Origin of the sequence: Pedobacter sp. PLR, from assembly GCF_026239675.1 — a bacterium.
GTDB lineage: Bacteria > Bacteroidota > Bacteroidia > Sphingobacteriales > Sphingobacteriaceae > Pedobacter.
The window spans coordinates 346,028-461,370 of the sequence record NZ_JAPIVQ010000006.1 but is presented as its reverse complement, the minus strand read 5'-3'; the positions used below and the strand labels follow the sequence as shown (position 1 = coordinate 461,370).

Here is a 115,343-nt window from a genome sequence, read left to right as displayed (position 1 = left end):
GAAACTGACTAAAATTAACCTGTGATATTGATCGTCATAATAAAATTAAAAATGTATTCTTTTCAATTGCAGAAAATATAGAATGGTTTAATTAACTTAGATTAAACCTCTTATCATTTTCAACGATGATTTCATTTTTAAAAAGGAAACTGCAGGATGTTACTATCTCGACGAAATTGTATTTCACGATTGGTATCATGGCATTCTTAGTTATAATTGAACTATTCACCCTTTGGTTTGCTGTAAGTACCCTTTCATCGGTAAGGGCATTTGTAAACGGAGAGGGCTTGTGGTCAAAGGCACAGAAAGATGCCGTTTATAGCCTGTTTCTTTATGCCAACTCGCACAAGGAAGCCGATTACCAAGCGTTTAAACAGTTTCTGAAAGTTCCTTTAGGCGACAATAAAGCCAGGATTGAGCTTCAGAAGCCAAACCCTGATCTCGACATCGCCCGCGAGGGATTCCTGCAGGGGCGTAACCATCCGGAAGATGTTGAGGGTATGATCCACCTGATTACCCGATTTCACAATATATTCTATTTAAATAAAGCAATTACCGCCTGGGGTGGGGCAGCATCAACAATGGACCAATTGATAGCCATTGGTGATCAGCTTCACACCATAATCAGCGCTGATATTGTTGACCAGAAGAAGATTGATGAGGTTATGGAACGGGCCAAAGATTTAAATGGAAAAGTCACGATCCTGGAAGACGAATTTTCATTTACACTAGGTGAAGGTTCCCGCTGGCTCGAAAATATTATATTAAATCTATTGCTGACTATCTCACTTACAATAGGGACAACAAGTATCCTGATCACTGTTTCAGTAAGCCGTGGCATAGAAAAGGGAATCAAAGAAATCGTTGCAGGAGCGGCGCTTGTAAGCCGGGGAGTCTTAAATGCAAGGGTTACCGTGTATTCAGGCGATGAGATTGGCATGCTGGCAAACTCTTTCAACAAGATGATCGATACACTTGAATATAGTTTATACAATATACGTAAACTTCAGGATGCCGAGAAAACGCTCAAAAAAGAAAAAGAAAAAGCAGAAACCTCAGAAAAGACCAAACAACTTTTTTTGGCTAAAATGAGCCACGAAATCCGTACCCCAATGAATGCCATCCTTGGGTTCGCAAGGTTACTGGAAGAGACCATTGAAAACAAAGAGCAGCAAGAATACATCCAGATTATTATCAAATCCGGGGACGACTTACTGGTCATCTTGAATGACATCCTTGATTTTTCCAGAATGGAGGCGGGTAAACTTATTTTTGAAAGCATACCACTCAATCTTAAAGAGATTATCCAGATGAACATCCTGATGATGGAACCGAAATGGAAGAAAAAAAACATTGAAATCAATTACCTCATTGATGAAAAAATTCCGGCAACAATACTTGGCGACTCCGTGAGGCTGAATCAAATACTTATAAATCTCATTTCAAATGCGCTGAAATTTACAGAAAAAGGTCATGTCAGCATTTCCGTTATCTGTATTGAGCAGAATGAAGAAAAAATTATACTTGACTTTGGGATCAAAGATACCGGCATTGGGATCGACGGAGGAAAGCTGGGGCAGATTTTTGAGAGCTTTGAACAAGCAACAAATGAAACGGCACGCAAGTTCGGTGGTGCAGGGCTCGGACTAAGTATCGTAAAACAGTTAGTTCAATTGCAGCATGGAGAAATTTTTGTTAACAGCAAACCCGGACTTGGTTCAGATTTCCATTTCCGATTGCCTTTTTTAAAGGTTAGCAGCCATGTTAAAAAAGATATTGCGGAGAAATTTCAAATGGGAGTTCAGCTTGGAGCAGGCATCCATGTGTTAGTTGTAGAAGACAACCTGATTAATCAAATGCTGGTCATAAAAATCCTGAAACAACGGGGTTTTGAAACGGAAACCGCGGAAACCGGGCTGATCGCATTGTCTAAATATGAAAAGAATCATTTTGACATTGTGCTGATGGATGTTCAAATGCCGGAAATGGATGGATATGAGGCTACAAAAAAGATACGGGCACTAAAAGACCATAAAAAAAATATCCCAATTATTGCAATGACCGCCCATACGATTAAAGGAGAATATGAGCGCTGCCTGGAAATCGGAATGGATGATTACATTTCAAAACCTTTTGACAAAAAAGAGCTGTTTGAAAAAATATTTAAACTTTTAAAAAAGGATTGAACGTTCTCAAATCCTCCATACTCATCACATAAAAAAACCAGCAGTTATAGCTAACTGCTGGCCTTATTAGTGGTCCCGACGAGAATCGAACTCATATCTAAAGTTTAGGAAACTTCTATTCTATCCGTTGAACTACGGGACCCGGACCTACCTGATTACGCTACCATTACCATGGTTTGCTACAGGAGCCACAAAAGTAAGTTTTCCTTCTGAATTTTCAGACATTAAAATCATTCCTTGTGACAAAATTCCTTTTATTTCTCTCGGAGCAAGGTTCACAACCAAACTTACCTGTTGACCTACAATATCTTCCGGTTTAAAAAACTCTGCGATACCTGATACCACTGTACGTTGATCGATACCTGTATCTACTGTTAATTTCAGCAGTTTTTTAGTTTTTTCTACTTTCTCTGCGGCAATGATGGTTGCTACACGAATATCGATGGCACCAAACTGCTCAAACTGAATGTCTTCCTTTGCAGGGGCCACTTCAACAGCAGTACTTAATAAGTTATCCGATTTACTCTTATTTAACTTATCAATCTGCGCCTGAACTTCTTCATCTTCAATTTTCTCGAACAACAAATGAGGCTCATTCAACTGGTGACCACGGTGCAACAAATTAATCTGACCCGCATTTTCCCACTGGTGACCGCCATAATTCAGCATCTTCATCAGTTTATCAGCTGTAAAAGGCAGGAATGGCTCAATCAGAATCTCAATATTAGCGGCAATCTGTAAACTGATGTTTAAAATTGTGCGCACCCTATCTTCATCTGTTTTGATGACTTTCCATGGCTCAGTTTCTGCCAGGTACTTATTACCTAACCGTGCCACATTCATCACCTCCATTAAAGCCTCTCTGAAGCGATAGTTTTCAATTGAAGCGCTAATCCTTGCAGGATAAGCAGCAAGCTCGTCAATCACGGCCTGATCAACCGGAGTGATCTCCATACACATCGGAACCTTACCCGCAAAATACTTATGCGTCAATACGGTTACCCTGTTGATGAAATTACCAAGAATCGCCACCAACTCATTGTTATTTCTTGCCTGAAAATCTTTCCAGGTAAAATCATTATCCTTTGTTTCAGGAGCTGTTGCTGTCAATACATAACGCAACACATCCTGCTTATCTTTAAACTCTTCCAGATACTCATTCAACCAAACCGCCCAGTTTTTAGAGGTCGAAATTTTCTCACCTTCCAAATTCAGGAACTCATTTGCCGGTACATTATCTGCTAAATTATAGCCTCCATGCGCCATTAACATCGCAGGGAAAATTACACAGTGGAAAACAATATTGTCTTTACCGATGAAGTGAACTAATTTCGTCTCATCATCCTTCCAATAATCTTCCCACTTACCTTTAGTTAAGGTATTTTTATTGATATAATATTCTTCTGCTTTAGGGTTCCATACATCCAGACGGGCATATTCGAACAACTCTTTAGTGGCAGAAATATAACCGATAGGCGCATCAAACCATACATAAAGCACTTTACCTTCTGCATCTTTAACCGGTACCTTTACACCCCAGTCTAAATCTCTGGTCATCGCGCGTGGCTGTAAGCCTGCATTTAACCAGGACTGACATTGTCCCGAAACATTTGGTTTCCATTCTTTGTGACTCTCAATATAAGTTCTCAATTGATCCTCATATTTATCCAGAGGCAGGAACCAGTTCTTAGTTTCTTTTCTAACCGGTTTCTCTCCGGAAAGTGTAGACTTAGGATTGATCAGGTCTGTTGCATTTAAAGTACTTCCACAGCTTTCACATTGATCCCCGTAAGCATGCTCATTGCCACATTTCGGACAAGTTCCGGTGATATACCTATCCGCCAGAAAAGTCTGTGCCTTTTCATCATAATATTGTTCTGTCACCTCTTCTGTAAAAACCCCTTTTTCATAAAGGTTCTCAAAAAATTCTGAAGCAGTTTTATGGTGCATCAAAGAAGAAGTACGGTGATAAATGTCAAAAGAAACACCGAAATCCCTAAAGGAATCTCCAATGATTTTATGGTATCTATCAACGATCACCTGAGGAGTAACTCCTTCCCTTTTAGCTTTAAGGGTAATTGGCACACCATTCTCATCCGATCCACAAATAAACTTCACATCTCTCTTATTCGAACGCAAATACCTTACATAGGTATCCGCAGGCAAATAAACACCGGCTAAGTGTCCAATATGCACTGGCCCATTTGTATAAGGCAAAGCGGCCGTAACCGTATATCTCTTTATTTTACTATTATCCAAAACTATTTTTATTATTTTGTCAAATATAAGTGTTTTACCTATGATTAAGCAGCCGCCATATTTAAAAAAAGGAGACAAAATTGGAATCGTCTCTCCCGCAAAGAAATTAACGACAGACCTGAGCAAAGCGATTGGCGTTTTAACACACTGGGGACTGGAAATCGTAATGGGTGAACATGTTTATGCCGCGCATGATCAATTTGCCGGCACAGATGAGCAAAGGCGAAATGACCTGCAAGACTTTTTAGACGATCCGGAAATCAAGGCCGTTTTTGCTTCCAGAGGAGGTTACGGAACCATCCGAATCCTGGATGAGCTTGAGTTTACTAAATTTCAGGAGCATCCGAAGTGGGTCATTGGCTTCAGCGACATTACGATCCTATTGTCTCATATTTTAGCACAGACCAACACCCAAAGTATCCACGGGCAAATGCCTAAAACATTTGACACCGGCACAGCCGAATCCCTGGAATCTTTAAGAAAAGCGTTGTTTGGAGAAACACAAACTTATACCTGCGATACTGAATTCGAAAACCGTGAAGGAAGCGCAGAAGGCATCCTGATTGGTGGCAATTTAACACTGCTAATCGCCTCAGAAGGGTCTGATTCTGCATTTGACTATACCGATAAAATCCTGTTCCTGGAAGACGTAGGAGAGCATGAATATGCGATCGACAGGATGATGCGGGCCCTTAAAAGAAGTGGTAAACTGGCTAAATTGAAAGGACTGATTATAGGAGCATTTAATGGCTACGAAATAGAGGAATTGCCATTCGGACAAAGTCCGGAGCAAATCATACAGGAAATTGTAAAGGACTATGATTATCCGGTTTGCTATAATTTTCCGGTAGGTCATATTGATGACAACAGGGCCATGACCATAGGTAAATCAGTAACGTTTTCAGTTAAAAAAAGGAACGTTTCTCTAACCCTGTAGTCAATACAAAAGACATTCGAACCTATTCCAGACTTTCAAACCTATTCCGCCTCCCTGATCCCTCTTGTAGAGATAGAGGGCTGAAATCAGCTATTAGTTTCAGGACAATGAATTGTAATATTTAACTACCTCGGCAAAATCATTATCAGATTTAAAATTCAATTTGTTTTTAGCAATAAATTCATTGATTTCTTTCTTATAGTCTCCCATATACTTCAGGAGTTCTTTAGGACTGCGCTTAATGCGGAAGAGCCTTTTATTCATCACAAGATAATAATAAGTCCGATCTTCTACCAGCTTCTCTGCAACAGCAGAGCTATAAACTTTTCTTTCATAAATCACCTTTTTTAATCTCTTAACAAATTCTATCTTAGGAGAAGCCCCGGGATTAAACACCTGATAGTAAGACTTATCTGTACCACCATCAATAGCTGGAAATCCATTCACAAAGCTTTGCACAGTCTTATTCCCTTCCAAATCGAAAACAATGATATCAAAGGCCTTTATAGGCACAGTAAAGGTCATAGGTTTTCCTTCTTCTAACTTAAAATTCAACTGGTCATTTAACTGATCGTATTTTAGTTGTACATTATTATAATTTTTTCCATTCTCTAGCTTAATCACCCCATTGTGCCAATCATCGAATAAAAAGATTGAGCCGATTACTTCGGTATAAGTAGGAGCTCTGTCAAAACCACTCCCGTTCCAAATATAAGTCTGCTCAGGTTTTTCCTGAGATTTTGAATCCACCCAGGAACATACCAGTAATGCAGAAATACAGTATACAAAACAAACCTTGTTCATAATTTTTTTTAAATTAAAAGCGCGTAATAGAACTAAAAAACAGCCTTAGTAAATATATAAATTAAGCCAAACAAAAACATAATTAATTTCCATATAAAGAGAATTAAAATGCCTTATCCGGCTGAAAAATCTAAGTCGCCTTTAAGTTTCAACTTTTGATAGACATAAAAAAAGGGGTTAGAAAATATTTCTAACCCCTTTTTAAAAATTAATAACTAGTATCCTTTATTCTGAACCAGATTTTTATTAATCTGAGTTTCACGGAAAGGAATTGGGAAAGGGATATAATCCGATCCATAAGCCTGATCTTTAACCGTACCATGAGCAGGGATACCGCGTCCTGTACGAACAAAGTCAAACTCGCCATGACCTTCAAAAGCCAATTCAATCCTTCTTTCCACAAGAATTTTAGCGATTAAATCAGCTTTGTCTGTTGCAACAATAGGAGTAGCTAACGACCTTAATCTAACTTCATTTACTAAAGCTAATGCCGTTGGATCTACACCAGTAGCAATGTTTGCTAAAGCTTCTGCTTTAGTTAACAATACTTCAGAATATCTAAATACCGGAACCCAGTCCACGATATTAGTGAACTTTGTTGTCCAGTAACTTCCATTCTGGAAAAGAATCAGATTTTTAAATCTTAAATCCTTAGTCTGGTCCATTAGGCCAACGTAGTTTGTCGCTACAGTAATGTCACCACGTTTAGATGGCGAATAATGCTGACCTAAAGCGTTATTTGTGTTAGGGTTATCACCACCATTCATAGCAACAGAGAAAATGCTCTCCGCAGTGTTATAAATACGGAATGTCGTTGCCGGGTCCGCATTTAACTTGTATTTCGTGCCAATCAGTGTATTTGAATAAGCCAGAGCATTTGGATAATCACCTTTATACAAATAAAGTCTAGCTAATAAAGCACGGGCAGCACTTTTAGTACTACGCGCAATGTTTTGCAATGCTGGATCCCCATAATCAACCGGAAGATTTACTTCAGCAGATTTCAAATCAGTCTCGATTTGATTGTAGACCTCAGCAACAGTAGACCTTGGAATCATCGTACTTTCCGAGAAAGAATCATCTGCACTCGTCAATATCAGTGGAACGCCTAAATGAGTTGCTCCTGCAGTAAATTTATAAGGCTGAGCATATAAGTTTACCAGGTAAAAATAGCACAAAGAACGGATAAATTTAGCTTCAGCGGTATATTGTATTACCTTATTAGCAGGCACAATACTCCCGGCTTTTTCCATATTCTTTAAGAATAGGTTGACTTCACCGATCGTTCTATAAGCACCCTGATAAGCTCCAGCCGCATAAGTGTTGCTCGCTGTTACCGGAGTAAATAATGCAATATCACCAAAGAAAGTTGCAGGATTTACATCCGCCCCACGTTGATCAACATAGATCAGGATCCTACCTCCAAAAAAGTCCAGATTCTGCAATTGATCATACATACCTATTGCTGCTTTTTCCACACGTTCCGGGGAATTAAAAGCCTGCTCTGGAGAAAGGTTTTCAAAGGGCTCCTCAAAGATAGCCTTTTTACAAGAACCCATTGTCAGAATCATGACAAGAGCTAATGCAATATTGATTGTTTTATGTCTATTAAAAATTTTCATAAGATCTTCTAATTAAAATGATGCATTTAAACCTAAAGTAAATGTTCTCGGTTGAGGAATCGCACGGTTATCATATCCTGTTGCAATATTCGAATTGTTTCTATTAGAATTCACCTCTGGGTCAATACCACTGTAACCTGTAATTACGAAAGCATTATATAGTTGTGCAGAAAGTCTCAGGTTAGATAATCCTGCTTTTTCCGCCCAAACAGGCTTCAGGTTATAACCTAAAGAGATCGCTCTCATTCTTAAGAAATCACCTTTTTCAAGGAATCTTGTTGAAGCCTGGTTCGAAACATTATCATTACTTGACAAACGAGGAATATCTGTATTCTGACCTGGAGTAGTCCAACGGTCCATGATACGCGACTCATTGTTCTGGAAAGAGTTAGTTAACAATCCAGAAAGTGTAGCATTATAAAGGTAGTTACCCCCTTGGTAAACGATAGAGAAATTGAAATCAAAATCTTTGTACCTGAAAGTATTGTCCATTCCACCATAGAAAGTAGGAGTTCCGGTTTTACCTTCCTGATATTGTTGATCTGTAGCAGTAAGTGCCGCTGCAGGTGACCCATCCGCATTCACATATCTTAACGCCACCTGATCCCAGGTTCTGGTTGTTCCATCAGCAGCATACCACATTGCATAACCCGTTTTTGGATCTACACCAGCTGAATTGTACAATTTGTAAGTTCCCAGCGCACGACCAACACTAGCTACTGCAGCATTAGCAAGAATATCAGCATTATTGTTGGTAGAAACTAAGGTAAGCACCTTGTTTTTAACATGAGTATAGTTGAACGAAGTAGACCATGAGAAGTCATCATTTTTAATGTTTACCGTATTTAAAGTAAGCTCAATACCTCTGTTTCTCATTGACCCAATGTTGGTAGTAATGGTTGATCCCGGTACTCCTGTAGAATATAAAACCGGAGCAGCTAAGATCAGATCAGATACGTTTGTGTTGAAATAATCCACAACTAAACCAATTCTTTTGTCAAGAAAGTTCATATCAAATCCAACGTTGAATTTTTTGGAAGCTTCCCATTTTAAGTTTGGATTTCCGATCTGACTGCTAGAGAAACCATTTAAGCTGGTATAAGAACCACCACTATAAAGTGTTCTTGCAGCATACGAACCTACACCCCTTGAGTTACCAACCAAGCCGTAACTACCTCTGAATTTTAAGTAATCAATAACTTTATTGTCTTTAAGGAAAGACTCTTGTGAAGCCACCCATCCTGCAGAGATACTTGGGAATTTACCCCATTGGTTGTTAATACCAAAGCCAGAATAAGCATCTGCCCTGAATGCACCTTCAATAAAATATTTATCATCGAATGTATAACCTGCACGGCCAAAATAAGACTCAAGACCATTACTTAGCATCCTTCCACCTGTTGAAAGGTTAACGTTTTCTGTTCCCGGAATAATACTAGTAAAAGTCCCGTCAATAATACTTTGGAAGAATGGATCCGCAAAGTTATTCGCACTTGCGTAAAGTTCAGTTCTTTTAGTGTATTGATATTCCGCACCAGCAATTAAACTAATTCTGTGTTTCTCTGCGAACGTTTTATCATAGCTGGCGAAATTCTGCCAAACCCATAGGTTGTTGTTTAAAAAGTTATCCTGAACCAATCCAGCGAAAGACTGACCTAATCCTGCAATTAAAGGAGTAGAATACTGATCTTCAAAATTGGAAAGGTAATCAATACCGAATTTTGAAGTTACTTTCAATCCCGGGATTGGAGAAGCCTCCATATAAACATTACCCACGATGTGCTGAGGCGTATTTTGATTTCTCTGTAAATCAATAGTAGCAATTGGGTTATAGATTCTGTTACCAATTAAACTCGTGCCGTTAACAACAGTAATGTTATTTCCCAGTCCCAGATAGCCCGCAAGCGCACCAGTGGTTAAGTTATATCCTTTTGGACCATTAGGGTTAAACACCGGTACAGTAGGAAAAGCATTGTAACCAGCAATAGCGGTACCTGCTAAGTAATTATCTGTTAATAAACCGTAGTTCTTCGTTTTGGTAAACGACAATTCTATTCCTGAACGCAACCATGTCTTAGGTTTAACATCTAAGTTAAGACGTGCCGAACCAGTTTTTAAACGGTTTCCATAAAGGATACCTTTTTGGTCAATATACCTGGCTGATGCATAATAAGTAGCTTTTTCACTTCCACCAGATAAGGAAAGGTTATTGTCATAAGAAGTTCCAGTCTGGAAAATTTCGTTCATCCAGTTTGTTCTATCTGGTACACCATCTCCATCAATGTCACTTTCTACGGCTACAACAGGAGCTGTAGCACCAAATTTGTTTTTAACCTTCTCATTGTTGATGGTCATAAAATCCTCAGCACCTAATACATCTGGCTTAGACGCAGCATTTGAAAAGCTCAGTTTTGAACTTACAGTGATTTTTGAAGTTCCTTGCTTTCCCTTTTTGGTCGTCACCAAAATTACTCCGTTAGCAGCACGTGAACCATATAGTACAGCAGCACCCGCATCTTTCAATACCTCAATTGATTCGATATCGTTAGGATTGATTAAGGCCAATGGATCAAAACGTGTTCCATTACCACCGTTGAAAACACTTACGTTCTCAATAGTACTGGTTGGAATACCATCGATCACTATTAAAGGTAATGAACTTGTAGAAATTGAGTTTACACCCCTGACTCTAATAGAAACTCCATCTCCAAGTGTACCACCTGCACTGGAGATCTGAACACCAGCAGCTTTACCAGAAAGTGCTTTATCAAAACTCTCCACCGGTTGGTCAGCAATATCGCTTCCCTTAATAGTAGCCTGAGCTCCATTTACCTCATTCAGTTTTTTAGTTCCATAACCAACCACCACAACTTCGGTTAATGCTTTTGAATCTGAAGCCAATGCTACATTAATCACATCACCAGCACCTACTGGTCTGGACTGTGATAGATATCCCAAATATGCAAATTCGATTGAGGTAGTGCCAGCTGGTAAAGCCAGGCTATACTTTCCGTTTCCAGAAGTTTGGGTACCTACTTTGGTCCCTTTAATTCTTACGGTTACTCCTGGTAGTGGCTTGCCATCTTCCTGATCCGTAACTGTACCAGTAATTGTCCGGTCCTGAGCAATCGCAGATCCTGCGATAAACATCAAAATGAACAAACTTTGTAAAAGTTTTTTCATAAAAAATAAATTTAGGTTAGTTAATAATGACTGAATATAGGCGATTTACCAGGCCTGATGGTCACAAATCCCCGGGAAGAAAAACAAATGACAGTAAAATGACAGTAAAAAACACACTATAATTTGTCCACAAACAGCATGAAAAGTGCTATTATTTCGCAATGAGGCCCATTTTCATGGTATTTATTCTTAAAAAAAGGACACACCCAATCCATTCGGAAATATTTAACATTTTTTTAACAATTCAACACAATAAAATGAATTTGCCTTTAAACAGAATGGTTTTAATTTTGAAAATCCCCTATCTCTCTTGATCTCATCACTTTAAGCACAATGAACAACATCTCTGTTTAATTTCAGATCGATTATGCAGAGAAAAACCCTTTAAAATCTTAGTTATTGCTTAGAAAGAAAATTCCGGATCATAAAAAAGAGGCTGCCTCATCTTATCGATGAGACAGCCTCTCTAATCATTTAAAGAACTTAGTTCTTATTTATCCCACCATACTGGTGTACTTAATTCATCCGGACCTTGAATAGAAAGCATGTCCTGGTAGTTTTTATTGTTCAAACTTGGCTCATCATTCGAGTAGCATTGTCTTACCGGAATTTGTTTTCCGATGTTTTCTGCGAAAGGAGTAGGAGTTAAGGTTGGGAAACCTGTTCTTCTCCAGTCAGACCATGCTTCAGCTGCATAACCCATATAGTTAGTCATCCATTTCTGAGTGATGATTTGCTTAACAGCATCTCCCGCATTATAAGCTACGCCAGCCTGAAGATAATAACCTGCAGGAGCTGTAACACCATTTTGATCCATAGAAGCCTTAATACCTGCCAGATAAGCAATTTCAGCCTGAGCATCATCAGGAGCACCAGTAATCCAACCTAGTTTATAAGCTTCTGCTTTTGAGAACATCGTCTCTGCATAAGTATAAATACGAACCGGAGAATTCTGAGACCTGAAAGCTTTACCAATTAAAGAAACGCTTCCCGGACTAGATACATTACCAGAAGAAAAACCTTTTCCAGCGTCTTCCTGCGTTAAACCGTATGGCATACCTACATAAAGACCGTCTATGTTTTTATCTGCATAAACCGGTAAACGTGGATCAGCAATAGCTGCTAAAGCATCTACCATTGTATTGCTAATGGCATAGTCATAACGTTTATTCACCTCATAGTTATAATAGATATTATTCTCATTTGATGAATCCGATAAAAACTGATAAACAATGTTATCTGCATTAGAAGAGATCACTCCTTCAGCAAGCGCCAGGTTAAATTCAGTTTTACCTAAAGCAGGATCAACTTTCGACAACCTCAATGCCATATTCATTCTGATCGTAGCAGCAAAGATTTTCCATTTGTTCTGATCACCATCAAATAAGAAGTCTCCGGCAGCCATCGCACCGCTATCAAAACCAGCAGCAGCTTCTTTTAATTCTTTAAACAAAGCATTATATACGTCTTTCTGTCTGTCGAATTTTGGAGTGATTAAAGCCATTCCCTGTAAAGACTCAGAATAAGGAATATCTCCCCATCTATCTGTCATATTTTGAAAATAGAAAGCCTTCAAAATTCTGGCTACAGCAATCTGATTCTTATTTGAGCCATTATTAACTACGTTTGGCGCAGATTTGGTCAGCTCATCTGTATTCAATTTGATAATCAAAGCAAGATCTTCCAATGGGCTATTGAATACCCCACTGTAGTTGTAAATCTTAGTTGCATAACGCGATTCTGAAGTATACAACATCTCAGAAATTTGTTGCGTGTACAGTTTCGCTGCATAATCGTTGATTACACCTGGAACTGTTGCTACCGAAGTAACGGCAGTTGTTCTACCCATGTAACGCTCAGCGCTCGTCAACATCAATGAAGTTACCGGCTTAGCTGGTGAATTCGGGCTCACGTTAAGATCGCCGAAATCACCTGGTTTGCAACCAGTAGCAAGTGCTAATGAAGCTGCAAAAATTATATAATTTATAAAACTCTTTTTCATTTTTTGCTTTTTTAGAAGGTCACTTTTAAATTCAATCCGATTGTTCTTGTTCCTGGCAACTGTCCGCCTTCCAACCATTCACCTGCAGATTCTGAAGGATCAATACCTGGAATAGCAGTGTAGATTAACCAAGGGTTACGTGCAACCAATGAAACGGTAGCTCTCTGTGCTTTGATTTTAGAAAGGAAGCTTGCAGGTAAGGTATATCCGAATGAAAGCTCTCTAAGTTTAACGTAGGTTGCTTTATAAGTCTGAGTACCCCAAACATATGGCATCTTACCCTGGTAATAAGCCTGAGTACTTACATACGTTGTATTTGGCTGACCGTCAGACTCACGGATACCCGGAATCAAGATACCACCACCATTGGCAACGTCATCTCTTTTCGGGTTACCTTTATCGTTTAAGCCTGCTGTTTGTTCAGCTAAACCAGAACCATTTAGATTTCCCTGAGTTACTGAGAATAATCTACCACCGATCTGGAAGTCCATAGAAGCTCCAAAGCTGAAAGATTTATAGTTTACTACAGAAGTGAAACCACCTGTTAAATCAGGAACAAAAGATCCCAGATTCTGGTCGTTCTCAATAATAGGCATTCCATCATTACCAATCAGGTTATTTCCGTTTGCATCTTTTTTAATACCAGGTGCAATAATAGTTCCCCATTCCTGACCTACACGACGCTCCACATTGATACGTGGCGTTCCTACATAACCGAATGACTCAAACGGGAAGTTATCTAATCCTGGATAAAGTGAAACGATTTTATTTTTGTTAATCGCGAAGTTAGCATTGATATCCCAGGTCCAGTCCTTTGATTTAATCGGAGTACCACCTAAGCTCATTTCATAACCATGACTTTTAATCTCACCTGCATTTACTAAAGCAGAAGAGAATCCAGTGCTCGAAGGAAGACTCAATGAAATGATCTGATCTTTTGAAGTCCTGTCATAGTAATTGAAATTGAATCTCAATCTGTCTTTAACGAACCTTAATTCTAAACCTGCCTCATAAGCATCAGATAATGCTGGCTTCAACAATTCGTTAGGAATTTGGTTAGGAACAGTCAATGAAGGATAATCTCCGTAAAAACCATTCGGGCTATACGTTTGATAAATTTTGTATGGCTCAACATCAGAACCGGTACGTCCGGCAGATAAGGTTGCTTTACCAAATGATAGAATATCATTTGCAGGAATTAAATCACTGAATACAAAAGCCAATGCTGCTCCACCATATAGGTAAGAGTTATTTTTGTCAGGCAATGAAGAAGACCAGTCATTTCTGATGTTCAAATCCAAAAATAAGAAGTTCTTATAGCCCGTATTGATGTAACCATACATACTTTTAACTTTTTTGTTGAAAATATTGCTGGTTAACAATGGTCTGTTTTTTGAAGCAGAAAGGTTATAAAAGTCAGGAACGGTAAAACCACCTGCTGTAGTTCCTTCCATATCTTCGCTATGGTTGATACGCAACTCACCAAAAGCACCCGCATTGAAAGAGAATTCTCCGACTTGCTTTTTGTAATTAGCATCTAACACGAAGTTATTCTCTCTGGTACGCTCTTGTTTTGTGCGGTATTTTTCCAGGTTTAAAGTACCTGAAGCAACTCTGGATTCATCTCTGAAACTAGCATAGTTACCTTTTGCAGTAAAATTAACGTTTAAATCAGGCAGCAATTTATACGATGCCTGCATGAATCCGAAAACTCTTGTCGTATTGCTTTCAGAGATGTTCTCATAAGCTTCTGTATATGGATTGTCCCAATATTTAGGCGCATTATCTCTTGGACTAGTAATATTCCATGAGGTAAATGTACCATCTGGATTTTTATAGTTTTTAAGTTTTTTAATCTGGGTATCTCTATGGAACCATTGGCTAAATGAACCCGCAGTTTGCGTTCCGTAACCATCCAAAGGAACGTTAAAGTTATTGATGGCATTAAAGTTAATGCTCGAGTTAAAAGTTAATTTTTCAATTGGCTTATAAGAACCTGTTAAACTAACTCTATTCTGATCCGCCTTGGTATTTGGAGAAACACCAGTCTGGTTTACGTTGGTATAAGACATTCTACCATTGAATTTCTCTCCTGATTGAGAAATCGCAATATTGGTATTGTTCTGAACACCTGTTTCATAAAAATCTCTGATGTTGTTTGGCTGCGCAACATAAGGTTGAGTTTTTGCGTAGTCCGAATCAAATTTATTCCATGCATAGAAAGGAGCATAAGGTTGACCGTCAAATTTTGGTCCCCAACTTACATCATCATCATAGTTATGGTATCTTACTCCGTTCATCGCTTGTAATGCAGGCGCATCCAAAGTTGGATCATAGGTGAAAGTTTTCCATTTTTGAGAAGATCCACCACCATATTCATTCTGATATTTAGGCAATGTCGCTACGTTTTCAATAGTCGTACTGTGGTTCAATTCAACGCCGAAGCCTTTTTTCGAAGCCCCTTTAGATTTGATCACAATAACACCTGCATCACCCCTTTGACCATACAAAGACGTAGCCGCAGGGCCTTTTAATACCGTAAGGTCATCCACGTCATCCATATTTACACTTGTAGAAGGTACTACAACACCATCTACAACATATAAAGGATCACGACCACCATCAATACTACTGATACCACGAACGCGGATCTTAGAAGTACCAAATTTTGCACCTGAACCACCTAAAACCTGTACACCTGCGATCTTACCTGCTAATGCAGTATTCAAATCCACTTGTTTAGTTTGAGTTAGCTGCTCTGATTTTAAGCTTTGCTGTGCGGTAGCTACAGAACGTTCTTTTCTGGTGATACCCAATGCAGAGGTAATGGTAACTTCAGAAAGAGACTGTGCGTCTGATTCCATGATTACATTGATCACATTTGCAGTACCAATAGGTTTGGTAATGTTGGTATAACCAAGGTAAGAAAATTCGAGAGTTGTTGCTGAAGCAGGAGCGCTTAGTGAATACTTACCATCTCCTGAAGTTTGTGTACCGATTTTGGTACCTGCGATTCTAACGGTAACGCCCGGTAGCGGATTTCCATCTGCTTTATCCGTAACTGTACCAGTGATTGTCCGATTTTGTGCTACCGCAGAGCCTGCGATAAACATCAAAATGAACAAACTTTGTAAAAGTTTCTTCATAAAAAAAATTAAAATTTAGGTTAGTTAATACGGCCTGAATATAGGAAAACATGATAGCGGTAGCTCATCAAAAACCGCCCAAACGACCTTTAATGACGTTTTACTGACAAAAAAAACAGAGATTTGTCTGTTTTTTTATACACCAAAAACAGATTAAATTTTATGAAAATGGATTATTCCAAATTTAATTTTTCTTAGTCAGGACTTAGAGGACGTAAATCCATTTTTAAATTGGATTTACAGATTAAAATTATATTGCAAATTGTTTGTAACAAAAATCATGAATTGGAGTCGTCGTTAGGAAAAAAACTGGTTAAAACGGAGAATTTAGTCGACCAAAAACAGCGCATTTAGGAATAATTGCTTCCCGTTTTCCCAAAAAGAGCGGAATAATACATTAGTTCCGATGTAAATTATGGTCCCCTTTCCCAAAGACTGCACACCTAATGTCATCCCCGAACTTAAGGTTTTCAACACCTTCTTTCCCGCCACACCAGCCACATAACTGTCTGACTTGAGCATGCCTACATTCCAACCTCTATTTAAAGGTGCATATATATGGTCGTCAGTTTTCAATGCATAATAATAGGTTCCCAAACCGGTAGAAAGTGGATGACCAGCATCCAAATGCACTTTAAATATCGCTCCGGGGATGGCATCAGACATATCTATGGAGTTCCGGTTCGCGTATAGCGCAGGATTGATCAGTATTTCTTCCTCTTTTAACTCTTCCTTCTTTTTAACCTCAAAAAGCCTGGAATCTGTTACACTTTGAATGGCGTCCTCCAACAGAATCACCTTTCCCCCTATTTTAATCCAATCCTCCAGTTTATCCATCGTTTCCACCGGATAATTGCCATCAGGTAGGATCAACACGTTTATCTTATCCAGGTTTATGTTCTCAATATTCCTTAGGGCAATCAGGTTTACCGGATAATTTAGCTCCTGTTCCAGGAAATGCCAAACCTCCCCTACGCTGTACGCTGAGCTCTCCGGACCAGCTACAATAGCCACTTTCGGCACTTTGAGGATCCGATAGCTTGAAGAACCGAAATCCTTTCCACGGTCTACAAAACCACTGGCTGCAGGATAAAAGCTCTTTTTAGTTTTCTTCTCAATTGCGGCAATTTTTCCCGTTAACGTTGGAATAAACCGCTCATTTTCTGTCCGGTACACCAATAAGGAGCCCAATCCGAATTTGCGTCCGGCAATGGTAAAAGGCTCTTCTGCAATACGAACCTTAATATTTTCCTTTTGCAGTTCCATCAATAGCTGCGCGTCTGGCAAACCCGACCATGGAAAGATCCAGGCATATGGCTTCTGTACGACCGGGAAAGCTTCCCTATTTTCTTCGGGTTCAGCAAAGCGGCCCTTGATGGTTTCTACAATCGCAAAAGCAGGTAAACCATAAGCATAAGGCAATGCCCAGGCTGTAATGTCATAAGTATTAGAGTCGCTCACCGTAGTTTGAGGCTCCATTAACACGTTCGCCAATACCGCTCTTGGTTGGTTTAAATTGATGACCAGATCATTCCGCTCCACTTTAAAACGTTCGCTTTTACGGTTTTCATAACTATAACCTGTCAGTTCTTTATCCAGCCCATACGCGAATTGAATGTGGTTTTTCTTTAAAAGCCCTGCTAATTTTTCGAGTCGGTAAGGATTTTGAGCCTTGATCACAAAGCTTTTATAAGCGCCCGGAGGATTGGTTAATCCTTTTTCAAAATACTTTCCAAATTCCTCAACCAATTGATCCGCATGATTGGAAACCGTTTCAAGGGTTGCCATTCCAGTGGTAAAATGATGGGCGATTCTGTCTTTTAAAGTCAGCGTATCCCCGTCAATTGTGGTCACCATCAATCCGGCTCCAATACCACCTTGCTCATAAGTCATCCCGATAGCCCCATTATATAAAGGATAGGTGTCCCCATAAGAAGGATATAATAAATCAAACTGTTCTTTCGTAAAATACTGCCAGCCATTCTGGTCAAAATATTTCGCATTGTTCTTCCCTACCGTAATCTGAAAGTTCCGCTGCCAGGGGGTAATATCCTGGTGAATCGGCTCTGCTGCAGGCGCAAAATAATAAGGATCATTGTAACTTTGCTCATGAAAATCGACATGTACTTCCGGCATCCAGTCCTGGTATAAATCCAGTCGCTGCTGCGTTTCCACCTGCGATTGCCATGCCCAGTCTCTATTTAAATCAAAATAATAATGGTTAGAACGCCCTCCCGGCCAGGGTTCTATATGTTCTCTGGCCATTGGGTTTGGATTGGGTTGAATGCCCGTCACAGACCCGAAAAAGTTCAGATATCGTTCCCTGCCATCCGGATTCAGGCATGGATCAATGATGACTACCGTATTCTTTAACCAGTTTTGAACGTTGACAGATTTCGCCTCAGCGAGGGTAAACAGCATTTTTAAAGCGGTTTCCGTAGAACTCGCCTCATTCCCGTGAACATTATAGCTCAGCCATAAAATAGCCGGTTGCTTTCCTTTAATGAAGGGTTTTTCTGTATTCCCATTATTTTTCTCTGCATTACTCAGGCTCAGGTTTTGCTTCCTGATCCCCTCCAGATTGTCCATATTATCTTTTGCAGAGATCATGGCGACTAAAAGTTCTCTGCCCTCATAAGTCTTCCCATATTTCTGGATTTTGATGTTTTTATTGGTGCTTCCCAGATATTTAAAATATTCCAGCACTTTATAATGAGGCGTAAATTTACTGCCTAATGGGTATCCTAAAAACTCTTCCGGCGACCTTAGCTGCGCTTCCGCAGGCTTTAGTCCAATCAGCAACAACAGAAATGAAAGCAAATAATATTTCATAATCAGGATTTATTCTCCAAAATACTAAAGAATATTTTTTGTTTCTCTTTCATAGTGTAATTTTACCATATCATTTAGATTTAAGCACATGTCAGCCAGCAATTCCCTGTATCAACATTTTTTAAACCACCGTACGATATGCACCGATACAAGGAGCATTACCAAAGACTGTCTGTTTTTTGCCCTCAAAGGAGAAAACTTTGATGCCAACTCTTTTGCAGCCCAAGCTTTAAATCTAGGTGCTGCCTATGCTGTTATTGACAACCCTGATTTTTCAATTGATCAGCGCTGTATTTTAGTGCCTGATGTGTTGACCGCTTTACAGGAGCTGGCCAAATACCACCGTGAACAATTAAACATTCCGGTGATCGGCTTAACCGGTAGCAATGGCAAAACCACTACGAAAGAACTGATCAACGCGGTTCTTTCTGAGAAATACATGACTTTTGCTACCAAAGGCAACCTCAATAACCACATTGGCGTACCGCTTTCCCTACTTTCTTTAACGGAAGAAACAGAGATTGCCGTCATAGAAATGGGTGCAAATCACCAGAAAGAGATAGAATTTTTATGTGAACTTGCACAGCCTACACATGGCCTGATTACCAATGTAGGTATGGCACATTTGGATGGATTTGGTGGTTTTGAAGGCGTTAAAAAAGGAAAAGCAGAGCTTTTTACTTACCTGAAAAAACATGATGGTACCGCGTTCATCAACCGCAACAACCCTTATTTATTGGAAATGACGGCCGCCGCTGATTTAACAAAAACCGTGTATTATGGCACAGAAGCGAACAATACCATTTCAGGTACGCTATTAAAAACAGATCCTTTTCTGGAACTTTCCTGGAGCGCTGAGGGAGAAAGTCATCAGGGGAAAAACTATCAGGTGCATACTCAGCTTACCGGTGCTTACAACTTTGAAAACATCCTTGCTGCTATCGTAATCAGTCATTTCTTCGGACTAACTCCTGCACAGATCAATGCCGGATTATCCGGATATCAACCAAAAAACAACCGCTCACAACTGAGTAAAACTGATAAAAACACCGTAATCTGTGATTTCTACAATGCCAATCCAAGCAGTATGATTGCTGCACTGGCCAATATAGAGTCGCTTTCTGCGGATAAAAAAGTAGTCATCATTGGAGATATGTTTGAGTTGGGCAACGAAGCCGCTGCACAGCACCAACTGATCATATCGGAAGCAGAAAACACCCATGTAAACACCCTTATTTTCATCGGAAAGCACTTTTTTGAGGAAAAGGGACAGCATAGAGGTCATTTCTTCCAAAGTCCAGCCGAAGCAAAGGAATTCCTCACCAGGGAATCGATTACAGATAGCCTGGTGTTATTGAAAGGCTCCAGAGGTATGGCATTAGAACAGTTGCTTCCGCTCTTGTAAAAGCAGGAGCAATTGATGCTTTTACAGGAACAGGGTAGCATCAATTAACCTGATTCAGATCAAATCCTCGCGAAACAGGCAAGTATCCTCTTGTCTTTATTGACTGTTTTACTGAAAAAGCAGCTCATTTCCCTGGTCATCCGGTGAACCCGGAAAGAATTTTTTTAAAAAAAACGGTACTGAAACCCTGCTTATTCTGGTTGATGCTCCCGGAGCCTTGCCCCTGTTTTGCCGGGGGGTTGGCGGGGCCTTGCAGGGCCAGATGCCCTTTTAAAACCGGGATAAGAACACCTCAGTCTCCTTCTTTTATTCCAGCAAACAAAACCACAACCTCTGTTTTGTTTTGATTAAAGCAAACTTATGCAACAATTAAATTGTTTCTTTACTTACAGTTAAACAAATAAATTTAATCAATTAAACAAAGATCATGGCTACACTTACAAACACTGTCCTGGGGATACCCCGTGGAAAAATCGGAGACTTCGTTATCTATCCTTTAAATGGAAAAACCATTTTCAGGCGTAACGGCAAGCCCGGACCGCAAAACGAGTTGCAAATGGCAAATCGTCAGGCGATGTCAGTCACAATGAAACTGCTCAGGCCGATGCTTAAGTTCATCAATCTCGGCTATGGACTACAAGCCAAAGGGACCGATAAAAATCCGCACAACCTGGCCACCGCTTACCATAAGAAACATGCGTTAAAAGGTGTTTACCCAAACATTCGGGTCGATTACTCCAAAGTAATCCTCAGTCAGGGCGACTTATCCAAAATTACGGATATGCAGGTTCAAAAAACGGCAACAGGGCTTCAATTTACCTGGGATCCGAAGCTAAAATATAAAGCGGAAGAATATGATGATCAGGTAATGATCCTGATTTATTACACCGGCACAAAAAAGGCGGATCAATTCTTAAATGCAGCAAAGAGAAGCGAAGGTGCTCACTTTATAGAAATGGACGAGGAGTATCTGGAATCGGCAATGGCGGTTTATATGAGCCTTAAAAGCGCCGATGGGACCTCTATTTCAGACAGCACCTACCTTGGACTGCTAAACGAGAAAGAGATTGCAGAAATACCCGTAGAAATTCTGGAAATGAAGGCCAAAAAAGAAGAAGAAAAGGTAATCAGCGACTTAAAATCCCGATTTATAGAGGTCACTAACAGCTATATACAGCAACTGGAAGAGATAAAATCAGGCACAAGAACTGAAGACAAGGCCTTTATACGCCTTGAGGCTGAATTTTTAAACCTTAAATCAAAAATGCGTAGGATTCCTAAAGAACCGGACCGAACAGAGCCAGATTCCTAAAAGCCTGCTGATTACTAAAGATAGATATGGTTTTATGGCACAATAGCAGAGACTTTTATCCCGGCATCACTGATTTCTTTCAGTGGATTATCGCGCATATTTTGCTCCAGTTCCAACTCATATTTTCCCGGGGAAGGGAACTTATAATTGGTTAGTAAGGGTAAAGTATAGGTGTAAAGGTTGCCTGAACCGGCGCCATTCCATTGCCCATCAGGTTGTGCCAGACGGTATTCATAGCGTCTGCTTTCCTTTTTTACGCCTTGCTTACCAAGGTGCATTAAAACAAAGATATTGGAATAGCCATAATTAGCGGTATGGCGAAGCTTGAAATAGATATTATAGGGCTTGCTGCTATCGGTAATATCGATTACCGCTTTTACTTTATGGTCATAGCTCCAGTTTCTGGAGGGCATAGAAACATTATTGTCAATCACATTATTGGTATCACAACCGCTCAAAAGAGTGGTTGTGATACCCGTAATTAGCATTAAAACTGCTTTAAAATTATTCATTTGCAGGCTTATCCGTTGGTTTTTTTCTGCGGTTATTATTTCTGTTCCTATTGTTGCGACCTGGCTTTGCAGCTGGAGTTGTCCCATCTGCCGCTGGTGCTGATGCACCCGTAGCTGATGTTTCTCCTGTATTTTCAGCTGTGTTTGCTGGTCCTTTTGGCTGTGCCGGTGCTTTCGGTTGCCCTGGAGCTTTTGGCTTAGCCGGGGCTTTTGCCTGTCCTGCATTAGGGGTTCCGGTAGCTTTATCAGCAGGAGTTCCCGCAACTTTAGCAGGCCCCCTGTTTTGTCCTTTCTGCTGACCGCTATTACCAGCTGTCTGACCCTGACCTGCATTACCACCCGATTGCTGCGCTTTAGCAGGCGCAGTATTTGGAGCTGTACCTTGTGCTTTTGGCTGTGCATTAGGTGCATTCTGACCCGAAGGCGCACTTTTATTACCTTCAGGACGTGGTCTTGGTGCTTGTCCAGGTCTACCCTGTTTCTCCGGTCTCGCCGTTTTATCTCCCCTGTTAGGGTTATTATTTGCTCTTTGCTCGCCAGTACGTGGCGCGCTGTTTCTATTGTTATTGTTGCGTGCGCCTTTATTTCTAGGCTTGTCATCCAGCCGCGTTAAGCTGTCCTGACCAACAACATTCTCGTAATCCGGGATCTTCTCAACCGCCGTATTCGAAACCAGTTCTACCGCTTCCTCTTTTAGATTATTCGGTTTCAAACCTTTTTTATTCATGGCCATGATCTCTTTCACACGATCCACTTTCAATGGAATCCAGTCTTCCATATTTGGATAGCTGAACCACATCAGTTTCTTAAAGATATCAGTCTTCTGGTGACGGGCAACGCCAACTTCCGTTTGCAGGTTCTCAATACGATCCGGAATATCTTTTAAGGCATCCAGGTACGTATCCAGCTCATAGTTTAAGCAACATTTCAACTTTCCGCATTGTCCGGCAAGCTTCAAGGTGTTTAACGACAGGTTCTGATACCTTGCAGCAGCAGTCGATACCGTTTTAAAATTCGTTAACCAGGTAGAACAGCACAGTTCACGACCACAAGAGCCGATTCCGCCCAATCTTCCGGCTTCCTGCCTCATTCCAATCTGGCGCATTTCGATCCTGATTCTGAACGTTTCCGCCATTTTCTTGATCAGCTCCCTGAAATCTACACGCCCTTCCGCAGTATAAAAGAAAGTTGCCTTGGTTTTATCACCCTGGTAATCTACATCAGAGATTTTCATCGACAAACGTAAATCTAAAGCCAGCGTACGGGCCTTATGCATGGTTTCCCATTCCAGACCTTTTGCCAGTTTCCATTTCTCTACATCTGCTTCTGTTGCTTTTCTGTAAATCTTTCTGGTTACCTGATCGATCGGGGTCTTACGACGTTTCATTTGCATGCGCACCAATTCTCCGGTAAGAGAAACGTGACCTATGTCGTAACCACCTGTAGGGCCTTCTACGGCCACTAATTCACCAATTTCAAGATAGATGTTGTCGTTGTTCAGGAAAAATTCCTTCCTTGCACCTTTAAATTTAACTTCTACTACTTGAAACGGTATATAATTTGAGGGCATGTCTAAATTCGACAGCCAATCGTAAACTTCTAATTTCTGACAGCCTCCGGTAAGGCATGAGCCATTACTTTTGCAGCCCGAGGGGGCGCAACCGCCACCTGTAGAACAACTTCCACATCCCATAGTTAATTGTATATATAGTGAGTCCCTTTCGGGAGCGTTTTAAACTTAATTATTTTTACCAATTGTAAAGATACATCTAAAAACAGAATTTTAGGGTTTGCGTTCCTTTCAATATGGTAATGAGCGCGTTCCAGTTCCTGGATAATGGCCTCCGCCATCGGTAAATCCAACACCTTTTCGCTTAGCTTTTTTGCAGTTTCTAATGTTCTTGCGGGCAGTTTTACCAGCACTTCTGCATCACTCAGCAGGAGGCTACATTCCCTCAAAAAGTTAATCCCGTATTTTAAAAAATTCTTTTGATTCTCTCTACCCCAACCTGCGGCCTGATCTACAAAAGCAGTCAGCTCCAGCACCCGGTTGCCATAACCCATCCTCAGCCATTCCGCAAATTTATCGGCATTGCCGTTTTGGGTATTGGCTAATAATAATTTCGCTTCAATCAGATTTCCATCCGCCAGGAAGCTATATTCTGCGGCCTGCTCTTCCGGCATTCCATGTTTCTCCGTCAGATAGTTTTCAATCGTCTCATGCGACAACTTCGGAATCTTCACAATTTGCGTACGCGACAACAGGGTAGATAAAATCTGCTCCTGATTATTCGCCACCAAGAGGAATAAGGTATTTGCAGGCGGTTCCTCAATGATTTTCAGCAAAGAATTCCCCTCTCTATCCAAATATTCAGGCAGCCACATGATCAGCACCTTTGTCTCCGCTTCAAAAGCTTTATAACTCAGTTTTTTTATAATGTCATGACATTCGGCAATGTTGATGTTGGCCTGTTTATTCTCCGCATTCAGTTTAGAACGCCAGATTTCCATGTCGAAATATGGATCTTCCAGCAACATGCTGCGCCACTCGTCGATCACATCAACGGCAATTCTGGCATCTTTGGAAGCGAAAAAAGGATAGGAAAAATGCAGATCGGGATGGATATAGCGCTCGTACTTCCGGCAGGAAGAACATACCCCACAGCTATCATCATCCTGCTTATCAAGACAATTGATGTATTGCGCATAAGCGATGGCCAGGGGTAAAGCACCACTCCCCTCAGTAGACAGAAATAACTGGGCATGACTCACCCTGTTTTCGGCAACGGTTTGTACCAACTGTGCCTTTATCTGTTCCTGTCCGATGATGTCTTTAAATTGCATTTGGTGCAAAATAACAAATTTTTAGATTATTGATTTGCATATTTGCATTTATGCCTAGAATTCTAGCTTTTGATTACGGAACAAAACGGATCGGAATTGCCGTTACAGACCCCCTGCAAATTATTGCCACCGGTCTGGATACCATACACCCGAAAGACATCATCGAATACCTGAAAAAATATATGCTTACAGAAGCCGTGGAAGCCTTTGTTCTTGGAGATCCCATACAAATGGACGGTACACCTTCTGAATCGAAGCAACATGTGAAAGGTTTTTCGAAAATCTTACGGAGAACCTTCCCGGATATCCCTCAGTTCTGGATCGATGAGCGCTTTACCTCTAAACTGGCCCATCAAACCATCATGCAGAGTGGCCTTAAAAAACAAGACCGAAGAGACAAAGATCGCGTGGATACCATTGCAGCAACTATCATCCTGCAATATTTTATGGAACAGCCCCGTTAATAGTGCAATTCCTTTTTTACACCACAGATCAAATTGCACAACAGATCAAATGATAAGAATAAGAATGCTGAACAAATAAATTATGAGCCTGATTAATGACGATATGCAGCAATTGCTGCTCAATTACTGCGAACCTGAATCGGATTTACTGAAGAAAATAGACAGGGAAACCAACCTTAAAGTATTGATGCCGAGAATGATTTCCGGCCATTATCAAGGTCGCGTGTTGAGCTTTTTAAGCAAAATGATCAGTCCGTCAAGGATTTTAGAAATCGGTACTTTCACCGGATATGCGACCATCTGCCTGGCAGAAGGTCTCACAGCAGGTGGGATTATTTATACGCTCGATAAGAATGAAGAGCTGGAAGAAATGGTGATCCGTAACCTTGCCGCTGCACCTCAGCCGGAAAGAATCCGCTACATTTTAGGGGATGCCACGCAAACGATTAACGAACTGGACGAGACTTTTGACCTGGTATTTATTGATGCCGATAAAAAAAATAACGGTACTTATTACGACCAGATTTTCGACCGTATACGTCCCGGAGGACTGATTATCGTAGATAATGTGCTTTGGAGTGGAAAAGTGTTGAACCCGGATCAGGATAAAGGAACTAAAAATATAAGTACATTTAATGATAAAATAGCGGCAGACGACCGTGTAGAAAAACTGATCCTCCCCATTAGGGACGGACTGTTTATCATCAGAAAAAAATAAAATATGGTTAAAAAACTATGGTCGATTTTGCTCAGCATCACGCTTTTTAGTGTTGCTGCGCAGGCCCAAAGTACAGAAGATTATATTGCAGAGCGCGTAGATCACGCACAGGAGCTCATGCGCGACAATGGCATTCCGGCCAGCGTCATCATCGCCGTTGCCATTCATGAATCGGCCTCCGGACAAAGCAAAATTGCCCGTTACATGAACAATCATTTCGGGATTAAGGGGCCCAACAACAATACGGAAATCCGCTCCGCCTATAAAGATTATGAATCCGTGGAAGCTTCTTATGATCATTTTATTGAGTTTTTGAAAAGCAGGGCCACTTTTAACCCACTTTTCGACAAATATGATCAGTATGATTACCGCGCCTGGGCCAGAGGAATCCACCGTGGAGGCTATGCCGCCAGTCGCTCCTGGACCTCGCAAATCGTTGGTCTCATCAAAAAATACGAACTTTACCAATATGATGAAAGACCGGAAGATTATGTAGAACCCGCAGTGGTAGTGTCAAACACCCCTAAAAAAAGGGCTTCGACGGCCTCAGGAAGAAGATATACCGTAAAAAGCGGCGATAATTTAAGTACCATCGCCAAACGTTACCATACCAGTACAAAAGCAATTATGAAAAAGAACGGACTGAAGAGCATACGCCTGAAACCCGGACAAAAAATAAGAATCTAATGAACAATAACTTTCTAATGAAAAGTAGAATAGTACTCCTTGCCCTGATCCTCCCTTTATTCTTTGCCTGTAAAACCAAACAATACAGTCGCAATAACAAACAAATAGAGAAAGCGGCGACTAAAGCAAATCCAAATATGCCTTCTTATACCACTTTAAACTACATTGAGTCGTTTAAAGGAGTGGCTATTGAAGAGATGAATGCTTTCGGAATCCCTGCCAGTATTACCCTGGCACAAGGCATTATTGAATCCGGTAGCGGGAACAGCAGTCTGGCGAAATTTGCCAACAACCATTTTGGCATTAAATGTACTTCTGAATGGAAAGGAAAAGCTTATTATAAAGATGACGATAAAAGTGACGATTGCTTCCGCGTGTATAAAGATGCGAGAGAATCTTATAAAGATCATTCGCAGTTTCTCAAAAGAAAACGCTACAGTTTTCTTTTTGAATTGGACAAGAATGACTATAAAAACTGGGCTTACGGACTAAAAAAAGCCGGTTATGCCACCAATCCTAAGTATCCGGCCATGTTGATCAATATCATTGAAAAATACCAGCTGAATCAATATGATCAGTCGGAAACAGAAAGAGAGAAATTGAGAAGAGAAGACAAGGTGTTTTCAGAAATCAACGCGGGCATCACTCAGGAAAAGAAAAAATTTATGCCGGTAGCGACTCCACCTTCTAAGCAGGTGATTAAAACGCCAACGGACACCACAGGAACCGTAGTTGCAGGATCAGAGCCTGTAGACAATTCGGGTCTCGGCAGAACCTATACCGTACAAAAAGGAGACACCCTTTATAACCTTTCCAAAAGATTCAATATTAGCATTGAGGACATTAAAACGCTAAATAGCCTTCCGGAAGAAGGAATTAAAATCGGACAAAAACTGATCTTAGTTAAATAATGTTAATCTTTAATCCGGAGCGCTGGATATCTTGTAATTTTGTATTTAATGAAACGGTTAGGTTTATTCTTTTTACTTTCTTTCCTAAGTTTTAACATTTTTGCACAGCAGGCAGTTGTTCAGCAACCGGGTGTGCGGGGATTTGTGATTGACAAGGAGTCTAAATTACGACTGGCAAAGGTTTACATCTATAATTCCAGTCAGGATGAAGGTATTTACAACAATACCAAAGGGGAATTTACCATCAAAGCCGCTGTTGGCGACACGTTATTTGCCGTTTTGCAAGGTTATGCCCTGGATACGATGGTCTATAAAGGTCAGAAAGCCGTTTATTTTCAATTGAAATCTTTGGGTATCAACCTGAGGGAAGTAGCCATTCTCGGAGAAAAGTATACTCCTCAGCAGCGCCATGAACTAACCTTAAAAGAATACAAATATGCCCTGGATAAGGGTAAAGCTAAAGACCTGTTGAATCTGGGAACCGGAGGCGTAGGATTGGGTATTGATGCGATTTACAACCTGCTGAGCCGCGATGGCAAGAATGCGAGACACCTGCAAAAGATCCTCGAAAAAGATTACAAAGAAGCAATTATTGACTATCGGTTTAAGCCGGAATATGTCAAAAGAGTACTCCATATCGGTGATTATGAAGCCGCAGATTTTATGCAGCAGTACCGCCCGACTTATCAGTTTGCATTAACGGCATCTGATTATGCTTTTGTGGTCTTCCTGAAAAATAGTTATGCGAGTTATAAGCGAAATCCGGCCGCTTTCCGGCTTCAGCCACTACCAAAATTAACGATTGATCAGTTTTGAGGTATTTCTTTGTGATATGGCCCCGGATGTCTGCCAATGCCATGGCCATCTTTCCCTTTATCATTCTTCAACATAAAAATCAAAAGAGCGATCCAATCTTAATCAACCATGAGCGCATTCACCTGCGCCAGCAACTGGAGCTGTTGATCATTCCCTTCTATATTTTGTATGGACTGAACTATTTGCTGAACCTTTATCGCTACAAAAATCACTATCTGGCCTACTTCAACATCCGGTTTGAGCGGGAAGCCTATGCCAATGAGCGGAATTTGAGCTATTTAAAGAGACGTAAGTTCTTTTCCTGGTGGCCTTATCGTGCCGAAAAGCCGTAATTACCTCAGCATCTGCAATTAGTTTGCTATTAAACTTTTAATAAGCAACATTTTTGTTTTTCTTTGTAGGAATGAAGATTTTTTACGTCAGCTTCTTATTGACTTTAGTCGTGTCCCTAAATTCCGCATTTGCTCAGGAAGTAGATAGCATCCCTATCGATACTAAAGGTTTAGACATCAAACTTAAACGCAGTCCCCTGCCTTCCAGAACGGGGAACCTGAATTTCAAGCCGGTAGCGCTTGCTCCGATTGTAGTAAACGCGAAAGTGAATTACTGGAAAACCAGAACTTCTGTAGGCATCAATTTCTCACAGGCTTCCTTTTCCAATAACTGGACCGGTGGTGGAGTAAACTCCATTGCTTTAGGTGGCTTAGTCAATTATAAAGCAGAATATAGTAAAGAAAACTTAAGTTATGTGAGTGAACTGATCCTGGAATATGGAAAGGTAAGAAATAAAGGACAGCTTCAGAAAAAGACGAGAGATCGTATATTCTGGGACAATAAAGCCGCTATTCAGCTCTCAAAAAATTGGTATTTCTTCGGTTCCATCAACTTTGAATCTCAATTTGACAATGGATTTAAATATTTCAATGATGCAGCAGGCGTAGAAAGGGAGATTCTGATCTCCAAGTTTATGTCGCCTGGTTATTTAACAGAATCCATGGGTTTTGAGTATAAGCCAAATAAGTATTTCTCTACCCGGATTGGTACAGGTACTGCCAAACAAACCTTCGTTCTTGCACCAGAGGAATTGTTTATCACCCCGCCTGATTCGGTGAACCGCAGTGAATCTAATTATGGGGTGCCTAAAGGAAAAACATTCAGAAATGAGCTGGCTTTCCAGATAGTGAGTAATTTTGAGAAAGAAATTTTTACAAATACAATGCTGAAGGCAAGGTATCAGATGTTTATTCCTTACGACAGGGCACTGTCGAACATAGATCACCGTCTGGATATCACCTTAACTTCTAAGCTAAACAGACTGATGAATGTAAGTATAAATGGTGTTGGTTTGTTAGATAAAGATACAAATCCAAAAATCCAGGCAAGTCAGACACTCGCCCTCGGCGTGATGTTTGTTTTCCCGAGGTAATACTTTGCAATTATTCCCCATTCATTCCGCCAAATTTAATAACTTTGGCTTTCACAAAAAATTGAACACTAAGCATTAAAGAAAATGTTTGAAAATTTACAGGATAAACTAGACCGTGCATTTAAAGTTTTAAAAGGACAAGGCAGTATTACAGAAATCAACGTGGCCGAAACCATGAAAGAAATCCGTAAGGCTTTGTTAGATGCCGACGTAAATTACAAAACAGCCAAGAGCTTCACTGATGATGTGAAAGAAAAAGCACTGGGCTTAAATGTACTTACCGCTGTTTCTCCAGGTCAGTTGCTGACCAAAGTAATGAACGATGAGCTGACTGCCTTAATGGGTGGTGAAGTGACAGAGTTAGATCTTAAAACCAATCCTACCATCATATTGATCGCCGGACTGAATGGTGCAGGTAAAACTACCTTCGCCGGAAAACTGGCCAATTACCTGAAAAGTAAAGGCAAAAAACCTTTATTGGTTGCAGGTGATATGTATCGCCCTGCGGCGGTAGACCAGTTGCAGATCCTTGGGGAGCAGATTGGGGTGCCTGTATATGCGAATATCGCGTCGAAAGATCCGGTAGCTATCGCGATGGAAGGTATTGCTGAAGGTAAAAAGAACCACAACAATGTAATTATTATTGATACGGCAGGTCGTTTAGCAATAGACGAGGAGATGATGAATGAGATCGCTGCCGTAAAAGAACATACAAAACCACACGAAATTCTTTTCGTTGTGGATGCCATGACCGGACAGGATGCGGTGAATACGGCAAAAACATTTAATGAAAGGTTAGACTTTACCGGTGTGGTGTTAACCAAACTGGATGGTGATACCCGTGGTGGTGCGGCATTATCGATTAAATCGGTAGTGAACAAGCCGATTAAATTTATTGGTACCGGTGAGAAAATGGAAGCCCTGGATGTATTTTATCCGGAAAGAATGGCTTCACGTATCTTGGGTATGGGTGACGTGGTTTCCCTTGTTGAGCGTGCACAAGAGCAGTTTGATGAGAAAGAAGCCGCAGAACTTCAAAAGAAGATCCGTAAGAACAAGTTCGATTTCAACGATTTCTACAGCCAGATTCAGCAGATCAAGAAGATGGGTAACATGAAAGATTTGATGGGCATGATTCCTGGCGTAAGCAAAATGATGAAGAATGTGGAGATCGAAGATGATGCTTTTAAAAATGTAGAAGCCATTATTCAGTCGATGACCAAATTTGAACGCGAAAACCCGGATAGCATTGAACAGAGCAGACGCGCAAGGATTGCTAAAGGTTCCGGAAACAAAGTTGAAGATGTTACGAAACTGATCAAACAGTTTGAAGATATGCGTAAAGTAATGAAGCAGTTCTCTAATCCTGCAGCAGCAGCGAAAATGATGAAGAACATGCCTAAAATGCCAATGGGCAGAATGTAGGTTTAGCGCTTTAAAAAGAATATTTTTTGATAAATACGGAAAACCCGGTCCTTCAAGGCCGGGTTTTTTATTTACGTTTTATTTACCCGATTCCAACCACCATATAGGTTATGCGCATAGATTAGACCAGAACCTGATCTGTTAGCTATGCTGGTAAAAACTTATGGAAGCGCTGTTTTTGGCGTCGATGCCCTCACCATTACAATTGAAGTCTGCATTGGCGGCGGCAACAAATACCATATTGTTGGCCTGCCGGATAACACGATCAGAGAAAGCTTAAGAAGGATAGAAACTGCGATCCAGTCGGCCGGGTTAAAAATGCCCAGGCAGAAGATTGTGATCAATCTCGCTCCCGCAGATATCCGTAAAGAAGGTTCTGCCTACGACCTTCCTATTGCCATCGCCATTCTCGCGGCCTCAGGGCAAATTGAAGCCACAGACACCGATAAGTACTTCATTATGGGAGAACTTTCCTTAGACGGCGGATTACAGCCGATCAGAGGTGCCTTGCCGATAGCCATACAGGCGCATGCGGCGGGATTCAGAGGTTTTATACTCCCCAAAGACAATTCCAGAGAAGCAGCAATCGTAACCGAATTGCTGGTATATGGAATGAACAACCTGATGGAGGTGGTCGCGTTTTTTAAGCACCCTGAGGATAAGCCCGCGCATACGCTGCTGGATACCACAACCGGCGTTTTACCTTTACCAGAAGGTTTTGAGTATGATTTTTCTGAGGTCAAGGGTCAGGAAAATATCAAGCGGGCTTTAGAAATTGCGGCTGCCGGTGGCCATAATTTAATTCTGATTGGTCCGCCTGGTGCCGGGAAAACGATGCTGGCAAAGAGACTGCCCAGTATTTTACCCCCATTGAGCATTCCGGAAGCGCTGGAAACGACTAAAATCCATTCCGTAGCCGGAAAGCTGAATGCATTGGATGCACTCATGACGAGTCGCCCCTATCGTTGTCCGCATCATACGATTTCGGATGTCGCTTTGGTGGGTGGCGGCGCAAATCCTCAGCCCGGAGAAATTTCCTTAGCTCATAACGGGGTACTGTTCCTCGATGAGCTGCCTGAATTTAAAAGAAGCGTACTGGAAGTAATGCGTCAGCCTTTAGAAGATAGAAATATTACCATTTCCAGAGCGAAATTAAGTGTGAGTTACCCGGCAAGTTTTATGCTGATCGCCTCCATGAACCCATGTCCTTGTGGTTTCTACAACCACCCGACGAAAGAATGTACCTGTGGCTCCGGTCTGGTACAAAAATACCTGAGTAAGATTTCCGGCCCTTTGCTGGACCGGATAGACCTCCATGTGGAAGTGACACCGGTAAATTTTAAGGAGTTAACCTCTTCGGCCGCTGCCGAAAAAAGTGAGCGCATCAGAGCAAGGGTGATTGCCGCAAGAACGATTCAGGGGATACGCTTCCAGGGAAGACCAGATCTGCATTGCAATGCGCAGATGAATTCGGGAATGGTGCGGCAGGTTTGTCAGATAGATAAGAAAGGCCAGGCCTTGATTAAAAAAGCCATGGAAAGGCTGGGTTTATCTGCCAGGGCCTACGACAGGATCTTAAAAGTAGCCAGAACAATCGCAGACCTGGCCGGAACCGAGGACATCAGAGCGGAACATTTAGCGGAAGCAATTAATTACCGCAGTCTGGACCGTGATAGCTGGGCCTCTTAAAAGCGACAGATAAAAGATCACAAACATTTTTATAGGTGTTCCCTAAATAGTAAACACCTATAAAAATGAACATGAAAGCGTAGTGCTTACTATGCTTCGTCCTCGTCCTGCTCTTCGCCTTCTTCGTCTTCCTCTTCTACTTCCGGCACATAAGCCATAATTTCTCTACCGATATTATTGATTTCTTCATCGATTTCGAATAAAGGGAGCGCTGTTTCTTCATCCAGTTTCAACCATTGAAGGTCAGTATCTTTTTGAATATGGACGTATTCTTTACCTTCTTTAAAAATTACATAGGTATCATTTCCTTCTGGAAAAACCGCGTAACTCACATCCCCTATTTCAATATCAAAAGGCTCTTGCATAATTTTTATTCTAATTTATTGATCTGATCATCGCGACTAGCGCAAGGTGGAGTAGTTATAAAACTGCAACCTTCCTGTACCTGTCACTTCTATTATTTTTGTTTCTTCTGTTCCATTCGATGCTTTTAATTTCAGCGTAATGGTATTTTTTCCTTTTTGCAAAGGGATTCGTGCATAGTTGATGGTAGCGGGTAAAGACTGCCAGTTTCTGGTATCTGCTTTCTCAGAAAGCAGGCTGTATAGTTGAACGCCAAACCCGAGCCCTTCCAGCAGATTGTTGTCTTTCCCATTCTTTCCCGTTCCTTTCGAGCTTTCCTTCAACACATATTCCGCGCTTTTCTTCACTGCGAGGCGGGTTAAAAGCTTACTCATTTCCTTTACGAAACGCTGCTGTAAGGTTTTATACGCCAATTCATTGATATCTTCGGCTTGTTCAAAGCCAACCGTTGTGTTTCCATCTGTTAAGGCTGCGCTGCTAAAAAACGGCGCCCGACTCACATATTTCGGGTAGGTAGCCCTTAAACTCTGGATCGCATTGACATTAAAATTGTCTCCGCTGCCATAACCATTGCCGAAAGGAATGATGATCGTTCCGCCCACATTGGTAAAAAACAAATTGCCATCTTCTCCTTTTACCAAAGAAAAGAAAAACTCTTCCTGCGCTTTTACCGGCGCCAGTCCATTTTCCCAAAAGAACACCAGTTCGCCACCTTCCGGCGCTTTCTCCGGAGTGTATTTGAGTTTGAAAAGCTCTTCAAAGCGATTCAGCTCAGCGGTAAATCCCATTGCGGCAGCAGTCCTGAGAACATCCTTTTTCAACTCTTCCGGCATCGGTGTCCCGTAATACTTTTGGTCTTTGCTGTTCAGGTAAACTTCCGCAGCATTACGATAGGCAATAAAGGCATTGTTCATATCGCCATCATACTCATAAATCAAGCCTTGAAGCATTAAAGAAAATGCGTCTTTAGCATAGCGGTTGTCCTTATTGTTGAACTTATCATCTTGTTCCTGCGATTGTAGCCCGATACGTCTTGCTTCCACAATCGCATCTTCCGGTTTACCCAGGTACACATAATTCAGCGCCTTATAATAATGGATCATAAACTTCTCAAAGTCTTCTCCTTTATATACCTGATTCATCGGGTTCACCAAAGTACCAACCACAGCATCCATTGTACCACCCAGTCCATTTTCCAACAGCTGATCGGCCTCATTGAAGTAGCGGTTACTATTTTCATAATCCCCCATCAGGTGAGCGGTTTTTCCTTTTTCCATCAGGAACAACAGCTTATTTCTCGGTTTTTGCAATAGTTTGTTCTTTTCCAGCTCCTTCATCGCCTCCGGATAATTACCGGTAGCCACTTGCTTATAATATGGCGCAATCATCTCATTATAGCTGGAGCAGCTAAAAAGAAAGAGCATCAATCCCAATAAGATTGATGCTCTAAAAGTATAATTTTTGATATTAACCATATTATATTTAGCCTGTTAAGCCAGACTAATTTTTAACGTATTTAGTGATTTTCTTATCGCCAATCCAAACCACTTCATTGGTCTGAATATCGGTCAGTTCCAGATTCACCTGGTAGTACACTACCTTTTGTCTTTTGTGCGAATCTACAATAGAATTGATTGACCCCTGAAGGATATAATCTGCGCCGTTTTCCAGTCCGAATTTCTTCATCGTTGATACGGAAGCATTGTCTTGCTGATCTGCTTTTTCAGCACGTAGTTCTTCTCTCTTTTTACCACCCTGAACCAATCTTACGCGTCCACTTTGGATAAAAGCCTGCTCTACATCTTTAACGAAAGTCTCCGCATCGATGTGCTCATGGCTCTTATTGGTCACCACACCCACTACAACTACTGGTTTCTTTCCGGCTTTGGCTTCTAAGAATTCCGGTAACCACTTGCTTCCCAAAATACTTTGAGTCATTTCTCCGGCAACCAATCTGGAATCTGTATTGTTCCAATTACCGCTAATGTCGATCGTTTGATCTGGATTTACGCGGGTAACTTGTCTGGAGCAAGAACTGATCATGATTCCAGAAGCGGCAATCGCCACTAAGGTTATTATCTTTTTGAACTGCATATATTTAAAAAATAAATTTTCTATTGTTGTAGCTTACCAGCGTCCCCAATGTCTGTTGAAGCCAATGTTAAAACCTCCATGGCGGCCATAATGCCCATATCCTAAGCCTAAAGAATAGCCAAATTCAGGATAATAATTAAAAGAAGGATAATAATACCCGCCGTTATAGTCGTAAGGGCTATACCAGTCGCTGTTATTTCTTTCTCTGCGCAACTGACGGCGTTCTTCTCTGGCCGTATACCAATCGTAAGCTTTATAAGTATTTTGAACCGTGCTACCCTGATTCAGGTTTAAAGAATCTGCCAGGCTCATATATTTTGCGCGGCTTTCCCGATACCCTGGATTCTGGTCATGAACGAGTCCTGTTTTTTGCGCATAACTCATCGTAGAATAAACAAGACTGGTGATGCAACCTAAGATAAATATCAAATTTCGTTTCATCTTTTTATGTTTTTATCTGACGTAAGGAATAGGACAACATTTATGCCAATCATTTAGCTATACAAAGGTAAACATGAAGCAGTTTTTAACTGCCATTATAACGTTAAAAAATGTTAATGTTTAGGCTTTAGTCTGCCTTTAATTGTTTTATAAAGTCGACAAACTTTTTGTTCGCATAATCCGCAGCACCAACCTCATGGTAAGAGATCCGGCCATGCTTATCCAACACTACCGTTGTAGGCAATGATCCTGCAAATAGCTGCTGAGGAATACGACTTGCAACCGCATAAACCGGCATCTGGTATCCTTTTCTATCCATATATTTCTTTGCTTTCGGAAAATCGCTATCTGCATCAACCATAATGAAAACTACCTCTGCATCCGTTTTAAATTGCTCATATAATTTATTTACCGAAGGCATTTCTGCCAGACATGGAGGGCACCAGGTAGCCCAGAAATTCAGGAAGATCACTTTCCCTTTTAAATCGCCCAGATCCAGCTCTTTTCCGGAAGCATCTTTAAACTTTATTCCCGCCAGAACTGGTGTCTGTTCAGTTTCCGTAACCTTTCTATGTTCGATGCTGGTATCCGGTGCAAACAAACCCACTTTCATCAGTCCCTGAATCATTAACGCCTTCGCTGATGGTACAAAAAGAACCACCAGAATCAAGCCGCCCAACAGGACATTTATCACATTGCTTTTATTGAACACCTTTCTCATCTCGACAAATCTTTAATTGGAATCACCCCAAATTAAAGAAATTAATCTATTTTGTATAGAATATGCCTGAACCTTTACTAACTTATGATAAAAAAAACTCTTCCGGGATTACTGTTACTCAGCGTAGCTTTGTCCTGTACAAACAAAGCACAAAAAATGGAACCCTATAAATGGCCAAATGCTACCCCACCGGTAGCGGAAGTTAAACCTCATATCAGAACTATTCATGGTGATACGGTGGTGGACAATTATTACTGGATGATTGACTACTTTAAAAAAGGTAAAGACAGTGCGGCAGTAGTCGAATACCTGACTGAGGAGAACAAATACCTGGATACCATGATGGCTGGAACTAGACAACTTCAGGCAGATCTTTTTAAAGAATTGAAAGGTCGTATCAAGGAAAAAGATGAGTCGGTTCCTGTTTTTAAAAATGGATATTTCTATTATACCAGAAGTGAAGAGGGCAAACAATATTATAAATACTGCAGGAAGAAAGGTAGTCTGGAGGCCAAAGAAGAGATTCTATTAGATGTGGATCAGCTGGCAGAAGGCCTGCCTTATTATTCCGCGACTGGCTTTACCATCAGCCCGGACAATAAAATGCTCGCTTTTGGTGTAGATAAAGTCTCGAGACGCCAGTATGTGATCCATGTAAAAAACCTGGAAACAGGGGAGCTTTTCAAAGATGCCATACCAAATACCGAGGGTGATGCCACCTGGGCCGCCGACAATAAAACCATTTTCTACACGGCAAAAAATCCGGAAACTTTACTGAGTGAAAAGATTAAAAAACATGTGTTGAATACAGATGCTAAACTGGATGAGACCGTCTATGAGGAAAAAGACAAGTCTAATTATATCGGGGTAGGCAAGTCAAAATCCGGCAAGTATCTTTTCATTTATTCACAAGCCACACAATCAAATGAAATGAGGATTCTGGATGCGGATAAACCCAATGAAGCATTCAAAGTTTTTCAGCCAAGGGTAAAAGATGTGTTGTATGATGTGATCCCATTAGATGATAAATTCTTAATTCTAACCAATTGGGAGGCGAAAAACTTCCGCCTGATGGAATGTCCGCTGGATAAGTCCGACAGGGCAAACTGGAAGGAGGTTATTCCGCACCGCAAAGATATTTTACTGGAAGGTGTGGATGAATTTAAAACCCATATTGTAGTGACCAAACGTAAAAACGGCCTGACACAACTGGAGGTTCGCCCGCTAAAAGCCGCTGCATTTCATATCGGTTTTGAAGAGCCGACTTATATGGCGCAAGTGGGTGCAAATCCAGATTATCAAAGTAAAACGCTACGTTATATCTATTCTTCGCTAACCACGCCGACTTCTACTTTTGATTACAACATCGACACCAAAACACAGCAGCTGATGAAACAGCAGGAAGTGGTGGGCGGTTATGATAAGCATGATTATGTTTCGGAGCGCCTTTATGCGAAGGCTAAAGATGGCACCCCGGTTCCGGTTTCTCTGGTCTATAAAAAAGGATTTAACAAGGATGGCAATGCGCCCTTATTATTGTATGCGTATGGTTCTTATGGCGCCAGTATGGATGCAACATTCAACAGCAGCAGGTTAAGTTTGCTGGACAGAGGCTTTGTATATGCTATTGCACACATTCGCGGAGGTCAGGAAATGGGCCGGCAATGGTATGAGGATGGAAAACTGATGAAAAAGAAAAACACTTTTACCGATTTCATTGATTGCGGACAATACCTGATCGATCAGAAGTTTACCGGTAAAGGTCATTTATATGCTCAGGGTGGTAGTGCCGGTGGGTTATTAATGGGTTCGGTGATCAATATGTCGCCGGATATGTGGCATGGAATCATTGCTCAGGTTCCTTTTGTCGATGTGATCAACACGATGTTGGATGAAAGCATTCCATTAACCACCAATGAGTTTGATGAATGGGGCAATCCGAAGCAAAAACCCGCTTATGATTATATGAAAAGCTATTCTCCTTATGAAAATATTGAGAAAAAAGCTTATCCAAATATGTTGGTGACCACCGGTCTGCATGATAGTCAGGTGCAGTATTTTGAACCGGCTAAATGGGTAGCGAAATTAAGAGCCACCAAAACAGATAAAAATGTGTTGCTGCTTAAAACAGATATGGACTTTGGCCATGGTGGTGCATCCGGCAGGTTCGATTACCTGAAAGATATCGCATTGAATTACTCGTTCTTATTTGCCCTGGAAGGGATTAATAAATAACTGAAAGGGATAAAAGCAAAGGCCGTTTCCGCTGGTTAACAGGGGAAACGGCCTTTTAATATTATTTCTCATTTGCCTGCTAATTTTGCAGGAACCGTATTTCTTGCGGTTATTTCTTCGCTTTCAGCAGTTCTTTCAATTCCGCAACAGCCTTTTTCAATTCTTCTACTTCTGATTTCAGGGTTTTCAATTCCCTTTGCTGAACCGCAATTTCCTCATCATGCTCTTGCCATCCTTTCAATAAAGGAACGGTCATTGACTGATAATTTAAAGAAAGGGTTTTCTTTTGATCACCATCTGCCTTCACTAAGGAAGGGAAGAATTCCTGCACATTTTGTGCGATAAAACCGATCTGGTGCAAGTCTACATCACGGCGGTCGTAAGATACCGCATGAAGTCTTCTCAGCTGTTCAGAAACCGGAGGCAGCGTCACAATATTCTTCTTCAGGCGGATATCCGAATTTGCAGTCACATCACCGGAAGCCTTAATGTCCCCGTTCACAATCACCTGTCCCGTTACCGTTAGTTCTGAGTTTACATCAAGGGTCGTAAACTTTCCCTGTGCAGGGGTAGAATTACCGATCAGTGTACCATCGATTGCACCGTTGGTGATTTCCACCGCATCTTTATTCTGAATGGCGAGTGTGCCCAGTCCAAGGTTAACTCTTGCTTCCTCAGCAGTCGCGGCACCTGTCCCACCTTTTTCAAGGGCAAGGATGCCCGTTCCACCGCCGCCGGTACCGCCACCCATCTGACTTTCTACCCAGTTGCTGTTCGTAATGCCGGCTTTCAGCTGGTAAAACTTTTCTTCCTGGATGGAATAAACCAACATCCCCACAGAGCGTCTGGCGGGGGTAATCTCATCTCTTTCGCTATTGTTGGCCACCGACCTGAAACCTCCTTTACCATAGATGTCACTATGGGTCGAATATTTATCCGTCAGGTCATTTGGCTCCAGGGCACCGATTACTTTCACTTGACCGACAGCCGAAAATGAGGCCATACACAGGAATACACAAAATGTATAAATCGCTTTCATTGGTATATAATTTTCAAAATTCTTCGTTGATACTTCAATTCTCTTTGTAGATGTATCCTTATTCTTCGCTGCCATTTCAAAACTTTTCATTGTTGTTTCAGTGCTTTTCCTTACCGCCACAAAACGGTCCATTCCCATTTCAATATGCTTAATTACGTTTTCAAAACTCTTCATTGCTGTTTCAGATTTGGAATGATGGGGACTATTGAATGGTAAAAGTTAAACCTGCTGCGGTATTGTCTCTCTGCACATAAATCACATAATTAGTGACTCCACCAGCGGCATTCCTAAAGGACCTCGTAGTTCGCTCAAAAGCACCGGTAGAGTCCAGAATGCCGACCACGATTTTAGATCCACCCCAACCTGAAGGATAGGCAATCACTAACTTCTGGCGCCCTGTAGGACTCGCAGCCTTATTAGAAACTGCCGCTCCGCTTCCAAATTCATTATGGGCCAGCGAAAGAATTTGTGCATCGCTTGGTGCAAAGCTTTCCCCGTCTTCTCCTCCATTCGCGAAGCCATAATAACGCTTCCACTGGAAGTTTAAGCTAGTACTTGCTTGCTTGCTTTTATTGTCGGCCGTTTTTACTGTCATGTTAAATAATTTAGACTGATTGTCGGTTCCTGCTACCGTAACCTGTACACTAACCGTTCCGCTGCTAGTGCCGCCAGGAGCCGGAGAGGTCCCTAAAACTTCCTGTCCTTCTACATTGATACTGGTAATCTCTGCAGTCTCCATTGCTCTTCCGGCCGTCCAGTTCAGGGAAACGGAAGTATTACCCGCCGGCCCCATTTCTATCGTACCCGATGGACTACTGGTTAAGCTGGCCGAAGGTCCCAGAGAAGGATAAAATACCGCTTCAATCCATTTGGCAAGGTCGTTGGTTCCAGGATTTACACCAGTATAATACCCCCCGGTAATTGGTCGGGTTCCATTGAAAGGACCAACGCTTCCGCCGCCGCCCAACGTTGCTTTATCTACCCAGGTTACTGAGCCCTCAGCATTACTGACCATCACCTGATCCGCGGCATCGGATTTTATATGCGCTGCGCTAATTACTTTTTCCGCAATCGAAGGATTCGGATAGGTACCCGTTAAATCACCACCGGCAGCACCGGCAATAGCTCCCTGTAATAAAAGAGGCGGCCATGTGGCATCTTCTTTCTTCGGACCGAAAAGCGTCTGATCTGTGGTGTTCACATAAAAATCGCCTGTTTTTCCTGTTGCTGCAATGGGTATTCCGGCACCGTAAATCAGGTTATTTCCGGCAGCCCCGGCACCAGAGGAGAACAACACCCAGTTGGCATTATTTTCCAGTTCTACCGGCACATCTGCACAGATCAACTGATAGGTTTTTGTTTTCCCGGTACCATCATCCATTACGGTACACAGCATCCCCGGCTGGCGCCTCAAAGGGCTCAGCTTATCCCGATCTGCGAGAGTTGGTACCTGATGATGTCCACCCTTCGCATCATTGGTATAAATGATTACTGATCCCGGAACCGGAATCAGCGGATTGCCCACAAATTGTGCTGCTCCCTGTTTCGGGGCAAAAAGCACAAACCCCATCGCAACCATCGCACATCTGATCCAATAATCTCTTCGTTTTTGTTTGATTTGCATATCCTTTATTTCTTTACAATTTCTATTAAACCATTTTCATTGATCAGGAAAGCCACTTCATTTCCGTAGGCCAGTCCCGATTTATTTATCGCATATGCTTTCACATAATACGGTATCCCTGTGCTCAGGCCTTCCAGACTGATCACTAAAGCATCCGCTCCTGCAATCACTTTCCCATCCGCCAGTGTCGGATTTGGCACCGTGCTCCAGCAGATTCCGGATTCCGTAATTGCCGATTCGCCATCGTCCGTTAAAGTCATGCCTGTAAGCACTGCTGAGCTGCTTTTAGCCGTAACCGCAACCGTTTTTAACAGTGGTTTTTTAACCGCTGCATAACCATACCATTCCGTCAGTTTAAAGGGAGGCAACTTATCATCTAAGTGGCTCTTCGCATTTAAACCCGCCAGGGAGAACGGTGCTTTTCTTTCTGTCTCATTTAGTTCTCCGATAGCGAGCATATAATCTGCCACCATCTTCATGCTAATCCCTCCGGATGTTGGCAATGGGCTTAACTTCCAATCTGCATAAAGCGTCATGCTTTCTGTAATTGGGAGGCCAAAATTAAAAACAGTTTCCATATTCTGATCACTATACCAGGCATAAAAAACAACGCCATCCTTAGTGCTCACAGCCGGAGTAATTAAAGTCTGGTCTTCTACTACCTGCGCTGCCACCACGGTACCACCATTACTTTCCCAGGTGATGGTATGGTACGATCTGGAAATTTCCAATGAGCCATTCACAAAACTAAAATCATAATTATCGGCCTGTAAATCGCCAATGCTCAACGTTACCGGGTAAACACCAGGTAAGCTGGCCAGGGTAGCCGTAGTGTTGATTTCCGGCGCTCCTGTCAACTTAGCCGCAGCCCTTACACTCCATTCCGTTTCGCCATATTTAAAGTCTTTCATTTGATACGTAAATGATGGATTTTCATGGGCAAAGAAACGTTTCAAAGTATCGCCATGAACGCTCAGTAAAGCTTTGCTGATTACAAATCTTTGTTCAGCCTCTGCTTTTTCATAAAATGCATTTCCTGCCTGAACGGCTTTAATGACTACTGCTCCTGCACCTTCAATAGTGGCCAGATCGCCATTCAGATCAAGGTGACCGTCCAGCAATTCAAAAGTAACCGGCAAACCGGAAGAAGCCGTAGCCTGCAAGCGGAAGGCATCATCACCATATTGCTTATTTGCAATTGCGGAGAAATTGATCACTTGCATGCCTTTCTGAATATGAATTGTAGCCAGTGCCGTTTGCAAAGTAGTATTGACGGTATTTGGCGCTAAGGTTAAATCACCAACCATTAACAATTCGCCAATTGGAGCCGCGGCATAGGCTGCAGGATCCCAGGTTACTGCCAGATTTTCTTTTGAACCATCATTATAGGTCACTTCCACCTGAGCAGGTAATCCCAATCCGGAAAACGGCGTACCGTAAGCCACCGTTATTGGTGTAGTTACAGCTACAGAATCGATATCCTTTTGCAGGGTAATCTTGATTTTCCCTTTCAGATCTAAAGTATTTCTAATGTCGTTTGTCAGTTGTATTTCTCCGGTAATTGTCTGTTGCTGTAACAGGTTACTTTGATAACCTGCCTCTTCCCAAAGGACCGGCAGCTCTTCCGTACTCCCGTCATCGTAAGTTACTTTAACCGCTAAAGGCAGTTCCAGGGCACTAAACAACTTGCCATACACATCTACCAATGCAGTTGATTCTTCTACTGAAATGATATTTTTCTGATCGATGATCACCTCAACTTTAGCCGTAATATCTGTTGGGTTTGAAGCCCCGTCCGCAGGATCCAGAATCCCTGTAAAGTTAAAGCTGCCCACCTCGTTTTCCATAAAGTCAGCAGATTCCCAGGTTACTCCGGCAAGGCCTGTTGTGCCAACCGTATACATTACCGGCAGAGAAGCACCCAATTGTGTCATCAAGCTTGCTTTGGTGGTTCCTAAAGGAAAATGAACCGGTGTATTTACCGTCACCGCATTGATCTGCAATAATGGAATTTGTACGATGATCTTGATTGCTGCTGATTTATTGTCCTTGTTTTCTTCCGGACTATCAGGTAGTAATACACCGTTTAACGAATACTCGCCAGCGGTATTTCCATCGAAAGTTCCGGGCTCCCAAAGGACAGACAACGGCTCTACCTGTTGATTATTATAAGTTACGTCGACCATAGCAGGCAATGCCAGATTGGTAAATAAAGTCCCGTGAGGAACAGTCATATCTGGTATCGTAGCCACGGAAACGACAAACCTTGGTGCTACTTTAACTTCCAGCAGGGCCGTTAAATCATTTGGATTTTCGGTGTTTACCGGAATGGCCACCATTCCAATGAACTCATAAGTTCCAGATTCCAATGGGCTATAATCTGTATTTTCCCAGTTTGAAACGGTTAGCATTTCTGTAGAACCGTCATCAAAAACACCTGATATTTTAGCTGGTAAACCCAGGGTATTTAATGCTGTTCCGTTTGCTACCAGCAGAGAATCCGCAGTAATAGCAACCAAGATCCTGATTTTCTCTGCTACGGTTACGCTGAGCGTCGGTTGCAGGGAGTTAGGATTGTCAATCTCAGCAGGGATCACCATAGTTCCCGGAAGAATATAAGTACCCGCTAACTTTTCATTGTAAGTTCCTTTTACCCAATCTACCGACAACAAATCTTCCGACTGGTCATTATAAATTACTTTCACTGATTCCGGTAAGGTTAATGCGTCGAATCCGGTGCCATAAGCCACGCTTAAAGGCGCAATTGGCGTGATGGATACAATCTCTTTCTTCGCTACTTTAATCCATACCTGAGCAGGTAAATTGTCTGGATTTTGTATCCCTTGTGGCAATAGCAACTCTCCTTCAAAAAGGTAAGTTCCTGCCTGTGTTTCGTCGTAATCCAGACTTTCAAATGAAGGGTTCATCACCGGAACATCCTGGTTTGTCCCGTCGTCTAATTTCGCATTGCGATGCGTTGGGAAGATCAGGTCTTTTAATTTTGTACCATAAACCACTATTATCGTATCTGCCTTTAAACTGCGGATTTCTTTGGCTCTTGGCAATACGTTTATTTCTATTTCAGGAATGATTCCTTTGGAATTCTCCACATCATCCGGCAGGATAAACGTACCGGCGACTGCATATTTCCCCTCCAGATTCCCATGGTAAGGAGTCAGATCCCAGGTTACACCGAGGTCCTGCATTCCGCCAGATACAAACTCTGCCATCAAAGCATCCGGTAAAATCAAGGCCCCTGCATCTGTTCCAAAAAACACGGTTAATGGATCCGGAGCGAGATAAGATTTGATGATACGTTTGCCGATGTTTACTTTTAAATCTGCCTTTACACTGTCCGGATTAATGAATCCATCCGGTGTTTCCAGTTCTCCGACCAATTGGTAAGTGCCTGGTTCATCCGCCAGGTAATCTCCTTCCAGCCAGGTTACATTTAAGCTCCCTGAAGTTCCATTATCATAGGTTACTGCTGCCTTTTTAGGAAACAATGCTTTCGCCGCATTAAAGGTGGTACCATAAGGAATGTTCAACGAGTCGGCAAGCGCAGTGACTACTTTTAATGGTTTCTGGCCAACTTTTACGATCACCTCTGCATAGCGCAGATTCGGGTTTTCAATCTGATCATGGATCACGATTTCCCCTTTAAAAGTATAGCTGCCTTCCTGCAAACGGTTATACGTTGCAGAATTCCAAAGCACCCCTTCTGTTCCTGCTGACTGATCATTATAAGTCACTGTTACTTCATCTGGTAAGCCAATCTGATCCGTTTCCGTACCATATTTTACGTTTATTAAAGCAGGATTTGTTACCGCAATGATCTCTTTTTTACCAAGAATAATCGTGATGGTAGTGCTGCGCAGGTCTTTGTTCGCCACTCCCGGAATCAGGATAGGATCTCCATCAAAAGTATAAACATCCGGTTTCAGGGGATCGTAAGCTTCCGTATCCCAGGTCATGTTTAAACTCCCTGTACTGCCATCATCATAAGTCACCGGAACCGCAAGTTTTAAGGTTTCAATCGCATTCAACCTGGTGCCAAAAGCTACGTTTACTGAATCTGGCTTGCTGATAGACACAATGTTTTTAGGTTTTGGAAGGACCGTTAACACCAGCTTTGCTTCCAGATTCCCCGTGTTATCTATACTGGAATTATGGAGCAATTTACCGGTTAAGTTATAGTCTCCGGAAACTATAGGATTGTAATTCCCGGGTTTCCATTCTACACCTACCGTATCTGTGGTCCCGTCATCAAACTTCGCTTTGATCGTTTGCGGTAGCAGCACATCATCAAATACCGTTGCATAAGGCGTACTAACCGCCGCCACCGGAAGCACAGAAACGATATTTTTACGGATGATGACTTTCTGATCTGCTAACAAATGCTTGCTGTTAGAGATCAGGGGTTTCAGTTGTAAATCGCCCTTTAAATCATACTCATCGCCTTTTGCAGGCATATATAGAGATTTATCCCAGATCACGCTCAGGAATCCTGTAGTCTGATCATGGTAAGTTACCCTGATCGAGGACTGCAATGGCAGGTTCGCTGCAGGCGTATGTAAAGGCACGGTAATGTCTGCTAAAGGCTCTATGGCAATGACATCATGTTGCGCATACACATCCACACTGGCTTCAAATCCGGCTGGATTGGCATGAATTTCTTTCAATACCAGGTCTGCGTATAAGCGATATACACCTGATTTCAGGTCATAGGTCCCTTGTTTCCAGATTAAAGTCAGCATATCTGTGGTTACGCGGTCATCATAAGTTACGCGAACCTGTTTTGGCAATAATGGCAATACTTCTGAGAAAGGCGTTCCTGACCATACATATACCGGAGGTAACTCTTCCAGGGCGATGATATAAGGAAATACAGGATCTAAAACGGCAACTTTCGCGGTGGCGGTCAGGTTGTTCCTGTTCATTTCCGGCTTAGGCACTGTAATATTTCCAATCAACGTATATACTCCTTCAACATTGCCGTTATAATCTCCCGGCAGCCAGGTTACAGGGAACTTTGCATGGCTCTGATCACTCATTACCACTTCTACCTGCGGCACCAGGGTTAACTGGTCGAATGGTGTTCCTGTATCTATTTTCACCGGCAGCGGGTAAGGTTTTAAGACCTCTATGATATAAGGTTCTCTGGTGTTTACTTTCAGTTTAATTTTCAGGGAACCGCATACATTATCACCGGCCACGGCAAGGGTAAATTCGTACTCCCCGGCCACGGTTGCTTCTCCGGAAATCAAGCCGGCAGGACTTAGCGTCATCCCATCAGGTAATAGGCCCTGAGAGAGTGTAAAGGTGTAATTCCCCGCTGTAGCCAAGGTAACCTGGTGGCTATAAGGGCTCCATTGATCGGCTTCCGGAAGCTGTTGTTCTGCATTTTCCAGATACAATCCCTGGAACTCATAAGCCCCGATATCTACCGTATTGTGCTGAATCCGCTGCGCTCCGGCAAGGTCCAGACCTATACCGGCAATCTTGTTGTTATCCCCCATATTGATGGATGGAGAGCATGGCGAAAGCGACAACTCATCTCCCTCAGGATTGTTAAACTGAGGGTCTTTGGTAAAGATTAAAGTACCGGTTTTATAACCATTTTCAATAGTGCTATTGGCCACAATAATTCCTGTGGTTAGCTGATCGGCTACTTTATTTCCGCGTTTATTACCCCATAAAATGGTATTGTAAATATTCAGCGTTCCCGTGTAACGATAGACTGCGCCACCGTATTGATTGGCAGCGGAAGTATTCGCATAGGCGATGCTGTTGTTGGCGATGGAAGTATTTATCAGATTGGTGACTCCATTATAATGATACAAAGCACCGCCATAATAACCACCTGTACTTGTTACCTTATTCCTGCTGAACACCGCATTCGTGATGTTTAACGTTCCCGAATACTGGTAGATGGCACCACCATGTTGTACTGCAGTATTTCCAATAAATCTGGCATTTGTGATCACTGGTTTCCCATTGCTGGCGTTGTACAATGCACCTCCGGAAATGGAAGCGGCATTGTCTTTAAAATCCACTTTGTCCATCGTAATTGCCGAGCTGATATTGTATAAACCTGCACCGGTTTTCGATTTATTGTTGATGAATTTTACGTCTTTAAAAGTCGCAGCACCGGAATTGTACATCCCACCACCGAGGGCATAACTACCTACAACTGCGGTGTTATTTTCCAGAATGACATTGGTAAATTCGGCGGCACCACTATTGAAAACACCACCTCCATACGTATAGGCCACATTGTCTTTAATCCAAAGGTTTCTAAAGATGATTTTCCCCAGGGCGTTGTAAATACCGGCACCATAATATAACTCGCTGCTCGAGTTGGAACCTACTGCGGTCTTTCCAGCTACAATGCTAAATCCATCTACGATGGTTGCATTTGTTAAGGCAATGCGGTTATAAAGGACATGGTAATTTCTGTTATCTCCGCTTAAAATCGTCTCATTTGTTGTCGCAATTGTTTCCGGATTCCGGTCTTCAAACTCATTTTCTGTTCCTGCAAAACCACCAAACAGCTTCACATTTTCTTTGAGGGTAAAGTAGTCTGTGACTTTAACTCCCGGGTTATATTTCCCTTTCGCTACCCAGACGGTATCCCCGGCCAGAGCAGAAGCCATCCCTTTCTGAAGGTCAAGGTAACCGTTGGTCCAGTCGGCGCCATTGTCCATTCCGGTAGCTGCCTGATTCACATAAATCCGCACACCACCGATCCCCGGTCTCACGTCTACGGTGTACAATCTGTTTCCACAAAGCGTACCATCATTTGCTGTTACATTAAACGTATAAATTCCGCTATTGATCGGACGACCAGTGATGGTTCCTGAAGTACTCATTAACAAGCCATCTGGCAATTTACCATAGCTGATGGCATAGTTATAAGTGCCGCTGCCACCGGTAGCGTTTATTTGCTGAGTATAACGTTGACCGCGGATACCTTCCGGCAGTGCCGCTGGTCCCACCATAATTCTGTTCTGCTGATTTTCATAAGCACCCAGATCTACGGCATCCGCCATGATCCTGTTTTTACCGGCTACATCTTTTGTTAATCCCGCAGCAAAGACATTGTCTCCCATATTGATGGCTGGCGAACAAGCTGATAGAGAAAGGTCGTCGGGGTTGCTGAGGTTGAACATCGGGTTTGCATCAATCACCGTTTTCCCTGCAACATATCCACCCTGAATCAGGGCATTGCTCACCTTCACATTCAGGTTCAACTCATCCGCTACGTTATTGCCTCGTTTATTGCCCCAAAGAATGCTGTTTTGCAAGTTTAATGTACCGGCATTGCGATAAATACCGCCTCCATATTTAGTAAGCGCAGCATTTACATAGGCGATACTGTTGTTGCTAAAAGTAACGTTGTTCAGGTTAGACGTTGAAGTATACTGATACATACCCCCACCGAAATACCCAGCGGTACCGGTCACTTTATTCCTGCTGAACACGGCGTTATTTAAGGTTAACACAGACACGTACTGGTATAAACCAGCACCATGCTGCACCGAGGTATTCGCGATAAACTTAGCACCATCTATGGTAATTTTGCCGGTATAAGCATAAAAGCCACCACCGGTTAAGCTTGCTTTGTTCTCTTTAAAAACCACATTACTCATCATCAATGCGCCCGTTACATGGTACAATCCACCACCGGTATTTGCGCTATTGTTCAGGAATTCCACCTGTTTCATGGTGACAGCACCGGAGTTATACAGTCCACCACCATACGAGTAGCTTCCAGTGCTTACCGTATTGTTTTCAAAAGTGATCTTTGTTAATACCGATGCCCCGGCATTATACATCCCGCCTCCATAATTACTGGAATTGTTATTTTTGATCCAGAGGTCGTTAAAGATCATGGCCCCGGAAACGTTATAAATACCGGCACCGATGTAAGGTTCACTACCGCTATTTCCTATTACTGTCCGCCCGGCAGTGACGGTAAAACCATCCAGAACGGTTGCTTTAGTCAGGACTTTATTATTGAAAACGACGTGTCTGTTGATATTTTTACCGTCTAAAATAGTTTGATTAAGTGTTCTTGTGTTTATTGTATCTCTTTCTGAAAGCAGGTTTTCTGTGGCTGCAAAACCACCATATATTTTAACCCCTTCTTTCATCTGGAAGGCAGAGGTGATGAGTGGTCCCGGACTGTAAGTCCCTTTCGCTACCCAGATTTCATCTCCTGCCAGAGATACTTTCAAGGCATTTTGCAGGTCGAGGTAAGCATTGTCCCAGGTGCTACCGTTATTTTGTCCGGCAACTGCGGCCTGATTGACCAGGATGCGAACCACACCGGTTCCTGCCACAATTTCCATGTTGTACATGCGGTGGCCACACAGGTTGCCATCGGTTGCTTTGACCACAAAAGTATATTTGCCAATCACGATAGGATTACCGCTGATCAAGCCTGTTGGCGTCATTGAAAGGCCGTCAGGAAGTTTTCCTGAGATCACCTGATAAGTATAGTTGCCGGCAGTTCCTCCGGTTCCATTACTTCCATTTCCGGTAATGCCTTGTAATTGCACGGTAACAGCCTCTCCACGATTCCCCTGAGGCATTGTGGCAGGCTGCACCTCAACCACTCCTTGCTGGTATTCTAATCCACCCATATCTACCCACTGCGACTGGATTCTTTCCAATCCGGGAAGGTCTTTACTTCCTGCAACTACGAGGGTATTTTCTCCCGTATTTATCGCAGGTGAGCACCCGGTAAGGGATAAGTCATCCGCTGCTGCGTTTGCAAACACCGGGTCGGCATCAATGATGTTTGCGCCTGTTGAATATCCTCCCTGGATCAGGGAATTGTTCACTTTAATGTTCAGGTTAAGCTGATCTGCTGTTGAAGATCCTCTTGTATTGCCCCAAAGCACACTGTTATTCAGCGTTACCGTTCCTGCATTTCTGTAAATGGCACCGCCATAATTTACCAGACCAGTCTTGAAATAATTGATGCTGTTGTTGCTGAACGTGTTGTTCGTAAGCACTGCTGTTCCGGAGTAGATGTAAATCGCGCCTCCATAATTAGCGGCTGATGAAATCACGCTGTTCCTGCTAAAAGTACTGTTATCGAGTTTAAACACACTGTTAGACCATACCGCTCCACCATGCAATCCGGCGGTATTATTGGTAAATGAAGTTCTGTTTAAGGTTAAAGTCCCGCTGGCATAAAGTGCCCCACCACTACCTGTGGCGGTATTGTTTTTGAAAGTCACATTTGTGAATACCGGTGTTCCATTGGCGATAAAAACTGCGCCACCTGTAGTGGATTTATTGGCGGTAAAACTGGCATTGGTAATGGTTAGTGCTGCTCCGGAATTGCTGTAAATTGCGCCTCCTTGTCCGTTGGTGATCGTGTTATTGTCGAAGCGGACATCCCTCAGCTCTGCCAGCCCCGCGTTGAACAGGGCCGATCCGTAGCCCGGATAACTGGCCGATTCAATGATCTTATTGTTTTCAAAAACCCCTCCTTTAAGCTTGAAACCACCGGCATTGTAAACCGCCGAACCACGGGCATATTGTCCTGTTGTACGGTTATTGCTGAAGATAATATTGCTATAGCTGGCTGTTCCAGAATGGTAAATACCACCTCCATAACTGGCCACATTGTTCTTAATCCATAAGTGGTTAAAAACCGCTGCACCGGCAGAATTGTAAATCCCTGCGCCGTAATAATTGCCATTGTAATAGTAGCTGTTATAGCTGGTTCCGGCATTTCCTCCCTGGATAGAAAAACCATCCAGCACCGTTGCATTGGTTAACGCAGCCGCATTGTAAACCACATGGTAACTCGGTTTGCCCAGACTACCATCAAGGATGGTTTCATTGATGCCTCGAACGGCCGTACTGTCTCTATCCGTCAGCAAAGTTTCTGTTCCTGCAAAACCACCATAGATCTTCACCCCCTCTTTTAAAGTGAAAGTAGAACTGATGAGTAAGCCCGGACTGTAAGTCCCCCTGGCCACCCAGATCTCATCTCCCGCAGAAGTCTGACCTAAGGCAACCTGTAAATCTTTAAAGGCATGTTGCCAGTTGCTACCGTTATTATCGCCGGTTGCGGTCTGGTGTACAAACAGCCTTCCTGAACCATTTAAGATGTTAACCGTATACTGTCTGTTTCCGCCCATGATGGCATCTGTAGCCCCGATCACGAAGGTATAACTGCCCACTACTGTTGGCGTACCCCTTAACTTTCCATCCGGCAGGAATATCAATCCTGTCGGCAATTTACCGCCCTGTAAGGACCAGGTAACCGGTAAGGTGGTTCCTGTTGCCGTCAGCTGGATTTCTACATATGCACCTCTTTTCAAAGGAGCAATGCTTACCGGATTTAGGATCAGACTTTCTCCGCCTTCATTTTCATAGGCGCCAAGGTCCACCAGGTCGTTGATGACCCTCGCTTTCCCGGCAAGGTCTTTATCGAATCCCTGCCAGCTGTTTCTTCCGGCATCAATAGCCAGAGATCCGCCTTTTAGTTTCAGGTTATCCGCTGCTGCGTTTTCAAACATCGGATCTCCAAACTTGATATCCTCTCCGGTGGCATAGTTGTTCTGGATTAAAGTGCTGCCGGCTATGATGCCTGCATTGAGCTGATCCATTACATTATTACCGCGTTTATTGCCCCAGAGGATACTATTATGAAGCGTCACCACACCCGAGTTCCGGTACAATGCCCCTCCGTAATTTAAGGTGGCACTGGCGTTGATATAATTGATGCTGTTGTTGCTAAAGGTCACGTTATTGATCAATGCTTCTCCGGAGTTGACATACATCGCCCCTCCATAATGACCAACCGTTGAACTCACTTTATTGCGACTAAAAATACTATTGTCGATTCTGATACTACCGTTGGTCCAGATGGCCCCACCATGTTGTCCAGCCGTGTTTTCAATAAAAGAAACGCGGTTTAATACTGGTGTTCCGGCGGCATAAATGGCCCCTCCCATTCCTGTAGCTGCATTGCCCCGGAAGGTAACTTCCGTAATTTCCGGGTAGCCATTGGCGATAAACAAGGCGCCGCCAGTAGTTGCTTTATTTCCGGTAAACTCCGATTTAAAGATTTTAAGACCTGCACCAGAGTTGTTATAAATCGCGCCTCCTTGTCCGTTGGCAATGATGTTGTTTAAGAATTTCACATCTTCCAGCTCCAGCAAACCGGTGTTAAAAATGGCTGCTCCGTAACCGGTATAACTGGCAGATTCTGTGATTTTATTGCCTTCAAAAACACCTTTGGTTAAGGCAAAACCTCTCCCGTTATATACTGCCGCACCACGTGCCGCATAGCCTTTTGCCGTGTTGTTTGTAAACCTGATGTTACTGTATTCTGCGTCTCCGGCATGGTACAAACCTGCACCATAAGTAGCCATGTTATCCTTGATCCATAGGTTTCGGAAGATCGCTGTTCCTGCGGTATTGTAAATTCCTCCGCCATAATAGTTGGCATTGGAAGAAGAGCCGTAACTCCATGCTGCTTTTCCGCCCTGAATACTGAAACCGTCCAGTACCGTTGCCGAAGTTAAGGCTGCGGTATTATAGACGATGTGGTAACTGATCACCGCGGCCCCACCCCCAAGAATGGTTTCATTTGTAGTCGCGATGTTATCCGGGATTCTATCCGTTAACAAGGTTTCCGTTCCTGCAAAACCACCGTATATTTTCAGTCCTTCTTTCAAAGTGAACGTGCTGCTGACTAATGCACCCGGAGAATAAATCCCTTTTGCCACCCAGATTTCATCCCCTGCTTTGACTTGCGCCATTGCTGCCTGTAAATCTGTAAAAGCATGTTGCCAGTTACTTCCGTTATTATCGCCGGTTGCGGTCTGATGAACAAATAAGCGGGCTGATCCTTCTTTTACGATTACTGTATATTGTTTGTTTCCTGCGATTGTTCCGTCTCCGGCACCGATTACAAAGGTGTAGCTGCCGGTTAATGTTGGTGTTCCTCTTAATTTACCATCCGGCAAGAAGACCAGTCCGGTGGGTAGTTTACCCCCCTGGAAGCTCCAGGTAACCGGTGATGTGGTTCCGGTATAAGTGAACTGGAGGTCCAGATAAGTTCCTCTGATGAGGTCCGGAATCACCGGCGGACTAATCATCAATTGTCCGGCGCCATCATGTTCGTAGGCGCCCAGATCAACTACATCATTTACTACCCTGGGATTTCCGGCCAGATCTTTATCAAAAGTCTGCCAGCTGTTCTCGCCCACATTGATGGCTAAAGATCCTCCTTTTAATTTGAGGTTGTCTGTTAAAGCATCTTCAAACATCGGATCACCGATCTTAATGTCTGTTCCGGTAGCATAATTATGCTGAACAATGGAACTACCGGTGATGATTCCTGCGTTCAACTGATCCGCTACATTATTGCCTCGTTTGTTGTTCCAAAAGATACTGTTGTGAACATTTACAGTTCCAGAGCTGCGGTGTATTGCCCCTCCGTAGCTTAACGTTACGCTTGGGTTGACATAGTTGATGCTGTTGCCACTGAAACTCGCATTGCTGATGTTTGTAGTTCCTGAGCCGATATATATTGCGCCTCCAAAATAGCCGGAAGTAGAGGTCACCTTATTTCTGCTGAAAACACTATTGTCAATTTTCAAGGTACCGGTAGTCCAGATGGCTGCCCCATGCTGAACGGCCGTATTTCCGGTAAACTGGATGCGATTTAAAGACATCGTTGCTGCGCTATAAATTGCGCCTCCGGTTGTGGTAGCGGCATTGTCTTTAAATGTTGCTGAACTCAGGTCCAGGGTTCCATTGGCCAGGAATACAGCCCCGGCAATTGTGGCTTTATTTCCGGTAAACGTAGCCTCTTTAAGCTTGATAACCGCTCCGGAGTTGGAGTAAATTGCACCTCCCTGTCCGCTGTTAATCGTGTTATTGATAAATTTAACATCATTCAGTTCTAAAGCTCCGGCATTGAAAATCCCTGCTCCATATCCGGTATAGCTGGCCGATTCTGTGATCTTATTGTTTTCAAAAAATCCGTTTTGAAGTTTAAATCCACCCGCATTGTAAACCGCAGATCCCCTTGCCGCATAACCTTTCGTTTCGTTATTGCTGAAGGTGATATTGGTATAGCTTGCTGCTCCCTGGTGGTATAAACCGGCACCATAAGTGGCGATGTTATTTTTAATCCAGAGGTTGCGGAACACCGCTGATCCCGCTATATTGTAAATCCCGCCGCCATAGTAATTGACATTGGAAGAGGAACCGTAAGAAGTCGCTGATTTTCCTCCTTCAATACTAAACCCATCCAGCACCGTGGCAGCTGTTAAGGCTGCGGTATTGTAGACCACATGATAACTTGCTACGCCTTTACCTCCATCGAGAATGGTTTCATGGAGGCCGCGAATGGCCGTACTATCTCTTTCTGCTAATAGCGCTTCCGTTCCGGCAAAACCACCATACATTTTTACGCCTTCTTTTAAGGTGAAGTAAGAACTGATGGTGAGACCGGCGCTATAACTTCCTTTGGCTACCCAGATTTCATCCCCTGCCGAGGTTTGCGCCAATGCAGGTTGTAAGTCCGTAAACGCATTTGCCCAGTTGCTTCCATTGTTTCCTCCGGTTGCGGCCTGGTTTACAAATAAACGTGTAGTTCCTCCGGTTACGGTAACCGTATATTGCTTACTTCCGATCAGCTGTCCATCCGTTGCCGCAGCTACAAAAGTATAGCTACCGGTTAAGGTCGGATTCCCTGTGATTAAGCCTTCCGGCGTTAAGACTAAACCCACCGGTAAACTTCCCGATTGTACAATCCAGGTATAGTTTCCTGAACCACCTGTCGCGGTCATTTGAATCATTGGATTAACACCCCTTAAGAATGGGGCAAACGTTGCAGGCAAGATTTTCAAGCCTGATCCACCTTGATTTTCATAAGCACCAAGGTCGATCTGATCATTGATTACCCTTGGATTTCCGGATAGATCTGCGGTACTGTTGTTCTTCGTATTGTCTCCGGCATCTATCCCCGGAGAACCGGCTTTTAGCTGTAGGTTATCGGCCTCTGCCTGCTGGAATAACGGATCACCAATCAGTACATTTGTTCCGGTAACATATCCGCCCTGCACCAGCGACCAGGTCAATACCATGCCGGCATTGAGCTGATCCGTTATTTCGTTACCTCGTTTATTCCCCCAAAAAATACTGTTGTTCACATTGATCACCCCCGTAGTTCTGTACAAGCCTGCACCACCTAAAGTAGTGGCATGTGTGAAGGCGATTTTGTTATTGCTAAAGGTTACGTTGTTCAACGTTGCAGCTGCGGCAACAAATAACCCTCCACCATAATAAGCACCTGCTGTGGTTACCTCATTTCTGCTGAACACCACGTTTTCCAGGTTTGCTGTTCCTGCGAGGTGGTACATACCACCGGCTTGCTGACCGGCAGTGTTATTTATAAATGAACTGTTAACTACGTTTAATACGCCACCATTGTGTGCAAATCCACCGGCATAAAGTTTGGCGGTATTTTGTTTGAAAGTGGCATTGTTTAAGGTAATTCCGATGTTGAGGTTGTACATCCCGCCTCCATAAGCGGAGGCTTCATTATTCTGGAAGAGCAGTTGTGTAAATACTGCCGGTCCCTGATTGTAGATTCCCGCACCGCGGTCTGCCTTATTATTTAAAATTTGCAGGTTATTAAATACTGCTTTAACGGTTGCATAATTGTAAATACCCCCGCCCCGATGGTTGTCGGTATCGCCATTGGCCAGTGCTTGTCCGCCGCTAACTGTAAATCCGTCTAGTACGGTAGCATTGGTTAAAGGTAGGTTGTTAAAAACAACGTGTCTGCTGGCGACTCCCTGACTACCATCTAAAGTAGTTTGGTTTTCGGTGTGGATGTTATTTGCCTGGCGTTCTTCAAGGGTCTTTTCTGTTCCGGAAAAACCACCGTAAACTTTCACGTTTTCCTTCATGGTAAACCAGTCGGTGACCAATGGCCCCGGACTATATTTTCCTTTCGCCACCCGGATCTGATCTCCGCTAATTGATTTGTTCCAGGCGTTTTTCAGGTCTGTAAATCCATGTTCCCAACTGCTTCCGTCATTGTTGCCGGTAGTTGCAGCGACGTTAGCATACAAGACCATACTGGCAGGATTTACCACTAAAGTATATTGCTTGCTACCCAGTAATGTGCCATCGCTTGTGGCCACCACAAAAATGTAAGATCCTGCAACCATCGGTCTGCCGGAAAGCTCACCATTAGGTTTCAGGACTATACCTACCGGTAAATTTCCGGAGGTAATTCTCCAGGTTAGAGGCTCCGTAGAACCGGTTACCGTTAAAGGAACTTCGAAAGTATCACCGCGACTATACACTGCCAAACTTGCTGGTGCGATGATCAGGCTGGCTGTCCCTTGATTTTCGTAGGCACCCATATCTACCGTTTCGTTGACTAAACGCGGATTGCCTTCCAGATCTTTTGAGGTCGATATTTTCGTATTGTTCCCCATATCTATCGCCGGAGATCCTCCTTTTAGACGCAGGTTATCCAGGTCGGCATTCACAAATAAAGGATTCCCGATCACGATATTTGTGCCTCCGGTATAATTGCCCTGAACAATACTCTGATCAATGGTCACTACTCCTGAAATCTGATCCGGAAGGTTAACCCCAAAAGTATTGCCCCAGAAAATGCTGTTGTAAATGCTTACCGCACCACCTCCGCGGAACAAAGCACCGCCGCCTGCCGTAGCTCTGGCAACGCTGTTGTTACTGAAAGTGGCATTGATTAAACTGGTGGTGGATGCAGCATACATTCCCCCGCCATAGAAGTTTCCGGTAGATGTGACCTTATTCCGGCTAAAGAGAACGTTGTCTAATTTGATAACGCCGGAAGAATATAATCCACCTCCGTGTTGTACGGATTCGTTGCCAATAAACGAAACGCGGTCTAATACCGGGGTACCGATATTGTGCATGGCTCCACCTGTGGCAGCGGCCTTATTTCCGGTAAAGGTAACATCCCTTAGCTCCAGAACTCCGCTGGAAGCATAAAGCGCTCCACCAGCTAATGCGGTGTTTTCTGTAAAAGTTGTTTTTGATATTTTTGAAGAAGCACCTCCGACATGGTGATAAGCACCACCCTGTCCATAAGTAGTTCCTTCGAGTCTGTTGTTTTTAAATGAACTGTTGGTCATCGTTACGGTACCGTTGTTCATCATGGCACCGGCAGTGGTATAGGCTCCCATGGTGACCAGATTGTTTTCAAAAGTGGCACTATCCAGGTTTACTGTGGTACCGCTACCGACAAATAAAGCGGATGCCCTACCGTAACTTCCGTTCGTGGTATTGGCTATAAACTGCGTATTGTTGATCGTCACGATACCGCCCAGCACCATCATACCCCCGCCATAAACGGCATTGTTGCCGGTAATGATCAGGTTACTGAATACTGGATTTCCAAGGCTGGTATAAATACCTCCCCCGTAATGATTCGCATTTAAACTGCTGCTGTTCGTGATTAAAGCCTTTCCTCCGCTAATGGTAAATCCGTCTAATAAAGTGGCATTGGTTAGGGCAAGGGTATTGGAAACCACGTGGTAACTTGCTACGCCCTGACTACCATCGAGGGTACTTTTATTTATGGTATTTACTGCTGATATTTTTCGTGCTGCTAAGCTTGCTTCTGTTCCGGCGAAACCTCCGTATATTTTCACATTTTCCTTTAAATTGAAAGAAGAAGTGACGAGTAAGCCGGGACTATAATTCCCTTTCGCCACCCAGATTTCATCTCCTGAAAGTGCCTGGGTTATGGCCGATTGTAAGTCTGTATATCCATTTTCCCAATCGCTGCCATCCTTTTTCCCTGTCGCCTTTTCATTTGTGTATAAATGTGTGCCGGCGGCATTGATGATATAAGTGTACTGCTTGCTGCCGATAAACTGGCCGTCGGTTACGGATAGGACAAAAGTATAACTGCCTGCTACCATCGCTCTGCCGGTTAACCATCCTCCGGCACTCAGGGAAAGTCCTGGAGGTAAGTTTCCGGAAGAAACTGCCCAGGTTAATTTTGCTTCTCCCCCAGTTGCAGTAAACTGCTGGTTTAAGATCGCTCCGCGCGTTCCCGGAGGAAGCGTTGCCGGAAGAATGCTCAGGCTTGCGCCACCCTGATTTTCATAAGCCCCCATATCTACCTGACCGTTCACCACCCTTTCGTTGATGTCCAGATCTCTGGATGTTCCGGTTGCTGCATTATCTCCGGCATCAATAGCCGCAGACCCCGCTTTAACCCTTAGGTTATCGTTCTCCGCATCTGTAAAAGATGGATTCCCGATGGAGATGTTAGTCCCGGTTGCATAACCACCCTCAACGATAGCGTTGGCAATGGTTAAACCTGTGCCAGTTACCTGATCCGGTACATTTCCACCGCGTTTATTGCCCCAGAATATACTGTTATAGATGGCTACAGTTCCGGATGCTACCTTGAAAAAGCCTGCACCAGTTGCTGTTGACGCATGGGTGTATGCGGTGGTATTGTTGCTGAAAGTTGTATTGGAGAGGGTCGCTGTGCCTGAAGCATGATACATTCCGGCACCATAGCCACTGGTATTTGGGTTAGTCACCTTATTTCTGCTAAAGATGACATTGTCTAACCTGACGATTGATGAATTGAAAATTCCGGCGCCATATTGTGCGCTGATGTTGGCAATAAAAGAACCACGGTTCAGGGTAAAGGTTCCGGTACTGTGTAACCCTGCACCGGTAGTGCTGGCCATATTGCCTTTAAAGGTTAAATCTTCTGCATCAATGACGCCTGCATTTAATATTCCGGCACCGGTAGCGCCTGAGATATTACCCTCAAAATTTCCTTTTCTGATGGTCAGCAGTCCAGCTCTATGATACAAACCAGCACCGCCACCAGTACTTGCTTTATTGCCTGTAAACGTAACATCTTCCAGTTTGACTTCGGCAACGCTATTATACATTCCCCCGCCTTGCGTAGCTTCATTCCCAATAAAAGTCAGCCTTCTGAAATTTGCGAAGGCATTGGTGTTGTATAGTCCGCCACCATATCCGACACCGCCCGTCACGATATTTTTTTCCATGCGGATATTTTCAAATGTTGACGGCCCAACGTTATAAATCCCTGCACCTAAATAGTAAGCATTATTGTTTTTAACCCAAAGGTTCCTGAATATTGCCGCTCCTGCATTGTTGTAAATTCCGGCAGCGCTATAAATAATCGGCGAGCTTCCTATTGCAGTCCTTCCCCCGCTGATACTAAATCCGTCTAATACCGTTGCCGCAGTTAATGCCAGCGTATTGCTGACTACATGATAGCTTTTTCCATTCCCATTCAGGATAGATTCATGAACCGCATACAGTCCATTTGCATCCAGCTGACGTTGCGCAAGGGCGTCCTCAGTTCCTGCAAAACCACCATACATTTTAACACCTTCTTTCAGTGTAAAAGTGGAGGCAACGTCCGTTCCCGGAACGTAATCTCCTTTGGCCACCCAAATTTCATCTCCGGTTCCGGCTTGTGCCAGCGCTAACTGTAGATCGGTAATCGCATGATTCCAGTCAACTCCATTCTTCGCTCCTGTTGCGGCTTCGCGAACATAAATACGCGTTGCTGCCTGCTGTACTTCTACGGTGTATTGTTTTGATCCGACCAATGTACCATCAGTAACGGCAATGGCGAAAGTATATCCGCCAATTACAGAAACCATTGCACGCCCATGGATTTTACCCTCAGGACTGATAAAAAGTCCCGTAGGAAGATCTCCCGATAATAAGCTCCAGGTATAGGCAGCACTGCCTCCCGTAGCCTGTAACTGGATGTTCTGCTCTTCGCCACGTGTCATTACTGCCAGGCTTACCGGTGTAATTTTTAAGGAAGCACCACCCTGGTTTTCATAAGCTCCATGGTCAACGAGTGTATTGTAAAAACGTGGATTTCCTTCGATATCTTTAGTGGTACTGGTATAGGAGTTGTTTCCTTTATCAATGGCCAGCGACCCGTTTTTCAGACTTAAGTCGTCGGTTGCTGTATTGGTAAATAAAGGGTCGCCGACTAAAATAGCCGTTCCGGTAGCATAACCTTCTTCTACCGTACTGTTGCTGATCGTGACTCCTGTATTCAATTGATCAGAAAGTCCGCCACCTCTGGTATTCCCCCAGAAAACACTGTTATAAATTTTTACCGTCCCGCTATTTCTGAATAAGCCCCCGCCGGCATTCGCTGTTGCAAGCACAACATTGTTATTACTGAAGGTTGCATTGCTGATGTCTAAAGTACCACTGTATAAGTATAATCCACCACCATTAAATGTTGGTCCTGTCACCTTATTGCGACTAAACACCACGTTGTTCAGGGTATTGGTTATCGTACCATAATAGGCACCGCCGTTTTGTACTGCGGTATTGCCGATAAAAGAAACCCGGTCCAGCGTATTCGTACCGACGTTATTTATCGCACCACCAATCAAAGCCGCAGTATTTTCTCTGAAAATAACATCCGTCATCGTGGCGATACCTGCATTGTAGATCGCTCCGGAGTGCCCATCAGATCTATTTCTATTGAATTCTGAATTGCTGATAGTTATGGTAGTAGAACCCACATTCACCAATGCCCCTCCATAACTGCTGCCCAGATTATTTTCAAATATCGCTTTATTGATAGAAACACCATTTCCAGAATTGTAAACTCCAGCACCAATCGCTGCCTGGTTACCTCTGAAAATGACATTATTAATCACCGCATTTATTCCCGTATTATGGAGACCGGCACCATAACGATTTCCTCCCAAAAGAATATTGTCTTCGAAAAGCACATTATCTATTTTTAATGCCGCAGCAAGATTGTAAAATCCTGCTCCATAATGATACCCCTTATTATTTTTGATAATCAGATTCCTGAAAGTACCATTTACTGCCGCTGCAAGATGATTCACACCACCTCCGGAATGGTTGGAATTTCCCTCAGAAATGGTAAAACCATCCAGCAATGTTTCGGGGTTTAACAACGTCGTATTGGTGATGACATGGCGGTTTAAATCATTCCCGCTTAATATGGTTTCATTGGCGGTAAACTTGCCATTGGTATTTGCTACACGTTGATTTAAGCCCGTTTCTGTACCTGCAAATCCACCATACATCTTTACGCCGGAAACCATATAAAATGCAGAATCCAGGACTGCTACAGGAATGTATTTCCCTTTAGCAACCCAGATCTCATCTCCGTCTTTTGCAAGTGTCAATGCGCTTTGCAGTTTGATAAATCCATTGTTCCAATCTACCCCATTATTGATGCCGGTAGCGCCCTGGCTAACATGTAACCTGGTGGCTCCGGGGTTTACAACCATCGTATATTGTCTTGTCCCAACCAGGCTACCTTGTAGGGCACGAAGCACAAAAGTGTAGCTCCCTGCGATCATCGGAATCCCGCTGATGATCCCCGTCTGACTATTTAAAGTAAGTCCTAAAGGCAATACCCCGGTAAATACCGACCAGGTCGCCGGAGCCGTTCCGGTATTCAGCGTAAAAGGTAGCTCAACTGAAGTACCGCGAGGCAATGCCGTTAAAGAGGTTGGAAGAATGGCTAAAGAAGCCGACATACCCAGTGGGTTTTCAAAGGCACCAAGATCTACCAGGCCATTTACAATCCTGGTCTTTCCGGCTAAATCTGTTGCCGTATATACTTCGGAATTGGTACCTGCATCAATCGCAACAGAGCCGTTTTTTAACTGCAGGTCATGTTGATCAGGGTTTGCAAAATCGGGGTTAGCAATCAAATTATTTGTTCCGGAATTAAAGTTGTTCTGGACGATGTTGTTCGCCATGTTTTTAAGTAGCGGTCCGGCGATCTGATCCGCAACGTCATTCCCCCTTTTATTACCCCAAAAGATACTGTTGTAAATATTTACCGTGTTTACCCCATTCCATAAACCGCCACCGATAAAAGTTGGTTCAAGAGCCGTTAAGGCAATTGTATTGTTACTGAATGTACTGTTCTGAATGTTCGCCGTGCCACCTTCCAGATACATCCCTCCCCCAAAGTTGTTTGTCAGGAGTCCGGTTACGCTATTTTTACTGAGGATCACATTGCGCATGGTAATCGGCCCATTAGCATAAATACCGCCACCTCTTTGTTCCGCGATGTTATCCAGAAAGGACACACGGTCGAGATTTGCATTTATAGTTGTATAGAGACCGCCACCATAACTTTTCGCGGTATTGTCTTTAAAGACTACATCGGTCAGGCTGACGTCCCCAACATTGGTTATTCCGCCACCCAATCCATCGCTGATGTTCCCTTCAAAAGTGCTTTCCGTCAAAGTTACCTTTGTTCCTGCCACTGTATTGTGAATACCTCCACCGTTGAATGCTTTATTATTCCGGAAAACAACCTGATTCAAGCTGGCATTGGCCGCTGCATTATACAGTCCACCACCTAGCCTTGCCCCACTAACTACTTCATTACTCTCAAAAAGAACATTGGTCAGTTTTAACCCGGTAGCCAGATTATACATCCCCCCACCATAGATATTGGCTTTGTTATTTTTAAAGATCATGTTGCTGAAAATCGCATTACCAGCAATTGCCGCATTATATACTCCCGCTCCATGACCAGGTATTCCTGTACCATTTGCATTACCTTCCGAAATGGTAAAACCATCCATTAAAGTGTTTACAGAAAGGGCTATGGCATTGTTAAGTACCACGTGTTTATTGATGTCATTACCACTTAAAATGGTCTCATTAATTGTGAATTTTCCGAATTGATCTGCCTGCCGCTGAGTTAAAACCGTCTCTGTACCTGCAAAACCTCCATACATTTTTACGCCTGAAACCATCGCAAAAGAAGCATCTATATTCGGGCTATATTTACCTTTAGCCACCCAGATTTCATCTCCATCTTTTGCGATGGCTAATGCACTTTGCAGGTTGTTGAAGCCATTAGGCCAGTCGACCCCATTATTATCTCCGGAAGACGCAGCATTAACATGCAGTCTGGTTGCTCCCGCATTAATAACGACAGTATATTGACGGGTACCTACCTTATTTCCCTGCAGAACACGCAATACAAAAACGTAGGTGCCGGCAACCGTTGGGATACCCGTTAACTTTCCTGTTTTCGCATCCAGGCTAATTCCAAAAGGTAATTCCCCCGTCAACAGAGACCATTCCGCAACACCGGAGCCACCGCTCAGGATTAGCTCCTGTACAAGGTTAGCCCCACGAATCTGCGGCACTATTGCTTCCGGCATGATGGTTAAAGACCCCGGCATACCCAATGGATTTTCCAGGGCGCCAATATCAACCGTTCCGTTGATGATCCTGGTATTTCCGGCAAAATCACTTTCCGTAGAAACCTTTAAATTATTACCGGCATCAATGGCAATAGAGCCGTTTTTCAGTTGGAGATTATGTTGTTCAGCATTTTCAAAATCAGGATTACCAATCAGGTTGTTTGTTCCTGAAAGACTGTTATTCTGGACAATGTTATTGGCCATATCTCTGAGCGTGCTACCGCCAATCTGATCCGCAACGTCATTGCCCCTTTTATTACCCCAAAAAATACTGTTGTGAATATTTACCGTAATTGTTCCAGCCCATAAACCAGCGCCTACAAACGTACCCTCTAAAGCAGTAGAGGCCATCGTATTGTTACTGAAAGTGCTGTTCTGAATGGTCGCTGTTCCGTCTACAAACATCCCTCCACCATTGTAGCCAGCTACGATTCCGGTTACGCTGTTTTTACTGAGGATCGCATTACGCATGGTAATTGTCCCAACCGCATAAATACCGCCCCCTTTTTGTTCCGCAATATTGTCCAGAAAGGACACGCGGTCGAGGTTTGCATTTATAGTCGTATATAGACCGCCACCAGTAGTTTTAGCGGTATTGTTTTTAAAGACTACATCGGTCAGGCTGATATCACCAACATTCGAGAGTCCACCGCCCATGGTTTCACTGCTATTCCCTTCAAAAGTACTTTCCGTCAGGGTCGCTTTTGTTCCCCCTACGGTATTGTGCATACCGCCACCATTAATGGCTTTATTATTGCGGAAAACAACCTGATTCAAGCTGGCACTGGGCCCTGCATTATACAGTCCACCACCTAACCTTGCTCCACTAACTACTTCGTTACTTTCAAAAAGAACATTGGTCAGTTTTAACCCGGAAGCCAGATTATACATCCCTCCACCATAGATATTGGCTTTGTTATTTTTAAAAATCATGTTGCTAAAAATCGCATTACCAGCAACTGCCGCATTATATATCCCCGCCCCATGACCATTTATTCCTGTGCCATTTGCATTACCTTCAGCTATCGTAAAACCATCCATTAAAGTGTTTACAGAAAGGATTATTGCATTGTTAAGTACTACGTGTTTATTAATGCCATTACCACTTAAAATGGTCTCATTAATGGTGAATTTTCCGAATTGATCTGCCCGTCGCTGACTCAAAACCGTCTCTGTACCAGCAAAACCGCCATATATTTTTACGCCTGAAACCATGGCAAAAGCAGAGTCTAAATGCGGGCTGTATTTACCTTTAGACACCCAGATTTCATCCCCGTCTTTAGCCAGCGCCAGCGCCGTTTGTAATCTGGTATAGCCATTTGCCCAGTCAACACCATTATTTTGCCCGGTTGCTGATACATTGACATGCAACCTGGCTACCCCCGGACTGATCGTAAAATTGAATTGCCTGCTACCTGTCAGACTTCCGTTTGTCGCTTTTATCACTACCGGATAATTTCCGGCAATGGTTGGGATGCCTGTCAGCTGTCCTGTTTGAGGATTTAAACTAATTCCCGGAGGTAATGCGCCAAATGTGACCTCCCAATTGGTCGCCGCGCCCCCTTTTATGCTGAGCGACTGGTTATAAGGCAGTCCGCGTTGCTGAACCCCGATGGTTGCCGGCAGAATGTCTAATGTAGCCGTCATTCCCGAAGGATTTTCTAAAGCACCAAGGTCGATGTTAGTACCAATCAACCTGACGTTTCCCACGATATCCATTGTTCCGCTTTGTTTGGAATTGTCTCCTGCATCAATCGCTATTGATCCGTTTTTCAACCTAAGGTCGTCCAGATCTGCATTTACAAAATCAGGATCCCCAATCATATTGTCTAGTCCATGGCTGTAATTGTGCTGAACAAGGGTATTTTCCATGGTGATTTTAACACCGCCAATCTGATCCGGCACATTGTTTCCTCTTTTATTTCCCCAGAAAATACTGTTGTAAACATTTGAGGCTACAGCGGCATTTAGAGCGCCACCGTAAGTAATCGTATTGTCAGCAAAGACATAGGCAATGGTGTTATTACTGAAACTACAGTTGAAGATGTTCATCGCGGTGCTGAGACCATATATTGCGCCTCCAACATTGGCTACCAGTGCTCCGGTAATCTTGTTCCTACTGAATATGGAATTACGAATAGTCATTCCTGATCCCGAATAAATGGCTCCTCCCTGCAGAGCGGCAGTATTTTGAATAAAGCTGGTCCGGTCGATAGTCAAACCGACTGTGCTGGTTAGTGCACCACCATTTCCAGTAGAAGTATTGTTTTTAAATACATTATCCTCCATGGAGGATACAATCGTATTATACAATCCAGCACCCGAACTTGCCCCGCTATTATTGATGAAGGAAATTCCCTTGAAAATTACTGCTGCAGAATTATACATCCCCGCTCCAAGGGTATTACTGAATGTGGAATTATAAAAGCTGTTGTTTTCCAGCAGGAGATTGATCAAAGTAACGGTTCCATTGTTATGAAATCCTGCACCATAATGACTGGCGATGTTATCTTTAATCCAAAGATTTTGAAAAACAGCAGATCCGGCAGTATTATAAATTCCGGCACCTCTATTCGCCGCTGCAGTCGGGTTATTTCCGTTTACTGTTCGTCCGCCGCTAATGGTAAATCCATCTAAAACCGTTTCTTTGGTCAGAGCGGCAACATTACTCACCACATGGTTGTTGATGTTACTCCCTGTCAGGATACTTTGATTGGCAGTAAACAAGCCATTCGGATCTGCAACACGCTGCGTCAGTAAGCTCTCTGTTCCAGCAAAACCTCCATACATTTTAACGCCTGATTTTAGCGTAAATGTGGAAGCCGATACTCCTCCCGGACTGTAAACCCCTTTAGCCACCCAGATTTCATTTCCGGCAGCAGATTTAGTAATGGCATTGAGCAAATCGGTATAAGCATTGCTCCAATCTGCGCCGGTATTTGAACCCGTTGCAGTGGCATTTACATAAATTTTTGTTTGAGCGGAAATTTGAAGAGCGGTAAAGAAAAGAACAGAAAAAGCAATGGCCTTAAAAAGGGAGGTACGCATAATTTGATGAAGGGATTTCTTCTTGAAAAAATTAAGATTCAATATGTATGGGGCAAAATATTTTGTTAGCTTTCCACCAAAGAAAGAAAATTGTGTTTTAAAACTTTTTTCAGAAAAGCATCCCTAAAAATGACTATAAGAAAATTGCTTTATTGATGATTTAAACAACAAAATCAACCCAGTGGCAAAGCTATAAAATAAAGTTTGCTTCACAATAAAATCACCTGTGCTTTTAGTAAAAATTTAGATAGCTAAATCAATAAGTTAGAATAAGTTAGCCAAAATTACACGGCTGCTTAATAAATTGAAATTTAAACTGCCGTTAAGTCCTGATACAGGGGTTTTTGAAAAAACAAAAGAGGTTAAAAAAAATGACCAACATCCTCAAATTCGAAGATGTTGGTCATTTTTTAGTTATCGGGCAGGAATAAACAGCATCCTGAACCCAACAAAATAAAGCTATGGTTAAAGTGCCTTGTCCAGCCCTCTGTCTTTTAGCAGATATTTCATGTTTGGCTCCTGACCTCTAAAGGCTTTATATAAGTCCATTGGTTCTACAGTTCCACCTTTTTCCAATACGTTTTTACGGAAAGATCTGGCCACTTCCGGGTTAAAGATGTTTCCACTTTCTTTAAAAGCAGCAAAGGCATCACTATCCAGTACTGCCGACCAGATATAGCTATAATAGCCCGCTGAGTAACCGGAAGCGAAGATATGCTGGAAATAAGTGCTACGGTAGCGTGGTGCAATTTGTTTGATCAATCCATATTTATTCATTTCTGAACTTTCAAATTCCGTTGCATTCACGTCTTTCCCTGCGGGTACGGTATGGAATCCCATATCCAGTAAAGATGCCGCAAGGTATTCTACGGTTTCGAAGCCCTGGTTAAATTTCGAAGCATTCTTCATGCGGTCGATCAATTCCTGAGGAACAACTGCACCTGTTTTGTAATGTTTTGCATAAAACTGAAGTACTTCCGGCTCAAAAGCAAAATGCTCCATCACCTGAGAAGGCAGTTCCACAAAGTCGCGGGGAACAGATGTTCCTGCCAGACTTCTATATTGTACATTGGATAATAAGCCATGAAGGGCGTGTCCCATTTCATGGTAATAAGTAGTCACCTCATCCGCTGTAAATAACGCAGGCTCGTCACCATTAGGTCCGGAGAAATTACAAACGATAGAAACTACCGGCGCAACACGTTTCCCGTTTTCATAAGATTGTGTTGCATAAGAGGTCATCCATGCGCCACCACGTTTAGAGCTGCGGGTAAAGAAATCCATGTAGATGACACCAACATGGGTACCATCAGCTTCTTTCACCTGATACGCGGATACGTCTTTATGGTATACCGGAACTTCCGGAAGTAAAGTAAAAGTAATGCCATACAGTTTGTTCACCACCTTAAAAAAACCATCTCTTACATTGTCGATCTGGAAGTATGGACGTAATGCTTCTGCATCATAATTATATCTTTCTTTACGCACTTTATCTGCATAATGTGCCCAATCCCAGGCCTCCAGCTTTTCGTTGCGACCTTCTTTATCCATCACTTTCTGCATCTCTACCGCTTCTTGCTTAGCTACAGGTAACGCTGCGTCCCAAAGGCCGTTTAGCAGGTCGTAAGCTTCTTTCGGCGATTTCGCCATGCTTTCTTCCAATACAAAGTCAGCATGACTGTTATAACCTAATAATGCTGCTTTTTCTGCACGTAAGGCTACAATACGAGAAATGATCTTTTTGTTGTCATTCTCATCATCATGATTGGCACGATTGATATAGGCATTGTACATCTTTTCACGCAGGGCGCGATTTTCTGAGTATTGAAGAAAAGGAGTTACACTTGGTGTATGCAGGGTAAACCTCCATTTCCCTTCTTTTCCAGCCTGCTTTGCAGAAGCTGCTGCAACTGCTTTTACCGATTCCGGCAAACCGGCAAGATCAGCCTGATTGTCTATGATTAATTCGTAAGCATTGACTTCAGCCAGCAAATGTTGTCCAAAATTTAAGGTCAGCAAAGAAAACTCTTTATTAATGGCTCTCATTTGTTGTTGCTGTGCCTCGTTCAGGTTGGCGCCACTTCTCACAAACGATTTATAGGTTTTCTCCAACAGGCGCTGTTGCTCTGCGCTCAGTTTTAAAGAAGCACGTTTATCATATACGGTTTTTACTCTTTTGAATAATTCAGAATTCAGGTAAATATCGTCACTATGTTTCGACAATTCCGGAGCCATTTGCTGTGCAATTTTTTCCAGTTCAGGAGAGGTATTTGCGGAACTCAGGTTAAAGAACACCGTGCTTACTTTTGACAGTAACTTTCCGCTTTCTTCTAAAGCCACTACCGTATTTACAAAAGTTGGTACCGATCGTTGCTTATAAATTGCGGCAACCGCTTGCTGCTGTTGCTTCATTCCTTCCTGAAAGGCCGGTACATAATGCGCATTGGTAATTTTGTTAAATGGAGGCACCCCATGTGGAGTGTTATACGTTTCCATAAATGGATTTGTGCTTTGTCCCATTACCGTTTTATCGGTCACCAGGAGCATACCGCAAACTATAAGCATAGAAGGGATTCCTTTTTTTAAGTTCATTCTCTAATAAATTTATTAATCAACCAAAAAGCCTGGTAGCCCAGGCTTTTACAAAGATAATTTTTAAAACGGCTGGTGCTATTCTTAAAAAGTATCATTGTTGCAACAAAATTAAAAATAAGGTTATTTAAACACCGATAGTCACTGTTTTCATAAATTAGAAATCAAACTTCAACCGCAACCCTGTTCCAATCAGGTAAAGGTTTTCCTGCGTGAACTCCTTAATCGGAAGCTTCACAAATGGCTCTAAAGAAACTGATTTTCCCCTGGATATTTGCTGTTTGTAACCCAGAGAAAAGTTATAGAATCCAAGATAAGGATCTGTTTTAAGATTTGAAGTTTGCTTTTCTTCCGTCACCGTGGTACTCAACACATTGGCTTTAAAAGTCGTTGAGGCGGCGCTCCCCGGATCAACCGGACTGCTTTGCACCTGACTTTCCAGAAAAGTGTTTTTTTGATTTTGATTCAGTACCGCAAAGGCCGAGACCCCCACATTGGCATATAGATTTTTAGTCAGGCGATAACGGATTTCTAAAGGAATATCTATTCCCCGAAGGTTAGCGTCTACCGCTTTCAGTTCTTTACTGTTACCAGCCAAGCCTTTTGTCATTGTCGAAGGCATATCCTGTTGTCCCCCACCCGGAGCAGAAGCCATAGTTCTGGATGCGCCCATTTCATTGTAAGAGATCCCTGAATTGATGGATATCTTTTTACTCAAAGCGTAGCCCATACTCAGGCCATAGCCCATATTTAATTTCTTGCTGCTGCCAAAAGAAGGGGCCACCATTACACCCATCTCCCATTTGTCTTTCTGCATTGCTAATGCCGCAAGATTAGTACTGGCCCTTTTTCCTCTCGCATTGCCATTTTTAGATTCCTGCGCTAAAAACTCTTCCAGACTCTGTGTTTTTACTTCCGCAGGAGCTTCAGCGACCACTGCTTTTTGCTCCTGACGTTGTGCAGGAATAGCTATATTTTCTGGAATTGTTGTTGCCCTTTCCGAATTATTAAAAAAGGCTACCGCAGCATTTAATGGTTGTTGTATTATCGGATTTATAGCTTTCGCTGCGTTTGTCTGATTAGGCTGATCCGAAAGACCGCCTACAGTCATTACCTTCTGACTTCTGTCTGTGAAAGTGCTGCCAGACACTTTTGCCAATCCGCCTACAGTAGCAGGATTTACTCCTTTTCCTGTAATATCAGGGACAGAACCTGCAATTCCGGTTTCCTTAGTCCTTTCATCGGACTTCAAATCTTTCGCCAATTCAGCAGACCCCGAAACCTTAACCAGTGCATCAGACTTCGAAACATCCCCTCCGGGCGTTGTAGTTTTAGCAGTTTCCTCTTCCGTTGATCCCCTATGTTGATCTGAAGGTTTAGCACCGGTCAATATTGAAGGTTTCAGTCCTTCCTTTTTATCATTTATGAAAAATATAGCAAAGCCGATCAAAATCAACGCGGCAGCGCTACTCAGACTTCCCATCCAGAAAAACATCCCCCTTTTTTTTGCTGGCTTGCCGGAATTGAAATTTTCCCATGCCCCGGGAGCATAGTCTTCCTCATGAGCCATTAATTGCCCCTTGATATGAGCGATCAGCTCATCATCAGGTAACTTTATATGTTCATTCGGTTTCATCCTTATATTTTTATTTTTGTCAATTCCCCCATTCATCCCCTGTTATTCCTCTCGCGCGCCTTTTAATTTGTCTCAAAATCAGTAACCAATGATTTCGAATACAATATTCTTAATTTATTCTTTGCTCTGGTCAGGTAAACCCGACTGGAACTTTCCGGTATATTTAATAGTTTTGAAATCTCTTCATGAGAAAAGCCCTCCAGTTCATACATATTGAAAATCAATTTATGCGTTTCCGGCAGCTCATTCAATAACTTCATAATGTCTTGTACATGGAGTTGAGAAATGGCATTTAACTCTGTGATCGGTTGCGGCGGCTCTTCCATATCATCCACATATAAAAATGTTCTTTTACTACGTAAAAAATCAATTGCAGTACGGGAAGAAATTTTAGCCACCCATCCTTTAAATGCTTTTTGTAACTGTTCCGGATCTTTGGGCGCCCCAAACTGCCCTATTCCTTTAAAAATCTTAATAAAACAATCATTAATCAGCTCTTCAGCATCATTACGATCGTTGACATACCTTAAAATAACGCCCATTAAATACCCGTAAAATGATTTATAAACCACCTCCTTGCATTTATTGTCATTTTTCAAACATCCAGCTAAAACGTCCTCAAACTTGAGCATTCTTTTCTAACACCATTAAGATTTTTTAAATTCTTGATCATTGTCCGGATCAATCAGCTTTTGAAAGCTCTTTTTTTCCGAACTTCTTCTAAAACAGGATACCCTGGACTGCTAATTTACGCATTTCCAAATAAACCGCTTTAGAAGCCGGCCCATTAAAGAGCCGGCTGCTTTATGGTATTATTGTTTTAAGGCAACATTGTAAACTGCTGCTTTGAATTTTAGAGAATCAGTCTCTGCTTTGCCTTTAAATCCTTTAGCCCAAACGGTATAGAATTTACCTTTTTCAAGCTTCATTGCAGGAAGTGTCGCTTTAACTTCTTTAGTAACGTGATCTTTTACTTCCAGTGCAACGCTTTCACCTGGCTCTACATCTGTAAATACACTATATTCTTTAAATGCTTTGTTGCTGGCGATGTCCGTTGCAGAACCAGTGATGGCTAAATCTAAAGTTTGTACTTCAGGACTTGTATTGATGAAACGAACTTTCGCTTTTTCATTCACCTTGATACTATCTAACTTATCATTGATCGTTAAGAAGGCTCTTTTGCTACCGGTATCTACTAAAAATGTAGTATAAAACTTTCCTGACTGGTACAATTCATTTTTTGTCAAAAGGAATTTAGTCTTTTCTCTTTCTGTAACCCCAATTGCACTGCTACCAGGATATAAGCCCAGGTAGCCAATTTTAGCACCATATTTAAAGGCATCTTTATTGGCTCTTTGGCTACCGATTATAAAATCAAGTTCCTGAGTATCCGGACCAGCATGAACAATGGTCAACGCAGCCAGCTCAATTGGCTCCATATCATTGTATTTCTTTTGACATGCTGAAAAAACTACAGAAACCGCAGCGACTGCAATGAAAGTCTTAGTTATTGTTTTAAATTGGTTTGAAACGCTCATAATTAAATTTTTAATATATAAATGGTTAATTGTTGGCTCTTAGCCTTTTCCTCCTTAAACGGGGCTCCATTTAAAAACGCTACAACCACAAATAAATTAAAATGAAAAACCCCGCTACATTGCTGTAACGGGGTTTTGTATCCTATAAAAAAAAGACTAGATCAGATTTACGCTTCTACTTACAAAAGCAGTTAATTCCGCACCTGTTAACATTCCCTGCGCCAATAAAGCAAGATCTATGGCTTGTTTAGCCAATAATCCCTGTTCCTCTTCATTGTCGGTCAAAAGAATCTTACCAATCAGTTTATGGTTACCATTGATGGCTACTTTATAGCTATCCGGCATGCTGCCATATAAGCCCATTCCGCCACCCATTTGTGCCATTTCTTTCATGCGGCGCATAAATTCGTCCATCGTTACTGTTACCGGCAACTCTTCCGGATTCAGACCAACTACCTCTACCTGCATTCCTGGTTTGGTAATCGCTTTAGTAAAGATGTCAGTCACCTTTTTCGCCTGATCTTCTGTTAATACAGATTCGATAGCGTCATCTCTTTCGATCAGTTTATCGGCAACACTAGAATCAACACGTTTCAATAATGTTTTCTCCAGTTTATTTTCCAGGAAGCTGATAAAGTGATTATCGATTGCTGAGTTCATCAGCAACACATCGTAATCCTTTTTATTGGCCGACTGGATAAACGTATCTTGTTTAGAAGGATCCGTTGAATAGATATAAACTACCTGACCATTTTTATCGGTCTGGAAATTTTTTACCTTATCATGGTATTCTTCTAAAGTATAATTTTCGTTTTTAGTATTGGTTAGCAAGGCAAAATCCTTCGCTTTATCGTAGAATTTCTCTTCGCTTACCAGACCATATTTCACGAATAAACCGATATCTCCCCATTTCTCTTCATAACCTTTACGGTCTTTATTGAAAAGTTCCTGAAGTTTATCTGCTACTTTCTTCGTGATATAGCTATTGATTTTTTTCACATTGCTGTCTGCCTGAAGGAAACTTCTGGAAACATTCAAAGGAATATCCGGTGAATCAATTACCCCGTGTAACAACATTAAGAATTCAGGAACGATGTCTTTTACCTCATCTGTGATGAATACCTGACGTGAAAACAACTTGATTTTGTTGCGTTGCATGTCAAAATCATTCTTCACTTTAGGGAAGTATAATACGCCCGTTAAGTTGAAAGGATAATCTACATTCAGGTGAATCCAGAATAAAGGATCTTCTGCGTAAGGGTACAATTGCTTGTAAAATGCAAGATATTCCTCATCTGACAAATCTGCAGGTGCTTTAGTCCAGATCGGGTTGGTGGTATTGATGATATTATCCACCTCAACAGCTACTGTTTTTGGCTTTCCTTCTTCATCCTCACCATCGGCAACGTGTTCTGTTCTTGTACCAAATTTAATCGGTACCGGTAAGAACTTACCATATTTCTCCAGAATTTCTTCCAGTTTATTTTTGCTCAAAAACTCTTCTGATTCTGCGTTAATGTGCAGGGTAATTTCCGTACCACGAGTGGTTCTGTTACCTGCAGAAATTTCGAATGAAGTACTACCATCACAAACCCAACGTGCAGGTTCTGCACCATCCTGGTAAGAAAGGGTCTGGATTTCTACTAAATCCGATACCATAAAGGCCGAATAAAAGCCTAAACCGAATTTACCTATGATTTCGTTTGCGTCTTTCGCGTCTTTAAACTTCTCTACAAACTCACTTGCTCCGGAGAAAGCCACCTGATTGATGTATTTCTTGATCTCCTCAGCAGTCATACCTAAACCATTATCTGTAATGGTAATGGTTTTTTTATCCGCATCAACCGCTACTTCTACCAATGGGTTACCCAGCTCTCCGTTGTATTGTCCTAATGCAGCAAGACGTTTAATCTTTTGTACCGCATCTACTGCATTGGATACCAGCTCGCGCAGGAATATCTCATTGTCTGAATACAGGAATTTTTTGATGATCGGGAAAATGTTCTCCGTGTGAATGGAAATGGTTCCTTTTTCTTCTATGCTCATATGTTAACTCATTTTTAAGTACATAGCCTACCTATCAATGGCCATTCCAATTCAAAAATCTTGTCAAATTGACAGTAAAGCCGGGCTTAGTAATGCCAGATCATTCCCTTATTTTTATGTATAATTGTATATCCTACCAATTTATTTTCGCCTCATGATACCTGATGATCTCTATAAAACACTAAAAGATAACGGTACGATTTCTTCCGGATCTTTTGAAAAGATGACTGAAAAACAGCGAAGTCCATTATTCTCCCTGCACTGGGAGCTGAAGACCTTGTTGTATCTGGGCGTGATGATGCTCAGCTGCGGATCAGGCATCCTGATTTATAAAAATATAGACACCATAGGCCATCAGGCAATATTGGCATTTATTGCGGCCATTTGTGGCGGATGTTTTTACTATTGCTTCCGAAATAAAAAACCATTCAGCAGGGAATTAATAAAAGCGCCGGACGTACTTTTCGACTACCTGCTCTTGCTGGGCTGTCTTAGTTTTCTAACGTTCACCGGCTACCTGCAGTATCAATATCAGGTTTTTGGAACCCATTACGGCATGGCCACATTTATCCCGATGGTGGTTTTATTCTATGTGGCTTATGAGTTTGATCACTTAGGGGTCCTCAGCATGGCTATTGCCAACCTCGCAGTCTGGATGGGCGTATCTGTGACACCAAACCGACTACTTTCCAATGCCAATTTCGACAACCAAACGTTAATTTATACCTATTTACTTTTGGGCTTGATCCTTTTACTCGCTGGTTTCTTTTCTGAACGCTTCAGTTTCAAAAAGCATTTCCGTTTCAGCTACTTTCATTTTGGTATCCACATCAGCTTTATCGCCCTGGTGTTCGCTTACTTTAATAATTATGATTCTGGAATGGCCATCATATGGCTATTGATCCTATTTGCCCTGGCTTTCTACCTCTATCTCGATGCCTTGCATCATAAATCATTCTATTTCATGCTGCTAGTGATTCTTTATAGTTATGCCGCGGTCAGCATTCTTGTTTTCCGCTCATTGGATGGGATGAGTAATATGGGTGGCTTGTACTTGCTCTGTTTATATTTCATCATTTCCGCAGCAGCTTTAATCCTGCGCATCATCCGTTTAAACAAACAAATTAAGGCCTCATGATCATTTATAATATTACCTGGTTAAAGCACCTGATCATCCAGGATCAAATGAAAAAAGCACATCGGGCAAACAACCTGAATGCGGAAGAATTACAGGCGGTTCTGGAAAAATACCCGGTAGGCTTCCACAGCTCTAACCTGTTCTTGCGGATTGGCTTATTTCTGGTTACCACTACCCTTACTTCTTTTGCTTTTGGCTTTCTGAGCCTGGTGTTGAGCAATACCCGGTTAATGGAGAGTCCGGGCTACTTTGCTTTCCTTGGGGTTTTATGTTACATCGCGCTGGAAATCGCTGTTCGTACATTCCACCATTATAAATCTGGTGTAGATGATGCCCTGATGTGGACCTCAGGCATGCTCCTGCTAACAGCGCTTTACATTTTTCTGGATAAGCGTGCTTTTGGTTTTAAAGGTTATATCGATGAACTGATGCTTTCCGGATTAGTAATGCTACTGGGTACTTATTTTACCCTCCGTTTTGCGAACATGGTCATGGCATTGGTCAGCTTTTGCGCATTTATCGCCTTTATCTTTTTTGCCTGGAATAGTTATGGCTTTTACCCTTTCTCGACCATGCCTTTTCTGATCATTATCATTGCAGCGACGATCTATTCCTTTGTGCTAAAGCTCGACAAAAAGCACTGGATGTATAAAGACTGCCTCGGGATGCTGCAATTTGTCAGCCTGCTAACCCTCTATGCCGCTGGAAATTATTTTGTCGTCAGGGAGCTCGGCAGTTCCATGAACAAGGTAGTCCTGGCACCAGATCAGGACATTCCCTTCGGTTGGTTTTTCTGGCTATGGACCTTTTGTATCCCCTTTATATATATCGGAATCGGTTTAAAAAGAAAAGACGTTATTCTGCTCCGCGCAGGATTAATCTTAGTTGCAGCGGCCTGTTTTACCCTTAAAAGATATCACCATGTTGCTTCAATCGAAGTCGTATTGGTGGCTTCCGGGGCTTTATTACTGGGCATTTCTTACGGACTGATGCGCTACCTGGAAACACCGAAATATGGCTTTACGGTAGCCGAGCTTGATGATGATCATATGTTAGACAATCTCAAAGTAGAATCCCTGATAGTAAGTGGCACCTTTGGTGATGGACCCACCCCACCTGAGGGAAGCCGCATGGGTGGCGGCAGTTTTGGAGGAGGAGGCGCAACAAGCGATTTTTAAGTGACTACATTTGATATTCTGACGCCTGATCCTGCCGCTATTCTAATACTGATTGCAGGCGTGATTCTGAGGGCCATAAATTTCTTGAGTATTATTTAGAATAATTATAAATAGTTTGTTTCTTTGTAAAAAATGAAACTCCATGAAATTCACCATCAAGACCTTATCTATTCTATCGATTTCCCTTTTTGCAGGCCAGGCTGTTTTAGCTCAAACTGCCAAAACGGAGAAAAATCTGGATGCCAAATCTAAAACCACGTTTTACAGTCTGACGGAAGGAAAACCGGTAAAAGAAGCCGAAAACTGGGATCTTGCATTCAACAATACCACGATCAAACTGAACAGCAAGCATAAAGTTGCCGGCCAGGTATTAACCAATACCAGCTTTGATAAAGTTGTAAAAGCAACGGAAAGCGGCTATAAAGAAGATACACAGAGCACAAGTGTAATCCCAACCGGCTCCGGAAAGGGCTGGTACAATTACGATATGGCCACTCATGCCTTAACGCCAATCGAGGGAAAGATCTTTTTGATCCGCACTGCAGCAGGAAAACAATATAAAATTCAGGTATTGAGCTATTATTTTGATGAGCTGGACTACAATGATACCGGTTTTTACACCTTCAAATATGCAGCGATCAAATAACCAAAAGACAACGCTTAAATGAGAAGGATACCAGCCATAAAAACGGCCTTTAGCTTTCGCTAAACCCTTAACATTGATACAGAAATGACCGGAATGCTACATAAATATTATCCTGCGTACGGTTATTTCTTACGTATCTTTGTGCCTAATGGAATACAATGTTCACACTTTGCCAAATGGCATCCGATTACTTCATGTCCCTTCTGCATCTGCGATTTCCCATGCCTGCATTATTGTAAATAGCGGGTCAAGAGACGAGCAGCATGAAAAAGCTGGTTTGGCTCACTTTATTGAGCACTTAATCTTTAAGCGCACAGAGAAAAGAAATACGAATCAGATCTTAAACCGGCTGGAAAGTGTGGGTGCGGATTTAAACGCATACACCACCAAAGAATATACTTGTATTCATGCCTCTTTTCTAAACCCTTATCTGGACAGAACTTTGGAGCTTTTCCATGACATCGTGTTCCATTCTACCTTTCCGGAAGACGAGATGGACAAGGAAAAGAGTGTCATTCTGGATGAGATCACGTCTTACCTGGATCAACCGGAAGAAGCGATTTACGACGATTTCGAAGATCTTGTATTTGCAGGTCACCCACTGGGCAGGAATATCCTCGGCAGTCCGGAAACCGTCAACAACATCAGTCAGGCAGACATCCATGAGTTCATCAAAGAAAACTACCATACCGATAAGATCATTGTTGCCGTTTTAGGGAATTACAGTCTGAATAAACTGATTAAAACCGGTGCTAAATATTACTCGGAGATTCCGGAAAACCTTCATAAAGACACCAGAATCGCACCTGAAAAAGCGCCTTTGGCGAAGGTCATCTTTGAAAAACCGATCATGCAGGCTCATGCCATGTTAGGCTCTCAGGCTTATTCGTTGCACCATCCTTATAAAACAGGCTTGTTGTTACTGAACAATTTGCTGGGTGGCACAGGAATGAGTTCGGTTCTGAATTTACAGATCCGCGAGAAATACGGAATTGCTTATACCATTGAAACGGGCTATAGCCCGCTGAGTGATACCGGCATCTTTACCTTATATTTTGGTACAGACAAGGAAAAAGTAGATAAAGCCTTATCTCTGATCTTCAAAGAATTTAAGAAGATAAAAGACCATCCGCTAACGGAAGTCCAGCTTCAAAAAGCTAAGAATAAGTTCATCGGACAAATTGCTTTAGGCGAAGAAAACAGGATCGGCTTGATCATATCCATGGCTAAGAGCCTGATTGACTACAACAAAATTGACGATTTACAGACAGTTTTTAGCAAAATTCAGGCAGTAACGACCACTGATATGGCCAATATTGCCAATGAAATCTTAGATGAAAGTAATCTTAGCGCCTTAACCTTTTACCCTTTAGCGTAATATTTGTATTTTTGCATTATGAAATTACCCATTGTAGCATACGGCGATCCGGTACTTAAGAAAGTTTGCGCTCCTATAGACGAGACTTATCCGGATTTAAAACAATTGATCAGCAACATGTATCAAACCATGTATAATGCTCATGGAATTGGTTTAGCTGCCCCTCAGATTGGCTTACCGATCAGGTTATTTATTGTAGATACGGGAGTAGATGAAGAGGAGAAGGAAGGCTTCAAAAGTGCTTTCATCAATGCAGAAATCCTGGAAGAAACAGGTGAGCCCTGGGCTTTCAACGAAGGTTGTCTGAGCATTCCTGACATCAGAGAAGATGTAATGCGTAAGCCTAACATCCGCATCAGATACTATGATGAGAACTGGGATTTACAGGAAAAAGAACTCAATGGCATCCTTGCCCGTGTAATTCAACATGAGTATGACCACATTGAAGGCAAGCTGTTTACAGAAACTTTAAGTTTATTGCGTAAGAGAATGCTGAAAAGCAAGCTGGATGCGATCTCTAAAGGGAATGTGAGAGTAGATTATAAAATGCGTTTCCCACAGCAGAATAGAAGGCGTTAATTCCCTTCACTTCTGCTTTTATCACCTTTGAATATGGATTGCATCAACTTACCCCATGCGAATGGGTTTAAAAGCGGGTTGGTTTGCACCATATTCTTGTTTAAAGACCTATCGTGATTTAAACGGAAATTGATTCCGGAGATCTCTGAAGCATCTCTTGGCAGGGTTTGTATACGTTCCGTAATACTTTCCTGAGAAAGATTCCTGATGGCGATTGAGAAATCATCATCAGCAATCTTCATGGCCATAAAATCCCTGGTAAAGTCCTCTACCGTAGCCCACGGGTAAACCCTGACTGTAGGCAGATTTACAATCTCCGATTTTAGCTTAACCATCGCTGTATATTTACTGTCGTCGATTTGTGCAGGAATTGCCTGTAACACATCTCTGTACCCTACAGCAGTATATAGAATGGTATCACCGGGATGTGCGATAAAAGAGAAATACCCTTTAAAATTCGCTGCATACCGCTGGCCTTTATTTGTTAAATTGGTCACCGTTACATATGGCACCACTGTATTACTGTCTACGTCGGTGATAATCCCGCTAAACTGAATCAACTTTTTACTTCCCGGACTTTCCTGTGCGAAAGCCGTACCCATAAAAAGAAGTAATAATAAGGTGAGTGAATACTTCATATGCAAAAATAGCTGTATTAATTAAAACGGCTAGTTAAATAGTGTTAAAACGATTATACCGGTTCTGCAAGGTTAATAGCCACAACAGAAGTGATTTGCGGCACTGCTTTCATGATGGCTTGTTCGATTCCTGCTTTCATGGTCATGAAGCTCATTTTACAAGATCCACAGTTTCCTAATAATTTCAATTTAACTACATTGTCCGCCGTAATCTCTTCTATAGCCACATCCCCGCCATCAGCAATTAAATATGGTCTGATCGAGTCTAGTGCCTGCTCTACTTGTTGTGTTAAATCCATTTTATTAATTTTTTAAAGTATAAAAATAGTAATTTTTTAGCAATTAACGGTCAGTGCATTGTTAATTGCCACCTGTTGTGCCACCTTTCCTGCAATTTCCGCAAAGACAGTTGACATTTTGCTGGACAGGTCTAATGCAATCGGAGCACCGTTATCACCAGCAGCGGTAATACCCTGAACGATTGGTATTTCCCCTAAGAATGGTACATCAAATGATTTTGCCAGTTCCTTACCTCCGTCTTTACCGAAAATATAATATTGGTTCTCAGGTAATTCTTCAGGTGTAAAGTAAGCCATATTTTCGATTACACCTAATACCGGAATATTAATGCTTGGCATTTTAAACATGGCCAATCCCTTTCTCGTATCCGCAAGGGCTACCTGTTGAGGTGTGGTCACAATTACAGCGCCTGCAATCGGGAAACTTTGAGTAATGGTGATGTGAATATCGCCTGTGCCCGGAGGTAGGTCAACAATCAGGTAATCCAGCTCGCCCCAATCCGCATCATTGAATAATTGCTTGATTGCATTCGAAGCCATTGGTCCTCTCCACGGTACTGGCTGATCCGGATCTGCGAAAAAGCCTAATGACAATAGCTTGATGCCATATTTTTCAATAGGAAGAATCAGCGTTTTTCCATCTTCAGTTTCTCTGGCACTCGGTTTTGCACCTACCAGGCCGAACATCGTAGGTACTGAAGGGCCATAGATATCGGCATCAATCAATCCTACTTTTGCGCCGTCAGCAGCCAAAGCCACCGCCAGGTTACTCGCAACAGTAGATTTTCCGACTCCTCCTTTTCCGGAAGATACCAGCAAAATATTGCGGATAGCTTTCAGCTGAGTGGTATCCATAGGCTTGGTTACTCTCGAAGTGATATTGATCTCTACTTCAGCTTCCTTGCTTACAAAATGCTTTACCGCATTTAAACATGCATTTTTCAGCATATCTTTCATCGGACATGCAGGAGTGGTTAATTCCAACGTGAAACTTACCTTCTTATCTTCTATTTTCAAATCCTTGATCATGTTCAAAGTCACCAGATCTTTTTTAAGATCAGGGTCTTCAACATTTCTCAGAGCGGCTAGAACTTGTTCTGGACTAATTATCATTAGCCAAAATTAACAAAAGACGGCCACAATTAATTGACTTTAGGCTTTTTAAGTGTAATTTTAACACGAAATAAACATTTGCGTTTAACGTTTAGCAATTATATCTACTTTACCGTATGCAACTTCCCAAAATTAACATCCCCAAAAAATATATAAAAATTGGTGCCTGGGTGTTTGGAGTTTTTCTTTTGATTTCTGTTATTGTAGGCGGTATTGCCTATAGTAAAAGGGACGCTTTGTTACAAAAAATGATGGCGAAAGCCATTGCTAAAGCCGATAAAGACTACAGCCTGGACCTTAAAATCGGGAGCTATGGTTTCAGCGGACTGAGCACCGTGCACCTCACGAATATCTCTGTGGTGCCAAAGGACCGCGATACACTGGCAACTGTTGATGATTTCACGGTTGGTGTAAAGCTATTCCCGCTGATCTTTGGAAATGTGAAGCTGTCGGAAATCATCCTGAATAAAGGAACCTTAAATGTGGTATTTAAAGATTCGCTGAGCAACCTGGATTTCTTATTGAAACGTAAAAAGAAAGACACAGTCAGCACCAAAAAATCAGACCTTGCAGATCTCGCACATAACCTTTTGAACCAGGTTTTATATAAAATTCCTGATCATATGGAGCTGAAAGACCTGATGCTCCGGATCAATGACAATGACACTGCAAAGCTGAGCTTTTTAACTACTACAGCTACTATCAGCGATGGAGATTTACAATCAACCATTAAAGTGAACGATAATTATGCGACCTGGCATGTGAATGGTTCCGTATATCCAGGCAAAAAACAGCTGGATGTGATGCTTTTTGCCGATCACAAAAAGGTAGACCTTCCTTACCTGGAAAACAGATTTAAAACGAAGTTCAGCTTTGATACGGTAAGGACAGAAATGAAAAGTGCCGATTATAGTGGTGATGATTTCAAGATTAAAGGATCATGGGCTGTAAAAAACCTATTGCTGAACCATCCGAAAGTTGCTTCCAATGATATCGTTATTGCGGATGCAAAGATTGATGCCGATATGCGCATCGGTCCGAATTATATAGCCCTGGACAGTTCATCAACCGTGTATATTAAAAATGCAATGGTTCATCCTTACCTGAAATATACACTATCTCCGAATAAAATTTATGAGGTAAAATTACAGGCTCCGGAACAGGATGCACAGGGAATGCTGAATGCGTTTCCGCAGGGATTGTTTGAGTCGCTGGACGGTTTGCAGGTAAGTGGTAAGGTAAAATATGCGCTTAACTTTTACCTGGACAGCTCAATGCCGGACAGTGTGAAATTTAACTCCGGACTTACGCCGGTAAATTTCAAAATCCTGAAATGGGGCAAAACAAATCTTCAAAAGATCAACAAAGACTTTGTTTATACACCTTATGAACGTGGGAAGCCAATGCGTGACATCATGATCGGTCCTTCGAACCCGAACTATACACCACTTTCCCAGGTGTCCAGCAATTTCAAAAATGCGATCCTTACTTCCGAGGACCCTTCGTTCTTTACCCATAAGGGATTTGTACAAGAGTCTTTCCGCAAGTCTTTTGCCGTAAATTTCAAGGAGAAGAAATTTGTCAGGGGTGGCAGTACGATTTCTATGCAGCTGGTAAAAAACATATTCCTAAGCAGACAAAAAACACTGGCCAGAAAAGCAGAAGAGATTCTGATTGTATGGCTGATAGAAAATAACCGCCTGATTAGTAAAAACAGGATGTTGGAAGTCTATTTCAATATCATCGAAATGGGATCTAATGTATATGGTATCGGTGAGGCCACACGCTATTACTTTGGAAAAAGACCTTCAGACCTGAATATCGGTGAAGGGATATTCCTGGCCAATATCGTTCCGCGTCCAAAGATTGCTTTGTTTAAATTTAAAGGGGATGGTAGCCTGAAAGATTACCTACACCCCTACTTTAAATATATAGGAAATATCATGGCCAATCGTGGTTTAACACCTAGAGACAGCAGTGCATACGGCTTCTATAATGTCCAATTGAGGCCTGCATTAAGACAGTATTTATTGCCTGATACGACAGCAGTAGATACTTCTGCCTTCGATAATGACGATCCTCTTCCCGCCATAGAAACCAATGATGAGTCTAAAAGCTTGTTCGACCGGATTTTTGGTGGTGCAAAAAAGGATACGACCTCCAAACCCGCCATCAAACCTGATAGTGTTCAAAAGACGAAAAAGCAGTTGAGACAGGAAAAAAGAGAACAGAAGAAGCGGGAACAAGAGTTGGAAAAACAATTGGAGCAGTCCAAAGGAAACGGTTAAAGCTCCAAAAAGAAAAATATGAACACGATTAAAGTACTAGATAAGGAGTTCAATATCCTACTGGAAAATGACAACATTCTGAAACGTACCCGCTTGATTGGTATACAAATGAATGTTGATTATGAAAACCGCTGTCCCCTCTTTATCGGGGTTTTAAATGGTAGTTTTTTATTTATGGCCGACCTGGTAAAAGAGATTACAGTTCCCTGCGAAATGGCCTTTATCCGCGTTTCCTCTTATAAAGACACAGAAAGTACCGGCGAGATTAAAGAAGTATTCGGTTTACCGGAGAACCTGAAAGGTCGCGATATTATCATTGTCGAAGATATTGTTGATACCGGTTTTACCCTGAGTTATATCCTTAAAGAGATCTACAAACAGGCACCAGCTTCTGTGAGCGTTTGCTCCCTTCTGCTGAAACCAGACGCCCTTAAAGCGCCTATTGATGAGCTGGAATATGTCGGCTTTGAGATTGCCAATGAGTTTGTTGTAGGCTACGGTCTGGATTATAATGGCCATGGCAGAAACCTTAACCATATCTACACGGTTAAAACTGTTGCAAGCCCTTTACCTTAATGTTATATTTTTTTATCACTTTTGTAGAAACTAATACTCCCCATCACCAATGACCATACATAAAGAAGGTTACACTACCATTGCCGTATCATTGCTGTTCATCTTTGTATTGAACGCTTTCATCGATTATAAATTTGCAGACATTACCTGGTTAACCTGGTTCGTATATATATTATCATTTGCCCTGTTTGTTACTGTTTTACAGTTTTTCAGGAACCCTAGCAGACAGTTTGTTACTGCCGACAACAAAGTAATTTGCCCGGCAGATGGTAAGGTTGTCGTGATTGAAGAGACTGAAGAAGGTGAATATTTCAAAGACAAAAGGATTCAGGTGTCTATTTTTATGTCTCCGGTAAACGTACATATTAACAGAAACCCCATTTCTGGTGTAGTAAAGTTCTTTAAATACCATCCTGGTAAATACCTTGCCGCATGGAATCCTAAGTCTTCTACCGAAAACGAACGCACAACGGTTGTAGTTGAGCATGCTAATGGTACTCCGGTGTTGTTCAGACAGATCGCCGGTGCCCTTGCCAGACGTATCGTATGGTATGTGAAAGAAGGTGATCAGGTTAAACAATCAGAAGAGTTTGGTTTTATCAAATTCGGTTCAAGAGTGGATATCTTTTTACCACTTGGGACTAAGGTTAATCTTCAACTTGACGAAGTTGTAAAAGGTGGTATTACTGTGTTAGCAGAGTTGAGCTAATTAGTACTATCTAAAATATTTGTACGACGTTCTATTATAGAGCGTCGTTTTTTTTGTGGTTATTTTTTTTTTGTCAGGAGGCAGCTCAATAGGGTCCAGCCAAAACTTGAATAGCGAATAGCCAGGGCTAAGTAGAGTTATTGAAGGTCTAAAAATCAGCCATCACTCTTCATCGGCTGAAAGCTTTGCGTTGAAGGAACGCAAAACCTTCTATGCCTCTTCGGAGAATGACTGATTTTTGTGACTAATTAAGGTTCTGTAGGAATTTGCAGTAAAACAAGAATAGCTATCGATTTACAGGACTAGAACATGCATTTACTGTCCTTGATATTGTGTAGGATTTAAGAAAAAAAGGAGGCTAGTTCTTTTCAGACACTCGAAGGTTTGCCCATCAGCAAAAGAACGTTTATACCGCAATTAACCAAGTCAGACTATAAGAGGTCATTTAATCTGGCTCGGGTCGCTAAACGAGGCCTAAAGCAGTGGTAGAGGCAAGGGATTGCGGAGTTATTGTTCCGGAGTGCTTTACTTGTAATTTAAATGGGATAGAATTGGAAAATACCCGCGTGTTTTTCGTTCGGGATATGTGGATTTTTTCAAAACTTTATAGACACCAAAATGTAGCTGGCCGATCTGAAGGATCCGCTCATTGTCTCCGGCCAGGGAATGGCCATTGATTACCCCGCATAAGGGCGCCATAAGTCATTGTACTCCGTAACCGGAATGACTTCATGGGTATTTCATACAAATTTCCGCCTTGGCGTAAACTGTTCTGTCACCGTTACCGGCAGCATGATCATAGAACGAATTAAGCCTCCCTTAAGCCTTTGGCCCAGGTGGTTTATCCTTTCATTCAAAAAGAATTTCAGCTCTTTTACCTGAATTTTAAAAGGTTTTCCCTGGTATCCCTGATTGAGGTATCGGGCGTAAATCACCTAAAGGTAATTGAACACGCATACCTGTTTAATGTAACAGGTACATTAAACCTAACAGATCACAATAAATGCAAAATGGATACTATGATGCGGCTTTGCAGAAATTAAATACGGCAAATACAGCACAGATACAGAAAACACCTCTTTCAAGAAGAGAACAAAAAAACCTCCCCGATTGGGATCGGGAAGGCTATTATGCTTTTTGACTAGATGAGATTAAACTCTTCTAGATTTGATACGAGCTGCTTTACCAGTTAATTCACGTAGATAGAATAATTTCGCTCTGCGAACCTTACCGTGGCTGTTAACCTCTATTTTAGCGATATTAGGCGAATTGATAGGGAATATACGTTCCACACCAATACCATTAGACATTTTACGAACAGTAAACGTTTCATTAGCACCTACACTATTACGTTGTAATACTACACCTTGGTAAATTTGAATACGTTCTTTATTACCTTCGCGAATTTTATAGTGAACACTCACTGTATCTCCTGATTTGAATGCAGGAAACTCATTTTTTGCGATTACCTGCTCTTCAACAAATTTTACTAAATCCATGATTTTAAGCTATTAAGCCGACTTTTTGTTGTTTAAAATCGGACTGCAATATTAGGAATTATTTTTTATAAATGAAAGCGATTTCTGTTTTTTTCCACATTCTTTGACATTTCCACATTCCATTCTTTGGCATTTCCACAATTAAACGCACTGCAAAGGCGTTTTTGCACTAAAAATTATTTTTTAGAGATTTGACTACCAGCAATGTTGGTAAATTAAATTCCGGCATTTTCCTCCTCAGCGACCTCTTCAGCAATAAGGGTAGCCAGACTCTTCCTTTCTATAGGATAATTGGCGAGCTCACCACGCTCCATTCCGAAAATTCCCTCCAGCAGAATGACCGTCGCATAAGGAATATCAGCCTTCCCATCTAAGGGTAGCTTTCTATAATTGTGAAAGGTATTAAAAGCAATGTTCAGGTATTTAGGAATTAATCTGCTCGCAGCTTTGTAACTCTTAAGATTCAACTTGTTCATCTCTTCTTCAATTTTGTACTTCCTTAGTTCTTCCATTATTTTTTCGGTTTTGTGGTTTAGCAACTGAAAATTTATTTTCGCTGATAATAAATACAATTTATTTCCAATTACACAATTATCACATTGCAATTATAGAAATAAGCGCCGACTAAACATAATTTATTTCTATTTAGCGTACTTATTGTCACTAAAAGAATTCAAAACAGGTGTTTTACCCCCGTTAAAGCATCAGGGACCAGGCATTCCAGATTAACTTTTCAGAATGGGTTGCAGGAAATCTTTAAGATTACTTACCTCAATTGGCTGTGTTCTTAAGCTCCCGGGCTCCATGCCAAAAAGCTGCTCCATCATCACAACCTTTTCATAAGGGATGTCCTGCGTTTCGTTTCCTAAAATATTCCGGTAATTATGAAAAGTATTTAGAGAAATATCTAAAATTTTAGGAAGCGTCTGTATCGCCTTTCTATAGTCTTTCACAGCGAGCTGATAGAGATAATCGTTAATTTTATACTTTTTAGGGTTTTCGGTCATATCTTTATAAAAAAAATAATATTTAAAGTGTATAATTGTCAAATTTATGATTTGAAATATATAATTTACTACAACTAAAATACTTATTATTTTTAGCAATAACATCAAACATTCCTGTTTTTTTATGAGCCTAAAAAATGTAGTTGTCGGAATTTTAAGGAAGAAGAGCGACCATTCCTCTGACTGGCAGGGAAAATGGGTCGTACTCATGACGGAATAAATTGAGTCTGACTTCAGAATCCATCAGACACCGGATATAGCATTGATGGAGAAAATCCCGGAGGTATCCCCGACGATGTTTTTTAGCGAGCCTGTAGCGCCAATCACTGAGCTGGTAGAGAAAAGTATGCACGGTAGCATTAACACTGAGTACAGCGAGGTAAAGCAGGCTCTAATGAGCTGCAAAGAATTAAATGCAGCTTTAAGGGGTCAATTTAAAGATCAAGACAAGATTATTGCCCTTTTGAGTAAAAACCAGTGAGGAGTCGACCGGCAAACTAACTGGAGAACCGATTACTGAATTAATCGGTTAACAGGTCAGGTCTGCGTTGCTGAGTGCGCAACACCGCTTGTTCGTGGCGCCATTCGTTGATTTTCTGCTCATGACCACTCAGTAAGATATCCGGTACTTTATGTCCTTCCCATTCAGCAGGACGGGTATATACCGGAGCATCCAGCAGTTCACCCTGAAAACTATCTGATAATGCAGAAGTTTCATCATTTAAGACACCAGGGATCAACCTTACGATCGCATCCACGAGAACAGCTGCCGGCAGCTCTCCTCCAGACAACACATAATCGCCGATAGATATCTCTCTGGTCACATATAAATCTCTTATACGCTGGTCTATGCCCTTATAATGGCCACATAAAATCATGATGTTCTCTTTTCCTGAAAGCTCATTGGCAATCGTCTGGTTAAAAGTAACACCATCAGGACTCATAAAGATGATTTCATCATACGTTCTTTCCGCTTTTAAAGCTTCGATACAGCGTGCAAAAGGCGGAATAGACATCACCATCCCACTACCCCCGCCATAAGGATAGTCGTCTACACTTTTTTGCTTATTGGTAGAATAATCTCTAAGGTTGTGGACTACAATTTCGGCAATCCCTTTTGTCTGCGCACGTTGTAAAATAGAGTGTGCAAAAGGGCTGTCCAATAAAGCGGGTAATACAGATATGATGTCAAAACGCATGTGGCAAAGATAATTTAATTTTCGAGGTAAATGTCTAACAAACCATCAGGAAGGTGTACACGAAGGATACTTTCTTCTTCATCAATCTCTACGATCATGTCGTCATTAAGTGGAAACATGATTTCTTTTTCCTGATAAATCACGGTAGCGACAAATTGCTGAGGGTATTCATTTACTTCGATAATTTCGCCAAGTTCACCATGATTTTCATCTGAAACCAGGTATCCTTTCAGGTCATTGTAATGGAATTCATCATTAGAACGATCCGGCATTTTGGTTAATGGCAAATAGATTTTTTTCTTTAACAGTGGTTGAGCTTTATCAATATGATCTACATCATCGAAATAGATATTCGCGGTATTATTGACCTGCAATTTATAGGTAGACACAAAATAAGGGACTAATTTCCCATTAAAGTCGGCAAAAACAACATCCAGTTCCAACAACTCAGGTTCATCATATTCAAAAAATAGTTGTACCTCTCCTTTTAATCCTTTTGTCTTGGTGATGTAACCAATGTAAAATGCTTCTTCAATTTTCATAATCGTATCCTTAGTGTTTCCACTTTATCCTTAAAATTGCGCCTTTTTGGGGCAGCCATAAAATATGGCTTAAATGAAAATAGCGAAGAATACATTCCAGAGGAAGATTCTTCGCTATTTTTCAGAATAACAAAAATATTATGCTTGTTCTTCTTTGTTTTCTTCAGTTGCAGGAGCTTCTTCAGTTGCAGGAGTTTCCTCAGCTACTTCTTCAGTTGCTACTTCTTCTTCAACAACTTCTTCTGCTACAGGAGCATTTTTGATTGCTAAAGCAGCAGCACGATCTGCATTTTTCTTAGCTTCAGCAGCTAATGCAGTTTTCTTAACTTCATCTTTAGATTTAGTCAAGTTGTCTTTTTTACCTTCAATCTGACCGTCTTTACCAACTAACCATGCAGTAAATTTAGCTTCTGCTTGTTCTTCAGTTAAAGCGCCTTTTTTAACACCACCTTGTAAATGTTTTTTGTATAAAACACCTTTGTAAGAAAGGATAGCACGACAAGTATCCGTAGGCTCAGCACCTTTGTTAACCCAGTCTAAAGTTTTATCGAAATTGATTTCGATGGTTGCAGGATTGGTGTTTGGGTTGTATGAACCTAAACGCTCAATGAATTTACCATCTCTTGGTGAACGAGAATCCGCTACCACTACGTGGAAAAAAGGTTTTCCTTTTTTACCGAATCTTTGTAATCTGATTTTAGTCGACATTTCTTATATAGTTTATGTATTCAACATAGTTCCCGGAGCAACGCGCTTGCGGGAGTGCAAAAGTAAGTAAAATCCTATTGATAAGCAAGATGCATTATTTTTAAATTATATTCGTCTTACTTTGTTCCATTTTCAGGCGGCAGGAATTGCTGCTCAATGGGATAGCTCAGGAGGATCATCGGGCTTAAAACTGAAAAAAACTTTTAAGCAAGCCATTAACATGCCATTATAGTATAGGGGGCTTAAGCGGGGTGTTAACGCGCCGTTGGCGGGGCCTTGACGGGGCTAAAAGCCTAACAAAGCCGGCCCGGTGGTTCAACAGCTACTGCTTAGCCCCATGATAAATCAAGTCAATCCCTAAACACATCCAAAGACTCCCTCTATCTGTCCTGACCAAAACCAGCTGAATAACAAAAACTTGCTGCACATAAAAAAACAGCCTTCTTAAAGAGAAGGCTGTTCAAATAATACTAAAAATCAGATTCGTTTTATAAAGAAAGGATCTCAACCAGTTTTAACCAGGCTGGTGTGATCTCTTTAGCATCGATATGTTTAATGGCATGGTCGAAAGGCGTAAAGATGATTTCTCTGTTTACCTGTCCAACCATTACTCCTGACTGACCTGCAATCAGCCCTTCTACTGCTGCTACACCAAGGCTGCTGGCCAATACACGGTCCATGCAGCTCGGTTTACCGCCACGCTGAATGTGTCCAAGGACAGAAACTCTGATGTCATACTGAGGGAATTTCTCTTTTAATACTTCTCCCACATTAAATGCACCACCTACTTCATCACCTTCGGCAACAATAATAATTTTTGAAGATTTATCTTTTCTTCCGTGAGCCAGTCTAGTCACTAAGCCATCTACGCCCATATTGGCTTCAGGAATCATGATCGCTTCTGCACCTACACCGATTCCACTTCTTAAGGCAATCAGTCCGGAGTCACGTCCCATTACTTCTACGATGAACAGACGATCATGAGATTCTGCAGTATCGCGGATTTTATCCACGGCATTGATCACGGTATTGATGGCTGTATCATAACCGATAGTGAAATCCGTTCCTTCAAGATCATTGTCGATTGTACCTGGTAATCCGACTACCGGAAAATTATACTCTGTAGTCAGTAAATGTGCACCGGTAAAAGTACCATCACCCCCGATTACAATCAGCGCATCAATATCATGCGCTTTTAATTGTCTGTAAGCTTCATCTCTACCTTCTTTGGTACGGAAGGCATCGCTTCTGGCAGTTTTCAAAATTGTGCCACCGCGTTGAATAATATTGGCTACAGATTTACGGTCCATATCGAAGAAATCGCCATGAATCAGACCTTCATAGCCCCGTAATATCCCGGTAACTTTCAAATCATAATAGATTGCCGCTCTCACCACTGCCCTAATGGCAGCATTCATTCCCGGGGCATCGCCTCCGGAAGTTAATACTCCTATATTTTTAATTTTATTCATTTGGTTTTTCAGCGTTTTTAAATTTATCTAAACCACTTTGTAAATATGCAGCGTACTCCTTTGCGTCAAAAATTGCGCCCTGTGGTTTTACCAGAGGATTCAGGTCATGATCTCCCAACACATAATAAGGCTGTGAGTTCGAACCGTATTTTGTGGCTTGAAAATCACCATTCCATCTACCAAGGTCGTCGGTTGTGGTTCTCAAGATCTCCGAATAGTGGATTTTATCTTTAGGCATTTTAATGTTTCTTTCATCCACATATAGCTGGATCAGGACGTATTCATCTTTGATGATTCTTCCTACTTCTTTATCAATCCAAACCTTATCTTCCATCTTACGACAGTTCACACAGGCGTGTCCTGTAAAATCGATTAATACTGGTTTGTTCACGCTTTTCGCATAGGCTAGCCCCTCATCCAGATCGAAGAAGGCGTTGAATCCTACCGGTGGTTTAAGGGTTTCGCTATATTTTACTGTTGCAGGGAAGCCAGTAGAAGCTGATGATGATGTTCCACCGCCATTGCCGCTCAGGATAAAATCCTGGGTATTCATTGGTGGTGCAATTCCGCTAAGCACATTCACCGGAGCACCCCATAAGCCGGGCACCAGGTATACTGCAAATGATAATGAGCAGATGGCAAAGAATAATCTAGGCACAGAAACGTAAGGGACATCACTATCATGCGAAAACTTGATCTTACCTAACAAGTAAATTCCCATCAGGATAAAGATGACGATCCACAAGGCAAGGAACAACTCACGGTCGAACCACTCCCAATGCCAAACCAGGTCGGCAGCAGAAAGGAATTTCAAGGCTAATGCGAGTTCAAGGAATCCTAAACATACTTTTACACTGTTCAACCAGCCACCAGACTTAGGCATTGAGCTTAAAAATCCAGGGAAGATTGCCGATAAAGTGAAGGGTAATGCCAATGCCAATGCGAAACCAAACATCCCGATTGCAGGAGCAAGAATGTCTCCTTTAGAACTTGCCTGAACCAAAATGGTTCCGATAATCGGCCCTGTACAAGAGAAGGAAACCAGCGCCAGAGAGGCCGCCATGAAGAATATACCTCCTAAACCTTTGCTGTTATCTGCTTTCTGATCAATTTTATTGACCAGAGAACTTGGCAATGTGATCTCGAAAGCGCCAAAGAAAGATATGGCGAAGACGACTAATAAGATAAAAAAGAAGAAGTTAAAATAGCCGCTAGAGCTTAGTTCATTGAGTTTTGCCGAGCCAAAAAGCAACGTAATCAACAATCCTAAAGCGACATATATGACAATAATTGAAATTCCGTAGATCAATGCCTGACCGATCCCCCCCTGTTTACTTCCTGCTCTTTTAATAAAGTAGCTGACGGTAAGGGGCACCATTGGAAAGATACAAGGCATAAGGAAAGCGATAAATCCGCCCAGTAACCCGGCGATAAACGTTTCCCAAAGGGTTCTGTCGGCTTCTGCCGGTATGGTGGTAGCGGCTGTAGTGTCGGCTGCTGTTGCTTTTACAACTTCGCTTTCTTTCTTTACCGTGTCTTTAACGATGTTATTTGCGATGCTATCTTCTGCGGAACCTACTTCGGTAAAAACAAGTTCTTCTTCGGTAGCGGGAGTATCTGGTTTTTGTATGGAGGCAAAGCCATTAGATGTTAAGGCTACGGTAAACAGCAGCATTAAACTCAGCATTAAAAATAATCTATTCATTCTTGTGTGTGTTTTTACTTAAAGGCTCACCATAAATAGGGAAAATCTATTTAAACAGCAATTCTCTTTATGATAAGGGCGTGAAATTAGTTATTATTTTTTATTTAAGGCTTTCAATATGGGTGGATGCGTTATAATTTTACGTTGACCGGATAACTCTCTGAATGAATGGGCATAAAAAAAGCGATGGGATTTTTTCCCATCGCTATCTTAGTCCTTGTTCCCTGCCGTTTACTTCACCGGAATGCTGAAGCTTACCTCTTCCGGAGGCAGACATTTTTCATCGTTACAAACCATAAACTCCACTTTACCTTTTACAGTTGCCGTTGGTTTATTCAATTTTATTTTTTGTTGAAATACGACTTTATCGCCAAAATAGCTCACGTTCATTTTGAAATTTTCATCAAAATAAGTGGTTGCTTTAGGCTCTGTCGTTTTTCCTACCGGGGTATAGTCTTTAGAAGCTGCAAAGCTGAAACTTGTTGGCTGCGGTCCACCTGCTTTCAGGTTTTGCGAATAAATATGCCATCCCTGCTCCATTGTTGCTTTGATATACACTACGGCTTCTGTTTTACTTATTTTTTTGGCGACATAAGACCAGGTTACCGGTTTCTCTATTTGCGCAGAGGCCCCGATTGCTGTGAATAGTACGAATGAGATGATCAAACTAATTTTTTTCATGCTGTGTGATTTAAAAACTCTATTTCTTTAAAATTATACTCTTTTTTCTCTCCATTGATCAAGATAACCAGCATTCCTGCTTCAGTTACTTCGACGATCCTGCCTTCAATAACCTCGCCATTTTGGCGGTAGGTAGCGAGTGTATCAAATTTATACAGTCCGCTGACATAATCTGTAATCAGTGCCTGATGGTTTCCCGACTTTAACCGGAGGTACTGTTTTTCAATATTGCTACAAATTTCCGCTAAAACGCTAATTAAATTAACATCCGCTTGTAAAATTCCCTTCATGGAAGTTGCGCGATCACGGAGCTCCGGAGCGAAAGCAGACTGATTCACATTAAGGCCAATACCGATAATACTGGCTTTATAAGTGCTTCCAGCGAGGATATTTTCGATGAGCACACCGCCCATTTTTCGTCCGTTATGGTAGATATCATTGGGCCATTTTATCTTGATTCCATCTTTGATAAAAACTTGCAGGGCATTCCGAATACCAATGCTTACGGCCATATTGAGCAGGAATTGCTTAGATATTGGTAAGAAAGCTGGTTTTAGATAAAGGCTAAAAGTGAGGTTTAATCCAGGCTCGGTATGCCATACATTGCTTTGCTGCCCTCTTCCTGCAAATTGGTGGTCTGCCATAATAACAGTACCTTCTGTTAATGGCCCGGAATTTGACACCAAGTCTTTTATAAAGTTATTGGTAGAATCAACCTCTAATAATTTGATAAGATTTTGACCAACAAATAATGTTGAAAAAGTGTTATTTTGCAAGTGTTGATTGTATATTTGTTTATCAAAACTAAAAAATTTTAATGGTAAAAAAGAAAAATGTAAACCTTTCTACATTACTCTCAGAGATAGCCGTAAACGGCATGCAGGAAAAAAAAGGAAAAGATATTGTGCGTTTAGACCTACGTGAACTTAATAGTTCTGTTTCTGACTACTTCGTCATCTGCCATGCAGATTCAGCTACCCACGTGAAGGCAATTGCGGATAGCGTAGAAGACGAAATTTACAAAAACACAAAGACAGATCCATGGAGAAAAGAAGGACAAGCCGGTGCAGACTGGATTATTCTGGATTATTTTGATGTGGTAGTTCACATATTTAAGACTGACAAGCGCGAGTTTTATGGTATAGAAGATCTATGGGGAGATGCCCAGTCTACCAGCTATCAAAGCGCTTAATCATTTACACAAAAACATTTTTGACTCAAGATGAAAGAGAACCCGAATACAAAACCTAAGTTGATTAAGAAGTTACCGAATATTCCTAAGAAGCCCCAAAAAGGCTCTAAATTCAATATTATTTGGGTTTATGGGGCAATTATTTTAGGTCTGTTTTTACTGCAGTTTTTATTTAGTGCAGATACGATCAAGGACGTTACCTACCGTACTTTCGAAACTCAAATGCTTTTGCCTGGCGACGTTGAAAAATTAGTGGCCTATAAACATGAAGACCTGGTTAAGGTTGAAGTGTATATAAAGAAAGACAAGCTGAATGAGGCGAAGTACAAAAAGTACATTAGTAAAAATAATTTCGGTACACAAAACGGCCCATTGGTGTATTTCACCGCTGGATCGATGGATGCGCTGGATGCTCAGTTAAAAGAAGCTCAGAAAAACATCCCTCCGGATCAACAGATTCTGGCGGAGAAAGAGACGAGACAGAGCACATTTAACTCCTGGTTCTTCACTGTAATTATTCCGGTATTGTTATTTATCGGGTTCTGGATTTTCATTATGCGCCGCATGGGCGGTGGCGCTGGTGGTGGTGGTGGTCAGATTTTCAATATCGGGAAATCTAAAGCAACACTATTTGACAAAGAAAGCCAGGTTAATGTAACGTTTAACGACGTTGCTGGTCTGGAAGAAGCCAAACAAGAGGTGATGGAGATCGTCGATTTCCTTAAAAACCCTCAGAAATACACAAATTTAGGGGGTAAAATTCCTAAAGGTGCACTTTTAGTTGGTTCTCCGGGTACTGGTAAAACCTTATTGGCCAAAGCCGTAGCCGGTGAAGCTCAGGTTCCTTTCTTCTCTCTATCGGGTTCCGACTTCGTAGAGATGTTTGTAGGTGTTGGTGCTTCGAGGGTACGTGATTTGTTCAAGCAGGCGAAAGATAAAGCACCATGTATCATCTTTATTGATGAGGTGGATGCAATCGGTCGTGCAAGAGGAAAAAACAGTATGATGGGTGGAAATGATGAGCGTGAAAATACGTTAAATCAGCTATTGGTAGAGATGGATGGTTTCGGTACAGATTCAGGAATTATCATTCTTGCTGCAACTAACCGTCCGGATGTATTGGATTCAGCCTTGCTGAGACCAGGTCGTTTTGACCGTCAGATTTCTATTGACAAGCCAGATTTAGTGGGTCGTGAGCAGATTTTCAAAGTCCACTTGAAACCTATTAAAACGGATGAAATTGTAGATGCCAAAAAGCTTTCTGCACAGACTCCGGGATTTGCCGGTGCTGAGATTGCGAATGTTTGTAATGAGGCTGCGTTAATCGCTGCCCGTCGCAACAAGAAATCTGTAGATATGCAGGATTTCCAGGATGCAATTGACCGTGTAATCGGTGGATTAGAGAAGAAAAATAAAATTATCTCCCCTGAAGAGAAGAGAATAGTTGCTTACCATGAGGCTGGTCATGCGATTGCAGGATGGTTCCTGGAACATGCTGATCCATTGGTAAAAGTATCTATTGTTCCTCGTGGTGTTGCAGCCCTTGGTTATGCGCAATACCTGCCAAAAGAGCAGTTCTTGTATACTACAGAGCAGTTAACTGATGGTATGTGTATGACAATGGGTGGCCGTGTTGCGGAAGATCTTGTATTCCAGAAGATTTCTACCGGTGCACAGAATGATTTAGAACGCATTACCAAATTAGCTTATGCAATGATTACCATTTATGGTATGAACAGCGTGATCGGTAATGTTTCTTTCCATGATCCACAAAATGAATATAACTTCAACAAACCTTACTCAGAGAAAACATCGGAATTGATTGATGTGGAAGTGCGTAAATTGGTTGAAGAGGTTTATAACAGAACGAAACAACTCTTAACAGATAAAAGAGAAGGACTAGAGAAACTGGCTCAGAAACTTTTAGAAAAAGAGATTTTATTCCAGGCAGATCTGGAAGAGATTTTAGGTAAACGTCCTTTTGACAATCGTACTACTTATGATGAATTCGTAAATGGTACAGGTGATCAAAAGCCGGCTGCTGAGGGTCTATTGCACCATGGTGTTGGCGAGGCAACCGATGTATCGGCTCCTACCAGCCCTACTCAAACAGAATCTTAAACACATTTATGAGGAACCGCCAGTACAATTTTGTGCTGGCGGTTTCTCCTTTTTTTTATGCAGGAAAACCGATCTTCTAAAGAATTAATGCTGAAAAAGATAAGGAAGGCGCTTTTAGAAAAGCGTGACAATCCCTATCCTAATCTGGAAGATACCCCATTGTATCCTAAGAGCGATGAGTTCCTGGAAATCATGTTTGCTGAAGAGCTGACTGCCGTTTCCGGTAATTTTATTTATTGCGAAAATGGCATGGATTTCATTGAAAATATGCTGCAACTGGCAGAGAAATTCAACTGGAGAAAGATCTATTGCTGGGAACCTGAATTACAAAACCTTTTATCAGAATATGAATTCCCCTTTTATCAGACCGATAAGGACTTTGAAATGGCGGAAGTAGGAATTACCCTTTGTGAAGCCTTAATTGCGCGCAATGGTTCCGTGATGGTTTCCAATGAAAATGCAGCCGGCAGAAGGCTGAGTATTTTCCCACATCACCACATCATTATTGCCAGAACCGGTCAGCTGGTACTGGATCTAAAAGACGCTTTTAAGCTCATCAAAAACAAATATGCCGATCAGCTTCCTTCCATGATCAGCACGATTACCGGTCCCAGCAGAACTGCTGATATTGAAAAAACACTGGTACTCGGTGCACACGGACCTAAGGAATTATTTGTAATTTTAATCGACGATTTTAGCTAATCGTTTTACATTTCAATTAATTAATCCTAATTTTATACTGTACACCAAATCAGTATCCGGTTCAAAATGGGCGAAAAAACAAACATACATTCAGTTATTATAGGTACTGGGAGTTATATTCCAGAAAATATCATCTCAGGTGACGCCTTTTTGAATTCTACATTTTACGACAATGGCGTGAAGCTGGAAAAGGATATTCACGAAATCGTTCATAAGTTCAGCGAGATCACAGAGATCAAGGAAAGGCGTTATATTGACGATCATCTGGTGAATAGTGATATGGCAACGGTTGCTGCACAACGCGCGATTGACCATGCGGCTATCGACAAAGAAAGTCTGGATCATATTATCTTTTGTCACAATTTTGGCGATCTGAAGCCGGGTACTAACCGGATGGACATTTTACCTTCTCTTGCAGCTAAGGTAAAACAAGCGCTGGAGATCAACAATCCCGACTGTGTGGCATATGACCTCATCTTTGGTTGTCCGGGCTGGGTACAAGGCGCTATTCAGGCGAATTACCTGATCCAAAGCGGTGATGCTAAGCGGGTATTGGTAATTGGTGCAGAAACGTTATCCCGAATCACTGATCCTCATGACAGGGATTCCATGATTTTTTCTGATGGTGCTGCAGCGGTGGTATTTGAAGGCCAGTCCGCTACCCAAGATTTGGGTATTATTGCACACAAAACACAGACTTACGCGGTTAATTTCGGTTCTCTGCTTCAAATGGGCAGAAGTAACAATCCTTCAGAAGACAATGGCAATGCTTATTTGAAGATGAATGGTCGTAAGCTATATGAGTTTGCAGTAACCAATGTTCCGCAGGTTGTGAAAAAAGCAATTGATAAGGCAGGGATTGATATTACTGCGATTAAAATTGTGTTTATTCATCAGGCAAACGGGAAAATGGACCATGCCATTATGAAACGTCTTTTCAAATTATACGATATTGATACAGTTCCGGAAAACCTGGTTCCGATGTCTATTTGCTGGCTAGGCAACAGTTCGGTAGCAACAGTTCCTACCCTATTGGATCTGGTATGGAAAGGCAATGTAGAAGGTTACCAAATCAATAAAGGCGATTATGCAGTCTTTGCTTCGGTTGGCGCAGGAATGCACATCAATGCTTTTGTATATCGTTTTTAGCGCCGTCTTCTCTTTATTTGAAATAAAACTATCTCTTTAAAATATTACACAAAGCATCATTATTTTTAATTAAGTTTGGTTAACCACAAATCAACCTAACATGAAAAAAATAATGATGCTATTTAGTGCTGCATTACTGTTGAGCTCCTGCTCCAGATATTATGTTAGCTCCCTGGAGAGTTCTACTGCCAGAAAATCCGAAGAAACAGGCGCTTTTATATTTGAAAATGACACCCTTGCGGTAACCTATAATTTTAACGGAGAAAACGCACCGATAAGTATTGAGATGTACAACAAACTCAATGAGCCGTTGTACATTGACTGGCAAAAATCAGCTTTAATTAAAGGTGACAAGGCGGTCAGTTTCTTAGGAAGAACTGTTTCTTTTAAAGCCGGAACGTCTGGCTATTCGATGAATTTCAGCAATGACAAGGCTTTTAATGACCTGACATTTTACGATGCCGCGCTCAAAGGATCTGCTACCCTACCTGAAGAGATCAGCTTCATACCACCGAAATCCAGAATTTCAAAAACGCTTTTAAAGCTTGCAGAAGCACACAATTACAAGTCCTTAGCAGACTCGGTTTATAAGAAATCTTTCATTTCACTGAACGACAGACCTGGTATTTGGGCAAAAGCTGCGACATTCAGTCCGCAGAACAGCCCTTTATCCTTTAAAAGCTATCTGACCGTTTATACGGAGCAGGAGAATAAAAGAAAGAATTTCTCTTTGGTTCAGGACTTCTACCTATCGGGTCTGATAAAGTCGTTTGTGAACCCAAAATCCATGACTTTACTGGAACAGAAGCCAGGGAATATATTCTATAATTCTGAAAGCACAGGTTACGGAAAAGCAATGACAGGTGTCGCTATTGGTGCTATTGTAGTGGTAGGCGCTGCTGCAGAAGCGAGTCAACCAGTATCAAAATAAACTTAAGAGACTATTTTATCCGGTTTAATCCGACTTTTGCCTGAGTTTCAATACTGCTTTCGTACTCATGATTTTTCATTTGGATGGCAGTATTGAAACTTTCCTTCGCTTTTGCCTTGTTCCTTTGTTTTTCATACACCTTCCCCATTTGCAATGCAGCATTGGCAGCAAAATAGTATTTCAATTGTTTTCCGTTAGCGATGGCGAGCTGATAGTTCGCTAAGGCTGCATCCTCTTTACCCAGGTTATCATATAAACGCCCGAGGCGATAGTAATACTCGGTACGGTCCCTTCCTGCGCTGAAATCTTCGGGTTTCTTTTCTGATAATACGGCTATGCCTTTAGTATCGTAACCTCCATCAAATAATAACCGTGCTTTTAGTAAGGTTAAATCAGGTTTCGGGCCATTCGCTTCATTGAGCGCCTGCTTGTCTTTTTCCTGGTACAGATAACCATTGTTTTTCACTTTGGTTACAAAAGACGAATAAGCGCCTGTGTCGCCTTTTAATAAAGAAACCCAAGCCAAGTGCAGGTTAGCGTCTTTAATGTAATTGACGCCTTTATTTTGCTGTAGAAACTTGTTAAAATACATGGCAGCAGAAACATCCAGTTTATTGAGCATGCAGCTTCCCAGTAAAAAGTCCAGATAAGGGAATGCGGTATAATAATTTCCGGAAGGCCGGTTTTGCAAAATCTGGATGGCTTCGGCATTATGGCTGGTTTTTGCGCATACCGCAGCTTGCAGATAGGATTTCAATAAGCTGCTGTCGGCAATCCTCGAGGTATATTTCATGGTTTTCTGATAGGCATCCGGGCTGTGCGCAATATCATTAAGGACAAATACATAGTAGAACACCACTTCTTCATAAAAAGGCTCATAGGTAGATTTGGGCAGGTTTTCGGCTAGATTATCAAGCATATTCATGCCGGATTTCAGGTTGCCTTTGATGCCAAAAGTAGCCAATGTACTTTTTAACATGCCATCAGGCAAGTTTCCAAGAAAGGCATTGATCACCCCCAACCCTTTTGAATTGAGGTGAAAACCCGGGAACTTTTTGGTATTCTCCTGCAAGAGGCCATTGGCTTTTTTTATCTCTCTGGCCGCAGTAAAATATTCTCCGTAACGGCCTCTGATCAGGGCCCATTGCAGGTTAATTTCTGCCTGTGCATACAAGTAATACGGTGAGCTTTTATCGTCTCCTTCTATTTGATCCAGTCTTTTCGATTTGTTTTCTTTCAGGTTATCAAAATCGGCTTTGCTTTCTGTGGTCAGCAAATGAAAATAGTCAACGTAATTTTCCAGTAGCGGGATAATAGCGTTTTTAGGGTTTACCTTTTTCTCATTTGCGATCAGTGCTTTTGCGGTATTGAGTTTCAGTTCAAAGATGTTCTGATAGGCCCTCAGGCAGTTGGCATTGAAATCAAAGTTGGCAAAAAGAGCAGTTGGCGCTGTCAAAAGAAGTATAAAAAGGGCTAACCGGATAGTATAGTATTTTACTTGAGACATTATGGAATCCATGGTATGATAAAGAATTGAAAAGGATTAACAGCAAGAGGGCAACAATGTTTCAAAGATAAAAAACAGGGCCAACGAAAAAAGGCCGGAATTTAAAATTCCGGCCTTTTTATTATTCGTTAAATTGTGCTTATACTGGAGCTACTTCTTGTGTCAGGGCTTCATCCACAAGGATTCTTCCACAGTGCTCACATACAATAATTTTCTTACGTTGACGAATGTCAAGCTGACGTTGAGGCGGGATCTGGTTGAAACAACCTGAACATGAATCGCGATCAATTGTCACTACTGCCAATCCGTTATTTGCATTTCCTCTTAACCTGTTATAAGCAGTTAATAGTCTTTCCTCGATTTGAGTTTCTGCTTTTTCAGATTTTTTAGCAAGTGACTGCTCTTCTTTTTCCGTTTCAGCAGTAATGGTTTGCAATTCGCCTTTTTTAATTTCAAGATCTTTTTTTCTTGACTCTAAATCAGCTAATGCTTTTTCATAAACCTCATTTTTCGTTGTGATGTCAAATCCGTACTCTCTGATTTTTTTCTCACAAACCTGAATTTCAAGCGTTTGTATTTCTACCTCTTTAGTTAAGGCATCGTACTCACGGTTGTTTTTAACATCTTTTAACTGGGTCTCATATTTCTTGATCAAGTTTTGAGCTTCTTTGATCATGTTTTTACGCGTTACAATGGCATCTTCAGTATCATCCAATTCGCCTTTGAATTTTTGTATACGTGTTTCCAGGCCAGCAACTTCGTCTTCTAAATCAGCTACTTCCATTGGTAATTCACCACGGATTTGACGTATTTTATCGATCTTAGTATGCAGGGTTTGTAATTCGTATAAAGCTTTTAGCTTTTGCTCTACAGTTTGTTCCATTAAATGAAATAATTTATGGGGTTTGTGTTATGCTCCGTTAAACGGATTGCAAAGTTAGGAAATTTTTCTTGAATAATATCTATCAACAAATCAGATGTAAATTGTTCACTCTCAAAGTGTCCGATATCTGCGATGACTAATTTTTCATCGGCATCAAAAAACTCATGGTATTTAAAATCAGCGGTTACAAAAGCGTCGGCACCCGCAGCAATTGCTTCTTTCAGCAGAAAGCTTCCGGAACCGCCACATACAGCGACCTTTCTGATCCTTTTTGGTAGTAATTTGGTGTGTCTGATCACTACCGCGTCCATCTTATCTTTCACCAGATTGAGGAATGCACGGCCTTCCATGCCTTCTTCCAGCCAGCCGATCATCCCCGCTCCTACGGTATCCAGTTTATTTTCCAGATTGTAGATGTCGTAAGCAACTTCTTCATAAGGATGGTTTTCTAACAGGGCAAGTAGGATTTTACGCTCATTTTGTGCGATAAACACCATTTCAATTCTAATTTCCGGTTCATGGTGGCGGATACCAGGCTCTCCAACGAAAGGATCTGTGTGTTCATTTCCTTTGAAAGTTCCGGTACCAGCAGCATTGAAACTACATTCGCTATAATCACTGATATTTCCCGCTCCGGCAGCAAAAAGTGCATCCTTCAACTCTTCCGCTTGTTCAACAGGGCAAAAAGTAACGAGTTTCTTGAGTAATGATCCTTTTGGACTGAGAATTTTCGCGTTTTTTAGTCCGAGTCTCTTCGCGATTACGCCATTGACGCCGTATTTTACATGGTCCAGGTTAGTATGGATGGCATATAATGCGATGTTATTCTGAATGGCTTTCAGGACTACCCTTTCCACATAAGTCTTTCCAGTGATCTTTTTCAATCCTCTGAAAACAATGGGGTGATGGGTAATGATGAGGTTGCAATTTTGGGCTATTGCCTCATCTACAATCTCTTCCGTACAGTCTAAGGCTACCAAAGCCCCATGTACTTCCATTTCAGGCTGACCAACCAGCAGTCCTGAGTTGTCATAATCTTCCTGATAATTGAGCGGTGCAAATGCTTCCAGGTGTGCTATTAAAACGGATAATCTCATAAGCTGTAAATTTACGATTTGAACCTCAGAAAATAAACTTAATCATTTTTGGGCTTTCCGCCATTTGATAAAACAAAAAAGCCGGTACAAAAACTTGAACCGGCTCTCCTATAATTAAGGTTTTATTGGATACTACCCATTTTAACCATTTGTAAGCTTTCAAAAACCATGCGCTGGTTGTATTCCATGGCTAAGGTTTTATGGTTCACCAGGTCAATTATTGTTCCGATAAAACACAAACCCAGGGTAAAGAAATAAAGCACACCCATTCCGATTTGGTTCACCAGAAATCTCGGCAAACCCGGAACAAAAAAGCCAAGGATACAGTACAATACCATATCGTCCGGATTTCTTCTTTTACTTCCGTAAATCATTAAAAATCCCCGTAGTTGTTGTTCACTAAATCCTGTTGTTGCAGACTGCAAGTAAGAATATTCCTGGGGTGTGATACCCGGCAGCGTCATAAATGGTGAATCAAACATATCTCTCCTCCTTATATTTTAATTTTCTATTGTTATCTATTCTTCTGTTAATCAATTCAATGATACGGTGGCCAATGATCATCAGTGCAGGGATTCCAAACCAGTGGTGTGCCAGACTTTCCTTGATATTTCCATGGAAAAGTTGTGTTATTGCCCTTCCAATCCCACATCCGGGGCACCATTCTATGCCCAAATTTGCCAGTGGACAAAGCGTAAAATGATGAATATGCGCTTCCGCTATCGGTTCTGCGGTAGCGAGCAGTGCCAAAGCCGTTATCCAGAAGATCAATTCGACAGGTATGCGGTGTAGCGTTTTCATCAATGAGCTTTAATCAATCCCCGAAATCAGTTGTCCTGATATCGTTTTTATTTTAGATTGATTAATAGAGACTTTGTTACATTTAAGCTCATCATAAATCTTACCTTTGCATAGTGAACATCCGTGACCTGATTAATACATATAAAACAGACGAACGCATTGTCGCATTGGCAAAAGCCCTCAACGCGGGCAAAGGTAATAAACTTCAACTAAAAGGTTTAGTTGGTTCTGCCGATGCAACAATAGCTATTGCTATTTATTTCCTGTTGCACAAACCCATGTTATTTGTCCTTCCTGATCGGGAAGAGGCTTCCTATTTCATGGCCGACCTGGAAAGTATCCTCGATAAAGAAGTCTTGCTTTTCCCGTCTTCCTTCCGTAAACCATTCGAATTCACCCAGGTAGATACTGCAAATGTATTGGCAAGGGCAGAAGTGCTCAATGAGCTGAATCACCATTCGGAATATGGGAAAATTGTGGTGACTTACCCTGAGGCACTGGCCGAAAAGGTGATCAACAGGAGTGTACTGGAAAAAAACACGCTTGAAATTGCCGTTCAGACCAAACTAGGTATAGATTTTATCAATGAGTTTCTCTTCGATTATGATTTTGAACGTACCGAGTTCGTTTATGAGCCCGGTCAGTTCTCTATTCGTGGCGGAATTGTCGATATTTTCTCTTTCTCCCATGATTTACCTTACCGGATTGAGTTTTTTGGCGATGTGATAGAAAGCATCCGTACTTTCGAAATTGAAAGTCAGCTTTCTGTAGAGGATGTAAAGAGTTTTACCATTATCCCGAATGTGCAATCCAAGTACCTGACAGAAAGCAACATTAACCTGTTAGATTACATAGAAAAAGACACGCTGCTTTGGTTTAAAGACGTAGAGTTTAGTCTGGACATCATTAAAGGCGGTTATAAAAAAGCTAAAGAATTATGGCTGGCTTTACCGGCAAAGGAGAAATCGGAAAATCAGGATTGGATTGATCCGAAGTACGCTTTTACCGATGAGAAAATGATGGCCGATATGGTTCATGATTTTGCATTGCTGGAATTTGGCAAGCAGTTTTTCTATAAAACGGAGCATGTATTTTCTTTTGAAACTAAACCACAGCCTTCCTTCAATAAAGATTTCAACCTACTCATTCACAACTTAAAAGAGAATGAGAAACAGGGTATTCACAATTATATTTTCAGTTCTTCTCCGAAACAAACCGAGCGTTTGTATGCGATTTTAGAGGATATTGATAAAACAGCAAAATTTACGCCGGTCAACATTCCATTGAGGGAAGGGTTCCTGGATCCACATCAAAATGTGGCTTTTTATACCGACCACCAGATTTTTGACCGTTTCTATAAATACAAGCTAAAAAGGGGATACCAACGGAGTCAGGCAATTACTTTGAAGGAATTAAGAGACCTGAAACCTGGAGATTTTGTCACCCATATTGACCATGGAATCGGAAAATACGCCGGTTTGGAAAAGGTGGAGGTGAGTGGCAAGACTCAGGAAATGATTCGTCTGGTGTATGCAGACAATGATTTGCTCTATGTGAACATCAATTCCTTAAACCGGATTGCAAAATATAGTGGCAAGGACGGGACTCCTCCAAAAATGAATAAACTGGGCACAGAGGCCTGGGATAAGCTCAAAAAGAACACTAAAAAAAAAGTTAAAGACATTGCCAGGGACCTGATCAAGCTTTATGCTTTAAGGAAAACCCAGGTAGGTACTGCTTTTGCTCCTGATGGCTATCTGGAAACAGAGCTGGAGGCTTCCTTTATTTATGAGGATACACCGGATCAGGAGAAGGCCACCATGGATGTTAAAAAAGACATGGAGGCACCACACCCGATGGATCGTCTGATTTGTGGTGATGTGGGTTTCGGAAAGACTGAAATCGCCATCAGAGCTGCTTTTAAAGCAGTTGCTAATGGTAAACAGGCCGCAATACTGGTACCAACCACCATTCTGGCACTCCAACATTTTAAAACCTTTTCTGCACGTTTGAAGGACTTCCCTTGTACGGTCGATTATATCAACCGTTTCAAGACCAATAAACAGATCAAAGAAACCCTGGCTAAATTAGCTGAAGGGAAGGTCGACATCGTTATTGGTACCCACAGGTTATTGAGTAAAGATGTTAAATTCAAAGATTTAGGCATCATGATCATTGATGAAGAGCAGAAATTCGGGGTAACTTCCAAAGAAAAGCTCAGGGTACTGAGGGCAAATGTAGATACGTTAACGCTTACGGCAACACCGATTCCGAGGACTTTACACTTCTCGCTAATGGGTGCAAGGGACCTTTCAATCATGAGTACGCCTCCACCAAACCGTCAGGCTGTGAATACGGAGCTTCATGTTTTCAATGATAAATTGATTCAGGAAGCCATTCAATTTGAACTGGACAGGGGTGGACAAGTGTTTTTTATCCATAACCGGGTAAATGACCTGCCACAATTGGGCGGTATGATACAGGGAATGGTTCCTAAAGCAAGAATCGGGATTGCACACGGACAGCTGGATGGTGACGCGCTGGAAGATGTGATGCTTGATTTTATCAATGGGGAAAAAGATGTATTGGTAGCCACCACAATTATTGAGGCCGGTCTGGACATTCCAAATGCCAATACAATCATCATAAATCATGCTCATATGTTCGGTCTGAGCGATTTACACCAGATGCGTGGCAGGGTAGGACGCTCCAATAAAAAGGCATTTTGCTATTTATTGAGTCCGCCGCTATCTACGCTGACTAACGAAGCGCGAAAAAGACTGAGTGCAATAGAAGAGTTTTCTGATCTGGGCAGTGGTTTTAACATCGCCATGCGTGATTTAGATATCCGTGGCAGTGGAAACTTGCTAGGGGCAGAGCAGAGTGGCTTTATTGCCGAAATCGGCTTCGAAATGTACCATAAGATCTTAGATGAGGCTATTCAGGAGCTGAAAGGCGATGAATTTAAGGATTTGTTTAAAAATGAACCTGCCCGTCCTTTTGTAACTTATACGCAAATTGATACTGATCTGGATATGTTTATTCCGGATGATTATGTGACGAATATTACCGAAAGATATAACCTGTATACGGAGCTTTCCAAGCTGGAAAATGAAACACAGCTGAAAGCTTTTGAAAGTGCCTTACAAGACCGTTTTGGGCCGGTGCCGAAGCCTGTAAAAACCATGCTGAATGTAATGCGTTTGCAATGGGTGGCTAAGAAACTCGCTTTTGAGAAACTGAGCTTCAAAAAAGGGGTGTTGCGTGGTTATTTTATCGCCGATAAGCAGTCTGCCTTCTTCGATTCGACGATGTTTAACCAGATCCTGCATTTTGCACAGATGCACCCGAGAATATGTAATTTAAAAGAGGTGAAAAATTCTTTACGGATTGCTTTTGAAGGCCTGAAATCGGTGGATGAAGCGGTAGAGATGTTGAATATGGTTGCTAATTAACTCAATAAGCTATGAATCCGCAATTATTAAACGATTTGGTCACCATGAAAATGCCTTTTGGCAAGTATCAGGGCAGAACCATGTGTGACCTTCCGGAATCTTACCTGATCTGGTTCCACAATAAGGGCTTTCCTCCGGGGAAACTAGGAGAGATGATCGCCACTTTATATGAAATCAAACTGAATGGTTTAGAATACTTGTTACAGCCTTTGAAAAGAAGGTAACACAAGAGACTGGCTTTAGGCAGAAAGTTGCTTAAAAGCACTTATTCTCTATCAAAAGCATACAAAAAAAGCAGCTGAGATGATCAGCTGCTTTTTTATGCTTTATTCATTTGATTGCCCCCGGTTTTTAATCAGGGTAATGTTTTTTAATCCTGGCTTCTTCTTTTCTTAGAAGGTGATAAAAAAGAAACAGATCATTCCTACAGACATTACGCCGGAAAAGGCCAGTTCATAGTTCATTTTTTTATCTTTTTTGAGCAGGGTATACCCTACAATCACGAAGACACACAGCTGGAACAACATCAATGGGATGGTGATCATTTCTACTATTGCCCCAATTACAGGGAAGTTTATAGTGGCTATTACACCGGTAAACATCAACACGAAATAGGCTACGGCCATAATTTCAGCAATCAGAATCTTTTTATCAGTACTCATCATGGGAAGGTTAGTTTTTTTCTTAGTACAATATACTTGTATAAATTGTATTTAAACTATAACCAATTGAAAAATAGATAAGTGACTGTATTATTTAAGCAGAATTCTTTTTATTCTAACCTGCTGTTTAGTATAAAATCAGGTATAGGTACACGTAAACTACGGGTGCAGACATTAATAAACCGTCGAAACGGTCTAGTAGTCCACCATGACCCGGCAGGATATCTCCGGAATCTTTAACATTCAAACTTCTTTTCAGCATAGATTCTACCAGGTCGCCTAAAGTGCCGAAACTGGATATTAAGATGGCCATGCCTCCAAGGGTAAGAAAAGAGAGTTCTGTGAAGTAAATGGAAAGTATATAAGCCCCCAGCACACTGGTAAATACGCCCCCAAAGAAGCCTTCCCATGATTTCTTAGGAGAATGGCGTTCAAACAGCCTTGTTTTACCAAATTTAGACCCAAATAAGTAAGCACCAGTATCATTTGCCCATAACATCAGCATAAAAGCCAATGGCAAATGAAAACTATAATCGGGGATATGTCCAATGAAACCCAGGGAATAGAAGAAGCAAAAAGGGACTGTCACGTACATGAAGCCCACAAAGGTGTAAGAGATATTGGCGAAAGGTACTTTTTCTTTTTTGTAAAGTTCCGAGATAAATACGGAGAAGATCAACGGGACCAACAGCAGTAAAAACTTAGTTTCAAATTGCAGGAAATGATAACCGGCAGTCATGAAAAAGATCAGTGCTGCGGCAATCATTGCAATATTCCGGTGTGGCCTGATACCAGCTGTTTTGATCAGTTTAAAAAACTCCCATAAGGCAGCCAGACTCAATAATAAATAAAAAACAGAATAGACATAAGGTCCTAAAAACATGGAACCTAACATCACTATAGTAAAAAAGAAAGCAGTTATCGCTCTTGTTTTCATGCGTATACGTGTAATTGTAGTGGTTTAAGCGATCTCGTTATCTTTGATATAAGCCTGCGCTTTTTCTAAATTTTCCGGGTGTACCAGGATGTGAATTACCCCGAAAGTCTTGTAGGAAGAATCCTGTTGGTTCATCACTACCGCCGGAATATCATTTTCTTCTAGCCCTTGTTTCAATATTTCTGCTGTAAAGGGATCTTCTGTACTAAATACTTTTGTCCAATTGTTTTCCATCTGTTGTTGATTTATTTTTAAAATAGCTGAATATCAGAAAAGTTAAAACCGCACTAATCAGATAACCATACCATTGAAACCAGGTTGTTTTATCTGATTCGGACAAAGGTATATTGTTTTTTTGCATATACCATGCTGCGCTTACCGCATAAGCATTATTTAAAAAGTGGGCAAATATGGAATACCACAGGCTTTTGCTCCAGAAATAGATGTATCCAAAGGCAGCTCCAAGTAGTAATCGAGGTAGAAATCCGTAAAACTGTACATGGATGGCACTAAAAATAAAGGCCGTAAGCCAGATCACCAGGTGTGAATTTTGGAACATCCTGCCCAGAGAACGCTGAATTGCCCCTCTAAACATGAGTTCTTCGGCAATAGCGGGTAATAATGCAATCAATACAATATTAATCAGGTAATCTCCTATATTTTTCATTTTCAGGATTTCCAGCGTGGTAGCCATGGCTTCATCTTCCTTCGCTTTCATCCATTCTTCCATAGATTTCAGAAATCCGGGGAGTACCATCTGCTGATTCCACTGGGTAATCCACTCTAATACCGGCATAGACACCAGCATCATTAAGACCACCAGTATCAAAAGATCAATTCTTATAGGCTTAAAATCATAAAAAACAGTTGCTTTTGCTTTTTCTCCCCAGGCCAGTAATAAGGCTGGAAACAGAAATAAACCCAGTTGCTGCAGGGAAATCAGTGTTCTCGATACGAGGATAAATTTAGGATCACCAGGTGTTAACCAGTTGGCATCTATCATTTCACCATACCATAAATACAATCCGGCCAATCCAACTACATAGGTCATGATCAGCCCTGCGATGGCATAAAAACCAAGGGTAAGTAATTGTACATAAGGACTTTTTTCAGGTCTTTCGTTTTCTATAAAATTCATTATTTGTAATATTTGTACCTTTGTCCTTTGATTTTAGGTTTGAAGATAGAGAAATGTCTGTAAAGATAGGAAATATTGATCTGGGAGAGTTCCCACTTTTGCTTGCACCGATGGAAGATGTAAGTGACCCTCCGTTCCGTTTTGTATGTAAACAAAGCGGCGTAGATATGATGTACACCGAGTTTATCTCTTCTGAGGGGCTGATTAGAGATGCCGCAAAGAGTAGGGCTAAACTGGATATTTTCGAATATGAACGTCCGATAGGCATCCAGATTTTTGGTAGCGAAATCGACCATATGCGGGAAGCAACGGAGATCGCAACGCTTGCAGGACCAGACCTGATGGACATAAATTATGGCTGTCCGGTTAAGAATGTGGCATGTCGCGGAGCCGGATCTGCATTATTACAGGATATTGACAAAATGGTAAAAATGACAGAGGCCGTAGTGAAAGCTACCCATCTGCCGGTTACTGTTAAAACCCGTTTAGGCTGGGATGATACCACGAAAAACGTGGAAGAAGTTGCCGAACGTTTGCAAGATATTGGTATTCAAGCTTTAACTATTCACGGAAGAACACGCGCACAGTTGTATAAAGGTGCGGCAGACTGGTCTTTAATCCGTGAAATCAAAAGAAATCCAAGGATAAAAATTCCTATTTTCGGAAATGGTGATGTAGATAGCATTCAAAAAGCGGCAGATTGGCGCCTGGAATATGAGGTAGACGGCATTATGATTGGTAGGGCAGCTATTGGTTATCCATGGATTTTCAGGGAAATCAGGCACTTTTTCAAAACCGGTGAAACTCTTGCCGGTCCAACAGTAGAAGAACGTGTAAATGTTTGCAGAACCCATTTTGAGAAATCTATCGCCTGGAAAGGTCCAAGAGTAGGTGTTTTTGAAATGAGACGCCACTATGCTAATTATTTTAAAGGCTTACCAGATTTCAAACCTTACAGAATGTTATTAGTCAAAGAAGAAAACATCGAAATTATTCATAGTATTTTAGACGAAGTGGCAGATAAATATCATCACATTCTCCCGGATAGGGAAATGGCTTGATTTTTGAAAAACATTTCTTAAATAATATAGTTAAAATGGTTACAGCAATCACACAGGGCGTTAAAATATCAGTAGAAACCATGTACCAGGATGAATTTTCAAATCCTGGTAATGAGCATTTTATGTTTGCTTACCGGATAACTATTGAAAATTTATCTGATTATGCCATTCAGTTGATGAGAAGACAGTGGTTCATTTTTGATTCTAATGGTACAGAAAGGGAAGTCGAAGGGGAGGGCGTAGTTGGTATTCAACCCGTAATTGAGCCGGGTACCAGTTATAGTTATGTTTCCGGCAGTCATTTGAATACTGATATGGGTTCCATGAAAGGTAATTACCTCATGCACCGTCTCGTTGATCAAACTGATTTAAAAGTGGATATTCCGGAATTTAACCTGGTAGTGCCTTACCGACTCAATTAATATTTATTTCTTCCAAAAAGCATAGAAGCATAATAGATTAAATTGGCCAATGCACCTAATGCAGCTACTAAATAGGTCATTGCTGCCCAGTAAAGCGCATCTTTGGCCTGTGTATTTTCTTCCGGTGTAATCATCACCCCATGGCTGTTTTTTAGCCATACCAATGCTTTTTTACTGGCATCAACCTCTACCGGCAGCGTGATGATACTAAAAATTGTTAGTAGTGCTAAGCCGAGCACACCAATAGTCAGCACAAAAGGATTTCCGGTGAAACCGATTAATAAAACCCCTAGAATTAATACCCATTGTAACAAGGTAGAAGATATGCTCACTAAAGGCACCATACTTGTCCTCAGCTGTAACCAGTGGTAAGACGTAGCATGTTGTACTGCGTGTCCACATTCATGTGCTGCAACCGCTGCGGCAGCCACGCTTCTTCCATGATATACATCTGTACTTAGGTTCACTGTTTTGTCCGCAGGATTATAATGATCTGTTAACTGTCCATCGGCACTCATCACCCTCACATCATATATTCCACTGTCATGAAGCATCTTTTCCGCCACCTCTTTTCCCGAAAATCCCGAACTTAAACGCATCTCAGTGTACTTTGAAAACTTACTTCTAAACTTCCATTGGACGTACATGCTAATCAGTAATATCGGGATTATTAAAAATAAATAAGTTCCCATTTCCGTAGTGTATGTTTTTCAATTATTACAAATCAAAAAACGAGCCTAAATTACTGCACATAAAAAATATTTTTAAAAGTGCTGGCGGATTATTTAACAATCGGACTTGCAGGTTCCTTTTTATTTATCCATTTTTGATAAAAATATTAGTATGGAAGTAGCAGTAATCGCCTTATTGATCATAATTTTAGTAGTACTTATTGTGCTATTCTTAAAAAAACCAGTTGCCGGAAATCAACATATCGCCTTGTTGGCTTTAAAAGAAGAAGAGCATCAAAAATCATTAAACTGGTTAAAAGAAGAGAAATTGAGACTGGAGGATGAGCTGAATGACCTCCGCAGTAATTTCCTTTCCGAACGTAGTAAAGTCATCAAATCCGAAGAAAACCTGCTGGCACAACGGGAGAAACAAGCCGAACAGGAATTGTATATCGCTGATTTACAACAACGTTTTAAATTAGAGTTTGAAAATATTGCCAATAAAGTACTCGAGGAGAAGACCGCCAGATTTACGGAGCAAAACCGTACCAATCTCGATATGATCCTCAATCCATTCAAAGAAAACATCAAGGCCTTTGAAGAAAAAGTAGATAAGGTTTATAAATCCGAATCCGATGAGCGCAATATTCTTAAAGGCGTAATTTCTCAGCTGATGGATCAGAGCAAGCAGATTCAGGAAGATGCGAATAACCTGACTAAAGCCCTTAAAGGGGATTCAAAAAAACAGGGAAACTGGGGAGAAGTGATTCTCGAACGTGTATTGGAGCGTTCCGGATTGATCAAAGACAGAGAGTACCGGATACAAGCCAACCTAAGCGCCGCAGAGGGCAACAGGATGCAGCCGGATGTAATCATTGACCTTCCGGACGATAAACATATAGTCGTGGACTCTAAGGTGTCTCTGGTGGCTTACGAAAGATTGGTTACCGCAGAGCATGATGTAGAAAGAGAAAGTCATTTGAAACAACATATTATCTCCATTAAAAACCATATTCAGGGCTTATCGGCCAAGAATTACCATGACCTGTACCAGATCAATTCACCGGATTTTGTATTGCTTTTTATCCCCATAGAATCTTCCTTTGGCATTGCCGTTCAGCAAGATGCAGAATTATTTAACTATGCCTGGGATAGAAAAGTGGTGTTGGTGAGTCCTTCTACTTTACTTGCTACTTTACGTACCATTGCCAGTATCTGGAAACAGGAAAGACAAAACAGAAATGTATTGGAAATTGCCAGATTAAGCGGCAGTATGTATGATAAATTTGTAGGATTTTTAACTGATATGGAGAGTATCGGGAGAAACATCAGACAAAGTCAGGATGCTTATGATAAAGCCTTAAACAAGCTTTCTACCGGAACAGGAAACCTGGCCAGTACTTCAGAGAAAATCAAAAAATTAGGTGCCAAAGCGACGAAGCAAATTGACACCAAATTTTTAGATCCTTTAGTTGTAGAAGAGGAAAGCTTATAATTTAAAAGCGTTCCATCCCTGTGCTTTCAATTCATGAACCACATTGGACTTGGAAATCATTTTACAACCAGAGTTTTTATCGGTAATATGACCAATTACACTGATGTCTACATCATTTTTTAGCTTGGTATAATCGGCTTGTTTAATGGTAAACAGCAATTCATAATCTTCACCGCCATTTAACGCACAAACGGTTGGGTCTAAGCCTAATTCACGTGCAGTTTCATAGGTCATCGGGTCAATTGGAATCTTTTCTTCGTACAAAGTACAGCCTTTTTCAGACTGCTGACAGATGTGCATAATTTCCGAAGCAAGACCATCAGAAACATCGATCATTGACGTAGGAATAATTTCCATTTGTGCCAGTAAATCGACGATATCTCTTCTGCCTTCCGGCTTCAGCTGACGTTCAATAATATAGTGTTTCCCTTCCAGATCAGGCTGAATATTAGGGTTTTCTAAAAATATCTGTTTTTCTCTTTCCAAAATTTGAAGGCCTACATAAGCACCACCCAAATCTCCGGAAACACATAGTAAATCACCTTCCTGCGCACCATTTCTGTACACCACATCTTTCTTATCTGCATAGCCGATACTGGTAATACTGATCACTAATCCTTGCTTGCTGGAAGAGGTATCTCCACCAATCAGGTCAATGTTGAATTTATTACAGGCCAGTTCAATTCCTTTGTAGATTTCTTCTACGGCTTCCAATGGAAATTTACTGGAAATACCGATGGAAACTGTGATCTGAGTAGCGATACCGTTCATGGCATAAATGTCACTCAAATTCACCTGAACAGCTTTGAAACCTAAGTGCATTAAAGGGACATAAGCCAGGTCGAAATGGATGCCTTCCAGCAATAAATCAGTAGAAACTAATACTTCTTTATCCGGGAAACTCAATAC

Annotated in this window: 80 protein-coding genes, 1 tRNA gene and 1 pseudogene (2 of these 82 running past the window's edge); 34 read left to right on the top strand and 48 right to left on the bottom strand. The window is 41.8% G+C overall.

Annotation, left to right across the window (positions count from 1 at the left end):
• Positions 1 to 12, top strand: the final stretch of a protein-coding gene (locus tag OQX61_RS17235; protein WP_265843034.1) for a transcriptional repressor. The gene continues 228 nt to the left of window position 1, outside the view; 12 of the gene's 240 nt are visible here — the last part of the coding sequence; its start codon lies beyond the left edge, outside the window; its stop codon occupies positions 10 to 12.
• A 113-nt stretch (positions 13 to 125) separates the two neighbouring features.
• Positions 126 to 2,186, top strand: a complete 2,061-nt coding sequence (locus OQX61_RS17230) for a response regulator (RefSeq protein WP_265843033.1) — start codon at positions 126 to 128, stop codon at positions 2,184 to 2,186.
• 70 nt (positions 2,187 to 2,256) lie between these two features.
• On the opposite strand, the gene OQX61_RS17225 is transcribed toward OQX61_RS17230, so the two are convergent.
• Positions 2,257 to 2,328 (bottom strand) — tRNA-Arg (locus tag OQX61_RS17225).
• Between the two features lie 5 nt (positions 2,329 to 2,333).
• Positions 2,334 to 4,445 (bottom strand): methionine--tRNA ligase, encoded by a 2,112-nt coding sequence (gene metG, locus OQX61_RS17220; protein ID WP_265843032.1) that lies wholly within the window; start codon positions 4,443 to 4,445, stop codon positions 2,334 to 2,336.
• 40 nt (positions 4,446 to 4,485) lie between these two features.
• Between metG and OQX61_RS17215 the strand changes: the two genes are divergently transcribed.
• A complete protein-coding gene (locus OQX61_RS17215) occupies positions 4,486 to 5,382 on the top strand; it encodes an LD-carboxypeptidase (RefSeq protein ID WP_265843031.1) in 897 nt (298 codons plus the stop codon).
• Between the two features lie 99 nt (positions 5,383 to 5,481).
• Here OQX61_RS17215 and OQX61_RS17210 read toward each other — a convergent pair whose 3' ends face one another.
• From OQX61_RS17210 to OQX61_RS17185, 6 genes are all read right to left on the bottom strand, one after another.
• Positions 5,482 to 6,186 carry a hypothetical protein gene (locus OQX61_RS17210; RefSeq protein WP_265843030.1) on the bottom strand — a complete coding sequence of 235 codons (705 nt, stop codon included), beginning with the start codon at positions 6,184 to 6,186 and terminating at the stop codon, positions 5,482 to 5,484.
• Positions 6,187 to 6,401: 215 nt separating this feature from the next.
• Positions 6,402 to 7,808, bottom strand: a complete 1,407-nt coding sequence (locus OQX61_RS17205; protein ID WP_265843029.1) for a RagB/SusD family nutrient uptake outer membrane protein — start codon at positions 7,806 to 7,808, stop codon at positions 6,402 to 6,404.
• A gap of 12 nt (positions 7,809 to 7,820) precedes the next feature.
• Entirely contained in the window at positions 7,821 to 10,991 is a 3,171-nt protein-coding gene (locus tag OQX61_RS17200; RefSeq protein ID WP_265843028.1) for a TonB-dependent receptor, read from the bottom strand.
• Positions 10,992 to 11,481: 490 nt separating this feature from the next.
• The gene (locus tag OQX61_RS17195; protein WP_265843027.1) at positions 11,482 to 12,993 is read right to left on the bottom strand and encodes a SusD/RagB family nutrient-binding outer membrane lipoprotein; all 1,512 of its coding nucleotides are present in this window, start codon (positions 12,991 to 12,993) and stop codon (positions 11,482 to 11,484) included.
• 11 nt (positions 12,994 to 13,004) lie between these two features.
• Positions 13,005 to 16,139: a SusC/RagA family TonB-linked outer membrane protein gene (locus OQX61_RS17190; RefSeq protein ID WP_265843026.1), complete on the bottom strand. Its 3,135-nt coding sequence runs from the start codon at positions 16,137 to 16,139 to the stop codon at positions 13,005 to 13,007.
• A 327-nt stretch (positions 16,140 to 16,466) separates the two neighbouring features.
• Positions 16,467 to 18,971: a M14 metallopeptidase family protein gene (locus tag OQX61_RS17185; protein ID WP_265843025.1), complete on the bottom strand. Its 2,505-nt coding sequence runs from the start codon at positions 18,969 to 18,971 to the stop codon at positions 16,467 to 16,469.
• A gap of 88 nt (positions 18,972 to 19,059) precedes the next feature.
• Here OQX61_RS17185 and murF point away from each other — a divergent pair, with 88 nt between their 5' ends.
• The gene (gene murF, locus OQX61_RS17180; RefSeq protein ID WP_265843024.1) at positions 19,060 to 20,376 is read left to right on the top strand and encodes a UDP-N-acetylmuramoyl-tripeptide--D-alanyl-D-alanine ligase; all 1,317 of its coding nucleotides are present in this window, start codon (positions 19,060 to 19,062) and stop codon (positions 20,374 to 20,376) included.
• A gap of 427 nt (positions 20,377 to 20,803) precedes the next feature.
• Positions 20,804 to 21,688, top strand: a complete 885-nt coding sequence (locus OQX61_RS17175) for a DUF6266 family protein (RefSeq protein WP_265843023.1) — start codon at positions 20,804 to 20,806, stop codon at positions 21,686 to 21,688.
• A gap of 32 nt (positions 21,689 to 21,720) precedes the next feature.
• Here the strand turns inward: OQX61_RS17175 and OQX61_RS17170 are convergent, their stop codons facing one another.
• The 3 genes and pseudogenes from OQX61_RS17170 to OQX61_RS17160 form a co-directional block, all read right to left on the bottom strand.
• On the bottom strand, positions 21,721 to 22,176 hold the full coding sequence (locus OQX61_RS17170) for a gliding motility lipoprotein GldH (RefSeq protein WP_265843022.1): 456 nt from the start codon (positions 22,174 to 22,176) through the stop codon (positions 21,721 to 21,723).
• 604 nt (positions 22,177 to 22,780) lie between these two features.
• Positions 22,781 to 23,893 (bottom strand): annotated as a pseudogene (gene ricT, locus OQX61_RS17165) (regulatory iron-sulfur-containing complex subunit RicT); the annotation flags it as partial.
• A 2-nt stretch (positions 23,894 to 23,895) separates the two neighbouring features.
• A complete protein-coding gene (locus OQX61_RS17160; RefSeq protein WP_265843021.1) occupies positions 23,896 to 25,044 on the bottom strand; it encodes a DNA polymerase III subunit delta' in 1,149 nt (382 codons plus the stop codon).
• A 50-nt stretch (positions 25,045 to 25,094) separates the two neighbouring features.
• Here OQX61_RS17160 and ruvX point away from each other — a divergent pair, with 50 nt between their 5' ends.
• The 9 genes from ruvX (at position 25,095) to OQX61_RS17115 (ending at position 33,180) form a co-directional block, all read left to right on the top strand.
• Positions 25,095 to 25,508 (top strand): Holliday junction resolvase RuvX, encoded by a 414-nt coding sequence (ruvX, locus tag OQX61_RS17155; protein WP_265843020.1) that lies wholly within the window; start codon positions 25,095 to 25,097, stop codon positions 25,506 to 25,508.
• A gap of 82 nt (positions 25,509 to 25,590) precedes the next feature.
• Positions 25,591 to 26,226 carry an O-methyltransferase gene (locus tag OQX61_RS17150; protein WP_265843019.1) on the top strand — a complete coding sequence of 212 codons (636 nt, stop codon included), beginning with the start codon at positions 25,591 to 25,593 and terminating at the stop codon, positions 26,224 to 26,226.
• Positions 26,227 to 26,229: 3 nt separating this feature from the next.
• Positions 26,230 to 26,913, top strand: a complete 684-nt coding sequence (locus OQX61_RS17145) for a glucosaminidase domain-containing protein (RefSeq protein WP_265843018.1) — start codon at positions 26,230 to 26,232, stop codon at positions 26,911 to 26,913.
• A gap of 17 nt (positions 26,914 to 26,930) precedes the next feature.
• A complete protein-coding gene (locus OQX61_RS17140; RefSeq protein ID WP_265843017.1) occupies positions 26,931 to 27,824 on the top strand; it encodes a glucosaminidase domain-containing protein in 894 nt (297 codons plus the stop codon).
• Between the two features lie 48 nt (positions 27,825 to 27,872).
• Positions 27,873 to 28,640, top strand: a complete 768-nt coding sequence (locus tag OQX61_RS17135) for a hypothetical protein (protein WP_265843016.1) — start codon at positions 27,873 to 27,875, stop codon at positions 28,638 to 28,640.
• Positions 28,637 to 28,972 carry a hypothetical protein gene (locus OQX61_RS17130; protein WP_265843015.1) on the top strand — a complete coding sequence of 112 codons (336 nt, stop codon included), beginning with the start codon at positions 28,637 to 28,639 and terminating at the stop codon, positions 28,970 to 28,972. Before OQX61_RS17135 ends, OQX61_RS17130 begins: the two co-directional genes overlap by 4 nt.
• 71 nt (positions 28,973 to 29,043) lie before the next feature.
• The gene (locus OQX61_RS17125) at positions 29,044 to 30,066 is read left to right on the top strand and encodes a DUF3078 domain-containing protein (RefSeq protein WP_265843014.1); all 1,023 of its coding nucleotides are present in this window, start codon (positions 29,044 to 29,046) and stop codon (positions 30,064 to 30,066) included.
• Positions 30,067 to 30,150: 84 nt separating this feature from the next.
• Positions 30,151 to 31,491: a signal recognition particle protein gene (gene ffh / locus OQX61_RS17120; RefSeq protein ID WP_265843013.1), complete on the top strand. Its 1,341-nt coding sequence runs from the start codon at positions 30,151 to 30,153 to the stop codon at positions 31,489 to 31,491.
• Between the two features lie 147 nt (positions 31,492 to 31,638).
• The gene (locus OQX61_RS17115) at positions 31,639 to 33,180 is read left to right on the top strand and encodes a YifB family Mg chelatase-like AAA ATPase (RefSeq protein WP_265843012.1); all 1,542 of its coding nucleotides are present in this window, start codon (positions 31,639 to 31,641) and stop codon (positions 33,178 to 33,180) included.
• An 89-nt stretch (positions 33,181 to 33,269) separates the two neighbouring features.
• Here the strand turns inward: OQX61_RS17115 and OQX61_RS17110 are convergent, their stop codons facing one another.
• From OQX61_RS17110 to OQX61_RS17090, 5 genes are all read right to left on the bottom strand, one after another.
• Positions 33,270 to 33,545 carry a hypothetical protein gene (locus tag OQX61_RS17110; RefSeq protein WP_265843011.1) on the bottom strand — a complete coding sequence of 92 codons (276 nt, stop codon included), beginning with the start codon at positions 33,543 to 33,545 and terminating at the stop codon, positions 33,270 to 33,272.
• 36 nt (positions 33,546 to 33,581) lie between these two features.
• The gene (locus OQX61_RS17105; protein WP_265843010.1) at positions 33,582 to 35,018 is read right to left on the bottom strand and encodes a hypothetical protein; all 1,437 of its coding nucleotides are present in this window, start codon (positions 35,016 to 35,018) and stop codon (positions 33,582 to 33,584) included.
• A 25-nt stretch (positions 35,019 to 35,043) separates the two neighbouring features.
• Entirely contained in the window at positions 35,044 to 35,637 is a 594-nt protein-coding gene (locus tag OQX61_RS17100) for a penicillin-binding protein activator LpoB (RefSeq protein ID WP_265843009.1), read from the bottom strand.
• A gap of 33 nt (positions 35,638 to 35,670) precedes the next feature.
• Positions 35,671 to 36,078 carry a hypothetical protein gene (locus tag OQX61_RS17095; protein WP_265843008.1) on the bottom strand — a complete coding sequence of 136 codons (408 nt, stop codon included), beginning with the start codon at positions 36,076 to 36,078 and terminating at the stop codon, positions 35,671 to 35,673.
• A gap of 127 nt (positions 36,079 to 36,205) precedes the next feature.
• Positions 36,206 to 36,799, bottom strand: a complete 594-nt coding sequence (locus tag OQX61_RS17090; protein WP_265843007.1) for a TlpA disulfide reductase family protein — start codon at positions 36,797 to 36,799, stop codon at positions 36,206 to 36,208.
• A 156-nt stretch (positions 36,800 to 36,955) separates the two neighbouring features.
• On the opposite strand from OQX61_RS17090, the gene OQX61_RS17085 reads away from it, so the two are divergent.
• On the top strand, positions 36,956 to 39,034 hold the full coding sequence (locus OQX61_RS17085) for a S9 family peptidase (protein ID WP_265843006.1): 2,079 nt from the start codon (positions 36,956 to 36,958) through the stop codon (positions 39,032 to 39,034).
• Positions 39,035 to 39,143: 109 nt separating this feature from the next.
• Here the strand turns inward: OQX61_RS17085 and OQX61_RS17080 are convergent, their stop codons facing one another.
• From OQX61_RS17080 to htpG, 8 genes are all read right to left on the bottom strand, one after another.
• The gene (locus tag OQX61_RS17080) at positions 39,144 to 40,247 is read right to left on the bottom strand and encodes a tail fiber domain-containing protein (protein ID WP_265843005.1); all 1,104 of its coding nucleotides are present in this window, start codon (positions 40,245 to 40,247) and stop codon (positions 39,144 to 39,146) included.
• A gap of 28 nt (positions 40,248 to 40,275) precedes the next feature.
• A complete protein-coding gene (locus tag OQX61_RS17075) occupies positions 40,276 to 41,697 on the bottom strand; it encodes a hypothetical protein (protein ID WP_265843004.1) in 1,422 nt (473 codons plus the stop codon).
• A 5-nt stretch (positions 41,698 to 41,702) separates the two neighbouring features.
• Positions 41,703 to 67,043, bottom strand: coding sequence for a choice-of-anchor Q domain-containing protein (locus OQX61_RS17070; RefSeq protein WP_265843003.1), 25,341 nt, complete (start codon positions 67,041 to 67,043; stop codon positions 41,703 to 41,705).
• Between the two features lie 465 nt (positions 67,044 to 67,508).
• Positions 67,509 to 69,635 carry a M3 family metallopeptidase gene (locus OQX61_RS17065; RefSeq protein ID WP_265843002.1) on the bottom strand — a complete coding sequence of 709 codons (2,127 nt, stop codon included), beginning with the start codon at positions 69,633 to 69,635 and terminating at the stop codon, positions 67,509 to 67,511.
• Positions 69,636 to 69,792: 157 nt separating this feature from the next.
• A complete protein-coding gene (locus OQX61_RS17060; protein WP_265843001.1) occupies positions 69,793 to 71,271 on the bottom strand; it encodes a hypothetical protein in 1,479 nt (492 codons plus the stop codon).
• A 62-nt stretch (positions 71,272 to 71,333) separates the two neighbouring features.
• The gene (locus OQX61_RS17055) at positions 71,334 to 71,903 is read right to left on the bottom strand and encodes an RNA polymerase sigma factor (protein WP_265843000.1); all 570 of its coding nucleotides are present in this window, start codon (positions 71,901 to 71,903) and stop codon (positions 71,334 to 71,336) included.
• 180 nt (positions 71,904 to 72,083) lie between these two features.
• Entirely contained in the window at positions 72,084 to 72,809 is a 726-nt protein-coding gene (locus OQX61_RS17050; RefSeq protein WP_265842999.1) for a DUF4397 domain-containing protein, read from the bottom strand.
• 156 nt (positions 72,810 to 72,965) lie between these two features.
• Positions 72,966 to 74,855: a molecular chaperone HtpG gene (gene htpG, locus OQX61_RS17045; RefSeq protein WP_265842998.1), complete on the bottom strand. Its 1,890-nt coding sequence runs from the start codon at positions 74,853 to 74,855 to the stop codon at positions 72,966 to 72,968.
• A 154-nt stretch (positions 74,856 to 75,009) separates the two neighbouring features.
• On the opposite strand from htpG, the gene OQX61_RS17040 reads away from it, so the two are divergent.
• The 5 genes from OQX61_RS17040 (at position 75,010) to def (ending at position 79,774) form a co-directional block, all read left to right on the top strand.
• A complete protein-coding gene (locus OQX61_RS17040; protein WP_265842997.1) occupies positions 75,010 to 75,993 on the top strand; it encodes a DUF2157 domain-containing protein in 984 nt (327 codons plus the stop codon).
• On the top strand, positions 75,990 to 77,171 hold the full coding sequence (locus tag OQX61_RS17035) for a hypothetical protein (RefSeq protein ID WP_265842996.1): 1,182 nt from the start codon (positions 75,990 to 75,992) through the stop codon (positions 77,169 to 77,171). The genes OQX61_RS17040 and OQX61_RS17035 overlap by 4 nt, the downstream gene beginning before the upstream one ends.
• Before the next feature lie 142 nt (positions 77,172 to 77,313).
• The gene (locus OQX61_RS17030; protein ID WP_265842995.1) at positions 77,314 to 77,817 is read left to right on the top strand and encodes an HmuY family protein; all 504 of its coding nucleotides are present in this window, start codon (positions 77,314 to 77,316) and stop codon (positions 77,815 to 77,817) included.
• Positions 77,818 to 77,965: 148 nt separating this feature from the next.
• On the top strand, positions 77,966 to 79,195 hold the full coding sequence (locus OQX61_RS17025; protein ID WP_265842994.1) for a pitrilysin family protein: 1,230 nt from the start codon (positions 77,966 to 77,968) through the stop codon (positions 79,193 to 79,195).
• An 18-nt stretch (positions 79,196 to 79,213) separates the two neighbouring features.
• Positions 79,214 to 79,774, top strand: coding sequence for a peptide deformylase (gene def, locus OQX61_RS17020; protein ID WP_265842993.1), 561 nt, complete (start codon positions 79,214 to 79,216; stop codon positions 79,772 to 79,774).
• On the opposite strand, the gene OQX61_RS17015 is transcribed toward def, so the two are convergent.
• The 3 genes from OQX61_RS17015 to OQX61_RS17005 are packed head-to-tail and all read right to left on the bottom strand — an operon-like array spanning position 79,771 to position 81,824.
• Complete coding sequence (locus tag OQX61_RS17015) at positions 79,771 to 80,412, bottom strand: hypothetical protein (protein WP_265842992.1); 642 nt, start codon at positions 80,410 to 80,412, stop codon at positions 79,771 to 79,773. The two genes, def and OQX61_RS17015, sit on opposite strands and share 4 nt — an antisense overlap.
• Before the next feature lie 53 nt (positions 80,413 to 80,465).
• Entirely contained in the window at positions 80,466 to 80,711 is a 246-nt protein-coding gene (locus OQX61_RS17010; protein ID WP_265842991.1) for a NifU family protein, read from the bottom strand.
• A 36-nt stretch (positions 80,712 to 80,747) separates the two neighbouring features.
• Entirely contained in the window at positions 80,748 to 81,824 is a 1,077-nt protein-coding gene (locus tag OQX61_RS17005; protein ID WP_265842990.1) for an Mrp/NBP35 family ATP-binding protein, read from the bottom strand.
• A gap of 116 nt (positions 81,825 to 81,940) precedes the next feature.
• Here OQX61_RS17005 and OQX61_RS17000 point away from each other — a divergent pair, with 116 nt between their 5' ends.
• The 3 genes from OQX61_RS17000 to OQX61_RS16990 are packed head-to-tail and all read left to right on the top strand — an operon-like array spanning position 81,941 to position 85,397.
• Complete coding sequence (locus OQX61_RS17000) at positions 81,941 to 84,112, top strand: biosynthetic peptidoglycan transglycosylase (protein ID WP_265842989.1); 2,172 nt, start codon at positions 81,941 to 81,943, stop codon at positions 84,110 to 84,112.
• Between the two features lie 18 nt (positions 84,113 to 84,130).
• Positions 84,131 to 84,688 carry a hypoxanthine phosphoribosyltransferase gene (gene hpt, locus OQX61_RS16995; protein ID WP_265842988.1) on the top strand — a complete coding sequence of 186 codons (558 nt, stop codon included), beginning with the start codon at positions 84,131 to 84,133 and terminating at the stop codon, positions 84,686 to 84,688.
• Between the two features lie 49 nt (positions 84,689 to 84,737).
• Positions 84,738 to 85,397 carry a phosphatidylserine decarboxylase family protein gene (locus tag OQX61_RS16990; protein ID WP_265842987.1) on the top strand — a complete coding sequence of 220 codons (660 nt, stop codon included), beginning with the start codon at positions 84,738 to 84,740 and terminating at the stop codon, positions 85,395 to 85,397.
• Positions 85,398 to 86,548: 1,151 nt separating this feature from the next.
• Here OQX61_RS16990 and rplS read toward each other — a convergent pair.
• From rplS to OQX61_RS16975, 3 genes are all read right to left on the bottom strand, one after another.
• Complete coding sequence (gene rplS, locus OQX61_RS16985) at positions 86,549 to 86,896, bottom strand: 50S ribosomal protein L19 (RefSeq protein ID WP_062546321.1); 348 nt, start codon at positions 86,894 to 86,896, stop codon at positions 86,549 to 86,551.
• A 215-nt stretch (positions 86,897 to 87,111) separates the two neighbouring features.
• Complete coding sequence (locus OQX61_RS16980; protein WP_265842986.1) at positions 87,112 to 87,408, bottom strand: hypothetical protein; 297 nt, start codon at positions 87,406 to 87,408, stop codon at positions 87,112 to 87,114.
• A 213-nt stretch (positions 87,409 to 87,621) separates the two neighbouring features.
• Positions 87,622 to 87,903, bottom strand: coding sequence for a hypothetical protein (locus tag OQX61_RS16975; protein ID WP_265842985.1), 282 nt, complete (start codon positions 87,901 to 87,903; stop codon positions 87,622 to 87,624).
• Between the two features lie 265 nt (positions 87,904 to 88,168).
• Here OQX61_RS16975 and OQX61_RS16970 point away from each other — a divergent pair, with 265 nt between their 5' ends.
• Positions 88,169 to 88,384 carry a hypothetical protein gene (locus tag OQX61_RS16970; RefSeq protein WP_265842984.1) on the top strand — a complete coding sequence of 72 codons (216 nt, stop codon included), beginning with the start codon at positions 88,169 to 88,171 and terminating at the stop codon, positions 88,382 to 88,384.
• 40 nt (positions 88,385 to 88,424) lie between these two features.
• On the opposite strand, the gene trmD is transcribed toward OQX61_RS16970, so the two are convergent.
• The 7 genes from trmD to OQX61_RS16935 form a co-directional block, all read right to left on the bottom strand.
• Positions 88,425 to 89,102, bottom strand: a complete 678-nt coding sequence (gene trmD, locus OQX61_RS16965; RefSeq protein ID WP_265842983.1) for a tRNA (guanosine(37)-N1)-methyltransferase TrmD — start codon at positions 89,100 to 89,102, stop codon at positions 88,425 to 88,427.
• Positions 89,103 to 89,116: 14 nt separating this feature from the next.
• Entirely contained in the window at positions 89,117 to 89,644 is a 528-nt protein-coding gene (gene rimM, locus OQX61_RS16960) for a ribosome maturation factor RimM (RefSeq protein ID WP_265842982.1), read from the bottom strand.
• A gap of 138 nt (positions 89,645 to 89,782) precedes the next feature.
• Complete coding sequence (locus tag OQX61_RS16955; protein ID WP_265842981.1) at positions 89,783 to 90,352, bottom strand: 30S ribosomal protein S16; 570 nt, start codon at positions 90,350 to 90,352, stop codon at positions 89,783 to 89,785.
• 488 nt (positions 90,353 to 90,840) lie between these two features.
• A complete protein-coding gene (gene pfkA / locus OQX61_RS16950) occupies positions 90,841 to 91,824 on the bottom strand; it encodes a 6-phosphofructokinase (protein ID WP_265842980.1) in 984 nt (327 codons plus the stop codon).
• Entirely contained in the window at positions 91,817 to 93,529 is a 1,713-nt protein-coding gene (locus OQX61_RS16945; protein WP_265842979.1) for a thioredoxin family protein, read from the bottom strand. The genes pfkA and OQX61_RS16945 overlap by 8 nt, the downstream gene beginning before the upstream one ends.
• Positions 93,530 to 93,760: 231 nt before the next feature.
• The gene (locus OQX61_RS16940; RefSeq protein WP_265842978.1) at positions 93,761 to 94,210 is read right to left on the bottom strand and encodes a protein-disulfide reductase DsbD N-terminal domain-containing protein; all 450 of its coding nucleotides are present in this window, start codon (positions 94,208 to 94,210) and stop codon (positions 93,761 to 93,763) included.
• Positions 94,207 to 94,986: a biotin--[acetyl-CoA-carboxylase] ligase gene (locus OQX61_RS16935; protein ID WP_265842977.1), complete on the bottom strand. Its 780-nt coding sequence runs from the start codon at positions 94,984 to 94,986 to the stop codon at positions 94,207 to 94,209. The genes OQX61_RS16940 and OQX61_RS16935 overlap by 4 nt, the downstream gene beginning before the upstream one ends.
• Positions 94,987 to 95,027: 41 nt before the next feature.
• Here OQX61_RS16935 and rsfS point away from each other — a divergent pair, with 41 nt between their 5' ends.
• From rsfS to OQX61_RS16910, 5 genes are all read left to right on the top strand, one after another.
• A complete protein-coding gene (gene rsfS / locus OQX61_RS16930; protein ID WP_265842976.1) occupies positions 95,028 to 95,402 on the top strand; it encodes a ribosome silencing factor in 375 nt (124 codons plus the stop codon).
• A 30-nt stretch (positions 95,403 to 95,432) separates the two neighbouring features.
• Complete coding sequence (ftsH, locus tag OQX61_RS16925) at positions 95,433 to 97,523, top strand: ATP-dependent zinc metalloprotease FtsH (RefSeq protein WP_265842975.1); 2,091 nt, start codon at positions 95,433 to 95,435, stop codon at positions 97,521 to 97,523.
• Between the two features lie 57 nt (positions 97,524 to 97,580).
• Positions 97,581 to 98,225 carry an LUD domain-containing protein gene (locus OQX61_RS16920; RefSeq protein ID WP_187667092.1) on the top strand — a complete coding sequence of 215 codons (645 nt, stop codon included), beginning with the start codon at positions 97,581 to 97,583 and terminating at the stop codon, positions 98,223 to 98,225.
• Positions 98,226 to 98,375: 150 nt separating this feature from the next.
• A complete protein-coding gene (locus tag OQX61_RS16915) occupies positions 98,376 to 99,374 on the top strand; it encodes a ketoacyl-ACP synthase III (protein WP_322973602.1) in 999 nt (332 codons plus the stop codon).
• Positions 99,375 to 99,474: 100 nt separating this feature from the next.
• Entirely contained in the window at positions 99,475 to 100,305 is an 831-nt protein-coding gene (locus OQX61_RS16910; protein WP_265842973.1) for a hypothetical protein, read from the top strand.
• A gap of 10 nt (positions 100,306 to 100,315) precedes the next feature.
• Here the strand turns inward: OQX61_RS16910 and OQX61_RS16905 are convergent, their stop codons facing one another.
• The 5 genes from OQX61_RS16905 to OQX61_RS16885 form a co-directional block, all read right to left on the bottom strand.
• On the bottom strand, positions 100,316 to 101,812 hold the full coding sequence (locus OQX61_RS16905) for a tetratricopeptide repeat protein (protein ID WP_265842972.1): 1,497 nt from the start codon (positions 101,810 to 101,812) through the stop codon (positions 100,316 to 100,318).
• A 139-nt stretch (positions 101,813 to 101,951) separates the two neighbouring features.
• Entirely contained in the window at positions 101,952 to 102,695 is a 744-nt protein-coding gene (locus OQX61_RS16900; RefSeq protein ID WP_265842971.1) for a C4-type zinc ribbon domain-containing protein, read from the bottom strand.
• The gene (locus OQX61_RS16895) at positions 102,695 to 103,792 is read right to left on the bottom strand and encodes a Nif3-like dinuclear metal center hexameric protein (RefSeq protein ID WP_265842970.1); all 1,098 of its coding nucleotides are present in this window, start codon (positions 103,790 to 103,792) and stop codon (positions 102,695 to 102,697) included. The genes OQX61_RS16900 and OQX61_RS16895 overlap by 1 nt, the downstream gene beginning before the upstream one ends.
• Positions 103,793 to 103,914: 122 nt before the next feature.
• Complete coding sequence (locus OQX61_RS16890; RefSeq protein ID WP_265842969.1) at positions 103,915 to 104,274, bottom strand: TM2 domain-containing protein; 360 nt, start codon at positions 104,272 to 104,274, stop codon at positions 103,915 to 103,917.
• Positions 104,267 to 104,593, bottom strand: coding sequence for a DUF2752 domain-containing protein (locus OQX61_RS16885; RefSeq protein ID WP_265842968.1), 327 nt, complete (start codon positions 104,591 to 104,593; stop codon positions 104,267 to 104,269). Before OQX61_RS16885 ends, OQX61_RS16890 begins: the two co-directional genes overlap by 8 nt.
• 113 nt (positions 104,594 to 104,706) lie before the next feature.
• Here OQX61_RS16885 and mfd point away from each other — a divergent pair, with 113 nt between their 5' ends.
• Both mfd and OQX61_RS16875 read left to right on the top strand, forming a co-directional pair.
• Complete coding sequence (mfd, locus tag OQX61_RS16880) at positions 104,707 to 108,048, top strand: transcription-repair coupling factor (protein WP_265842967.1); 3,342 nt, start codon at positions 104,707 to 104,709, stop codon at positions 108,046 to 108,048.
• An 11-nt stretch (positions 108,049 to 108,059) separates the two neighbouring features.
• Positions 108,060 to 108,272 carry a DUF3820 family protein gene (locus OQX61_RS16875; protein ID WP_265842966.1) on the top strand — a complete coding sequence of 71 codons (213 nt, stop codon included), beginning with the start codon at positions 108,060 to 108,062 and terminating at the stop codon, positions 108,270 to 108,272.
• A 168-nt stretch (positions 108,273 to 108,440) separates the two neighbouring features.
• Here OQX61_RS16875 and OQX61_RS16870 read toward each other — a convergent pair whose 3' ends face one another.
• The 4 genes from OQX61_RS16870 to OQX61_RS16855 form a co-directional block, all read right to left on the bottom strand.
• Entirely contained in the window at positions 108,441 to 108,713 is a 273-nt protein-coding gene (locus tag OQX61_RS16870; RefSeq protein WP_265842965.1) for a hypothetical protein, read from the bottom strand.
• 124 nt (positions 108,714 to 108,837) lie between these two features.
• A complete protein-coding gene (locus OQX61_RS16865; protein WP_265842964.1) occupies positions 108,838 to 109,647 on the bottom strand; it encodes a phosphatidate cytidylyltransferase in 810 nt (269 codons plus the stop codon).
• 24 nt (positions 109,648 to 109,671) lie between these two features.
• Entirely contained in the window at positions 109,672 to 109,881 is a 210-nt protein-coding gene (locus OQX61_RS16860; protein ID WP_265842963.1) for a DUF2007 domain-containing protein, read from the bottom strand.
• Positions 109,853 to 110,785: a CPBP family intramembrane glutamic endopeptidase gene (locus tag OQX61_RS16855; protein WP_265842962.1), complete on the bottom strand. Its 933-nt coding sequence runs from the start codon at positions 110,783 to 110,785 to the stop codon at positions 109,853 to 109,855. Before OQX61_RS16855 ends, OQX61_RS16860 begins: the two co-directional genes overlap by 29 nt.
• 53 nt (positions 110,786 to 110,838) lie before the next feature.
• On the opposite strand from OQX61_RS16855, the gene dusB reads away from it, so the two are divergent.
• Positions 110,839 to 111,846 (top strand): tRNA dihydrouridine synthase DusB, encoded by a 1,008-nt coding sequence (gene dusB / locus OQX61_RS16850; protein ID WP_265842961.1) that lies wholly within the window; start codon positions 110,839 to 110,841, stop codon positions 111,844 to 111,846.
• A 35-nt stretch (positions 111,847 to 111,881) separates the two neighbouring features.
• Positions 111,882 to 112,268, top strand: a complete 387-nt coding sequence (apaG, locus tag OQX61_RS16845; RefSeq protein ID WP_265842960.1) for a Co2+/Mg2+ efflux protein ApaG — start codon at positions 111,882 to 111,884, stop codon at positions 112,266 to 112,268.
• Here the strand turns inward: apaG and OQX61_RS16840 are convergent.
• Entirely contained in the window at positions 112,265 to 112,960 is a 696-nt protein-coding gene (locus OQX61_RS16840; RefSeq protein ID WP_265842959.1) for a zinc metallopeptidase, read from the bottom strand. The two genes, apaG and OQX61_RS16840, sit on opposite strands and share 4 nt — an antisense overlap.
• Positions 112,961 to 113,111: 151 nt before the next feature.
• On the opposite strand from OQX61_RS16840, the gene OQX61_RS16835 reads away from it, so the two are divergent.
• Positions 113,112 to 114,434 (top strand): DNA recombination protein RmuC, encoded by a 1,323-nt coding sequence (locus tag OQX61_RS16835; RefSeq protein WP_265842958.1) that lies wholly within the window; start codon positions 113,112 to 113,114, stop codon positions 114,432 to 114,434.
• Here OQX61_RS16835 and thiL read toward each other — a convergent pair.
• Positions 114,429 to 115,343: the 3' portion of a thiamine-phosphate kinase gene (thiL, locus tag OQX61_RS16830; protein WP_265842957.1), read on the bottom strand. The gene runs 126 nt beyond the window's last position; only the last 915 of its 1,041 coding nucleotides appear in the window; its start codon lies beyond the right edge, outside the window; it ends in the stop codon at positions 114,429 to 114,431. The genes OQX61_RS16835 and thiL overlap by 6 nt on opposite strands.

Coding starts and splice junctions, on each gene's coding strand:
- OQX61_RS16945 (WP_265842979.1), bottom strand. CDS start 93,529: ATGAATAGATTATTTTTAATGCTGAGTTTAATGCTGCTGTTTACCGTA.
- OQX61_RS16865 (WP_265842964.1), bottom strand. CDS start 109,647: ATGAAAACAAGAGCGATAACTGCTTTCTTTTTTACTATAGTGATGTTA.
- OQX61_RS17150 (WP_265843019.1), top strand. CDS start 25,591: ATGAGCCTGATTAATGACGATATGCAGCAATTGCTGCTCAATTACTGC.
- OQX61_RS17205 (WP_265843029.1), bottom strand. CDS start 7,808: ATGAAAATTTTTAATAGACATAAAACAATCAATATTGCATTAGCTCTT.
- pfkA (WP_265842980.1), bottom strand. CDS start 91,824: ATGAATAAAATTAAAAATATAGGAGTATTAACTTCCGGAGGCGATGCC.
- ffh (WP_265843013.1), top strand. CDS start 30,151: ATGTTTGAAAATTTACAGGATAAACTAGACCGTGCATTTAAAGTTTTA.
- OQX61_RS16860 (WP_265842963.1), bottom strand. CDS start 109,881: ATGGAAAACAATTGGACAAAAGTATTTAGTACAGAAGATCCCTTTACA.
- OQX61_RS17035 (WP_265842996.1), top strand. CDS start 75,990: ATGATCATTTATAATATTACCTGGTTAAAGCACCTGATCATCCAGGAT.
- OQX61_RS17055 (WP_265843000.1), bottom strand. CDS start 71,903: ATGCTCAAGTTTGAGGACGTTTTAGCTGGATGTTTGAAAAATGACAAT.
- OQX61_RS16890 (WP_265842969.1), bottom strand. CDS start 104,274: ATGTTTGATTCACCATTTATGACGCTGCCGGGTATCACACCCCAGGAA.
- OQX61_RS16840 (WP_265842959.1), bottom strand. CDS start 112,960: ATGGGAACTTATTTATTTTTAATAATCCCGATATTACTGATTAGCATG.
- OQX61_RS17095 (WP_265843008.1), bottom strand. CDS start 36,078: ATGAAACGAAATTTGATATTTATCTTAGGTTGCATCACCAGTCTTGTT.
- OQX61_RS17030 (WP_265842995.1), top strand. CDS start 77,314: ATGAAATTCACCATCAAGACCTTATCTATTCTATCGATTTCCCTTTTT.
- OQX61_RS17090 (WP_265843007.1), bottom strand. CDS start 36,799: ATGAGAAAGGTGTTCAATAAAAGCAATGTGATAAATGTCCTGTTGGGC.
- OQX61_RS17070 (WP_265843003.1), bottom strand. CDS start 67,043: ATGCGTACCTCCCTTTTTAAGGCCATTGCTTTTTCTGTTCTTTTCTTT.
- dusB (WP_265842961.1), top strand. CDS start 110,839: ATGTCTGTAAAGATAGGAAATATTGATCTGGGAGAGTTCCCACTTTTG.
- OQX61_RS17015 (WP_265842992.1), bottom strand. CDS start 80,412: ATGAAGTATTCACTCACCTTATTATTACTTCTTTTTATGGGTACGGCT.
- OQX61_RS16910 (WP_265842973.1), top strand. CDS start 99,475: ATGAAAAAAATAATGATGCTATTTAGTGCTGCATTACTGTTGAGCTCC.
- OQX61_RS17195 (WP_265843027.1), bottom strand. CDS start 12,993: ATGAAAAAGAGTTTTATAAATTATATAATTTTTGCAGCTTCATTAGCA.
- OQX61_RS17085 (WP_265843006.1), top strand. CDS start 36,956: ATGGAACCCTATAAATGGCCAAATGCTACCCCACCGGTAGCGGAAGTT.
- ftsH (WP_265842975.1), top strand. CDS start 95,433: ATGAAAGAGAACCCGAATACAAAACCTAAGTTGATTAAGAAGTTACCG.
- def (WP_265842993.1), top strand. CDS start 79,214: ATGAAATTACCCATTGTAGCATACGGCGATCCGGTACTTAAGAAAGTT.
- hpt (WP_265842988.1), top strand. CDS start 84,131: ATGAACACGATTAAAGTACTAGATAAGGAGTTCAATATCCTACTGGAA.
- OQX61_RS17000 (WP_265842989.1), top strand. CDS start 81,941: ATGCAACTTCCCAAAATTAACATCCCCAAAAAATATATAAAAATTGGT.
- murF (WP_265843024.1), top strand. CDS start 19,060: ATGTCAGCCAGCAATTCCCTGTATCAACATTTTTTAAACCACCGTACG.
- OQX61_RS17105 (WP_265843010.1), bottom strand. CDS start 35,018: ATGGTTAATATCAAAAATTATACTTTTAGAGCATCAATCTTATTGGGA.
- OQX61_RS17135 (WP_265843016.1), top strand. CDS start 27,873: ATGAAACGGTTAGGTTTATTCTTTTTACTTTCTTTCCTAAGTTTTAAC.
- OQX61_RS16975 (WP_265842985.1), bottom strand. CDS start 87,903: ATGACCGAAAACCCTAAAAAGTATAAAATTAACGATTATCTCTATCAG.
- rsfS (WP_265842976.1), top strand. CDS start 95,028: ATGGTAAAAAAGAAAAATGTAAACCTTTCTACATTACTCTCAGAGATA.
- OQX61_RS17075 (WP_265843004.1), bottom strand. CDS start 41,697: ATGCAAATCAAACAAAAACGAAGAGATTATTGGATCAGATGTGCGATG.
- trmD (WP_265842983.1), bottom strand. CDS start 89,102: ATGCGTTTTGACATCATATCTGTATTACCCGCTTTATTGGACAGCCCT.
- OQX61_RS17080 (WP_265843005.1), bottom strand. CDS start 40,247: ATGAAGAGTTTTGAAAACGTAATTAAGCATATTGAAATGGGAATGGAC.
- OQX61_RS17140 (WP_265843017.1), top strand. CDS start 26,931: ATGAAAAGTAGAATAGTACTCCTTGCCCTGATCCTCCCTTTATTCTTT.
- OQX61_RS17010 (WP_265842991.1), bottom strand. CDS start 80,711: ATGGATTTAACACAACAAGTAGAGCAGGCACTAGACTCGATCAGACCA.
- OQX61_RS17215 (WP_265843031.1), top strand. CDS start 4,486: ATGATTAAGCAGCCGCCATATTTAAAAAAAGGAGACAAAATTGGAATC.
- OQX61_RS16980 (WP_265842986.1), bottom strand. CDS start 87,408: ATGGAAGAACTAAGGAAGTACAAAATTGAAGAAGAGATGAACAAGTTG.
- OQX61_RS17200 (WP_265843028.1), bottom strand. CDS start 10,991: ATGAAAAAACTTTTACAAAGTTTGTTCATTTTGATGTTTATCGCAGGA.
- OQX61_RS17145 (WP_265843018.1), top strand. CDS start 26,230: ATGGTTAAAAAACTATGGTCGATTTTGCTCAGCATCACGCTTTTTAGT.
- OQX61_RS16920 (WP_187667092.1), top strand. CDS start 97,581: ATGCAGGAAAACCGATCTTCTAAAGAATTAATGCTGAAAAAGATAAGG.
- OQX61_RS17005 (WP_265842990.1), bottom strand. CDS start 81,824: ATGATAATTAGTCCAGAACAAGTTCTAGCCGCTCTGAGAAATGTTGAA.
- OQX61_RS17230 (WP_265843033.1), top strand. CDS start 126: ATGATTTCATTTTTAAAAAGGAAACTGCAGGATGTTACTATCTCGACG.
- OQX61_RS16870 (WP_265842965.1), bottom strand. CDS start 108,713: ATGATGAGTACTGATAAAAAGATTCTGATTGCTGAAATTATGGCCGTA.
- OQX61_RS17025 (WP_265842994.1), top strand. CDS start 77,966: ATGGAATACAATGTTCACACTTTGCCAAATGGCATCCGATTACTTCAT.
- htpG (WP_265842998.1), bottom strand. CDS start 74,855: ATGAGCATAGAAGAAAAAGGAACCATTTCCATTCACACGGAGAACATT.
- OQX61_RS16905 (WP_265842972.1), bottom strand. CDS start 101,812: ATGTCTCAAGTAAAATACTATACTATCCGGTTAGCCCTTTTTATACTT.
- apaG (WP_265842960.1), top strand. CDS start 111,882: ATGGTTACAGCAATCACACAGGGCGTTAAAATATCAGTAGAAACCATG.
- OQX61_RS16970 (WP_265842984.1), top strand. CDS start 88,169: ATGGAGAAAATCCCGGAGGTATCCCCGACGATGTTTTTTAGCGAGCCT.
- OQX61_RS16835 (WP_265842958.1), top strand. CDS start 113,112: ATGGAAGTAGCAGTAATCGCCTTATTGATCATAATTTTAGTAGTACTT.
- OQX61_RS17185 (WP_265843025.1), bottom strand. CDS start 18,971: ATGAAATATTATTTGCTTTCATTTCTGTTGTTGCTGATTGGACTAAAG.
- OQX61_RS16955 (WP_265842981.1), bottom strand. CDS start 90,352: ATGTCGACTAAAATCAGATTACAAAGATTCGGTAAAAAAGGAAAACCT.
- OQX61_RS17160 (WP_265843021.1), bottom strand. CDS start 25,044: ATGCAATTTAAAGACATCATCGGACAGGAACAGATAAAGGCACAGTTG.
- OQX61_RS17065 (WP_265843002.1), bottom strand. CDS start 69,635: ATGAACTTAAAAAAAGGAATCCCTTCTATGCTTATAGTTTGCGGTATG.
- OQX61_RS16885 (WP_265842968.1), bottom strand. CDS start 104,593: ATGAAAACGCTACACCGCATACCTGTCGAATTGATCTTCTGGATAACG.
- OQX61_RS16900 (WP_265842971.1), bottom strand. CDS start 102,695: ATGGAACAAACTGTAGAGCAAAAGCTAAAAGCTTTATACGAATTACAA.
- OQX61_RS17060 (WP_265843001.1), bottom strand. CDS start 71,271: ATGAAACCGAATGAACATATAAAGTTACCTGATGATGAGCTGATCGCT.
- OQX61_RS16990 (WP_265842987.1), top strand. CDS start 84,738: ATGACCATACATAAAGAAGGTTACACTACCATTGCCGTATCATTGCTG.
- rimM (WP_265842982.1), bottom strand. CDS start 89,644: ATGAAAATTGAAGAAGCATTTTACATTGGTTACATCACCAAGACAAAA.
- OQX61_RS17170 (WP_265843022.1), bottom strand. CDS start 22,176: ATGCTAATTACGGGTATCACAACCACTCTTTTGAGCGGTTGTGATACC.
- OQX61_RS17110 (WP_265843011.1), bottom strand. CDS start 33,545: ATGCAAGAGCCTTTTGATATTGAAATAGGGGATGTGAGTTACGCGGTT.
- OQX61_RS17210 (WP_265843030.1), bottom strand. CDS start 6,186: ATGAACAAGGTTTGTTTTGTATACTGTATTTCTGCATTACTGGTATGT.
- OQX61_RS17190 (WP_265843026.1), bottom strand. CDS start 16,139: ATGAAGAAACTTTTACAAAGTTTGTTCATTTTGATGTTTATCGCAGGC.
- OQX61_RS16855 (WP_265842962.1), bottom strand. CDS start 110,785: ATGAATTTTATAGAAAACGAAAGACCTGAAAAAAGTCCTTATGTACAA.
- OQX61_RS17125 (WP_265843014.1), top strand. CDS start 29,044: ATGAAGATTTTTTACGTCAGCTTCTTATTGACTTTAGTCGTGTCCCTA.
- ruvX (WP_265843020.1), top strand. CDS start 25,095: ATGCCTAGAATTCTAGCTTTTGATTACGGAACAAAACGGATCGGAATT.
- OQX61_RS17175 (WP_265843023.1), top strand. CDS start 20,804: ATGGCTACACTTACAAACACTGTCCTGGGGATACCCCGTGGAAAAATC.
- OQX61_RS17115 (WP_265843012.1), top strand. CDS start 31,639: ATGCTGGTAAAAACTTATGGAAGCGCTGTTTTTGGCGTCGATGCCCTC.
- rplS (WP_062546321.1), bottom strand. CDS start 86,896: ATGGATTTAGTAAAATTTGTTGAAGAGCAGGTAATCGCAAAAAATGAG.
- OQX61_RS17040 (WP_265842997.1), top strand. CDS start 75,010: ATGATACCTGATGATCTCTATAAAACACTAAAAGATAACGGTACGATT.
- OQX61_RS16895 (WP_265842970.1), bottom strand. CDS start 103,792: ATGAGATTATCCGTTTTAATAGCACACCTGGAAGCATTTGCACCGCTC.
- OQX61_RS16875 (WP_265842966.1), top strand. CDS start 108,060: ATGAATCCGCAATTATTAAACGATTTGGTCACCATGAAAATGCCTTTT.
- OQX61_RS16940 (WP_265842978.1), bottom strand. CDS start 94,210: ATGAAAAAAATTAGTTTGATCATCTCATTCGTACTATTCACAGCAATC.
- OQX61_RS17100 (WP_265843009.1), bottom strand. CDS start 35,637: ATGCAGTTCAAAAAGATAATAACCTTAGTGGCGATTGCCGCTTCTGGA.
- OQX61_RS17050 (WP_265842999.1), bottom strand. CDS start 72,809: ATGAGCGTTTCAAACCAATTTAAAACAATAACTAAGACTTTCATTGCA.